The following is a 109977-nucleotide window of genomic DNA, read 5'->3' as shown; positions in this document are numbered from 1 at the left end:
CGTGACAGCAAGGGCGTCTACATCACTGGCGCCAAGGCTCACCAGACAGGGTGCATCAATTCGCATTGGATAATCGTTATGCCAACCATGAGGCTAAAGGCCGAGGATAAGGACTATGCCATAGTCGGCGCAATCCCTGTCGACGCGCCCGGCATAACCTACATCTATGGCAGGCAGTCGTGCGACACAAGGAGCATGGAGGGCGGCGAAATCGACGCCGGCAACGTGATGTATTCCGGCCAAGAGGCCATGGTGATTTTCAAGGACGTGTTCATTCCAAACGAGCTGATATTCATGGATGGCGAATACGAATTTGCCTCCATGCTGGTAGAGCGCTTTACATGCTACCACAGGCGCAGCTATGTATGCAAGACCGGCCTTGGCGACGTCTTGATAGGCGCGGCGGCGGCGATTGCCGACTATAACGGCGTTGCAAACGCTTCGCACATCAAGGACAAGCTGGTCGAGATGACCTACCTGAACGAAGCGATATTTGGCGCAGGGATCGCGTCTTCGTACATGGCCCACAAGACTGCGTCCGGCAACTGGCAGAACGACGACATGCTGGCAAACGTCTGCAAGCACAGCGTCACTCGATTCCCGTACGAAATTGGCCGGATGGCGCAGGACATTGCTGGCGGCCTCATGGTCACGATGCCGTCAGAGAAAGAGTTCCGCAGCCCAGAGACGGGACCTCTTCTTGAAAAATACCTGAAGGGAAGGAAGGGAGTCTCGACAGAAAACAGGATGAGGATCCTGAGGCTGATTGAAAACATGACGCTTGGCCGGAACGCCGTAGGATACCTAACAGAGTCGATGCACGGCGCAGGGTCGCCGCAGGCGCAGAGGATCCAGATCGCCCGGCAGATGCAGCTCGAGTACAAGAAAAAAGCCGCCAAAAAGCTTGCAAACGTCAAGGAAGGCGAAGCAGCAGAGACAGCACCCGAGCAATCAGATTACTTTGACAAGATATTTGGCACCAAAGACAAGAAGAAAGTCAAGTAGCCCTATCTAAAATCGCTAGCGATATCCTGCCATTACTTTTGATTAATCTTCTAGTCAACTTGTCTTCAAAAAGGGTTATTTATCGGTTCATCGATAGTTAGTAATAACTGACTTTGGGGTTATGCTGATTGAAATTAAATGAAGCTCAAATTGAAGATCTCACAGGCAAAGTTTTTCGCACCATAATTAGTAACGGCAAGGATGGCATACTACAGTCCGAGCTGTGGAAGGAGCTTGACCTGACAAGCCGCGACGGCTCTCGCGTGGCCATCCGCCTTGAAAGGCGCTCGCTGATAAGGCGCGAAAAAATCCTTGAAAGCGGCCGGTGGACCTACAAGCTTTTTGCGGTCAAGCTGCCGGTTGACACAACGAGCATCGAACAAGCGCCCTGTTTGACGTGCCCTGTCGAGCACATGTGTTCTCTTGATGGCTCGTACAGCCCGACGAGCTGCAATTTGATTGAAGACTGGCTCATCAATTCTCTTGACAGCAGTAACAACAATTCAAACCAGAAACTGCCAAAGCCTCCTGCTAAAAAATGAGACTTATTGATGCGCGCAGGGACCAGTATCGCCGGCTGGCAAAAGATCAAGGGTACCGTGCAAGATCGGCCTACAAATTACTGCAGCTGAACAGTTCTTACCGCATTCTCAAAAAGGGCAGCAAGGTAGTGGATCTGGGCTGCGCCCCCGGAGGCTGGCTGCAGGTGGCTACAAAAGAGGTGGGACAGGCGGGCAAGGTCGTCGGCATCGACCTCAAGCCTGTTGAGCCGGTCCTAGGTGCAACGGTGCTTGAGGGCAGCATCGAGGACCCTGCCATGCTTGAAAAGATCGCCGGCATTCTTGATGGCGGCAAGGCCGACGTCGTCCTCTCTGACTTGGCGCCAAACGTGAGCGGCGTGTGGGACGTTGACCACGCCCGGCAGATCTCGCTCTCTACAATCGCTCTGGGCTTTGCACGGCAGATCTTGAGGGCCGGCGGAAGCGCCGTGTTCAAGGTGTTTGAGGGGGATATGCTAAACGAGTTCAGGGCCGAATTGAAGAAGAGCTTTGGCCGGGTGTTCCTAAGCAAGCCCTCTGCAAGCAGGCAGGAAAGCAGCGAGCTTTACATAGTCTGCCTCGACTTTAAGCAGTAACTTCAAGACGCATGCTTGTTTTAAAAGATTATTTCAATAAACCAAATAACCCTAGATCAAAGTTGATTAAATTAATTAACCTGTAAACAATTCTGTAAACTACTGACAGCCAACAAGATGCCGCACTCTGATTTTGATAAAAGCAGCCCGGCGGGAGCCAAAAGTACAAGCCCCTCAAGAGAGGCTGCGCACAGCAAGATTCTCGTGCTCTGTATAGACAGGGATGACGACATTGGCTCAAAGGGCGGCATCGAAACGCCGATCGTTGGCCGCGATGCATGTATCAACGCCGGCACGAGGCTCGCTATCGAGGACCCAGAGGACGCGGACTCGAACGCGATTTTTGGCGCAGTCAAGACATATGAGGAGCTTGTGAGCAAGGGTTATACTGCCGAGGTCGCGGTAGTGGCTGGCAAGTTCAACAGGGGCGTCGAGGCTGATGAGAAGATCAGCCTTGAGGTGAAAAGCATCCTCGAGAAATACCATGCCGATGGCGCAGTCATTGTATCAGACGGGGAGGACGACGAGACAGTTCTTCCCATAATCCAGTCAAGAGTGCCGGTGATCTCGGTCCAGCGCGTCATAATTCGCCACAGCAGAAGCGTCGAGTATTCGTATGCAGTGCTGGGCAGGTACCTAAAGATGCTCGTTTACGATTCGCAGTATTCAAAGTTCTTCCTTGGCGTGCCCGGGGTTCTTTTGGCAGCAGGCGCGCTGGCGGTCATTTTCGACGCCGGCAAGTGGATCACCGCCATCATATTGGCGATCCTCGGCGGCGCGTTCATTGTCAGAGCATTTGACATCGACAAGACGCTGAGCTCGTTTGGCAGGCTGACGCCCACTTCTTTCATCAAGATATTCTCTGTCATAGCCGGCGTCCTCATCATACTGGCATCCTTTGCAAACGGCCTCTCAAGCATACCGATGGATATGCTCAGGCCGGACATGAGCGCGCTCGACATCCTCTCAAACAGGACCATCGTAGGCAGCTTTGCAACCGGGACGATAACGCTCCTGTGGATAGGCATCGCCACGATCCTCGGCGGCATCCTGCTCAGCAACTGGTTCAGGGGAAGCACTAGGACAATGTCAGATATCCTCCGCCTGGCCGTGCTGGCGCTGCTCTACATACCAGTGCTTCAGTTCACGGCCGTGCTCACAGAGGGCACAAGCCCGTTCACGCTGATCTCGTCGCTACTGATAGGGCTCGCAGTGTCGCTTGTAGCCGCAACGTTCCTCTACCAGTACTTCAGGAACAAAAAGGGCGGAAGCGAAGTTCTGAAACACTAATGTTAATGTAAAGGTGCCTGCAAACAAGAGGGTATGCCACAGCACGGCGACTATGACCAACAGCAGCACAAGTGGTTTTGCAGATACTGGATGACGCAGGAAGAATGGCTCGACGTACACGACTATGCGCCGTCTACGCTACAGCAGCAAGAAGAAGAGGAGCAGCGGCCAGAAGAAAAAGAAGAAGCTGATGACGAAGAGTGAGCCTGCAAAAAACTTACAAATAACCAGCTCAATTCCAAATTATTGGTAGACGAGCGGTCCGCCGGCGCGGTAATGTTCTACATGGAAGGCACAGCGGAGCCGGAATACCTGCTTTTGCACTACACTGCAGGCCACTGGGATTTTCCAAAAGGCAATATTGAGGCAGGCGAGAGCGAAAAGCAGGCCGCCATCCGAGAGATCAGGGAGGAGACCGGCATCACCGATGTCGAATTCCTTGATAGCTTCCGCATGAAAATCGAATACAAGTATCGGCACGGCAGGAGGCTCGTCCAGAAGGAGGTCGTATTGTTCCTTGCTCAGACGCGCACGCGCCAAGTGACGATTTCGCACGAGCACATCGGCTTTGCATGGAAAAAATTTGACGACGCCATACAGCAGCTGACTTATCGCAACGCCAAGAACCTGCTATTGGCCGCCAAGGAGTACTTGCAGCAGCGGTCACTTGCGTACAGATAATAAAATTCTACTCTGGATTTCCTTTGCTACTTTGGCCGGCTGTGCGGCCTCCACTATCGACCTTCCAATTATCAAATAGTCGGCTCCGCTCCTGATTGCCTGCTCTGCGTCGCCGCCCTGCGCCCCTATCCCTGGCGAATACACTGGCAACTGCTGCTTTGCTACCTGCCTTAAAATATCAAGCTGGGTTGCGCCCACGACAATGCCGTCGGCTCCCGCTCCTGTTGCCCTTTCAAGAAATTCACTGTACAGACCCCTCCCGCCGACCTCGAGCCCAAAGCCCTCCTTTGCGCCTGGGTGACTCATATAGACCAGTGCAATGACGCCGGCACCTGCCTTGTGCGCCTTTTGCACAAGCGCCGCCAGCCCTCCCTTGCCGATAAAGGGATTTGCTATGACGGCGTCAAAGCCCATCCTTGTCAGATGATCGATAGCGACTTCGTTCGTGTTTTCAATGTCGTTCAGCTTGATGTCTGCAATCGACTGCAGGCCATAGGAATGCACAAGCTTGTTTATCCGCGATATTTCAGATGCAGATAGCGGAAGGATAAGGTGGAAATTCATCTTGACTGCGCAAATATGTTGTCCTACTGCGCGGATAGTTTTTGCCGCAAATGCCGGCAGGTTGCGTTTGCTTGTCGGCAGGTCAAGCGCTAGCACTATCGGGCTCTTCTTGGCATCGGCGGCTCTTGCGATCCTTTCACGAAATGGCTCCCTGCTGTTACTCATAGGTCTTTACCAGCGGGTGGTCCGCTGCAAGCCTTATCACCTTGAGATAGACATAACCATGCTCGTCAAGCCTTACCGAGAAGACCGGCTGCTCGACCCTCTGGCTCGAGTAGCGTAGGAATGGCTCCTTTGGCTCCTCGGCCAGCGTGACGTAGTAAAAGTATGATACGGTTTCATTGTCGTTTACACTCATTGTGGTGCCAAGGATCACCTTGCCCCCGCGCTCTTTGAACAGGAACAGTGGCAGCGGAGGCTCGTCATAGATAGTCTTGTAGGCGGCGACCTTGGCAAGGCTCGACAAATCTTTTAGCTTTATGACGGTGTAGCCTGATTTTTTCTCGACCCTTGCTGACCTTGCAAGCGCGCTGGGGAACTTTTCCACCTTCAGGATGGGCGAGTAGACAAAGGTAGGGTTGTCCACAGAGCTGGCAAGCAGCACCTCTTCAACCCCGTTGCTCACGCGGTAGGCAAGGTACTGGCCATCCTTTGAATCGCTCTCTGCATAATAGATGACCGGTCTGCCGTTGATGATATCAGTCTGGGCCGCCAGCACGTCGCGCTTGTTGAACCGGAGCGAGAATGCCGGCATTGGCGTCCGCTCGAGCGCGCATACCAGCCTGCCAAAGTCTTTCAGACCTGCCAGCGCAATGTAGCATGGGGCTTTGAGCGGCAAATCGCAATATTGTTAATACCTACGGTATTAAAGTCATTGCAATTTGGATAGGCTGAGTGAGCTCGTGGAAAGGGCCAAGGCAATTGTTGCCATCGACCCTCCTGACAGGGCATCCATGTGGCGGGCCTACGTTGCTCTCGAGTATGCCGTCATGGACTTGAAGCTGCGCTACAATCTGGAAGGAGAGGTCCCATCGCCACCAAAGTCTGCAAAAAAGGCGATCGACATCGCAGAAGCAAGGTCGATGCTTGGGAGGATAGACCTGTCATCATCAGATAGAAAAAAGCTGCTGCGCGACCTGCGATCGTGCAGGGACGTTGTAAAGGCTCTTGTCGCAAGCTATAGCCGGCGGTCGATCACGTCGTAGAGTTCGGGGCCCGTGCCAATGAGGGTCACCTTCAGGCCCGTTTCCCCTTCAATGTTCTCGATGAACTTTTTCGCCTCCGCAGGCAGCTTGGCATAATCGCGCACGCTGGCGCACTGCGGGTACAGCACGTCCATCTTGGTCACAGCTAGCTGTGTCGCACTGTTGATTCTGATCGCCTTTTTGGCAAGATCCATGTCAAAGGGGGACGCCCTCCTCTGTCTGCCGGTGACGCTGCCAAACTCTAGCCAGCCGCGCTTTTTAGCTTCGTCTTCGCTCAACTCATTCTGGAGTGGTCCGCCGCCTACGCGGGTGACGTAGGCCTTGAACACAACAAGCACGTCGTCAACCCTTTTCGGCCCTATGCCAATATCGGAGCAGATGCCAGACGCAGTCACGTCCTTTGAAGTGACGTAAGGGTATCCGCCGTGGAACAGCGACAGGTACGTGCCCTGCGTGCCTTCAACCAGCACGTTTTCGTTGTTTTCAAGGGCACAGTTGACGGAATTGCTGACGTCTTCAATGTAAAGCGATAATTCCGGGATGTCTTTGGCCAACTTGAGCGTACGGAGCGCCCTGTCCGCGTTTGCCGGGCCGGTCCCCGTGCCAGTAGTGCCTACCTTGCTCTTGAGGTGATCCTCTCCTTTGTCCCGGTCAATATGCGCCTGCTCGATGATGCCGCACTGGGCGTCAACAAAAGTCCTGTCGTCTGACTGGAACATCGCAATCTCTTTTAGCAGCACCTGTGGGTTGACGAGCACGCCTGCGCCGATCAGGAGCCTTGTCGTCGGGTTGAGCGCGGCGCTTGGCAGCATGCGCACTTTGTATTCCTTGCCTTCAAAAGTGAACGTGTGGCCGGCGTTCGGGCCAACCCCTCCCCTGACTGCAATCGAAGGGTTGTCCTTTCTTGCCAGATACGCGATAATCTTGCCCTTTCCCTCATCGCCATAAAATCCGCCGACTGTCACAAGACACGGCATATACGGGTTCTCTCACATTTTGAGGTTATTTAATCCATCCTGGTTCTGTTAACTCTTCAGCTTTCGCCTAAAAGTCAACTTGCTTGCATCTAGCTTCACACCCTGATCCAGCAGAGGCAGTTATATCTTCGATAGAGCCGCCATCATCATCCTTATCAATTAAATTTCCCTCCTGTCGCAGTGGTGTGCGTGAGCAGCACCAACAACAACGTCGCCAGCAACATCATACAGATACTTGCGAACCTGCCAGACTTTTTGCGCAAGCCCATGCTCCAGAACAGGCTCAAGGAATTCTATGCGATGAGCGATGAGGACAGGCGCGAAACAATAACCATGGCTCTTTCCGGGGCTCCGATGATAGACCCGAACAAACTGTCGGTGCTCTTCCGGACGTGGCTTGAAGTATTGTCTGAATTTGATGCGGAAAAGAGGGTGATAATGTTCCAGACCTACTGCCGGCAGATCTTGGCAAATGCGCGCCAGATTGAAAAGCTCGACTTCAAGTTGTTGACTGCTACGTTCCTGTCGCTTGACCAAAAGCAGCGCGAGCGCCTTACAGATTCGCTGCAAGAAGTTTTGTTTTCGTTCCCGAACAGGAACGAAATACTAAAGCTGGTGCCTGAGGACTCGCTAAAAGCTATTGGGCTCAAATAATGATGATCATCAGTGGTGGTGGCCGTGATGACTTTCTGGGTTGTCTGGTTTTTTCTCGATCTCGCCAATGCCCTTTTCAAGCCCAAAGAACGCGCGCTCGTATTTGCGCAGGACTTTTCTGTGCTCTGGAAGGGACATGTCAAGCCTCATTTCGTTCATTACCATGACTGCATAAGTGGTCCACTCTTTCCAGCATGCAGCGCATGCAGGGTACTTGTCGGCCACCGGGTCGTCAACGATCTCTTCAATGATCTTGCCGCATTTTGCGCAGGTCTTGCTCATCTACACAATGTTGATGCGCGCAGGATATTATAAGTTGTCGAGGCGATGAAAAAACCGCCAATTATTTGGCATCATCGCAGATTGTATGAAAAATATGGAAATTTGCAATATATCATAAAAATAAAATTTTATGATAAGCATTATATGTTATTGATTGTCTAGTGAGCATGTGAGAGCTTTACTACTACTTGCTACAGCTCCAATCGTCCTGCTCTTTATAGTAACGACCAACGCTTATGCCGTGCAGTTTTCCTTCAACACTTCGACAGGCGAGCCCTTGGGGCAACTTGACTTTAGGCTGCCTGCCGTACTGATAGCGCTTGCTTCTGCAATAGGCGCGCTTTTGATAATCAATGAAAGGAAAAAGACCAAGGGAATCTGGTTTTCAAACAGCGAGCGGCTAAAATAACGGCTTTTTCATGTTCGAGCCGCATCTGCCGCACCTTGCGCCCTTGACTTCGGCGCCGCATGACAGGCAGACGTATTTCAGCTTGCCGCCGAAACCACCGCCTCCGCCATATCCTCCACCGGCTGTTTCGTTGCCAAAGCCAAGCGACCTGAGCGCTCCAAGCTGCTTTCTCCTGATGTAGAATATTATGCCTATCATCACGGCTATGTTGACAGCTAGGCCTATCAAAAAGCCGAAAAAGTATGCGAACACTAGTCCCGCTCCCAGACTTGCGCCAATCACAAGCAGCTGTCGTTTTAACACCGGCCTCAGGGTGCTGTCCATGGGTTATATTGCAACCTCTTGGCTTATGAACATACTGTATCTTTTATCGTTAGCTAGGAAGCAAAATGTAATTTTCCATCATTTGAAAGGAGTTCGCCCTAAGGAAGAGGTCGGGAATATCCGACTGCATCTACAATCCCAAACCTGATGCAACCAAGTAATTCTATTTGTAGTCTGAAAGGATGTCGCGGTACCGCGAGTCCTTGTATGCGATGTACTTGACGTACTCACCATAGGTCATATCAAAGGAGCAGTTTCCGCACTTGACAAAGGTAAAGTCGTCTGCCATCTCTGCAACACCCTTGCAGTCGGGACAGCGGACCTTCACACGCGAATTTGGCCGTCAAAAGTATAATAAGGTTATGGGACAAGCGCATATGATATGTCTAGAATTTTAGAGGATGGATCTGGAAATAGGCTCAGGTCCTGTCAAGTTTTCCTTGACTTCTTGGCATCGACTGAGAGGATTGGCCTCAGTCAGACGTTCCCCTTCATCGCTTCACCTGTCAAGCCTTTTGCACGACGGAACGCATCACCGCGCTTCACCGCCTTCACAGCTCGAGCTTGACTTATTGCCAAATGGTTTTATGCTGGTCAGGCAACCATCCAACCCGCCCACAGCAGACTACTTGGCATAAGGTATTTCACCTCCGTCCTCTGCCTTGTGCGCAGTCCTCATCGATTGATGGCTTCTAAAGAATTGTTTGATTAAAGCCGCCGAATTGAAAAACTAATAGCGCAAATAGAGTTAAAAATTGGGCGACTCTCCAGAACCCTGTTGGTGGAGATTCTATTCTTCGAGCTGCCAATGAACCTGCTTGGGCTTGGAATCTCGGCATTTATCGGCAGGTTCGCCTACTCGGGCTATGCCGCGGTCGCAAGTCCGAACCTGCTGCGCCTCACCTTTGCGTTTGTATCGATAGCCATAGGGTTTGCAATACTTGCCGCTGGGCTCCTTGCTGGCGAGTATTCCCGGGCCGTAACGACTGCCGGGCTGGCGGCGCAGGCGCTTGGCTACTTTTTCATCGCCTTCTCCCATAGCCTCAAGAGCTTTGATTTTGCCCCTCCCCGACACTTCCTCCTTGTGCCTCTCGCAGTCACGGGTTTTGTGATACCAGGCAATTCAATAGAACATCTTGTTAGGTCAATTTCTTTTATACTATTAGTATATGTGTCAATCGAAACAATGGCATCGTATATGCAGAGCAGGAGGACCAACACCCTAATGATAGGTTCAGGTCTCGGTCTGCTGGCAGCAGCAGAACTCTTATCATGGTACAATTTTATCTATCCCGGCTCATTCTACATTGCGGCGCTCTCGATCAAGGTTGCCGGGTTTGCGCTCATGTTTATCCCGTTCTCAAAGTTTGGGATGGCAAGCGGCCTTGGGAGGATGAATTCTCAAATTGGCAGCGGGCTATAGGACTCACGTCAGCATAATAGCGGATATACTGTCCACAGCAAAGCAGTACAGCTACGAGGGGTACGACAGCGGCGCGACTGTCACGCATCTGATACGCAAGGCAAACGTTCCCTACCAAAGGCTGAGCTCAATAGTGTCTACCCTCACACAGTCCGGCCTGCTGTACGAGAATTCTGCAAAATACAAGATAAGCGAAAAAGGAATCGAGTTTCTAAAGGCGTACAGCGAGTTCAAGGAGTTTGCCGAGAGCTTTGGTCTGAAGATCTAGCTACTATTACTCGTCTCCCTCGTCTTCGTCCCCAAACTCGTCTTCGTCCTCGTCGTCAAACTCTTCTTCTTCCTCAAAATCATCGTCGTCGGACATTTATCTCTGACATTAACCGACTGAGACGCTCGTTATAAGTTTTGCCGGCTAGTGGGCCTGCGCTGTCTTTCGCTTGCCCGCCTTTTGCCCGACTGTTATTATGCAAGGGCAAATCCCAACTGTGCACCGCCTTGTTTCGCCACCATTGGGCAGCCTGGACACCACCTCTGAGTGCAGTTCTCGGAAGTGGAGGCACTTGCTGCATAGCGGATCGCTGTATGGCAACCGTCGATTATTGGGCGTGCTTTAGTATTAAGATAACCCAGTCAGCTTTTTATAGCTAGGAAATAAATCTCATGCAGCATATGGGCCGGGTGGACAAGGGCGTCAACTGCAGCGTCGCTGGCTGCGTGAATCAGGCCGAGCGCTCGATGAGCGGGACCAAGGCAAGCATGGCTCCGGACCTCGGGCTTGGCGGAAGCAAGCGGGTTTACCTCTGCAGGGATCACTACAAGGAATGGAAAAAGCTTACAAAGGAAGACAGGGACAACGAAAGGGCCAGATGGGCTTAAATTAGATATGCTTGCGTGATTGGGATAGGATATATTATGCGACTGCTGCAGCTCCATTCCGATTTTATCGAGTACGAGCCGATTGAAAAGGAGATCAGAGACGCGGAAGACATTACATCCAAGTCGAAGGTAAGGCTCGAAGATCTGGTGGTGGCCTTTGTCGCAGTGGAGAATGGGGACGACGAAAGCATCGCCAAGGCGGCAGTCGACGAAATAAAAAAGTACCTTGATACGGTCAAGAGCGGCCGGCTCTTGGTTTACCCTTACGCCCACCTGAGCTCTGACCTTGCGCCGCCAGGCGTGGCAGCCGGCATCATAAAATCAGTTGAAAGTTTTGCTAAAGGATCGTCGATAGGTCAGGTATACCGCGCGCCATTTGGATGGACAAAGTCGTTCAACATCAAGGTCAAGGGTCATCCGCTTGCAGAAAATGCCAAAGAGATAAGCAGGCAGGCAGATCACGAGCACGTCGGCCACTCGCATGGCGAAAAAGAGTCGACCGCCCTCAAGGCTGAAGAAAAGCTGCAGTCGTTCTGGTTCATCCTGCAGCCGGGCGGAACGATGACGCCGATGAGCGAGTACAGGTTCAAAAAGCAGGACCAGAACCTGCAGGTACTAGCAAACTATGAGATGGCCAAGAAAAGGACGGTGGATGAACAGCCAGCGCACGTCAGGCTGATGAAAAAATTAGCGATAGCAGATTACGAGCCGGCGTCAGACGCAGGCAACATGCGCTACTACCCAAAGGGCAGGCTCATGAAGTCGCTTATAGAGCAGTACGTAACAAGGCGAGTGATGGAGTACGGCGGGATCGAGGTCGAGACCCCCATAATGTACGACACAAAGCACCCCTCGATGGAGAGCTATTTCAACAGGTTCCCTGCAAGGCAGTACAACATCACGTCTGACAGCAAGCAGCTGTTCCTGCGCTTTGCGGCCTGCTTTGGCCAGTTTCTTATGGCCAAGGACTTTAACATATCGTACAAGCACCTGCCAGTGAAACTGTACGAGCTGACACGCTATTCGTTCAGGCGCGAAAAGAGCGGCGAACTGGTAGGCCTGCGCAGGCTGCGCGCCTTCACAATGCCGGACTGCCACGCTCTCTGCCGCGACTTGGATCAGGCAAAGCAAGAGTTCCGCAAGCGCTTTGAGCTCTCAATAAGCGTCCTTCAAGCGCTGGGGCTGTCGACTGAAGACGTGGAAATGGCAATCAGGTTCACCGAAGATTTCTACAACGAGAACAAGGAGTTCATCACCGAGCTTATCGACAGGTTTGGTAAGCCTGTCATAGCAGAGATGTGGAAGGAGCGCTTCTTTTACTTCACGCTCAAGTGGGAGTTCAACTATGTCGACGGCCTTGGAAAAGCGTCCGCACTTTCAACCGACCAGATAGACGTAGAGAACGGCAAGCGCTATAACATCGAGTTCGTCGAGGAGGACGGCAGCAAAAAGAACCCAATAATATTGCACAATTCGCCTTCAGGCGCAGTCGAGCGCGTAATGTACGCGCTGCTTGAAAAGGCGGCCAACGTATCCAAGGCTGGCGGCATCCCGTCGTTCCCACTCTGGCTGTCGCACACACAGGTCCGCGTAATCCCGGTTGGCAAGGAGCACACCGAATACTGTGAAAAGGTGCTTGCCGAGCTCTCTGCAAACCAGATCAGGGCAGACATTGACGACAGGGACGAGACGGTGGGCAAAAAGATACGCGAATCAGAGACAGAGTGGATACGCTACACCGTGGTCATTGGCGACAAGGAGATCAGCGCCGGCAAGCTTGTTGTCAGGGACAGGAACGAGGGCAAGCAGCGCGAAATGACCTTGCAGGAGCTAGTAGACGAAGTAAAGGCGCAGACAAAGGACAAGCCCTACCTTCCGTTGAACCTGCCGACGCACCTGTCGACAAGGCCCCAGATCATGGTCTAATGTTGCAATTTATCTGCTAAATTGTTCTCTAACAATAATATAGCAGATCAAATAAGACTTGGACATTTGCTGAAATACCAATCCCTTATGCGATCTTTAATGATGTTGCTCTTACTAGTCAGTATCGCTGACATTACATTTGGCAGACTATTTACGCAATCGTTTGCTCAAGGTGATGATGATGTTATTAGTTCAGCACCTACGATCAAACAATACACAATTGGAGTATACCTGATCAACGTAGGCAAAATCGACATGCAAATTGGATCTTACGATCTTGATTTTTACTACTGGTTGGCCTCAGATGATAAGGAGGTCGACTTTGTTCAAAACCCGCCCAAAGTCGACTTTATGAATGCTCTGAATGCAAGAATTGAGCCTTCCCGCATCGAGCCAAACTACTACGAAGCTCGGGTCAAAGGAACATTTCTGAAGAATATGGATTTTCGCAACTATCCATTTGACAAACAAGAAGTGACAGTTGAGATAGAGGGTTTTGAAACGATTGAAAATTTGACATTTGTCCCAGATACCGCGGCAAGTGGATTTGATAGCTTGGTCAACGTTCCTGGTTGGACACTTGGTACAAGCAGGTCAGAAGTAATTATTCATGACTATCCGGATGGCTCTTATGCCAGATATATATTCACCTTTACTATAGAGCGTGCACCGCTGTCCTCATTCCTAAAGACCATATTTCCGATAATCAGTACTTGGCAATAACGAGTTTGTGAGCAGCTTTTTAGTCGATTGTTGAAGGGCGTCCCTGGCAACAGCTAAAGCTGCCACCAGAGACGCATGGTTTGTGAGAACCCTGCCAATCCAGTGCGGTACATTTACCCAAGAACCTACCGACAAACATTTTTTGACACATGAGAGAGTACTTGGTAATGCAGTAAACGTACTGCTGCCAGTCTTCAGGCCAGCCGATTTCAGAAAAAGGCGGTATTCAGTAGTCGATATAGCAAATTCTGTGGTCTATGCCTGTACCGGTGGGACATCCATAACACAAGCCTGCTGTACTCTGGCCAGCACCCCGTCCAGGAGGGATGTCCAGTACCACGTGTCCAAGATTGACATTTCGTGGATTCAGTCGGCCGCCAACAGGCTGCTGCAGAAAAGGGTGGCGGAGACCCTGCACAATCGAGCTGTCGACATAGCCATCGACATGACAGACGTTCCCTACCACGGCGAGCCTGAGAATGAGGGGGATGTCAGACGCGGCAGGGCCAGGAGCGGCACGACCCACTTTTTCACGTACGCCAGCGCCTACGTGATGCTCCATGGAAGGAGGTTCACCTTGGCCACCAGGTACATCCGGGAGGGGGAAGCACTGGTTGGAGTAGTCAGGTACCTGCTTGCAGAGGTACAGAAGGCGAGCATCGTGATAAAATGCCTGTTCCTTGACAAGGGGTTCTTTACAGCAGCTGTAATGAGCTACCTCAATTCCATGCGTATCCCGTACATCATAGCCGCTTTTCCAAGAGGCAGGAAAGGCGGCACGTTATCCAGACTGACCCGGAAAAGAAGGGATAGTTTCGTCGTACCGGACTGCGAAATGACAGATTCTGCCACCGGCGAGAAATGCACATTCAGGCTGTATGCCGTTGCCAAATACCGGAAGAAAAGGTACAGGAAGAAACGCGGCGTCCAGTACATGTACTATGCCGCAGGCCTTGTCAATATCCCGGTAGGGCGGATGTTTGACGAGTACCGGAGGAGATTTGGCATAGAATCGTCATACAGGGCGATGGGAAAGAGCAGGGCCAGGACGTCATCCAGGAGTCCAGCACTGCGCTTCCTCTATGTTCTGGCATCGCTTGTTATACAGAATGAGTGGGTGTACATCAAGTGGCAGTACCTCAGCAAGGCGACGCGCGGAAGGTACGGGAGAAGATACGATGCAGAATTTACGTACTTTCATATGCTGCTTTTTCTGCGGCTGGGACTGGAGCAGAAATACGGCGCGGTGTACTCGGTACAGATCAAAAACAGCAGGTCAGTTATAATTGATGGTGGCTAATTGCCAGGTACTGATAATCATAATCACTACTATTGCAATGCTTGCATTTTGGATGAGCCCGACGAATTTTCCACCACGGATAGGTTTGGCAGCTTCAACACTCCTTGCTGCAGTTGCGGCACATCTTACTGCAGCAAACCAGCTTCCACCTATTGGATACCTCACTTTGATTGACAAGCTTATGATAGTGGTTTATGCCCTGTTCTTGAATAACCTCATCTCAATGGTAATGCAGATGAGGTTGGTGGATCACAAGCAGGAAGAAAAGGCAGTAAAGGTTAATGCAAAAATGCGGAAGTTGATGCCTGTGATAATTGGTGTACTACTTGCCGTGCTCATTCCCTTTGATCTTCGCTTAGTTTAGTGCAGAGTTTTGGTAAAATGTAGTATAGGATACTTGCAAAAGCCACTTTACTTGCGACAAGCATTGATTGTTTGCTATATTGGACACTGCAAGAAAGGCAAACTTGATTGGGCTTGGAATCATTGCTATCTTGGCGGTCGTACTGTTCTTTGGCTAGCTATCTATATGCCCTACAATAGGGGCGTGACAAAATCCTGTACAATGTTTGAGTTGCAAGCGCGCCTTCCCTATAGTCGCCGTTTCTCAGGCCGACCTCGACCATGTCTATCCCAATGAGGCGCGCCGACGGGCTTATTGCCTTGACCAGCTTCAGCACCTGAAATGGGTCGAGGCCAAATGGCTCCGGAGTCCCGGTGCAGGGCACGTAGGGCAGGTCATAGGCGTCGATATCAAATGAAATGTAGATCTTTTTGCCCGCAGTCGCCCTTTGCAGATGATCCGCGACAGCATCAATGTCGTCATGCACCTGCCACGCGTCAAAGGTGGTGACACCGCTCTTGGCGGCTATTTCGTCCTCTTGTCTGTCTGCCTGCCGGATGCCTATCTGGATCAGGTTCTCGCCGGGGATGTATTCCATCAAATGGTAGAACGGCGTGGTGTGGCACATCTTCAAGCCCTCATACTCGGGCTTCATGTCACGGTGCGCGTCAAAGTGTATCACCACCGGCTCTTCCTTTGCCAGCGCCTTTAGCTGGTAATACGACAGCGTGTGCTCGCCGCCCAGCATTACTGGAATCTTGTTGTCATTGCGCAGCGAAGCGACGACCTTTGGGATGCTAGAATCAAGGTATGCAAGAACCTTGGCAATGCTCCTCATCTTTTTTGCCTTTGGCAGCTTTAGGTCGCCAAGGTCGAATATACCGACTAGGTCGTAAATGTCCGCCTTTTCGTCCAGCACGAATGTCTCGATCTGGCGCGCCGATGCCCGCCTTATTGCCTCCGGGCCTCTGGACGTCCCCTTGCCAAAGCTCGTGGTGATATCAAGCGGAACGCCATAGACGACGACATTTGATTCCTTGAATGAAATCTTTACAGGAGTGTCTGCAAAGCTGTAGCCGGACTTTGTCCTCTCAGGCACAGTAAAGAGCGACAGGATGTCTTTTACCAACTGCCAAATCTGCGTGGAGGGCTGATAATAAATTATGGCGCCGGCCTCTGCTCCACAGATAAGGCGTAACTAGCTGCTAGCCTGCCAAGGAGCAGAGCCATTTCCTCGTATACCATCTTCCAATCTGCCGGCCAACAAATTCCTTATAAAATTCCTCCTACCATTCTCTATGCAGGTTGTCCAGTGGGTACAAGATTGTTCTTTCTGGCAGCAAGACGGCGGTAAGCGATTTTCGCCACTCTAACTGGATAGGCTTTCTGGGCTGCATCCCCTCAAACTACCCAAAGATGCCGTACAGCAGGGAGATAATGGAAAACATCTTTTTCCCGACGCAGAGCGATGACGAAGGCCGGCTAAAGTTCGCCCCATATTCGCTCCGAAAAATAGAAGCTGCACTCCTAGAATACGGCTTTACGAAAGACGAAGTTATCATTGCCGACCCTAGAAAGCTGGACAGGGCAATAGGCCCAGAGACCAAGGCAATAGGCCTGACCGTGCACGACCCACTGGGCTATTCTGCAGTGTCGCAGCTGAACGCATGCCTGTTCCGCCTGATCAACTGGTGGCCAGCCCCGTCATATACGGCTGCAGCCTTTGGCGACATTATCAAAAATCCGCTTTTAAAGAGGTACAATTCCAAGTTGATAATCGGGGGCCCCGGCATTTGGCAGCTGGAAGAGCACCCAGAGATGTTCAAGGAATGGGGCATCGACTGCCTCGTCTCTGGAGAAGCAGAATCAATAGCCGGCCCGCTTTTTGAAAGCGCAGTCAAGGGCGAGGCGGTCCTGCCAGAGCGGGCAGCGTCAGGCAAGCCTTTGCGCTCTGACAAGGTCCCGATCATCAGGGGGCCGTCAACCGGCGGCGTCGTGGAAATCACTCGCGGCTGCGGGCGCGGCTGCCAGTTCTGCACGCCAGACCTCCTGTTTTTCGGCAGCATACCCAAGGAAAACATCCTGAAGGAAGTGGAGATAGAGGTCAGGCACGGAATCAGGCGGATAGAGCTCCACTCTGAAGACGCGCTGTTTTACGGGCGCAAGCTTGGAAGCTTTGAGGTGAACCACGAAGCCATAGTTGACCTATTTACGTCGGTCAAGAAATTCCCCGGCGTCAGGCAAGTGGCGACTGACTTTTTTGCGTGTTCGACTATCAAGTCTGCCCCCAAGACAGTCAAGGCAATGTCTGAAATAATGGAGCTGGACAAAAAGCATCCCGGGTATGTCGAGACCGGCCTTGAAACAGTGAGCCCGCGGCTGGTCCAAAATATTATGCCAGGCAAGGTCAAGCCCTACACTATCGAAGAGTGGCCCGACGTGATCGACGATGCGCTTGGCATCTTGGACGATAACCACTGGTTCACGGTTGCATCAATGATGACCGGCCTGCCAAAAGAGACCGAGCAGGACGTCATAAGAAGCATTGAGTTTATCGATAGGATAAAGCACCACAACGTGTTTGTCTGGGTGTTCCCTCTCATGCCGCTCAGGGCGATGCTCAAGAACGCGGCAAAGTGGGCGCCCGAGTACACGCCACTCAGGCAAGAGCTGATCCTAAAAGCCACTCGGCACTCTATCAGCCTGATAAACAGAGAAGCGCCAAGGATACTAAAGGTACTTCCAGTATGGGCCCGGCCGCCGGCCCTGCTTGCGCTCAAGTACGTGACTGGGATGACGCTTCACTTTTTCAAGGGAGCCGACGAAGCCATAGCGCGGCATGAAGACCGGCTGAACCTTTACAAAGATTTGCAGTACGCACACAACAAGGAAGGCGAAGCCGTGATGCATGTGTCGAGTGTCGTTAACGAGCTGGTCAAAATAGGAGGAGGGAGCACGACGCTGCTGCCCGAAGAAGAGCAAAACCTACTGCAAGGTTCCTAGCTGCAAAAGCGGCCCTTGCTCATCGATACATCAAGACCTGCTCCAGAAAAGCTCGTCGAGGCTCTGCTGCCGCGGCTTGCCAAGCACGGACTTGAAGTCAAAGTTGAGCGCAGAGAGCACCTGCTCAAACGTCGACTCCATTGTCTCAAGGTATTTCTCAGTGTCGATCTCTTCAGGCTTGGCCAGCTCTACCGGCTTGACACCTTCGCCATTCTTTATTTTCACATATGAAATCACGTCGCCGGCGCGGATCTCGCGCTTGTTTGCATCCACCAGCATCTTGGCCGCCTTAATGTGCTGCGGGAGCCCCTTGTACGTATCGGTGCTCCTGCCGTCCACGGTCTTGGCCCCGGTCTTTTTGCCGTACGTGCTCAGCGACTTGTTTATGGTGACATTAAAGCTCAGGTCTTCAAGTGGGATCTTGCGCGCCTCTAAATTCTTGGCGTTTTGCAGGATGACGTTCTTGATGCTCTCCTTCGCAGACTCGAAATCTTTCTCAGAGTTGACCCTGCCAAGTATCGCCAAGATGTCATAGAACGCCTTCCTGATGAAAGGTGGCGTGTGCGACTTTTTGCCTGTCAGGCCCTTGACATCCACAGTCCCGTCTGATAGCACTCCAAGGTAGTTCTTTTTCAGGTCGCTGAAAACGACGTACCTGTATTGCTTGTCTATCTCTAGATCGACTCCAAGGGTGTTGCGCGCCCACGCTGCCACTTCGTCTATTGCGGTGGGCGATGGGTTCTTCAAAAAGAGCGAGTCAGTATTATGCAACAAAACATTACCTATACCACCACAAAAGTGGTGATTCTCAGTTTCTAGGTCGTATACATAGTCGTCTATTTCAAAGACTTCAATTTTCTTTATAATATCCGCTTGCTTTATTCGCTTGTCAGATGCATCTTTGATTATCCTAATTCTACAGACATTAGTCTTATCATCTCTAATTTGAAGAGAATACTCCATTCCTAATTCCTCTAAAATTGCAACCACTCCCGCCGATACTGTCTTATGTATTTGATCAAGGGTTACTAGACCATTTTCATCCATGTTGCCATCTCCAACCATTAGCCCTTCAATAAACGCCTTCTTTGCTTCAATATTGGCATTCAATATGCATTGAGGTATTGCCTTGTTTGAGCCCCGATAACACAAGAGTCTGAAATAGTCAACCAGCATCTTGATCTCCTTTCTTGGGACAAGAGCGTATGTTGCAGAGCTTTTACGAGTATCTATAACATTAGTTTCTAATCCCAAATGTTGCTGCATTATTCTTTGAGCTTTCATAAGCGCTGCTTCATTTTGGTTCGCAATTTTCCAAGAATATTTTATCTGAAGAGTTTTTGATGCGGTTTCTGACGCCGGACTATAATAATATGTTCCACAGGTGCCCCCTGCAATAAAGAAACCGAATAGCCAAGCCAAATCTGGATCAATGCCAAAGAGGGACTGTGTCTTGAAGGGGACTAACTCAATCCTATCTCCAATCCTCAACTCTGAGGGCTTAATTTCTTTATTATTTACGACCAAGCTATGATCTTCTGTACATTCAACAAATCCTTTTCTTGTCAGTATCCTGTATCCTTTCTTTTTTACTTTGTGTCTATAGACATATTTTATTCCGCTAAAGCCTGACTCCGTTAGTACTTCAATGTTTCCAAAACCTACATATCTAGAAGCAGTCACCGTTTTAGGCATCAAGGATTCAATGGGAACAATATCTATGCTCTTATCTTTCCTCCGAATTACAATCGGCGTATCTGGAAGAACACTGTCGCCGTAGACAACCTCTATGCCTATCTCCTTGCACCGGTTTATTGTCCTGTTGATTGTCGACCTGCCAAGTGCCGCAGTTGCGTCTGCCACCGGCAGGCAGTAGAGTGGAAATATCTCTGCTCCCATGACGCCATAGCTTGCGTTGAGAATGACCTTGATAGCCTGGCTTACGACGTTGTATAGCTGGCGTTCCTGCGGCGGGAGCGTCTTATCTTTTGCTAGATACTTGTAATAGTTGACCCTTAGGTCACGGAGCGACCCTATGAGCAGCGATGTTAGGCCCTTTTTCCGCTTGCAGACCCAGTGAGTCGTGCCCTCCACCTTGTTCTCCCTGCAATCTTCGTGGGGGCAGTTGATCGTTTCATACGACAGGTTGTGCACCTTGATGATGCTGGGGTACAGGCTTGCAAAGTCAAGGACCACTACGTTGAAGTGTATGCCTGCCGTCGGCTCGACGACTTCGCCGCCGCGATATTTCTTTTCCTTTATGACAGCGGTGGTCGACGCGCTGCCCTTTGCCTCCAGCTCGCTCCTGCTAGGTATCAGTTCGTTTCGCTGCCGGTGCTCGTAGTACAGGATGCCCCTGATCCACTGGTTGACCCCAAAGCGCGCAATATCGTCCACCGATAGCCGCCCGATTCTAGAGATGACGACCAGCAGCCTCATCAGCAGATTGTCGTTAAAGCTCGTCAGCCTGTACGTAAGGTCGGCGTCCTTGAGGCAGTACTCGGCCAGCTTTTGGATCGGGAGGTCGGCAATGTCGCCTTCAAACTCGATCTTGCTGTCGTTGAGCAGCGCTTCACAAATAGCATTGAGCGTATGTTCGGTGTACGCCCGGCTGAAAGCGTAGATCTGGATCGACCTGTTATCAAACGTCCTGTAAAGGTCGATGTGTATTCCATGCCTGATCCCGACCGGCTCGGCTTGCATCCCGTGCTTTATGAACGACTCTTTCTTGACCATTATCGGCACCTTGTCCTTTGGGATCGCGACGCCGTTTGGGTCTATGCGGGAATCCTGCGACCGCGCATAAAGATACGGAAGGTCAAAGTCATCGCCGTTGAATGTGATGACTATTGGATATTTGTTGATTATGCGGAACGCCTTTTCCAGCAACTCCTTTTCCGTGCTGCACGGCTCTGCTTCGGGAATGAGCGGCTCGCCGTTGTTTGGCGTGTTGTTCGCAAGCACAAGCACCTTCCGAAAGCCGTCGCTTGCAACAAACCCGACTGCAGTCACGCGCTTGTCGTGGTCGCGGGGGTTTGGCATCCTGCCCTCTTCTGTTTCAACTTCAATGTCCACTGCGACCCGCTTTAGTTCCGGAATCGGCTGGTTGAGCAGGTTGGCCCAGTTGGTGATATACTGCCGGTATTCTTTGCCCGATTCGCCGGCCTCCTTTATCTTGTCCCACAACAGGCTCTTGAGGGCAAACTGCACCTTCTCAGATATGGGGTATTCAAACGGCGTTATCTGCTCGCCCTTTCTCATGTAATAGAGGCCGGGTATCAGCGAGCGATCGTAGAGGTAGTTTTCGTGGTACTTGATGTCACTATTGCCGCACCAATATGGCTTCTTGTTACGCCTAACATAGACAATTCCATTTGGAACTTTGACGCACCATACTTTTCCTACGTACTGCTGCTTTGTTATCCTCTGATTAGGACTAGTCACCGTCCTGTGAGTCGATAGTGTAACTACATAGCTTTCAGCAAATTGCCAACCCCTATTGTCAACAATAGCCGGTTTTTGTTTGATGGTTGCGGAATAGCCACACTTGCATGCGATTTCCTGTATGTCATCTGCTAGAGCTTCGCTTGTAGTCCTCAGCTGACCACTATCACCATCGCGGAGGAAGCCGTCTCCAAGGAACAGATTTTTCAGGAAAATCTTGAGATATCTTGTAGGGAGATTCTTTATTGCTGCTGGCACTCTTTTGTAATGCGATCTGTGGATAGAGCAAGTATAGCAATTAGCTCTTATCCAGTCTGCCAAGTCCTTGGACGAGAATATAATCATTGTACTGTGGGTATCATTATTGTTCTTAGTCCACACTTTCATTCCCCATGATTCGATCATATGCTTGAGACGCTGCCAAGGATCCTTGTCGGTTGATAATATCAAATTGATGTACGTCTCATTTCCTAGTCCGCCTACCCCGCCCTCTGCGATGAACCATCCTAGAAACTCAACAAATTCTTCAAGCGGAATATCTACTTCAGAGCATCTCCAAGAGCTCTGAGGTAGAGTAAACCTATCAATATCTGCGTCACCGTCGAACCCAGACTCGGCAGATTTGTGAATAGACCATCCAAAAGGAAATGGTCTATAGTTTGGTCTTAGTTGTTCTTGCTGTTCATATAGTTCCTTGGCTAGCATACATTTTACATCACCTCTCTCGTTCCACAGAAAAATTCTGTGATTCGGTGTAACAAGAAAGTCTATTGTCTTTGCATGCAGGCCATACATGTCTCCACTGTAATCGTAATCTACTTTCGTTTCAATCTGTTGCCACTCGAATTTACGAGTAGTTGCATTGTATGTAGCAACTACTTCATCATCTTGTAGTTGATAATAGCTTTTCCAGCCCCCCTCTTTAGTGAGTATCTCGGTCGCTATATCATAACATTCCCATGACGTGACCTTTTCGCGGAAGCTATTGTCGGTGCCGCCTATCGACAGGGGGTCAGGCGCCAGCACCTTTAGCACATCGATCTCTTTGTCGATGATAATGTCGCGCTTTTTTACCTGCTCTAGCGTGTACTTTGTCTCCTTTTGCGCGACCAGCTCGGCCTGCTCTGCAAACTGCATCTTGGTGTAGCAGTAGGGCTTGTGGTCAGTCCTGTCGCGCCAGTGGTAAATGACGTTATCCTTTGGATCGTAAAACTTTAGGTAGACTTTTTTTTCCTCACCTGAATAAACTGCTGACAGTAAAAGCGCCGGTCTGCCTTCTGGCAACTCTGGCAGATCATCAAGCCTCTTCCTTCGATCAGGCACGAAATCCTGTTGGGCCAAAGCTACACAGTCTCCTCAATCGATCGATAGTGGACTACTATCCGTTGTACGATATTCTGTTCCTGCTTCACTGACTCGCTTAGAATCTCCACAGGCGTAGCTTCCCACAGTCCCTGCGGTAGTAGTAAAAGCAAGCCTTTCTTCTTGATGTTCAGGCTTGCATTATAATCACGATCAATCATTAGGTTGCATACATTACATTTGTGAATACGGACAGCTAGGGATTTTGGAACTTTATTTCCACATTTTGAGCAATTGACAGAGGTGTTGTTAGATGGAACTTCGATGACAAGTTTTGTCTTGTAAGCAAGTATGTTCTTGAAGGTACTCCAACCACTATCGATGATATTTCTGGCAAGATGGTAGTTCTTAACCATACTCGATACTCTTAGCCTCTCCAAGAATATGACGTCATAGTTCTTGGAATATCTAGTAGATACTTTATGCAGAAAATCCAGCCGCTTATTTCTAATTCTCTCATGCAATATCTGCAATCTAGTTTTTGCCTTTAATCGATTCTTTGAATATTTATGTCGCCTTGATAACCTGCGCTGCGCTCTCCTTAGAGATTTTAGCATCTTTTTTACGAATAAAGGATTGTCTATGGTACTGTTGTTAGAATCATGGAGGAATTTTGTAATACCAACATCCATTCCTACAGATTTCTTTGGGTTGATAAACCTGAAGATGGGTTTGGCAATTTCACAGCAAATTAGTGCATACCATTTATTGATTCTTCTAACTATTGTGATCTGTTTAATGTTAGTAGGATGTCGATGTAACCTTATTTCGATATAACCAATTTTTGATAACCAAAGTAAATCGGTATTGCCATGTCTCTCTATTCTGAATCCTGATTGACTATAAGTAAACGAATTGTAGTCTTCTTCCCCAATGAAATTCATTTTGCCAATTTTGTAGCCGTTCATTCGCAAAGCATTCAATACTTTTCTATTTGAGTCGATCTTATGAACAACCATTTGTAACATCTTCGAATGATAATTCCTTAGCCAAGCTTCTTCCTCTTTTAATTCCGTAAGCATGAATTGCGTATCCTGAATAGGCAGATTTCCCTTGCTGACAAAATAATTGTATAACCATCTTGAAGCACCTAACGAATTTCGTAACTTGGATTCTTGTTCTTTCGTGGGATACAAACGGAATCTAAAGTTACGCATCTTAGAGCTGTTCACTAGAACTGATCGCTTATATCTTTTTAAGCTTTAGTCGTGCTTAATTCTATCTTTCAAAACAACAGACCGATTGAAAGATACCACAATGAGATAAGGGCAGTAACCAAGAGCAAGCGCGGTCTCGGCAACGACAAGTCAGCTCGGGATTTCATTGATGGCTACAGCATTTTCCACAATTATATTAGACCTCATACTGGTCTACCAGAGCAGCAAACACCGGCAGAGGCTTCTAAGATTGACCTAAACTTGAATCCCTAAAATAGACTGAAAGATTTGATTGCAAAAAGCGCCGCGCAAAAAGAAATTGCTGGAGGCAAATTTGCGATGCACCTTGGAGATAGGATTCAGCATGTAGAGATTCTCAGTGAAAAAACTGTATGCGGGTTAAGCCTAAATGTTGGATGGACAAACAGATTTGGAGAGATCAACGACATATTGAGAGTGCATCAATTTGCATGGCTTGCAAAGGGCAAGGATAGCCGCTGGATAAAGATGCAAGGTTAACATCTAGTTGACCTTTTCCTCGTTAAGTTGGCTCGATGTTTCTAAAATTAAGGTATAAAGCTACGTCGTATGCTATCTTTAACGCCCCGTCTACGACAAAACTCGATAACGGGGAGTGTAAGATCCCCGTGTGGACACGGTTGGATTCTATCGTGAGCGGACCACCCCCTTGCCCGACTGGCGCAGAACAGTGAAATGACAGTAGGTGTCCTTGAGGTCGAGGGCGATTGAGGCCATCGTCTTGGTCGTACCACTGCCGATCTCCGCGAGGTCGAACTCGATCCCATTCGGGAGGTTGATGCGGACGCGATGCTCAGCTCCCGTCGCAGGGCTTCGGATCGGACGGGCGGTGGACTCGAGCACGTCAGGGATCACAATGCGTGCTTTTCGGCGCTCGATATCCACATCAAACTCGATATGTTTGAAAAGCGGGGGATGGACGGTGCTTGACATCATCCGATAGACCCACCAATGGGTCGCCCCCTTGTTGGTCTCGCCACCGTACAGGACGGTGGCAAGAGCGTCTCGTTGCTTGCCGTCCGCACGCTCATCGATAACGGCCTGACACTCGCCGTTGCCCTCGTAGATCGGTCCCGGCCAGGCATAGAGGAGGGCTGCGCCGAGGCCATCGAGCGCCACGTCTCCAAAGTGGCCCTTATCGATGCGAACGGCCGCAAAGCCGCGACAGTCTCCGTGCGTGGGGCGGCGTGACTCGAACTGACAAGGACAGGCGTAGTCGCAGTTGCAATTGCTGAACTCGGCCCCTTCGATGTACCAGTCAACCTGTGCCATGGTGCCCTCCGTCAGAACTACCTCCCGACGACATGATGATGATGCTCGCGTGCTGCGCCAAAACGACGAGGATGACGAGAAGCAGAACGCGGGTGATGTTCATGGCTGCCTCCCGCTGACTGAGTGGCTGGAATATTGATTTTGTTCTGATTGCCAACGTCTTGTGTCAATCATGATCATATTTTATCACATGAAAAGGTTTGCTTGTAATCTTTGAAATTGTCATTCTTGGTCTATCTACTCGCAAAATTGTAGCATCACCCTAATTCAACACGCCATGACCCGAATTCAGCAGGCAGTCGGTTTTCATCCGATTTTTCAGCAGTGTCTAATACTGAATTCTGTTAATTTATCGGCATGGTATTGATTCTAGATGCAGTTTACTTGAAACCGAAAATTTCTATACTTTCTGTAATAACACAGGGGTTGTTAACAGAACCTAGAGTGGGAACCAAGAATATATTCAACTTTATTTCAGTTCCCCTGTGGACTGCAAGGTCGCGATAATCGGAGGTGGCGTGCTTGGAACGTCTATTGCCTATTTCCTATCGGCGCACGCAAGGGACCCCGGGTCAGTTGCGCTGATAGAGCAAGAGAAGAACATCGCTCAGCACACCAGCAGCAGGAACACAGGCAAGGTGCACGCGCCGTTCCTGTACGACCCGGCAAAAAAGAAGACCTTTGCCAAGGCCGCCTTCCTAGGCTATGAGATGTGGCAGAAATACTCTGACTACAAGGGCCTGCCGTTCAAGCGCGACGGGGTGCTGGAGGTGGCGCTTGACGAAAAGGGGATCGACCGGCTACAAAAGTACATGGAGTGGGGCGAGGCTAACGGGCTTGGCAAGAGCGAGCTTCAGCTGCTTGACAAGAACGAAGCAGCAAAAATGGAGCCAAACGTGCGCTGCGCTTCAGCGATCTATTGCTCCAAGGACGCGTCAGTCAACTATGGCGCGCTTGCCCTTGCCCTGATGGAGGACATCCAGTCGTTTGGGTGCAAACTGCTGCTGGGCCACAGGGCGGCGCGGATATCATATAATCAAGGTGCTTATTCTATAACCACCAACCAAGGCGAGCAGGTAAGGGCAGACTACCTAGTCAATGCGGCAGGCGGCAACTCGATGGACATTGCCCACATGATGGGAGTCGCACAAGGCTACACTGATCTCCACTTTCGCGGCGAATACTGGCAGGCACCTTCGCAGTACCATGACCTGACCAAGCTATCGATTTATTCGGTGCCAAAGCACCCCGAGTACTCGTTCCTCGACCCGCACTGGATAGTGAGAGCAGACGGGAGGCGCGAGGTTGGGCCAAACGCTGTGCCGGTCTTTGGCCCCTACGCTTACACTTGGCGCAAGAACATTGCCGACATGCTGCCAAAGATAATAGAGTCGTCAAGGACGGGCGCACGCAAGATAGTCTTTGACAGGCAGTTCATGTCGCTTGCAAGCACGGAGCTGAAAAGCTCGCTTTCAAAGACTGCCATGATAAACAGGGTGCGCGAATTCCTCCCGCAACTGAGGCCATCGGCGTTCACCCAGCGCGGGACTGCCGGCATAAGGTCGTCGGTCATTGACAAGACCGGCAGGTTCGTCCCGGACACGCTTGTGCTTGAGCGGGACTCCTCGCTCCATGTGCTTAACTACAACTCGCCGGGAGCCACAGGCGCGCTGCCGATGGCGGCCGACGTTGCAAGCAAGGTGATGGAAGCAGGCGTGCTGCAGACAGATAGCAAGCCAAGGTCGCTCTGGGACGCTACAGCAATTGCCGAGAAAATGAAGGCATGATCAACAATTTTTGGTTTTATCGATTCTTCGGCTGATGCCTAAAAATCAACTTCGATGCATCGACTCTGAGGATTACCGGTGCCGTCATCGGGTTCCCCTTCATTGCTTCACCTGCATCGCCTTTTGGACGCTCGAACTCATCCTCGCTTTTAGCAAGGAAAGCACGCCCTCTGATGGATAAGTTCATTGCTGCTACAACGTCCCTATCCATCCATCCATCTATCTTTTGCAATGGTCACACCACAGCTGCCTTGTCTTTCTTCTATCCACCTGGGCTATCTTCTTCCCGCATCGTGGACAGAGCTGAGATGTGCCTCTCGTTTCATTTTTTGATAATTGAATTACTGGAACGCCTTCCCAGGCTGCTTTGTATGTGATAAGTCGCTTTATCTCGGCAAAGGACCAGCTATTCATTCTACCTCTATAGGTATGACCTTGATAGTTACCGCGCTGATACAGCCAGCGAATATGGCGAATGTCTTCAAACGTGATAGCTGATTTGTTGTACTTGGCAGACTGCACTACTACCTTGGATACGTGATGAAGTAGTTGATTTATCCTGTTCTTTCTTCTTTTGCCATACTTGCCATAGAGCTTTCTGCGTACCCTTATGTCATTGCGCTTGAATGACCTTATTATTGAACGGGTGTTATCTGCAATGTCAATAGTCTTTGACAGGTCGTACTGCACTATATTTTCCAAATTGCCAATTGTGAGGTTGCGCAGGTTCCTGTCCACTCCTTCAATGTCAGTGCATTCAACCTGCGCTACTTCCTTTGAGCAGCAAATGCTTACTGAGTCAATAGTCAATGTAAAAGAACGGATTTTCAGCAAAGGATCAGACAGCACCCTTCTGATATAATCATTCAGTAGAATGTCGTAATATTGCCTGTCACCAAGCGGCACCTTCAATATACCATCTATAATCTTGAAACCATAGCATGAAACAAGTAACGGCTTAGTGGCATATGGACGCCTAGGCCGCAGGTTTCGCTTGATTGATTTCTTTCTATTGGCCAGAATTCCTGCAGCATGTGAGATTGCACATAGCTTGTAATATGACATGATTTCATAACTAGCTAGTTGCTTGTATGCCAAGTTGCACAGTTTCTTCATCGTTGAGATGTCATTATCAAGTCCAATTCTGATGCAGTCATTTACTATCTGCCTGAATGTTTCCATCATCTGCAATAGCTCTGGAGTCGGCTGGAACTGTTGCTTCACCGACTTGATCGCAGTAATGATTTCAGGCAATGAAAATTCTGAATTCATGTGATGTATATTAAATGGAAGTCACCTAGGAGAGAGGGAGTATATGCTTGTTTGTGTCAACAAGGCTTGATGAAATCAAGAACCATCAGTTTTTTAAGTTACTGCGAACCAGCATAAATCAGCTTGCTTAACGAGGTTTTCCTTGACGCCCTGAAGAACAGAGACGCCAAGGTATCCAAGGTAAAGGATTCAAATTTTGCGACAATTCTGGCAGAGGCGTCTTCGCGCTGGGTTCGTTACGAGCCGTCGCCAGAGAAATGCGAGTCAGCCGGCGTTGACAGCAGCTGGAACAAGCGCGCCTTCCAAGGACTGTACCTTTATGCCATTGACGCAGTCGCAGTCACCAGCGCCAACAAGGTCCTGGCTGCAGAGTGGGATCAGGACATCGCCGGCTCGGCAAGGACCGAGTTCCTAGAGTCAAAAGCGATGGCGATGGAGGCGTCGGTTGCGCAAAAGGCGGCCGGCAGAGTCGACATTGTGTGCGTCGATGGCTCGCTTGTGTCAAGGCTGCTAAAGAGCGCGGCAGACGCGGCATCTGAAATGGTGAAAAAGTATGGCAGCTCCACCATCTTTGTCTCAAAGAGCTCAGAGAGCAGGCTCCAGTTCGGGCCGATGGGGTCGAGGGCCGGCGACATTTACTACTACGGCCATGCCGGCAGCGGCGCCGGTTTTAGCATTCCGGCAGAAATAACGCAGTTCCGTCACGCGCCGCTCTTTGAAGTCTATGCACGCTTGCGCGACCACACGCCGATCATAAGGATCGAAGTCTTGGGCAGCGAGCCGAGCAAGCAGGAAATGACAAAGATTTTGGACATGCTGCGCTACCACAGCATCGCCGGCTACCCTTATTGCCTAAAGCTGGCACACAACACCTGCAAGATAAGCAATGAAGATATAGACAGGCTAGCAAGCATATTCAGCTTGCAGCACGAGCAAGGCGCAAGGGATGCCCTGAATGAATAATAATAATAATGAAGAGCTGGGCATACTCATCGGAGTAGCCAAGCCCGATCAGGTGACCTTTGAATCGAAAAGGCCCGTCAGCATAGGTGAATATGTCATCCTGAATTATGGAAAGGGCAAAGTGCTCGGGCTTGTTGAAAGCTCCTCCATCAGCAGCGATGCGCTGGGCAACGGCATCCGCAACTACGAGGAAGCCCATGAGAGCAAGATAGTCGCATCGGAGAACCGCCGAGATAAGAGCTTTAAAGGCCATGTACGCATCTTGGGATATCTTGATGAATTAAAGAGATGCAAGGCGATACTTCCTGCATTGCCGCCAGAGCCTGGAACCGAAGTCTATGAAGCATCAGCGCAGGACCTGACGGCTATATTTGCGCCTGCCGGCGATGAATGGATAAGAATTGGCACGCTTCTCCGTAACACTGAAGTTGATGCACGCGTCAATGTCGACAAGATAGTTTCCCGGCACCTAGCAGTGCTTGCAATGACCGGTATGGGTAAGAGCAACCTTGTATCGCTGCTGGCCAAAGAGATTGCACGGATAAACGGGACAATGGTGGTCTTTGACTACCATGACGACTATTCGACGCTTGATATGGGGAACAATAACAGCAATCTGATGGACGCAAGAATAAACCCACGGCTCCTGTCGGCAGACAAGCTTGCCGAAGTCATTGAAATTCAGGAAAATGCGTCCAACCAGATGCATGTTCTGCGCGTCGCATTTACAGAAGAGGTAAAGCAGCGCAAGGGTGATGACTTTTGGGATGCACTCATTAACGCTGTTGCGGCAGCCGGAGCTGATAAGGCCTATCGTGAGGCAGCGGCCAAAGTAGTGGACAAGATAGACGATGCAAGGCGCAAGTTCCACAATATACTTGACCCTGGGATGTCTGACCCATTGGCTCTTGTCAAGAACGGCAAGATAAATGTCATCAACCTAGTGGAGCTGACAGAGAGGCAGGCCAACATTGCAGTCTCATTCTACCTTGAAGAGCTGTTAGACGACAGGAAAAAAGCTACTCGGCAAAAGAAGGGTCATGTCAAATCGCCACCAATGTTTCCAGCCCCTGTGCTTGTGGTAATAGAAGAAGCACATGTCTTTATACCAAGAGACGAGGACACGGATACGAAATACTTTGCTTCCAAGGTTGCTCGCGAAGGACGCAAGTTCGGCCTAGGGCTAGTCATCGTGTCGCAGAGGCCCCGCGGCATAGACGCCAATATCCTTAGCCAGATGGGCTCGCTAGCAGTCATGCGCATGATCCAGCAGGACGACCAGGCGCACGTTTCGGCTGCAAGCGAAGCGCTCAGCAGGGATCTTATCGATCAGCTGACATCGCTAAATCCTGGCGAAGCGATATTTGCCGGACAGTGGGTCAACCTGCCGACATTTGTCAAAGTGGACGAAGTAAAGGAGCGCAAGATTGGAGGCGACCAAAAGGCTGTAGAAGAATGGAGCCGGCTGGCAGCAATGAAGCAGGTTGCCAAAGAATCGTCGGAGTCGTACGTTCCGTCAGGCTATATACATGATGGTTAGAGAGAAGATCATCTCGGGGCTCTTGCGCATATCGTCGACAGCTGATTCGAATCTTAACAGAATTGAAATAACAATAATATAGTAGCATACATGCTGGACTCTATATTTTGATGGCTTTGTTCCTTTTTGGGCTCAATGCAACCTAAGAATCTGCAAGTCTGTTGTGTGTTCTCAAGCTTTGCAGAAATAACAACTATCGCTGCAGAAACAATGCTGGCGTGTACACGCCAGCTATGACTATTATTTGGTTGCATGTCAAGGTCGCATCTGTCGCAATTATTCTTGTACTTGCAATCTGCACTGCTATTGATTGCGCTCATAATTTTATTCGTCTCGGCATTATTATCATTTAAAAGAATTTTGTGCTGGCTGACATTGACTACTATTTGGGCATAATCAAAATCAAAGAATTACCTGAATAAAATAAGAGAGGGGGAGAAAGTGTGTGCACCCGTGTAAAAACACGGTTACCAGTCTTCTTTTCGTACGAAGTTGAACTTGCCGTACCTTGCAGTTGCTACAATTATTCCGACAATTGCTACTGCCAGTACAATTGCAGCTATTGCTGCACCAAACTCTGGAATGATTCTATCGCCTACGATTTCAACTTCCTCTGTGCCCCACTCAAAGTCAATATGGAGTTCGTTGGTCGCGCCAGGTCCTGCTGGTAGTTCATAATTCGTCGGTATTCCATCTGCAAATGCAACGAAGAAGTCATCTGCATCAAAGATTTCTTCATTAAATCTGAGCGATAACGTTCCATCTGATGCTGTTGATAGTGTGGCCACGAGTGTAGCGGTTTCAGTATTGCCTGTTATACTGACAAGTCTATTGCCGCTTCCAGTGATCATGTACTCGATTGGATGATTCTGACCTCCAATCTCAGCTTGGATTGTTCTCCATCCTCCACCTTCTGCAGCTTCAAACTCAAACGTTGTTTCCTGGTTTACAGTGCCTGCATAGGTAGCCTGTACTCTGTAGGTTCCACTCTTTGCCATCAGCGGACCTCCTGACGTAAATGTATAGCTGTATGATCCGTCTGCTGCAGCATCGAGTATCTCACTTCTTACAAAGTTACCATCCGGATCGAACACTCGTATCAGGATTGGCTGGTTTATCGTCGGCGCGGTCAGCTGGCCACTAATCGTGATCTCATCACCAGAGGCGTAGCTGTCCTTGTCTGTCTCTATTGTCAGCGTTTGTGCATACGCGACATTCATAGCACTTCCAAGAACAACGATAATAGCAGAGGCTATAATTGCCAAGAAAATGCTTGAATGCTTTGAAATTTTGTTATGCATATTTTTTCTATGAAAAGAAAACATGATTTAAAAAGTTAACTGAAATAATAGTAATGCCATTATTATCTCCATAAAAGTTTTTAAGTATTATGACTACATCTTTGATCAAGTTATACCGCCCTCATGCATACTTGGGCTTGTTGGATACACATGTGCGGCCGCACATGTGTATCCAACAGTCCACATTCTTCAATTTGAAATGTTTTTGTCTAATGATTCATAACAAGTACACAAACAAACAACCAGCCCTTTTATTGTTAGCAGCCAAAATAGTGGCAAAAGTTTCTTGCTGAAAAAAGTGTCGCAATGAACAAAGAAGAATAAGAAGAAGCTATCAATAAACAATTCTATCGAGTTAAAAGTTGATAGGGTTTTTATCCTTTGTAGAATCTCAGGGTGTTTTATCTACGTGTGTTGACTTTTGGGTGGTATTTTTGCAAAAAAAGGATGATGATGCTGTTATTAGGCTAGCTAGCTAGCTACCTGTTCCTTGGAACTCTACTATGCCAAAGATGGACTGCCCATCAATTATGCTTAAGATATTCCCTAGTTCTTGATCTTCAACTGTATTTTCATCGATGTTAATGTCCGCTATCTCGAGAACTCTATCTTTGATTTCTAACCTGAGTGGGATAACCTCACCGGGGACACTGCTATCTGTGGAAATCTGTGTCATTATGTTAGAAGCATTTCCTGCAAATTCGGACGGTCGCCCTATACTCTCAATTATAATATTATTATGATATTCGCTTCCGTCAACTCTTGCTACAGTCAAGTTTGCTGCAAATCTCTGTACAAGGCTCTCATTGACAAGCATCCGCCACCGGCCGACCACGATATAATCATCGGTAATATCAGTGGTACCATTTGCATTTTGGTTTGTTGTTGTTGATGATGATGCTATTATCATGCTTCCAATGAGCCCTCTGAGCAGGAGGCTGCTAGAAGATGGTGGCGACGATGATGTAATATTTTGAGTACTGCTACTGGTGCTTGTGCTTGTGTTCTGGTTGCCACTGTCGTCTTCTTCTGGAATGATAAATTGCGCCGAGGCTGTCGGGATGGCCATCATGCTATTATTATCATCATCGAATCTCTCAAGAATTTGAATTGCTGGCAGAAATGATAGAAGTGTACCAAACATAATTACTACTACTGCTGTTGTTTTTAGAACACGTCTACAAGAGCTATTTTTGCAAAATATCATGCATTTTATGGAATCAAGATCTGGCTTATTTTGATTGTTCAAAATTAATCTGAGTTAGCTTGTAAGACAATTCGCCAACAGGATGGTTCTGATAACTTTGCAGGAAACTTTTTAAAATTTTCACAACGAGATTTTTTCATAATTAATATTTACTTACTATTGCAGCTATGCATGTATGGTCCCACTTTTTAAAAAGCTAATCTCATTGCTCGATAGACTATGTTTAAAAACGCTCTCTTCTCTTGATTGCCAACTCTAGCAGTTCTTCTTCTTTCCATCACTTTACTTGTATTCCTTGAGCTAGTGCTGCCTTGCCTTGCTTTCCAATGAGCATCTGCATTTTTTACCCTTTCTCCAAAAGTCATATTCAATCTTTCAATCCTGTTATTATTGGCAAGCTTTTGCTAGCTAAAAGGAAGGAACCTTGTTGCGTTTTTCTGTCCATGATATTCCAGAGGAATCCGATCCCTGCACCACTTTTGTGAAATTCGCCACTCCTAGCTTGACAAAAAGCTCGTTAGTGTGCCAGATGTCAGATAATTCTTTTGACACTAGAGTGTTGTTGACATACTCTGTGGAATAATTTGAATATATATGTACTTATCAATCCATATGGAGATATAATAATAGTAGTAGAATGGTGAGAAGATCCACATTAAAGAGTGATCGCCAACATTGCGGGCTATCTTTCCAAGAGAGAGACAGTCCTGAAAAGTACAGAGAGATCTAATGTCAAAGTGATAAGCTCAGGAGTAAGTAAGTTTCGCTTTCTTCTTCAATAGTAATGATGGTTCATGGAACTTGTTGTGCGTGTGTGCTGATAGTCTCTGCACTTGAAAACCTGTTTTTACCGGCTACTGACTGGCCTAGCGAATAGTCCTCAAATGCTACCGCTTTGGTCACATGGAAGAGTGCCATTTGCAAAAACACTTTAGGGCTTTAGCTGGTCTTTCAGGTATCGTAGGCATTGACGGCTATAAGGAACCTGAACAATTTAAATTCCGTGAGGTAAGTTATTAACAGAAACCATAGGAATGATTTATAGACAATGCTAATTTCGCATATCTCTGACCTCCACCTCGGCTATTCGCAATTCAGCCTAGAGGAGCGGGAGGAAGACGTGTACCAGACCTTCCATGAAGCGATAGACATTTCTATAAAGGAAGGCGCCAGACTGGTGATCTTTGCAGGCGACATTTTCCACAATCCCCGGCCGTGCGGCAAGGCGATAATTACGCTTGGCAACGCGCTGAAAAAACTGAAGGAAAAGCAGATACCGGCAGCGTTCATTCTTGGGGAGCACGACATCAGCCGGCTCCGAGATGTGCCCTTTGCCCACATTTACAGCAACCTTGGACTTGCGAAAAAGCTCAGACATGACGAGCCCTTTGTCGTCGACAACTGCGCGGTGTTTGGAGCAGACAAGGAGCGGCGCAGCAACATCGATTCTCTGATAGAAAGGCTGCGTCAAGCAGAGCAGGTTGCAAAGCGGCACAATGGAAAAAAGGTGCTCGTGCTCCATCAAGGATTGGATGACTTCAACAAGTTTGCCGGTGAGCTTGGCTCCAATGCCCTGCCTGCCAGTTTCAATTACTATGCGCTGGGCCACTACCACGACCATATTGAAAAAAGGTTTGGCCATCTTGGCGGGCCACTTGCATACCCCGGCTCTATAGACCTGACGCCAAGCGAAGGGATCAAGGAAGTCGAGAAGGGCTTTATCATGGCAGACATGTCCGGCGAGGAGCCCTCGACCCACTGGATCCCTCTCAACAGTCGCCGCCAGCAGTTCTCAGTCAGGATAAACTACGGTGACATTGCAGATGAGGTGGGAAGGATAATCGAAAGAGCAAAGTGCTTTGGCAACAAGAAGCCGGTTGCAAGGATAGAGGTGGCTGGAAGGGACATCGACTCCAAGGTAATAGCTGAAAACCTGAAGCGGCTGAATGATTATTGCCTGCACTATGTCTGGCAGCCGCTTGAAGAAGGCCGCCTGGCAGCGACCGTGTACGATTCAAGGCCGGCAGACATTGACAGCGAGCTGTACAGGCTGTCCGCTCAGGCGCTTGGATCCGACGAGCTGGCAAAATTCGCAGTAGGCGAGATACTGCCGCTTGCGGCAGGCAGGGACGCCGCCGCCAGATCGGTTCTGGAAATAGTGTGGCAGGCGTACAAGGCAGGCAAGTTTGTCGGAAGAGGAGAAGGAGGAGGAGGCGGCAGCACAACGACATGATAAAGGACATGCAGCTGAAGGATTTCATCGCGCACAGGGACACCAAGATAGAGTTTGGAAAAGGCATAACGATCTTTGTAGGCCACAACGGCTCTGGCAAATCATCAGTTATTGACGCTGTTACGTTTGCGCTCTTTGGCAAGCACACAAGAAAGTCAAACAAGAACCTCGTGAGAAGGGGGGCAACTTCGGCGATGGTGCAGATGCGCTTTGCGCTCAACTCCCGCGAGTTCCAAGCGACAAGGGCGCTCAGCGGCTCGGGCCAGCAATCATTTTCTCAGTTTGCGATTGTTTCAGATGGTGGCAAGGTCGTAAACAGGCCAGTGGTGGGCGGCGAGCGCAAGCAGTTTGGTGAGTCAATGAGCAGCGAGATAGCCAAGGTGCTCGGTCTTGACTATGAAAAACTGCGTGTTGCAGCGGTAGTGCAACAGGGCGAGCTTGCAAGAATAGTTGAAGCGCAGCCAAAGGAGTTCAAGGAGCTGCTAAATGGGCTGATTGGGATCGACAGGCTCGACCTTGCCTATGAAACGATGCGCGACGTAATAGTAGGATTTCGCGACAGGCTGCGCGACGAAACCGGCGGCTACACCGATCAGGACATCCTCAAGGTAGAAGAGCTGGTCGGCAAAAAAGAGATCGAGCTCAGGCAGTCCGAGTCCGTGCTGGCAGAGTTTGAAGATGAAAGGAAGATGCTGGAAGACAAGATCCGGCAGGCAGAGCGCGAGATCGAGAGGATGGAGCCAATGATCCTTCAGGTCAAGGAGCTACACACAAGAGAGGAGCTGCTGGTAAGACATGTAAACGAAAAGCGCGCCGCCATAGCAAGCGAAGTGTCGCGGCTGGAGCGCATAGTCCGAGAAGCCGCAAGCTCGCTAAAGGTGCTGAAAAACAAGGCCGAGGTTGACATGCGGCTGCAGATGGTAAGGGCAGAGATCGACGAGGTCCAATCAAAAATAGAGGAGAATGAGCGTGCATCTGGCGTGCTGCGCGGCTTTCTAGAGTGCTCTAGCCGGCTGCAGGTGGTGGACGGCAAGTGCCCAGTGTGCAACTCACCAGTTACAAAAGTAAATGAAATGTTTGACACTGCGCACATACAGGACGAGATCAAGGATAGGGCAGAGGAAAAGTCAGGGCTGCAAAAATCAAAGGTCGAGCTGAAAAAAGAGGAGCAGCAGCTGGCAGAGCAGGACAAAAAGATAGCGGCCGCAGAAAAGTTCCTTTTAAACAATTCCATCGGCTCTGCCGATGACGTTGCAAAACTTGAAGCCGACCTGAAGGGCAAGCAGCAAGACCTGGCAAGGCTGCCAAAGGAGATTCTGAAGGCCGGCGACGACCCGATGCAGATTGCAATAGACGACACCTCCCGGTCACTTGCCCGGGAGATCATCTCGTTAAGGGAGCGCGTCAGGGGCTTCAGCCACTATCAGTATACAAACGCCAAGCTGGAAAAGAGCAGCCTGTCGCAGCGGCTGCTCGATGTCAACAGGAAGATGGGGATGCATCAGAAGGCGATCGATGACGCCAAAAGCGCCATAGACTCTGGCAGAAAAGTGATCGAGCAGCTGCAAAAGGCAGCCGAGTTTGTCAAGACGCTTGACAAGATCCGCTCTGTAATATTTAGCAGAGATGGAATGGTGGGTACCAGCCTGCGCACGTGGGCCCTTGGCGTGATATCGCAAAAGGCGTCAGAGTACGCGTCGCTCTTTAACATTGGCATTTCAAGGATCGAGCTAGCAGAGGGCGCACGCGAGATATCGATAACGTGCTACGGCCGGCAGGGCGAAATAGACATGGATTCGCTGAGCGGGGGCGAAAAGGTGGCGGTGGCCCTTGCGCTCCGGCTCGGCATCGCCTACATGATGGGCTCTAACAAGCTCGATTTTGTAATACTGGACGAGCCGACCACGCACCTTGACGAAGAAAGGAGGAAGGCCCTTGTCCGGATAATATCCGAGGCGTTCAGGGAGGGCGCCGGCCCACTGGCCCAGCTGGTGATAATAACGCACGACTCGGATATCTTTGAAGACTCGGAGGTTGACCAGGTGTTCAGGTTTACCATGACTGCGGACGGTTCGCAGGTCACTCAGGAATAATAATAATCTGTGGGAAAACACACACACTGTTGACTTTGTGAGTGATTTGCCAGTTTTACCTTCATCGTATGGCTAGCGATCCACCGAAGAGTTACCAGTGTGCAAAGATTAATGAAATTCCAAAATTGAAAGTTCAATTTCCTACCCCAGGATGATAAGGAGAATATATATATATACAGGAGTCACAATTGCGCCCTGTTATTGCATATATATATATAAAAAATGTGCATATCTATTACTGTCATCATTACCAAACTTGAAGCCTTTTTGTAATTTGACCGTCAAGAACATCAAAAGAAACAAGGATCATTGAACTCATCAAGAGTATGCATGCAACGCTCAGCAGAATTAGAGTTTTTGATTATTCTTACTTAGATGTGTGTTAGTTATTTTCTGTTTTCATAATTATTGAAATAACGCCAAGTCGAACTTAAAGTGTGTCTAAAAAGACCAGTTGCAAGACCTTGCAGAAGCGGCAGAAGGGCTGGAGCCACAACGAGCATCATATATGCATTTTAAAAGGCTTTGCAAGACAGCATCGGATCAGAAAGCACTTCGCTACTGCTCAATACTTTAAAGCTGGTATACAATATTGAAGGGGAAGCGATACTCGCCACAATCTTGAACGCATTGATGAAATAGTACGTAGCAAGTGACTCGTCGGAAAGATTGAAGGAAGAATTGCCATTGCTTCCTAGAATCAAATGATGTTTTGCCGCTTCTGTGCAGGAACTTTGGTAAGACTGCCTTAAAAGTCGTCGGCAGTATATATGTATATATAGATTCTTGTTTTTATGACATTAGAGATCTACACGGTAGACGAGATCATGTTTGGAAGCATGTAATGCGCAACGTCAAGATAAGGCAAGGCGGATTGCGTTACCATTGTATGCAACAAATACTTGATAGCGATAAGATGGTAAACAAGCGTTCAGGAAGGACGGTTTTTACTACTACCATCATAAGTGTGTGCTGGGCTTTGTTTAAAAACTCGGTAGGTGTCGATACTAATCTAACAAGACGCTGACTTTTTAAACAAAATCGACTTTTTAAACAGACGCTGACTTGGTAAACACTAGCACATTCTAAACAGAAGCGACTTTCTAAACAAACTCTCAGGTTTCAAAGTAACTTCTCTTATATCATAAGAGGGGAGAACTACCCGACTGGTTACGGGGCAACTGCATCACTGCCATGATGCTGTCGAGTGCTTGCCAGCATCTAATGATGCTTGGAGGTGCGATTCTCACACTTGTCTATTATTGGCGATCAAGTGCAGGGCTTGGAACCCTACCCTCGGGAAACTATATCCATACACTTCATTTTAACTGTACCAATATCTACCAGATCAAAATGGCTTGAACAAAAGAATAGTAGTTGCAAGCCTACGAGTCAAGGGGGAGTTTTTCTTGTAACTCACCAAGAATCTGAGTTGATTCCTGAAGCCAGCCCCTAATCTTAATCTGAAACTCTCTCGAACTCTTTACTGTCCTCTCATTATACGTCTGGAGCTTTTGCAGCAGGTCTTCTGTTTCTATAGTCGCCTTTCTCGCCTCGTCTATTTTGGCAAACACATCCTTTAGCTTGTTCCCTTGCATCCAATCCTTCAATACACCAAGAATCTGATCATGTGCGCCTTCTCTTTCCTGCTGAGTATTCAGCCGAGATTGAACTTGGAACTGATGTATCACAGCATGTCTCAGCCCCAAGTATGCCGCAGACGCATAATCTGTCTTGACAACCAATATTCCGCTTGTATCAATGTACATCTTGTCATTAAGTGCGTTGCTTGGAAAGACCTTTGATACCAATATTCCCCAATCCGTTTGCTCTTCCCTCAGATTTCGCTTCAATGCTAGCAAAAATTGCAGAGTACATTGCAAAGAAAGAAACCCGTGATTTCGTCTTGATGCTGCGTAACGAATACAATATCACATCTGCGCTTGATGTAATAGAAACTTGGATCAGAATAGCAGGTTATCCGTACAGGCACGAGGTTAACTTTTCAAAGCAAGCATATACGATTCAACATGAGATGGGTAGAAAGTGGTCGGTGTATCTAAAGGAACAGTATGAATCACTGTTTGAGGATTTTGGTCTAAAAAGGGTGGACTTTACCGTCACTGACACAACATTGTCATTTATGGTGGATACCGAACATCTCGCCTAGTCTTTGTCTTACATCGCCGTATCGGAAGAAAAAAGGGGGATAATTCCTGCTTCGCAGTTGCAGCACGGACATTCATACCTTTTGTGATCGGGTGCGATCAATGAGGCGCACCAAAAACACTTCCTACACAAAAGGAAATGTGCAGTTTGCTGTTTGACCTTCCGTTCATTCGTTCTATTTACTTCTTGATACACTTGGTTCATTGCTTTGCATCCTCTCTTGTCGCCCTTTCAATTGCACTTTTCTCCTGATGATTGTATTGCCTCTTTGCTTTTAGGTAAGATAGCCCAATCGCAATACCAAGTATTCCGCCAATCACTGCAAGCGATATTGCGATTGGCACTTTTACATAGTCCACTGCTATCATTTTAAAGCCCACGAAGAGCAGTAGTGCCACAAGAGCGGGCTTCAGGTAGTGGAACTTTTCCATCATGCCAGCCAGTAAGAAGTACAGGCTCCTCAGGCCTAGTATTGCAAATATGTTTGATGTTATTACTATAAACGGATCTGAAGTTATCGCCAAGATTGCTGGTATAGAGTCTATTGCAAATACCAAGTCAGTCATCTCTACCATTACCAGAGCTACCAATAGTGGCGTTGCAAACAGTATACCGTTCTTTTTCGTAAAGAACTTGTCGCCGTTCAGCTCCGTGGTAACAGGCACGACCTTGCGCAGCATCCTGACGGCAATGTTCTTCTCTACCTCAATCTTCTTGTCCTTCTTTTGAAGAAGCATCTTTACCGCAGTGAGCACAAGCAACCCTCCAAACACATAGACCATCCAGTGGAAGCTTTCAAGAAGCGAAACGCCGACTAGTATTAGAGGTATTCTCATTGCTATGGCACTCAAAATACCTACAGTCAAAACCTTATGCTGGAAAGCGTGTGGTATCGCAAGGGTTGTGAATATCAGGAGAAAGACAAACATGTTGTCTACACTCAGCGACTTTTCAAGCGTGTAGCCTGTGACAAACTCTAGCATCTTGTCATAGCCCAAGCTTACATAGACAAGAACTGCAAACGCTCCAGCCATTCCGATCCAGACAATAGTCCACATCAGGGCTTGCTTGAATGGCTGCTTTTCTTCACTTGGCGATGAGTCGCTTTTCTCATCCTTCTGTTTTGAGAGGAGCTTTCTAACCTTCCCGGTAAGTCCCAAGTCTATTGCAATGGCAAGTCCGACTGAAACTGCGAAAACTATCCATAGTGTTATGCCGTTGCCGTACAGTGCTGGTAATGATTCCATCTCACTTTTCGTCTTTTCCTCTATCCTGGAGAGTATATCAGCCGGCAGTTTGCAACGTATGGCAGGGCAAACTAGAACGTTAAATGAGAAACTGAGTTTACCAGATACAGAGGAAAATTGGTTTTCAAGAAAATCCTGGTACCGTATGACGAATCTGCCTATTCAAAAAGAGCGCTTGAGATTGCAGCACAGTATGCGGATGAGGTCAAGAACACCCAGATAATCGTTCTCCATGTGGTTCCCGTGCTTCCAGTGCCCGCAATGTACCTTGGCACTGCGAGGTCAACAAAGACGGGTGAAACCACTACGATGGCCGCATTCTTGAAGGAGGTACATCAAGAGATGAAAATCGAAATGGCAAAGAGACTCCAAGATTTAGTAAAGAAATACCGATTGCAGCACCCAATCGCAACAAAGATAGTCACAGGCTCTCCCGCTGAAAAAATTCTAGAGGTTGCAAAAGAGGAAACTGTCGATCTGATCGTAATGGGTCGGGCGGGAGCTACTGGCATAGGAAGAATCGTAAAGGCGATGGGAAGCGTGTCTCGGGTAGTATCGGAAAAATCGTCGTGTCCTGTGATGCTTGTGAATAAAAATTAGCGCTGCTTTTAGGGATGCTATACTGCACCCAGAAATTTGTACAGCATTTTTCTTTCAATCAATGCGACTATTGCCAATAGACCCAATCCAAGGACAAGGCTCCACTCTGGAGAAAAAAATCTTTTCTGAAAGCTCCCATATTCCACGCCAGAAAAGCACTATGCCGATGATTCCTGCGATCACCGCAAGAAGGTGCCGACTCTGAATAGTGTGTTGGATTGCCATTTTGCATCAACAAAAATTAGCCTTGTTCCGCCGCTAGTGAAGCTACTGGCTCTCCTGTTGGCAAAGGCGAATTTCTGTCTACCTTGTACTTGAATATCTCCGAGTATTCCATGTCTAGTATGACATTGCGTCCCACTGCAACTATCTTGCTCTTAGGCACGTCAAATCGCCAGTCATAGTGTCCCCATACCACTATTTTCTTGTCGGTTTCCTTCATCACATGGCCAACATGCTCTTCGTCTTTTGTTCTGACACCCTTGTTAAAGAGCGATTTCGGGTACTTCTTTTCGTATGTCGCCAAGTCAACATCGTGCGTAAAGACCCATTTCGCTGCTGGCTTGCTAATCGGAAGCGGATGGCTTCTGCTCTTCTTGTAGCGCCTTACGATTTCATGAAATGGGAGCCCGATCAACACATTTCTGCTGACCATCTGTATTTCTGACTTTAATACGTCGTATCTCTCGTCGCCGTCGCCAAAGATTACGATCTTGTCCTTGGTTTCTCGCACTACGTATCCTATATGGGGAGCGTCCAGAGCCATGACCCCTTTGTTGAAAAACTTGCCAGAGGTCATGCTGTCAGGACATCCTCCTGCTTCCTTTCATTTATGCCTGCAAACAGCCTGCGCATGCGCTTCTCCTTGTGAGCTACGTTCAGAGCAAGAAAAGTCGCTCCAAATCCAAGCGCCGTCCATCCGATTGCTTCTATTTCCGATACCATGTTTGGAGATTATGAGCTGCACAAGATAACCAAGACATTTGCCTTGCCATACCTTGCAAACCTATTGCTTATACTCTCAAGATACCGCTCATTATTGCATGGAAATAGAATTGGAACTTGCGACAAAAGAGATCGATGAGATTCTGGTGATGCAGAAGATGTTGGACTTGGCAAAGCCAAAGAATTAGGGTTCTCCATCAAGGAGCTTGAACTGGAGACCGATGAACATGAAGAGGAGGCTGAAGACGGCGAATAGAATGGCCGAAGCAGTTGACATTTTCTAAACAAATGTTGCTTTTTAAACAAACTGACTTTTTAAACAAAATGAGAGTAATTAAACAGCCCATACTTCTTAAACAACTGAGCGCCTTTCTATACAGAAGTCATTTATTACACAAAGCCTGTGTGCTGAAAAACTAAATATATCATATCTAGCTAGATTGGCCCAAGTCTAGAGGGCCAATCTATAGGCTTTTATATCACGGTAACATTAAAGATGCATGTCCCCTAGTGTTCTTCTGGTTGATGATGAATCTGATATCATTACATCAACCTTCTCGGCCTTGCGGCGCGCAGGCTTTACCGTACATTCATTCACCGATCCTATTGAAGCTATTAATCATATACGAGAAGAAGGCTGCAAGGATTGCAGACTACTCCTGTCAGATATCAGGATGCCAAAAATGAATGGCTTTCAGCTTGTCAGAACATTGAAGGAATTGCGGCCAGAAATGAAGGTGATAATGATGACTGCGTTTGAGGTGGACAAGAAGGAATTTGAAATAGTTTTTCCTTCGTTGCCCGTAGACACGATAGTAAAGAAGCCCTTTAGACCATCTATCGTTGCCGAAATGATCAAAGAAATCTACTATTCTTCAGAGGGAAAAAAGATAAGAAAACAAAACTTGATCTAGTCTTTTAGGCTTGGAAATTGAAATTGTCTATTATGTTGTTGACAATCTCTGCCTGATAAATCTGACCAAATCACTTATGCCATTAGACTTTTGGATAAAGCAAAGCGAGCAATAGTCACGAAGTCTTGGAAACATGCTAGTAGCCTCGTTTCCATATTTTGCATAGGCTGTCAAGAAGCAACTTTTGCTTCATTGTCAATCTGCCACATCTCTTTGGCTAATTGAAACCCATCCATAAATGGCTAGCATCAATAATACGTCAAGCACTCATTGATGAGCAATTTGAGCATAAATTATCTATATATACACAGTAGTCTAAAGTATCAAGTACAAGGATTGTCATAATAATATTGTAAAATCTTCTATCCATTTTGACACTGGTTAGTGCTCCAATCAACGTAAATATTCCGCGTGAATCTCTGGAACATGACACCAAATTTTGACATAAAGTCCAAAGTTTTCGTGATGGGAATTATGGCACTGCTTCTTGCCGTTCCATCGACGACGGCGATGGTGTTGGCCGCAACAACTGTCTATGGGACATCGGCAAGCGATACGCTATACGACACGGCAGAAGGCGATACAATTTACGGCTACGGCGGTGACGATACCATATATGCAAATCAGGGAAATGATATCGTCTACGGGGGCAGCGGCAATGACCAGATAACAGAAGGTCCCGGCGGAGATAGCCGGATATATGGCGGGTCGGGCGATGACGAGATCGTTACGGGCTATGGGTACGATGTTGTCTATGGTAACTCTGGCAACGACAAGATTCACGACATTGGCAGTGCCCTGATATATGGTGGCGCTGGCAATGACAACCTCGATGGCTCGAAATACGCCGACACCATATACGGCGGCTCTGACGACGATTGGATCAATGGCAGACTGGGCGATGACAGACTCAATGGTGGCGCTGGCAATGACGAAATCATCGGGTGGGATGGCAACGACATATTGCGTGGCAGCGGCGGCAATGACATACTGACTGGCGATGGGCCTGACTCTAACACTGGAGCAGACAGGTTCTATTGCGGCGACGGCATAGACACAATTACTGACTATAACCCGGCTGAAGGTGACTGGAAGTCAAGCGACTGTGAGAACTACTAGTATCGAGATAGGGCAACATTCCTATCTCGTCCCGCTATCGCGGGATAAAAGGATGTGTCAAGCCAATAAAGAGAGTAAGCTGGAAATTACGTAATTTCTACCTCGCTTCCTGATCGAAGAAGCAAGCAGAAAGCTACGTAAGAATTTCAAAACCAGAAAGGTTGTTGACCTCTAAATATGGTCTGTGTAGATACGGACTTTATCATTGATCTTGGCAGAGGCAGTCAGAAAGCGTTTGACAAACTGCAAGAACTGGAAGATAGGGGTGAAAACACATTCTTCACTACTGCCATAACCGTGGCCGAGCTTTATTATGGAGCCTACAGGGCAAAAGATAGAGCAAGAGCGCTTGCTGATACCAAGAACGACCTGTCAAAATTTTCTATCCTAAATCTTGATTATGAATCTGCAAGGACATGGGCAGAGCTTGCTGAACAGACAAAGTCTAATTCAATTGGAGAGCTCGATCTCTTTATCGCCAGCATCGCACTTGCCAATAAACAAATACTGCTGACAAGAAATGTCAAGCACTTTGAGAGGGTGCCGGGTTTGGTTGTAGAAAGTTGGTAAACAGTTTTTATGACCATATTGTTATTATTATCAATAATTCTCAAAAATAGTATAGCATACACCTGCCTGATTTGGACATTTTCCAGGACTCGGAGGTTGACCAGGTGTTAAGGTTTACCATGACTGCGGACGGGTCGCATGCAACACGAGAATAGTCTAACTAGACAGACGTACTGCAATAATATTTATGAGAAAATAGCCGAATATTGTATGCGCGCGTGTGTGTGGCTATATAATGCCAATCATAACAGGTTCTCCTACAAAATCTGTTAGAAATGTTGTAATCGCTTTTGAGCCCTTGGTTATATACCAGAAAAAACACACACATACACATCCCGGAGGTTTCCACGTCGCTAGCGGTTCTAAAAGTGGACAGATATGCAATATGAACCTGAAGGATTACGGTTTTAGGAACAGGCCCAGAGAGAGACTACTACAAAATACATCAAAAGTTTTGTAAGGCACTAATGGGTGCTAGTTCGATCTATAACCAAAAAGGACTTCGATTGCACCTAAGGCTACAGCAAGGGCAACAAGCACCATGACATTTAGCCGCAACACCTCTCTTGCCTTCTTCTTTTCATAGTATTTCCTGGGAGATACCCCCTTGAGCAAGAATATTATCATAAATCCTATCACCATACCTATGATGTTTGACAGAAGCACAAGTGAGGCACTCGCAGCAATATCTATCGAGCCCAACCCGATGCCTATCCCTATAGTAGTTGCAGGCGGTACCAGAGCTACTGCAATTGCCACCCCTACTATTATCTCTGGAATGGATGTGAGCATGGCCAAACCGCCTGCTATTCCAAGCATAACTGCGACCACAATCAGGATTGGGCTTACTTCTGTTCTTGATAGAATTTCCGGAGTAGTTTCAACCGGATAGAATAATGCCAAGGCTGCTGTCAGCGCAGCAGCAAGTCCTATTGATGACAAAATCATCTGAGAACCAAAAACTATTGATTTCTCTATTTGCTTCTGCCTTCCCAAGACAGAGTTCAGCGCAATGGATGCTATTGGGCCCATCAATGGCGATATCAGCATCGCACCTATTATCACGGCAACGTTGTTTGATACCAAACCCACCAAAGCGATAACGGTAGCAACCAGAATCATTGAATAGACATCCATCTTGCGCGACAGAAAAGCGTCTGTCCTTGATACAAGACCTTCAATTGGGCCAGTACGCTTGATTGGTATCTTGTCTTTAACGGACTTGAACCCTGAGACGATATCGATATCCGTGCTTGTTATCGAGGCAGGAGTTACTTCTTCTTTCAAGAAAGCCTCGAACTTGCGCAGGTAATCAGAGATCGTTGCTTCTGGTTTGTAATGTGTAATAACGTTGATCCGCTGGTTGGTGTCAAACTTGTGGGCAATGATATCTACAAGCGCGCCTGCAATCTCGTTTGGACTGATAATGACATAGTGCAGACATTGAATCTTGTAAGATTCGGCAGAGGTTTTGATGTATGGCACTTGGAACTCTTCTAGAATCTTCTCTATCTCTTCGGCCTGATTTGGATAGAGAGTGATCTCGATTCGTTCCATTAATGGCAAACATGACTAATAGTTTAGTATATAACAATTATCTTAAATATATCTAGGGGTCCCACGCCGATAGAGAGCACCAAGTGTGCAAATGCGCCAGAGTTTTTACTTGTTTTTTGCTGCTGCTTTGCTGGCAGCTGGAGCAATAAAATAGGCGGAGAACAGTAATTCTAGCCGGAATCAGGAACTACCAGCAGCAGCTTCACTTGACACGCACGCGCTGGGAGCTATAGTTGCTCCCGGTTCTTTCGTTATGAATCACATCTCCATCCTCGGCTGAGGACGATTCTTCAGTAGCCATTCCCGCAACACTAATGACAGCCAATCCAAAAAACCCATCACCACAACTACTACCACCACATGCCTGCAGCTCCTATATACCATAACAAGCTGCAAGAGAGAGATGGTAATAATAACAATAACAATAATAATAATAATCGTTCCTCAGAACGAGCCAGACTCTGGTGTTTTATTTCCACAGCTCCGGCAAATCGATTCTCTCAGCTAGGATGAAAAACTAATGATTTTCCAAGTAATGTAAGGGGGGAGAGAGAAAAAACGTCAGCTGCAACAAAAACCTTGTGTATTGTTCTCACATCTATCTAGTCACATCCTTGTGTTTGTGTATGTATGTGTGAGTGAGTGCGTGAGAGATATCATCAATATGCGTTTTCTATTCTTTTATTTTTTATATATATCGTTACTGGATGTGATAGTGCCGCAACTGCAAGTCAAGAGTTATAAAAGATGGTTGTGTGTTTGTCAACTTGATGTCTGAAAAAGAAAAAGAAGATGATTTGGCCCAAGAACTGGACGCAATTTTAGATTCCTACGATAAAAATAATGAAGTTAAACAAGATAATGTCGATGAGGAACAAATTCAAGAATTCTTGGCAAGATTTGAACGAATAAAGGTTGAGACCATCAGGCCGACAATGGAGCAAGTTGGCAAATACTTGGAGAAGAGAGGACACCTCTATCAGATTAAAGACAAGGCAGACATACATGAAGATAATCCGAGTATTACGATGGAAATCTATCCAAGAACCTCTAATGATGTCCCAATACAGGAACACGAGTTTCCTACAATAAGCTTCATAGCCAACAATTGATGTACAATTCTTTATTTATATTCACTACTTCTATTGAGAAATTGAATCAGAAAGAGCCTCAACTATCAAGAAACTGTCTTGCTTTTTCACTATGCGCACCTTCTGGCCCTTGCTAAGACTTGCTCCCGTTGTCCTAGCCTGCCAGTATTCTCCTCCAACCAAAACGAATCCGGTTTTATCGACAGAGACAGGTTCTAGCAACACGCCTTCCTTGTCCATCAGGACAAACTCGATTTTTTGCCTGTTCTTTGCCTGCCACACCTTATAGGTGATGATGCCCATGAGCGCGCCAAAGGGAGCGACAATGATCACGGAAAGCAGGGCCAGATTCCCCAAGTGCTCTTCTGTGACAAGCAGCGGCTCGACTGGCTGCGTTATCATGAGTATCGAGCCTATTGCAAGAACGGCTATGCCTCCGATGCCTATTGCGCCAAAGCCGGGGCTGTACAGCTCATATCCAAGAAGGCCGATGCCAATTGCAAGCATGGCAAAGGCTCCCCAGTTTACGTCAAATCCCTGGCCCATTAGGCTCAGGATTATGAGCACGGCTCCTGCAATTTCGGCTCCAAAGCCTGGCGAAACGAGGCCGTATATCAGGGCCAAAAACCCTATCGCCAGAAAAGTTGTAAAGATCAATGGGTTTGCCAGGAAATTTACGAAAAGCACTCGCGGGCTGGGTTGGTGGGTGACTATCTGCGCGCCTGACGTGTCAAGGCGCTCTTCCTCACCGGTGACCACGACTGTTGCGTTGTGAGCTTTTTCAAGCAGTTCTGAAGGGCTGGATGCGATCGCCTCTATCACGTTGCGCTCCAACGCTCTTCCCGGAGTGAGGTTATCGTTATGAGTGATAAAGCGGGCAGCTTGGGTCTCGTTCCTCCCGTGCGCTTCCGCCAGCGATACCACCTTTTCAACAAGCGCGTTTATCACCTTGGTGTCGTTGATGGGCTGCTGGTCGCCAGAAACTGGCTGGGCCGATCCGATCGTCGTAACAGGGGCCATTGCCGCATAGCCAGTTGCGACAAGTATCATGGTGCCTGCAGACCACGCGCTTTTGCCTTGAGGATATACATATCCTATGACGGGCACTTCAGATCGCTGCAGGCTTTCAATGATTTCCAGCGTTGCATCGAGAGATCCGCCAGGAGTGTCAAGCGCTAGAATTACCGCAGTGAAACTTTTGTCTGCAGAAGCGGTAGAGATCGCGCTGGAAATATCTTCTGATGTTGCAGACGAAATGAAATCCTTGACCTCAACCCACAAGACTTTCTTCTTGTCCTGGCTGCTGCCTGGTGGATCCTGCGCATAGGCCGACACTGCCAGCAGGCCAAACATTAGTAGCAGGAGGAGGCCGGCCTTTATCATGGAGCATGGCAGCAGCGGTGCTGGCAGCTGCTGCATTTAACGCTGGGAAGAGTCACGTCAGGCTCCTGCAATCTCTTCACGTCTCCCGCCTTTGTCCTCAGTGCCAGCTTCGCCACGTGCAAGGCGCGCCAGCTCCTGCCTTATCATTCGCCTTACATCTTCTTCAGAAGACCACTGCTCTGTAGTAGGCTGCTGGCCCGGCAGCCGCTGCTTCAATATACCAAAAAGCGTGCTCAGATCTTCAGAGTCTCTGGCGCCTGTTACGACGACCATGTTCCTTTCCCTTGCTATTTCCGTCCATGTTTGCAGCTCTCTCAGGCGCATGGCTGCCATGTTCTGAGTGTAAAAGTTTGCGGCCTGGGACATTTTCTCGGCTGCCTTGAGCTCGCCCTCGGCGATGATTATTCTGCCCCTCTTTTCCCTTTCGGCCTCTGCCTGCTTTGCTATTGCCCTATGCATGTTTTCCGGCAGCGAAACGTCCCGTATTGCTACCGAGGTCACTTTCACTCCCCATGGGTCTGTTGCTGCGTCTAGCACTTCCTGCATTCTCTTGTTCAGCTCTTCCCTCTTCGACAGGATGTCGTCAAACGTCACCTGGCCTATCAAATCCCGAAGTGTCGTCTGGGCAAGCAAGCTGGATGCAAGTAGGTAATCGTTCACTCTGATGATGGCGTTGTTGGGCTCGTTCACGCGCAGGTAAACCACTGCATCGACATCAACTGTCACGTTGTCAAGGGTGATGATCTTTTGCTTGGGGACATTCAGAGTGACTACGCGCAGGTCCACCTTGACTGCCTTGTCCACAATCGGAACAAGGAATACTAGGCCGGGGCCCTTTGCGCCTATCAGCCTCCCAAGACGGAAGACGATCGCTCTTTCATACTCTCTTACTATCCGAATCGCCGAAACAAGAATTACTACCATAATGATTATCGCAATGCCGGCTCCCACCAGCTCTCCAAATGCCAGCTGAAGTAGCAGCGACATGGATCTCAACAAATATAATGCATCGCAAAGGATTTTAACGTTGGTTGATGGGCGTGTTCCCATGCTGCAAAACAGCAGCTACATCAGGTCTTCTGGCTTTTCTTCGTGCCCGCATTGCTGGCATCGGTAAATCTTGAATCCAATGTGCACCATCGTGCCTCCGCACCGGATGCAAATGTCATCATCGTCGCTCAATTTCCCATACTATCGATCATATGCTGCATGTATTTATGAGATGCCCTTTTGCGATTGCCCCATCTTTAATATAGGGAATTCCATGCAACTAGCCTTCAGATACCACAAAATGACTTCTATCACGGTCGCTAAGTTTGGCGGCAGCGCCCTCGGAATAGAGGGGAACATGATCCCCAAGATCATCGACCGGATAAGGCAGCTGCAGCAGGAATCCAAGGTGGTGGCGGTCTTTTCGGCGCCGCTGATCGAGTATGACGGCAAGGTCAGCTCCATGACTGATGTCGCGCTCAAGGTGGGCAGGAGCTACGCTGCCTCAACCCCAGTCGAGATAGAAGTGCTAAGAGAGGTCTATGAAAGGATAGCCAGCAAGTACGTGAAGGAAGAAGGAGGCCGACAGGAGTTCATTGACAGCCTTGACAAGTTCTACCGGCAGGTGATAATTTCGCTCAAGCAGGCCGCGGAGAACAGGCGCTTTGTCGACGTGATAAGGTCGCGCACGCTTGCATACAGCGGCGAGGTGACGATGTCGTACCTAATGGACTATGTCATGCAGAGCGCCGGCCTGAAGTCGACGCACGTGTCGATTGAAAAATGGCCGATAATCACCGACGACAACTTTGAAGCGGCCAACTTTATGGTACAAGAGTCAAAGGAGCACTCTGGCCATCTGATAGACTTGGTAGAGCACAACGACGTGGTGTCGATGGGGGGCTTTATCGGCAGGACAGTCGACGGCCTTGAAACGACATACGAGCGTGGAGGCTCCGATAGGACCGCCGCAGACATTGCTATACTGCTCAACGACAGCTACGACGTCAAGATCGACTTTGAAAAGGACAGCGCCGTCCTGAGCGCCGACCCGCGGATAGTAAAGGACGATCTCGAGTTCATACAGTACCTGTCGTACAACGAGGCCAAGCTGGCAGGCATGTTTGGCATGAAGATCCTCGACCCGATAGCGATCAAAGAGATCGACGACAACAACCTTGACATCCCTATTGTAATCACAGACATGGCCAAGCCAGGCGGCATGACAATGATTCAGAGAAAGCCGCCTGTCGACAGCAGCGGCAACGACAATCCGATAAAAATAGTCACTGGCAAAAAGAACTGCGCGATGGTGAGGATGGAGAGCAACGCAGCGTCCCACCTGGTTGCGTCGCTGGAGCTTGACCGGCAGTACCACGACTTTGTAAAGCTGTCGCCATACAAGGTGGACGACACCGAGATGACGCGCCTGCTGTTCCTCGACGCCGATTATGTCAGGCGCTATGAGAGGCACTTCCGCGCCTACTACCCAAAGGCCGAGATCGTATACGGCAGGGGCGTGGTCACGCTCATCGGGGACGAGATGTGGAAGGTCCCAAAGATAGCGTCGACTGCCAGCAGCACGGTAAGCGAGCACGACATCAACATCCTGAACCTTGATGCGCAGGAAGAGACGTCAAGGATCCTGATAGTGGTGGAGGACAAGGGCTCAAGCGTGGCAGACGCGGTAAAGGCGATACACTCTACGCGGACCAAGATCCGGGGAATGAAATGACAGAGGGCAAGATCTGGCTCAACGGCTCGCTTGTCGACTATGACAACGCGAAAATTCATATCCTGACGCATGCGCTGCATTATGCGACTGGCGTCTTTGAAGGCATCCGCTGCTACAAGACCGTGAACGGCAACAGCGCGATGTTCCGGCTGCAAGACCATATGCAGCGGTTGCTGGATAGCGGCCGGATCTACTTTATGGATCTGGGCTACACCAGGCAGCAGCTGGAAAAAGCAGCTATCGACACCGTCAAGGCAAACAGGATGGAAGAATGCTACATCCGGCCGATAGCGTACTACGGCTACGGCAAGATGGGCGTCAACCCGATGCCAAACAAGGTGTCGGTTGCGATCGCAGTGTGGAAATGGGATGAGTACCTGAAGGGAGGAGAAGGCGGAGGCGGCGGGTCGGATGGCAAGGGCGCGCGCCTCATGGTGTCGTCATGGACCAGAATTGACCCAAAGTCGCTCCCGATGGGAGCCAAGGCCACTGCCAACTATGCCAACTCGGCGCTTGCAAGGGTGGAGGCGATAAAAGCAGGTTTTGACGAGGCGGTGATGCTGAACTCGGCCGGCATGGTGGTAGAGGCAAGCGCTGAAAACATATTCATAGTAAAGGATGGGGCGCTTGCGACGCCGCCGACGACATCGGGCGCGCTTGCAGGCATCACAAGGGACAGCATAATGGCCATTGCAAAAGAAAACGGCATCGAGTGCAAGGTGCGCGACATCTCCCGCGACGAGCTCTACACTGCCAGCGAAGTGTTCCTTACAGGCACCGCGGCAGAGGTAAAGCCGGTGGGCGAAATAGATAACCGTATGATTGGCGATGGCAGGGCAGGCAAGATGACAAAGCAGCTAAAGTCGCTGTTTGAAGCAGCGGTTCACGGCAAGGACAAAAAATTCAGCAAGGCGTGGCTCACGCCGGTCAACTGAGATCTTTATGGTAGAAGAAGTGCCACTAACTGCCATAGCAGTCATAGTCGGTACTGCGACAGCCGTCATCTCTGCCTTTACAATCTATTATCGCAAAAAACAGTATGAAATAATGGCCAAGCAGTACAACCTAAACGCGCTGCTGGAGGTGTTCCAGCTGCTCAACAACGAGACACACCGGAAGGCAAGGCAGGCAGTCTACCGGTACCACCGGAGCAGGCTTGACGGCAAGAACCCAGACGAAGAGGAGGTCGGCCAAGAGATAGCCATGGTGAGATCCGACTTTGACATGATAGGGACGTTCATCCGCAACGAGCTTATTTCAAAAGAAGTTTTTCTTGACGCGTACTGGGACACCACGCTCATATGCTGGGACGCGCTAAAGGACAACATCGCAAAGGAGAGGGAATTGAGGCAGAACCAGCACTACATGGCAAATTTTGAACATCTGGCATATGAGGCCCGACAGTACAAAGAAAAGTATATGCCGCGCGAATCAGTCGAGCCTTACTAGTAGTACATAGCTTTTACTGGATAACTCTGACCGGTCCTGCCCTGCGATTGGCTGCTGTTCCTGCCACCACCATATACTCGACTACTATCGCTACGCGCTGCTTCCTGCAGTGTATGCAAAGCTCTCCATACTGCGTCCACGAGCCGCAGGAGATGCATTCGGCTGCTGCCATAATAAGGAGATGAGCGATTATTTTCGATTTAAGGCCTTGTAATTAGTGCATGGTTACGTACTGCTGCAATGATTTGAGATGCAAAAACATCATCGCAAAAATTCATCTCACGGCTTTGACGTGTGTTGTTCTCAACGTACGTGCCTGACTGTCGTTATTTTTTACTACATAGAACATGGTATATGCAATAGAACTGATAGATGCAGGTATCATGGCGTCAAGCATGGAACGCGGTTTTAATTATAGCAGCAACATCGGCGTGGCACCGGCATCTATTATGGAAGAGGAAAGTATTCGCGCAGCAATGGAAATGGCAAAACCAACGGTTTGCGTAATCGGAGCAGGAGGCGCAGGCAGCAACATTGTCTCGTGGATAAAGGAAAGAGGCCTTTCAGGCGGCAAGCTAATTGCTGTCAATACCGATGCAGCGCATCTGGGAATAACACGAGCAGACAGGAGGATCCTGATAGGACCCAAGATAACTCAGGGCAGGGGCTGCGGCGGTTACCCGGAGAAGGGCATGCAGGCAGCGCGTGAGAGCATGTCTGAAATCGTGAGGGAAGTGCAGGGGTCGAATATCATTTTTCTGTGCGCAGGCCTTGGAGGCGGAACAGGTACAGGCGCAATCCAGATTCTCGCAGACGAATTAAAGCAGGAGACTCAGGCACTTATTATCGGAGTCGTGACACTTCCGTTTGCTGTCGAGAGGTACAGGTACGACTTGGCAAAGGAAGCGCTTGACAATCTCCAGAGATCGTGCGATACCCTAGTCACAATTGACAACAACAAGCTGACCCGGCTCGCCGGAAACCTTCCGCTGCAGCAGGCGCTAGGCGTTGCCAACGAGCTCGTAGGGCAATTCATAAAGGGGATCACAGAAACCATAACCACGGCATCTCTCATCAATATCGACTTTGCAGACCTCACCGCAATCATGGAAGGCAGGGGATTGGCCGCCATAGGAGTAGGACTGAGCGAAGGAATGGAAAGGATAGAGCAGGCAACAAGGATGGCACTTGAGACCCAGCTTCTGGACATAAAAGACATGTCGATGGCCAGTGGCGTGCTGGTCCACGTGTGCGGTGGCGACGACATCACTCTCGAAGAGGTTACAAGGGCAGGAGAGCTGGTCACGAGGTCATTGCCGCACGAGGTAAGGATAATCTGGGGTGCCAGGATAGACCCATCGCTCAGAGGCAAGGCAAGAGTCATGGTGGTATTGACAGGCGTCGACACCAACTTTATCGGAGCCTCAAAACAGCAGGAACAGCAAGTAGCCGAGGCGCCAGAGCAAAAGCCAAAACGACGCTGGTGGGGATAGAAAAGCAGCGGCTGCCATACAAAACACCAGCAGCTTCTTTTATTTTCTTAAATTACGCGAACATGCAAGATTGCCGGTTAAACCGGCAATCTTGCATATCCTCTTTTCCAATAAATGCGACCATACAATAGAGTCAAATTAAGGAATTTTCTGTAAATTTTATAACTGGTGCCCGCTCTAAACTCTGTAAATACCCAATATGCAACGTCTAGGTCGTAATGCTGACTTACAACAACATACGATCCAAGTTTTTCATGATGGCCATCTAGCTCTGCTTGCTGTCCCATCAGCAACAGCAGTGGTACTGGCTGCGACTGTCAGCGGGACAGGCAGAAACGATACCCTTGAAGGAACACAAGAAGACGACACAATTTACGGTTATGGCGGCGATGACGAGCCTTGGGGAAATGACGGAAACGACATTCTCTATGGCAATGGAGGCAACGACTACATCAACGACGGGACAAATGGAAACGACCACCTGCACGGTCATTCTGGAAATGACGAATTGCTAGCAGGATTTGGCTTTGATGTGCTGTATGGTGGCAGCGGCGATGACAATATGCACAAAATATTTGGAGACAGTCAGATGTATGGTGGTACCGGAAACGATATTATCATGGGCGGAAGGGGTGGCGTCGATACTATCTCCGGCGGAAATGGAAATGACAAACTATACGGGATGCTTGGCAATGATGTTATTGGTGGCGGATATGGTGACAATGGGATTGATGGCGGCGATGGAAATGATATTCTGAGGGGACATTATGACAACGACATCCTTACCGGCGGAGGAGGCGCAGACAAATTCTATTGCGGCTCTAGAATTGACACGGTTACCGACTTTAATGCTGCAGAAGGCGACACAAAGTTAGGCGACTGCGAGAACTATTAGCAGCGCCCACTGCTTCAATGCAGCCTCAGATCGCCTATAACCGTAAAATGGATTGCAAGGTGCACGGGCAGCGCGCCGGCCAGGTACCAGCTGGTTGTCCTCGCAGTCAATTTCTTTGCAAAATGCATCGCGACCAGCCCTGATGCAAAAATCCCGGCGTGTATTGCGCCGTTGAGCAGCAGCGGATGGTAATTGTAGGCAAGGTAGAGCGCACTTGCAACGCCGGCCGCAAGCCCGATAAGCGGGTAGAAGATGATCAGCATAATAATATCCTGCCGCCCAGCCTTGCAACTTCTTTTTCAATCGTTACTGCTATGGCATCAAGCCGCTTCTTCACCTCCTTTTTGTTGTTCCCCCGCGATATCAGCTGTATCTTTATCTGCGGCGTCTTTTTCCTGTAATAGCCCTGCGGGTGCGTCTTGAGGTAGATGGCATCCTTCGGATGCGATCCGACTATGCTGGTCAGCGTAGGCGCAATCATTGCCTCAGTCACGCCCCTCACGTTATAGTTGACCTCCAGCGCGACGAACCTGCCCACGCCCTGCTTTACAATAGGCATGACATGCTTCTCAAAGATCGCCTTCATCTCTGAAGGGACGCCCTGCAGGCAAAAGATCTTGGTCTTCTTCTCCCCCGCCTGCAAAAAGACGCCGGGTGCGCTCCCAAGCAGGTTCTGTATCGGGGTAGAGCCCTCCGGGATCTTTGCCATCTTTAATCGCGCTTCTGTCAGCTCGTAGTCGAGCTTGCGCACCGCGTAGCTCTTTTTCAGCATTTCCACCGCGCGATTATCTAGCACTGTCTTTCTGCCAAGCGCAAGGGCGACGCCTTCAAGCGTCAGGTCGTCGTAGGTAGCGCCAAGGCCGCCAGTCGTTATCAGAATGTCCGGCTTTCTTGCAAGCGATTCTTGGACAGCGGCAGATATTTCGCCAAGGTCGTCGCGGACCACTGTCACCCTTTTCACTATGCCGCCTGCGCCTGCGATCTGGCCGGCGAGCCAGTGCGCGTTAGAGTTGAGCGTTATGCCAGAGAGGAGCTCGTTGCCTATGCACAGTATCTCTACTGCGATCATCGTCATGCCTGAAAGACCCTGCTCATCATGATAAGCTCGGGGCCGCTTGTAAGGGTGCCGACTATGACAGACTTGCTGTTTGCCACTATGCCGGACGACGGGAATGGCATGCCGCCGTTCACTGTCACTGGCTCTGCCGGCACCTGCAGGACTTCAGAAACCATCCTGACCTCCTCCTCTGTCGCCCTCGGGGTCACGCCGGCGCCAACGTTTGTCGCCGTGATCATAGAGCCGGTCTGCACAAAGCCGCCGATCGCCATAGTGTGGGCAGGCACACCAAGCACGTCGCGCAGCTGGTGGTCAAGCTCGCCCTTGAGCAGCGGCGATGCGACTGCGCCGTTATCATTGGCTGCAACTAGGTTGCCGATGGCGGTGAACTTGCTGTTTGCCCGCTCGACTTTTAGCTGGGTCGCCTGCCTTATCGACTCCATCTCCTCATCAGACGCGATGGATGGGAGCAGTATGCCGTTGTTGTTCATAACCGACATTGGCCCAAGGAGCCGGGTGCCAGCGATCGAGGCGTGCGCCTCTCTCACCTGCAGGTACTCGGCCAGCTTTTCGCCCTTTGTCTCCGCAAACCCGTGGGGCACAAGCACGACACTGTCGTTTGCCTTGACAAAGATGCCGATGTTCGGGCTCTTGTAGAAGGTATAGCGGTATATCGCCATAAATTGTACAACAAACGTTATGAAATATTGGATATGAACCTATTGCAGACAGGCAGCTGGCACGTCAAGCCTCCACCTCCCAATGTTGTTGTCATTTTTGATACTAGCAGAAAGGTTATTAAAAATGGCATTTGCTGCTAGTCTTCGCCCTGCGGAGATTATGCAACATCGCCATCAAGACGTGCTGGAGCGTCCAGCGACTTCATACATGCAGAGACACTTCGTCACCCTACAGGAAAATGCAAGCGTGGCCTCCGCAATAGAGCAGATGCAGTAGCAAAAGCTAGACTCTGTCATTGTGACAAGGAACGGGCTGGCAGTGGGCATGGTCACAAGCGGCGACGTGGTCGAAAAGGTGGTGCTCAAGGGTGAGGATTCAGGTCGCGTGCCGAGATCGATCATGTCCTTTCTGCTGGTTACGATATCTTCCACCGGGACGGTCAAGCAGGCGCTGCAGCTGATGCGGCTCAACAGGATAAAACGCGTCCCCATGACTGACAGCAGCACCGGCATAATAGGCGTGATGACCCAGCGCTCGCTGGCAGACGCGGTCAACAAATCTGTGCTTGAGAGGACGCTAGAGCGGGCCAGAAGCACGTTCAGGATGCGGTACAAGCCAGTGCTTGGGAACCTGGGCATTCTCCTCCAGTTCTCTGCTGTGCTCCTCGTGGTGCCGGCGCTTGTGGGCACCGCGCTTGGCGAGGCCGGCAGCATAACTGGCGTCTACTTGAAGTGGCGGGGCTCTCGTTTACCGGGTTTTTCCTGATGGCCTACGGCGAAAAGGGCCAGATGAACCTAAGGCAAGCATCGATCTTTATCGTGACCAGCTTTGTAGTGATGTCGCTCTTTGGGTCGCTGCCCTACATCTACCTCACCCGTTTGGGCCGGACATTGATGGCAATTTGCTCTGTCAACAGCCTGTTTGAAAGCGCGTCAGGGTTCACAACGACCGGCCTATCCATGATAACCCAGCCGGAGAACCTACCCCAGAGCTTTAACTTTTACCGCGCGTACACGCAGTGGGTCGACGGACTGTCGTTCATCTATCTTGTGATGATATTCTTCCCGGAGGAAAAGCTGAGCGCGTGGAAGAGCGTGCTTGGCGGCGGAATGCTCCAGTTCAAAGAGTTCCTCGTGACTCTGGTATGCATATTCTCTGTCTACACTGTTGTGCTTGTGTTCCTTCTGCTGCTCACCGGCCAGATCGCTGACATTTACGCTGTATCTGCGGTGTTTGCCACGATCACGGGCGGAGGCTTTTTTGCCTACCTCCGATTTTATTTTGCCGGGCAACATTGGTTTCCTCGCAGTCACCAGCGCCGGCATGATACTCTCCGCGCTCCCCTTCGCCTTCCACTACTACATCTTTAGCAGGAAGGGGCTGTTTACCAAAAAGACGCTTGGGCCAGAGGTCACAGTGTACCTTATTATGGTGGCGGCTTCTGTGCCGATATTTTACCTGCTTGCGATAGGCACCGCGGGGCTTGATATGGGGGCAGCGGCGTACCATAAGCGCGTCGACCAACGCGGGCTTCCAGTACCTCAACATCGCCTCCATCACGCCAGCGACCAAAGTAAAGTATTCATGATAATCCTCATGCTGGTAGGCGGGACGGCGTTTTCCACCGCCGGCGGAATGAAGGTGGGCTGGTTCGTCATACTGTACCAAGAGTTCGCAAAAAGGATAGGGACGAAAAAGAGCGAAATGCAAGTCCTATATATCAGCACATAAAGACTATAGCTCGATCTCATCCACTGCCAATCCGCACGGAGCGAAGAGAACAGCGGCATACTAGAGAGGATCCGCGAAGAGTACCGCACCCGCGATTTCCGGGAGATACTGCAAAAGCAGGGCGAGCTGTTGCAGGTGATAAGGGAAGTACTGGGGATCAAGCTGGTAAGGGAGATCCTGATAGTGATAGGGCTCTATATCGGCATTTCGACCCTCACCAGGTCTGCCCTAAGCTACACGATGGGCAGGAGCCTTGATGACGGCATGTTCGAGGCGGTCTCGGCTCTGAGCACCACAGGCATGAGCACCGGCATAACCTCGCTTGCACTTGACTCATCCTCAAAGCTGATGCTCATCGCAAACATGATCCTTGGCAGGTTCGAGATAATATCCGTGCTGTATATATTCTTCAGCTCGCTGCGCAGGTAGCACACACCTATGCCCTGAACCCTTGCGTCATTTCATGGCACGCCTGGCTGTGCTTGATCGCCTCCTTACGCTGCTCAGGCTTATCGACATCAAAAACCATCTTGCAGGTGTAGCAGCGAACGAGCATCATTTGGGCATCGATAGTACGGCCTTCTCTAAATGGCTTGCTGCTTATTAGGCATATTGCGTTACTACTCACAACAATTGTCGCAGGACCAGTTCCTTTACCTTACCACAACGGGATGGAAGACTGGCAGGAAACACGAGATAGAAACCTGGTTCGTGGAACACAAGAAAAAGTACTATATAATGTCAGAGGGCAGGGAGCGCGCTCACTGGGTCCAGAACATAATACACGATCCCGCAGTTTCGTTCAGCGTTGGCGGCAAAAATTTTGCAGGCACCGGAAGGGTAGTGGTGGTTGACGATGATGGCAAGGAGGAGCCTCTAGTCGCAGAAATAAAAAGGCTGATGAAGAGCAAGTACAGGTGGGACTCGGGGATGATTGTAGAGCTTGCGCCAAGCTGATGATGACAGCGCTAAATTAGCGCCTCAGCCTGCCGACATCTCGCACGGCCCGTGCTCGCCGACTTGAGCCAGCAAGCTCGGATTTCAATACTTCTGCCAGCCTGCTTCTCATCTCCTCGTCGTCCCCCATCAATGATAGCAGATCGTCAGCTTCCTTCCGGCTCATGCCCGGTTCGGACTTCATCAAGTATAGTATGGCCTTTAAGGCAATTAACAATGGCAGTGGAGCTATAGTGCACGGAAATAATGATAAGGCAGATCGGCGTTAAGTGGCTATTGTTTGAGAATCAGCGCGCAGAAAAGCTTGGCGCTCTGGACATCCAAGTGCTGAGCTGCATCAAGGCAAATGCTCAAACAGAAAAGCAGCTTGCCAAAAAGACAGGCATTGACATTCTGACTCTTTCGCCGCTTGTCACAGAATTGATGCTGATGGGCTATGTTGAAACTTTTAGGAGGCGCAGGCTCCTCTTCTTTTCAAGGGAGTACGTCTCTATCACTCCGGAGGGGCTTGCAGCTCTTGAAAAGGCAAAAAGCCCACTGCAAAACATCATTGAACTGATCCGCGAGAGGGCGCTTGAAGCCCTAGAGAATGTCGCGGCATCTTCGCCTGCCTTAAAGATCCTCTTTGTGCTTGGCAAGGCAACATACCGGACTGCAAAGGCACTGCTTTGAGTTTTTTCTGCCTGCACATCTACGCGCCTTACAGTCAATATGTGTGATTAAGGGCCAGCAGAAGGAGGGAGATTCTTTTATACAATTGACTCGTTCTTGCCTCCATGAGCGGCGTCGACTCACAAAAATTCAAGTCATGCAACGCCAGACCTGAGACAGCGTTGCAGAAGGGTGGAAAAAGTGGTGGAAGGTCATTGAAGAAAGCGTCCAGCCAGTGTCTGACAGGCTGGTAGAGCTTGGAGTTCGGCAGGGAAGCCGCGTGCTGGACGTAGTAACGGGCATCGGCGAGCCGGCCATAACTGTGCAAGAAAAGTTGGTCCGGCCGGAAAGGTCATCGCAATTGACCTCTCGCCGGCGATGCTTGCCATCGCAAGGGAAAGGGCAAAGGAGAATGGTCTGGCAAATATCATCGAGTTCCACGAAGCCGATGCAGAATCGCTCCACCTGCCTCCTTCAAGCATCGATGCCATCGTCTGCAGGTTTGGGCTGATGTTCATGCCATCTTCTTGGTACTTTGAAAGCAATGAAAGCTGCCCTTGCCCCGGCGGCCGGATAGCTGCGGCTGTCTGGTCCGCGCCCGATAAAGTCCCATCATTTGTCGTGCCCCTTCAAATAGTTATGAAAGAGATGGCAACCCCTCCTCCGCCTCCCGAGTCGCCGGGACCCTTTAGCTTGGCAGACACCAAGCTTCTCAGGCAGAAATTTGAGCAGGCCGGCTTTCACGACATCAACATAGAGGCCATCTTAAGTGATTTCAAGCTCCCCTCACCCAAGGAATTCGTAGATTTTGTCAGGAGCACAGCCGGATCGCTTGGCGCCATGATGGCAGGTCTGCCTGCTGCAAGACAGGATGAGATATGTAATAAAGTGGCAGATGCTGTAAGAAAGCACGCCGACCCCAGAATAGGCACCGTCAGTTTCACAAATGACGTCATATTGGTATCGGCAAAGCGCTAAACAATGGGAAAAAGCATGTATTGATGCGTAGGCGGGTCACCATTGGCCTCTCTCCCGCAAGAATGGTAAATAATATGCCGGCTGATTGTCTGAGTCGGAGTCCTTATTATTCTCCCATTATTTGCAAAATAATTTCGCGCTCTCGCCCGGGTGTCCATTTCCATCAGCACTATCTGCTGCCATGTTCCAAGCATCAAGCGCTTATCCTTGAACGGCACTGTCAGGCTGGGTCCAATCAACGACGCGCGGACATGGGAGTGTCCATTTCCATCATGCCAAGTGTTGTCATGCTCATATTCAATAGCTTTGGGCGCAACCCTGTCAAGCATTGCAGGAAAGTCCTTCCTCAGTCCCGGCTCATATTCTATGGTTGCCACGGCCGCGGTTGATCCAGAAACAAATATGGTGACGATTCCGTCTTTGATGCCGCCATCCTTGATGGCGTCTGCAACCCTGTCTGTAATGTCAATCATGTCATTTTCACCGAATAGCGCAAGGAAGCCCACGTTCTTTAGACGTGGGAGGAATTGCGCTATAAAGCTTAAATGTATTGAGCAATATTATCAATACCAATAAATGCTTCAAGCCCTGCCAGTCAAGCTAGAAACCTCAGATGATGAAAAGGCCCTATTGCTTGCTACCATGAGAAAGTATAATGAAGCAGCAAATTTTCTTGCTGAACAGGCATTTCGGTTGAAGATAGCAAACAAAGTAGAGTTGCAAAAGAGGTTCTATTATCAACTGCGAGAACAGTTCAACTTATCTGCACAGTTTGCCGTCCGTGTGATAAGCAAAGTGGTTGAAGCATACAAAAGAGACAAGAGCATTAAGCCAGTGTTCCGAGAACTTGGAGCAATACAATATGATCAGCGCAACATTTCGTGGAAAGGCTTGGACAAGGTTTCTTTGATAACGCTGAAAGGCAGGATCAAACTACGTACAAGAATCGGAGAGTACCAAAAGGCAAGGTCTGACAGGATAAGGGGACAGGCTGATTTGATATACAGAAAAGGCGAATTCTACCTCATCGCAGTTGTCGATGCTCCTGAGGAATCAGAGTTTGATCCAATAGGAGCTATCGGCATTGACCTTGGAATTGAAAACCTTGCCACCGACAGTGATGGTCAAGTTTTCAGTGGTGAGAAGGTAGAAAAAGTAAGGAAAAGATACAATGGATTGCGAGCTAGGCTGCAAAAGAAAGGTACTCGCTCTGCAAAGCGACATTTGAAAAAGATGTCTGGCAGGGAGAAACGCTTCAAGCGTGACATTAACCATGTTATCTCAAAAGCCATTGTCTCCAAAGCCAAAGGCACCCTCAGAGCGATTGCACTAGAAGATTTGAGTGGAATACGCTCTAGGGCAACGGTTATTGGGCGCAAACAACAACGAGACAGACACAGCAAGTGGTCTTTCAGACAACTACGAGCGTTTGTGGAGTACAAGGCAAAGCGGGATGGTGTTCCTGTCAAGTTCGTTGACCCAAAGAACACTTCTCGTGAATGTCCAAAATGCCACAACATTGACGCAAGAAACAGACATACACGAAACCACTTCAAGTGTACAGAATGCGGATATGAGGCAATGGCTGATCATGTTGCTGCTTGCAATATAGCAGCTAGGGCTGCTGTCAACCAGCCCATTGTAGCGCCTCTTTTTTCGGCAGTTACAAGCCCACCTGCTTTAGCGGTGGGTAGTTGACCTTTTGACTTCAAGGCGACGGTGCTCGTGCTGACCGGCATGACATTCTACACCATCATGTTGGAGGGACATATCTCTTTCTTTAATGATATGTGTACTCTTGAGAAAAGTGCCGGATTAGCCCGGCAGGCTTTCGTTCAGCATGAGCGCCAGCAGCGCGGCCCTCAGCTCTTTGCCATAGGAAGCCTGCTTGAAATATATCGCGTTCTTCGTGTGGTCGATAGCGTGCGAAATCTCGTCAAGGCGCGGCAGTGGGTGCATCACCGCTACGTCCGGCTTTGCCTTTGCCAGCATCTTTTCGTCAATGGTGTATGTGCCTTTGACCTTTTCGTACTCTTGCGGATCGGGGAACCGCTCACGCTGGATTCTGGTGACATAGATCACGTCGGCCTCGGCAAGCACCTCATCAAGCTCGCTGTGCTCCTTTATCTTCATCCTTCCTTGCAGCTCATAGATCGACTCTTTCCTTACCTGCAATGTCGGGGGCGACACAAGGTGCACATCAACGTCATAGTTGGCAAGGCCGTACAGCAGCGAGTACACGGTCCTCCCGTACTTCAGGTCGCCCACTATGGCAATCGACAGCCCGCCTATCCTTCCCTTCTCCTTCAGCATCGTGTACATGTCCAAGAGCGCCTGGGTGGGGTGCTCCTCGCTCCCACTTCCGGCATTTATGATGGGGTTCTGCGACAATTCTGCAGCAAACCTGCTAGAGCCGTCCATCGGGTGCCGGAGAACAATGACGTCTGAATAAAGGTCGATGATCCTGATAGTGTCTGCAAGGCTCTCGCCTTTTTCCACCGACGACGACTTTAAATCTGCAATGCCGATGGAGCTCCCGCCAAGCGACGCCATCGCAGCCTCAAAGCTCATCCTCGTCCGGGTCGATGGCTCGTAGAAAATGTAGCCAAGCGTCCTGCCCTTGCCAAGCTCGCCCCTCTCTGAATGCTTTAGCCGGCTTATCGTGTCGGTAGACTCAAAGACGTACTCCAAGTCATCCTTTGTGAAATCCTTGATCGAAACAATGTCCTTGTCAAAGAAGGGGTTGGGCATATCACTAACCACTACTACTGCCTTATCGAAAGAAGGAGGCTGTAATAAACACTTCTTGCAGCTTAGATGGTTCCGATCTGGCAGGCTTTTGCTGTATTATTATCCAAACCAGATCAGAACCGCTAATAGAGACCCGACTTTCGGATCACTACTACTAGTATGCATTATGCAAAATAAGGCTTTGATCTCTCGTTTCTGAAATAGGGCTGTTAAAACAAAAATATGTAATAAAATGATCCTAGTGCGCATGAGGTGGTGGTGCGCTTCCCTTTGCCAAAGCTTCGTTGAACGTTCCTGAAGCCTTTTCATGGAACTCTAGATTCGACTGGTCTACCTTGACAGCCTGTGGCGGGCAGACAGAGACGCATGCCATGCACCATATGCAATCATGTTCCCTTATTGGGTCTGCCTTGTCTGTGTAGTCCTTGCGCTCTTCTTTGACAGAGCTGCCAGTGCCTGCGCTTGTAGCATTTGCCATCTGTGTGGCAGGGACATCATTTTCTGTCCTATACCATTGAAACACCTGAACTGGACAGGCTTCGATGCACGCGCCGTCGGCTATACAGGAATCCCAGTCAATGGCGACCATCGTGCCATGAACACCTATTGGAGCTAATTCCTCCCCCCGGGCCTGATACGCTGCCTTGACCTCCTCATTTTCTGCAGCTTCTTTAGCGGCCCCAGGACCCCAGACGAAATGAAAATGTTCTCCATCTGAGTGCTGATGTTTGCCTATCACTTGGTGATTCCTTGGAAAATCCGCATCGATTGGCATATTATTCCACTCTGAAATGTATTGTTTTTATGGCTTACACAACCAAGTTCTATTAGATGTGTATTCTAGAGACACAGCGCTGACAAGGCATATACTTAGGCTGCAAGAGCATCTGTCTTGGCGGCCATGATAAAGTCGTTCCTGTGGAGCCCTTTTATCTTGTGGGTCCACCAAGTGACCGTGACCCTTCCCCACTCTGTCAGTATGTCCGGGTGGTGACCCTCTTTCTCTGCAAGCTCGCCTACCTTGTTTGTAAAGGCAAGCGCCTGCGCAAAATCCTTGAACTTGAAGGACTTTTCAAGCCGCTTTATCCCATCCTTTTCTATAACTGACCAGCTCCGAGTCTGCCGGTGGTACTGCTCGATCTCTTCGTCGGTGAGTGGAGGCATGCCTCCACGGCAGGGCTCGCACTTCATTTCACCAAGCGACATTATGTGCCATTATTTTTAGCAGTAGCCGGCTTTTCTGCTTTGCTGTCGCTGCTACTGCCTATCAAACTAGTTTTAATTACAATGCCGTAGCACTTTCTAACAACGGGCGATGAGCTGGGTTGTATACATGATAATGATAATTGACCTTGGCGTGGCAGCTGCCGTGGCCTTCCCGTTGCTATTCATCCAATCAATAAACACAATTACAACAACGTTCCCCGCAGACGATCCATGCACTAACTTTAGCTGCGCCGAGAAATGATAATCAGAAACTGTCAGCCAAGCAGCATCCTGCTTGGTTATGGAGCTCTGTCCAATTCATTGCAGGCAAAAACGTTACAGGCTGGCAGGACAACGGGCACTGCAGGATAGAGATGCAGGTTATCCCTAGAGAGCTTGCCCTGACACCGCCTCCTTACTATGTCTGCTCCCTTAAACGGGATGATGTAGCCAGATGGGACGCGTGGCATGGCGCAATAGCGCATATGAAGGTGTGAAACAGGTTGAAGAGTCCTGCAAGGTCAGGGAAGCACAAGCCGCCTTTCAGCCATGAGTATTGTATCAGCACACTGTAATTTCCTTTTTTCTACCGTCAAGGCAAATGCGAAAGTTATCAAGCAGGTCTCTGCCCAAGAGCGCGGTTGTCGGCGTCCTCTCCGGCAGGTCAAGGCAGCCCACGTGCACGCCGTCGTACAGCCTGCCGAATATCTCTATGGATACTTCATAGTAGGGGATGTGGATTATCCCCGCGCCAGTCACCGTCTCGTCGCTCCCTGCGTACGAAAGGTTCATCTCGTTTGCAATGTACGTGGGTATTATTGTCTTTGAGGAGGCAAAGTCAAGGTGGGCGTCGATCACTATTTTTTTGTTGCTGCCCGCATCAATGATCCCCATGCTGACCAGCGGCAGATTGTTCTTGTAGCGGATCGTGATCGTTTCTGTCGCGCCTGCCATACAATACAGGCGCGCACCTAGAATAAGTAGGTAGATGTTCATACGTCCAACAACATTCTTCCAAAGAATTGCGCCATTTTGAAACGTTAAAGTACTTGCAGCAGCTTTATTGGCTATGGTACGCAAGTTTGATGACTGGTGGAGAACTGTTCCAGCTGACTTGAAGACAAAGGCTCGCAAGGGCGACGAAGCAAACAAACCGTTGCTCAACCAGATAAACTATGTCCTTTTGCATCTTCACTTGGCTGGCAAGCACGACCTAAAGCCGACCCATGAAGAGCTGAAGGACTGGCTGCACAGCGGGCAGGTTGACGTGCTGCGGATGAACAAGTAGTAGTAATAACGCAGCGCATCTGTTTCATTTATGTACTCGAAAGCAATTGTAGTATCGGCGTCCAGAGTGTGTCCTGATTCTCGTCGCACGTCAGTCCCTTCTCAGCGCGACTATCGGCGATAGCCTCGATGCTTTCCAAGCCGGGTACAGGCCTGCTGCAACGCTCAACCCCAGCGATATCCACCAGACTTTGGCAAGATCGCTCAAAGGATAGCGTGGCGTCACTTCAGCCGAGGAAAATAGGTTTGAAGCAAAGAGGGACAAAACACCATAGCCTTCCAGCACCCCTACCACGAGCCCTACGCTTGCGCCAATAATCCCAATTATGGCCGCCTCTGCAAGAAAGAGGGCAAGCACGTTCCGATCCCTTGCGCCAATGGCTTTCATAACGCCTATCTCCCGCGTCCTTTCCGTGACAGACGTATACATGGTGGTGACTATTCCCACCGAGCCGACCAGAAGGGCTACCAGCGCAATGCTTGAAATGACACTGCCAAATCCTGCGGCAAACTCTTGGATTGTCTGAAGTATCGCCTCTGAAGTCGTTATGCCAATATCGGGGCCATAGAGGTTCCTTATCTCTTTCTCGACCTGCTCGACATTGTCCGTGCTGTCTGCCGCCACAAACAGCGAATCATACCTGCCGGATTTTCCAAGGAGTTCGTTGCCCGCGTCTAGGTTGAATACGACTGCCCTGTCGATCGTCGGGTTTCCTACTGGCTCCATTATGCCAGCCACGGTGAACGTTTCTGATCGTGACTGCCGCGACGCAGTCGCCAGATCGATGTACGTGTAGGTAACTTCTACTTGCCGGCCTATTTTTGCCGCAGCAGCGGCGGCTGCTGATATGTTGTCGTCGCCATCATCCGCTTCCGATAGGCCCCACAGCTTGTTAGCAATAGACAGCGGAAGATAGATCGCCGACCTGTCTTCCGGGCTCACATTTGATCCTTCTACAAATTCCAGAGCGGGCGCAATGATCTCGAGGTTCTCGGGTTGCATGGACAGCACGCTTGCGCTCTGGGATTCGTTCTCCACAGAGACCGTGATTCTTCCCTGATACGAAGGGATGACGCTGCTGACATGGGGCAGCGACTCTAGCTTCTCTACGACAGCTTGGTCAAGGGTTATTGCAGGGACTGACACGAGCCCTTGGCCAAGGAACGAAGGCGGGCCGCCATCGTCGCCACCAGCATCGCCCCCTTCTGTCTCCGAACCACCTAGAGGGATGCTCGTGATAAACAGTATGTTTGGAGCGAGCTTGCTGAAAACATCCATAGCAAACTGGCCAAGCCCTGCCACTATGCCGTTGAGCGTCACCATGAGACTGCTGCCCACGATCACCATCAGGATCGTCAGCGAAGTCCTGACTTTTCTGTCTCCAAGCGCCTTGAAAGAAATCCTGAACGTTTCAGTGACCTTCATGCCTTAGCTGGCTCCTGTCGCGGCGGTGCGCGACATTTTTCTTCCTTCTCCACCCTCCCGTCCCGGATATAGATCGACTTGTCAGTCATGCCTGCCAGCTCCAGATTATGCGTGACCATTACAACCGTGGTGCCAAACCTATCAGACAGCATCCTGAGAAGATCAAATACCTCTCTTCCAGTCTTGGTGTCAAGGTTTCCAGTAGGCTCGTCTGCCAAGACTAGAGCCGGGTCGTTTATCAGGGCTCTTGCAATCGCCACCCTTTGCTGCTCCCCTCCGCTCAGGTCCACCGGCTTTTGCTTTGCCTTGTCCTTTATCCCAAGGATTTCAAGCAGCTCCAGTGCCCGGGCACTTTTGTCAAAAGAGAATGATGATGGTCTCGCTGGGGAAAAGACTGCCGGAAACTCGACATTTTCTTGGACAGACATTCTATTGACAAGGTTGTATGATTGGAAGATGAATCCGATCAAGCGGTTTCTGATATCAGAAAGCCTTGTGTCATCTAGCAGAAAGATGTCTTGCCCGTTTATGAACACCTTTCCGGCAGTGGGCCTATCAAGGGCTCCTATGATGTTCAGGAGGGTGGACTTGCCGCTGCCCGAGGGGCCGACTATAGAGACAAACTCGCCCTTCTTTATTTCAAAGCTGATGCCGTCAAGGGCCACCACTTTTTTGGCTGAAGCCGAGCGCGAATCAAACACTTTCTTTACATTTTCCAGCCTTAGAGCGACAGTGGTAGTGGTAGCAGTAGTAGGATGCAGACGGGATGATGACGGAGCATGGCTCTCTTTTCCGGCAGGAGGATCATTTAACATGCTGTTGCCTCTGCCCGTGGGATGATGATGTTCTTCTTTCATTAGCAAATCGTAATAGTGCAGTCATAGGCTATAACGGATAGGGTTCCTGCACCTCTGAAGGACACAGCCAAAATATTTCAGGCGGACAGGATGATGACAACAACGACGCCACACCCTCACTAGCAGAGAATTGCTGGCGCGAAACAAAATAAGATGATAACAACGTATACCAGTGAAGCGCGCCATTGACGCTATTATTGTTGTTTTTATGGCAACTTTGGTATGTGGCTGTTTTACTGCCATTGTCTTTTTATGGAGTCCAAAGGATTTCTTGTTTTCCCATTAATGTATTCCATTACCGAATACCTGATCAGTTCAAGAGTTTTTTGCGGGTATCTTTGTAGACGTAACAAAAGTTCTTCGATAGAGGAAAATTCATTAGTATCCAAAACTTTTTTCGACTTTAGGTAATGTCTAACAAGTTCTATTCTCTTTTGCAAATCAAACTCGTCTTCTAAAGTCGAGGCAACAAGCATGCCCAACAGAGTAAGACGATAGCAGGGTATCCCGGTTTTCTGTAGCAAACCAGGCCCTTTTCCAGTAGCAACAGCGCCGTGCTCCTCTACGAATCCATTAGGCACAAGGCATTCGTCTAGCTCTTTGAAGACATAATGATATGCATTCACAGCAGAGATGCCAAGTTTATCCGACAGATATTTTGCAAGTACACCCCTTGTGATATCTGGCTTGGAAGAAGGATAATAGTAGCTTTTTTGCGACGCTAGCAGCTTGATTATCAGCCTTTGCTTGACTCCCTTTGAGCAGATCGCCCTCTTGCTTTTGTAAAAGGTATGGATAAGGAGAGGCTTGGCACCTCGCTCACCGACCATGTCTATATTCCCTAATAATTTTTTATGATTATAAGCCTCTTAATCCTTTTTTACTGTAATAACAAAGTGCCTAGCACAATTGCTGTATTATATTAGATGGTTTCAACATTTTCATGAAATTTCTTTACAAGAGATCGGTCCAAAAATAAATTGTCCAGTATGCCATAGAAATAGTGGAATAACTTGGACATGAGGATGAAAGTTATTTTTATGTCTAGCGGGTTTAGCTTATAATTTCATTTATGGCAATAGAGATATTCTATTATTTTTTATACGCCTGCTCGAACATACGACCATATGCATTTTGACGCATTAGGAATTACAAAAAAGAGGACAAAATTGGGAACACTGGAAATAATGGTTGTAGCAGTAGCGTCGTTATTGTTGTTCTCTACTGGCTCAGCTCTGCCTCAAGATGCGTTTGCTTATACGGCCAACGACCCGGCAGTGCCATATCACTGCTTCATAGATCAAAATGGGGACGGAGCGATAACAGCAGCAGATGAAGTGGAAGATGAGGAAGGAAATATGGCCCTTGTGCCTTGCGAGGTAAGCCCTGGAGACAACGCATGGATGATGACAGCGGCAGCGCTGGTGCTCGTAATGACCCCAGCCGGCCTTGCAATGTTCTATGGGGGCTTGGCCAGACAGAAAAACGCCGTAAATACAATCCACATGGTCTTTATCACAACTGGTGTAATTGCTGTACAATGGGTTCTGTGGGGATATAGTCTGGCTTTTGGCCCAGACGCAACAGGACAGGGCTTTATTGGCGACTTTTCTTGGGTTGGCCTGCAGAACGTGCTCCATGACGTTCCGTCCAATGCGTACTATGGCATCAACAGCGACGGCGGTCGGAATGCTATCCCACACCAGACATACATGGTGTTCCAGATGATGTTCGCCATCATCACTCCAGCACTGATTGTAGCATCACTTGCAGAGAGGATGAAGTTCAGCGCGTTCATTATCTTTATCGTAATCTGGGCAACGTTTGTCTATGACTTTGCAGCACACTGGACTTGGCAAATCACTGCAACTGACAACTATGGAAGAACCCCTGGATACTGTGGCTTTGGATGGGGAGGATGCCTTGGCGCTCTAGACTTTGCAGGCGGAACGGTCATACACATCACGTCTGGCTGGTCTGGACTTGTAATTGCCCTCATGCTTGGACGCAGGCTGGGATATGGCAAGATGCCAATGGAGCCGCACAATGTATCTCTGGTAGTGCTCGGTGCAGCTCTACTGTGGTTTGGCTGGTTCGGCTTCAACGCTGGTTCGGCAGCTGCGGCAGCTACGAACGCCACGAGTGCATTCGTTGCAACCCAGATTGCAACAGGCATGGCAGCAGTAACATGGGCTTTGGTCTCGTGGGGACACACTGGAAGGCCCTCGACGGTTGGTGCAGCATCTGGTGCAGTAGCAGGGCTTGTGGCAATCACGCCAGCTTCTGGCTTTGTATCGCCAATGTCGGCAATTGTTATTGGAATTGCGGCAGGGATAGGCTGTTACTACGCAGTTACATTCAAGAACAGAAGAAAGTGGGATGACGCACTGGACACTTGGGCAATACATGGCATTGGAGGCTTGATAGGCGCGCTTCTTACCGGGACATTTGCAGAACAGAGGTTTACGCCTTGGGGCGACAATGGCCTAGCATTCGGCAACCCTGCCCAGCTGTATGAAAACGCTGTTGGCGCGTTTGCAGCTCTAGCATGGGCAATGGGCATCACTGCAATCATTATCAAGGTAATGGATGTAGTGTGGCCAGGAGGCATAAGGGTCACTCCAAAGGAAGAAGAGATAGGCCTTGACTTGGCGCAGCACGGAGAAAGGGCGTACGTGACAGGGTAAGGAAAACTTACCTTTTTCTTCTTTTTTTATATTTTATTTTCTATGATGATAATGATAATAAAAGCAATAACAAAATACAGATGCATGCATACATTATATGCATGTCTTATTGTTGCAACAATAATAATGGGGAATGGCAATGAGCGTGCTACTACTACCACCTTGATAGTGACAAATACAAAAATACATGAATCGTCTTATGTTTATTGTCGAGATGGATTAGCTAATGCTTGTTGATGACACTGATCTTGCCAAGAAAAAGATCTGTCTTTTTCCAAGAGCAACGCAGAGTACTTCGGTGCCGAACCGCGGGATATACCAACGCCTCATAATTGCATCATTGGCGCTGCATGTATCAAGCATGACAAGAAGTGCTCTCGCAAAAGTTATCGCCAAGAAATTAGGAATAACTTGGAAAAATGCCTACAACCATATAATGAACGAGCTAAATAGTTGTCTGATTCCAAGCGGAATTGTGATCGAAAATGGAAACATACCCTCTATCAGAGGGCCTAGAATATATCAAATGACGGGAATACCGTGCTATAGCTTATCGGATATCGGAATACTGGTGGCTTGCTCGCTTGAGGAATTGGACATAGAAGTAAGAAAGAGTCTCCTTCAACAACTGCTGAATAATAATAGACAACGCACAAAGGTTGGCGGCCGCAGCTTTATTGATGCAAGGCAAAGAGAAGAACTTGTGGCACATTTGCAAAGCTATCCGCAATTTACTTTAGAACTCATTAAATCTGGGGTGATCAAATTCCTAGAGGGAAAGATCCACCATCCACTAGACATAATTCCAAAATCAAATATCAAATAATGCTAGGTTATTGGTGCGCGATCGCAAGCAGGCACTTCCTCAGTTCTCAATGCAACATGCTAAGGAACGTTATGAAATCACTACTAGCTCAAAATCACCTAGAAGTTGCGCTGATTATCGGCGCTGACGAGCGGGGATGATTATCCGCGTCGGGTTATAGAATAATTGTGTTTTTGTGAAAATAGATACAAATATTATTTGCCATAGCCGTGATTGTAGCATAAATTGCATATTTATATTGCATTTTCAATCGAATAAATTTATATCGACAATTATCGAGTAATCCATAGGAGGCGAATGAAAAAATGGCTCAAATGCCAGCACTGATACCAAAGGAAGTCGAAATCCAGAGGCTGAAAAAGATCTACATAATGGTCATCATGCTGGGTTCAATTGCAGCCTCAGTAGAGGTCGACAACTTTGTTGACGGCTCACTGCACCAGACAACCATACGTGACTCTGCATTCACGCCAGCCCACTGGTGGCTGTACAGCCACTTTGTAGCACTCCCGCTTGGATGGGGCTTTGTAGCAATGTACGACAGAAGAATACCAATACTGCGCGGACCTGGAAACTCAATGAACACCGGTCTGAAGCTGACCATCATTGGCTACCTAGCCACGATGTTTACTATTGGCGTAAATGAGCTGTGGCACTTCTGGTTCGTCGAAGAAGTATTCGCAGTTCCTAACCACTGGATGTTCAACATGGGTGTCGTCGTGGCATTCATGGGTGCTCTGGCATACGTAGTCAGAGTGTATGCCAGACTGGTGGAGCTGGGTGCAGAAACACCTGCAAGAAATCCGTACGTGGCCGAGATGTACAAGCTAGCACTGGAAGGCAAGCTGTACAGCAGGTCAATACCGTAAGAGGTATCAGCATCTGAGCAACTCGTGCGTGGAAGGTCGCGAGATTTTTTCTTATGCGCGTTGACCTCCACGCATTTTTATGTATCTTCAAGTTACCGGAATCCGACTTTTTGCTGGCGACTACAATCGATTGGAATCGACTTTGGAACAACATAATTATTTTCGATATGGGTACTACTGTTGCAGCAACTCCAGCAATACAAGCGCTATCAAGCGCTTTGCTCTTTGCTTTTTTATGTACTATTGATAATGCAATTTGGTTAAGATTTTTTCTGTTTCGCCCTTCAGAAAATGTGCTGCCTTTACATTGTTTGCAGTTACTAAGTGCTGTAGGCAAAGCTAGCTAATCCGGACCAATGCCGGCGTGCGCCGCGTTATAATGTTCCACATACTCTGAATCAGACTGGAACGTCTCGTTGCACTTGCTGCATGCCACAGGTATGCCTGTGTCGTCGCGCTCTTCTGAAATGTGCGACATCATCGAATCATGGAAAATATCTCATAAAAGAATTTCGAGTCTGTGAGCTTGTTTAAAAAGTCACCAATCCATGCTTCGATAGCTGTTTGATTGCATGACTTTGTTTTTATGAGTTATTACTTTTTACACAAAGCCGAGTCTGTGCGCTAAAATGCAATACAACATATTATTGTAAATCTGCAATTGCTAAATATCTTGCTTGAGCTGCTTCAATCACATATAATGCCTTCAACAACAGTCCCTTCAAAAATAGAGTGGCCCGACATCCTCAATGAGTCAGTGCACACTAGCGATGACGTCGACATAGGCGATATCTATGCGCTCAGCCGGGATTTTGTAGTTGTAAAAAGAGGGATAATCCACAAGATCCATTACTATTACATCCCAATCAACAAGGTAGAAGGCTGGGATGGGAATGTGCTGTGGCTCAAGATAACCGAGGACGAAGTGAAGAGGAACTATGAAAGAGACAGGAATCCCAACCCGCTGAGATACTCACTGAAGGATTATCCTGCGTACAGCGGAGCAACGTATCCCGAGCTGATGATAATTTCTCCAAAAGGCGAAAAGATAGCGTATACAGATACTACCACTGCGCAGACAGAAAAAGAAGAAGAGCGCGTCATATACAAGTGCGACCTTTGCGACAGCCAATTTAGAACCGAGGAAGAGCTAAGCAGGCACGTGCCTGCCAGTCACTAACCAGCAGCCGTCATCATAATCTTTTTGAAGAAACCTGTTGTTGTAGTAGACTGGCATCAAATGCTTCCAAGGTTTGCTGCAGGTCTTCGCCGTTGTGCGCCGTACATGTAAAGAAAAGCTCGCTTAGCATGACGCCTCTTTCCAAAACCCGCTCCTGAAGCTTGCTTGAAAACTTGTTGTCACATTTGAGGTATTCTCTGTAGTTGTGAACGCCGTCCTGTTTTGTAAACAACACATGGAACATTGACGGGTACCCTTGGACTATGCCGTCTACCTTCCTATAATACAGGATATCTCTGATGCCGTTCATTAGGGCCGTGCCAAACTTTTCAATGTTCCGGTGCACATACCCTTTCTTCATTATTATTTCATCGACGGTTGCGTCTGCCGCTGCAATTGACACGGGATTCCTAGCGTACGTGCCATTGCGCAATATCTTTTTTGTAGCGTTCTCTTTCATTATTTCCTCTGACCCGACCACCGCCGAAATGGGATACTGTTTCCAAGTGATTTTGCAGGGGTGGTCAGGTGCGGCTTGACTCCAAGCAGTTCCTGAGCCCCTCCCTTTGCTACCCTAAATCCGGTCTTTACCTCATCAAATATCAGGACTATGCCGTTTTTGTCGCACAATTCCCTGAGGAACTTTAGGTAGCTATCGCGGGGAGGAATGACGGCGGCATTTGCTATGATGGGCTCTGTGATTATGGCCGCGATGTTGTCTGAATGTTTCTTGACCGTCTTTTCCACTACGTCAAAGTCGTTCCACTCGCTTACCAAGGTCAGCTTGCCTATGGCCTTTGGAATCCCGATAGAGTCAGGCTGGGCTGTGCCGCGGCGGCTCTCTGTGCCCGGTTCGGTGGAAAATGACACGTAATCATGGATCCCATGGTACTGCCCCTCAAACTTTAGGATCTTTTCCTTTCCTGTGCATGCTCTGGCTATCTTGATGGCGTGCATCGTTGCCTCTGTGCCGGAAATATGATACCTGATCATTTCGGCGCTGGGAACTATGGATCTTATCTTTTCTGCCAGCGTGACTTCAAGCGGCGTATCAGACCCGTATATCGCGCCTCTTTTGTCATACTGGTGCACTTTATCCAGAACGGCTGGGTGGCCGTGGCCCAAGATAACCGGGCCGTGACCGAGCTTGTAATCAATGTACTCGTTTCCGTCAACGTCCAATACGTGCGAGCCTCTGGCATTGCTAATGAAAATTGAATCGGTAACGCCGGCGGGCATCAGCTTTGACGCCTTTTGCTTTAATTTTTTGATAGCTGGGTGCCGAACCGGCGGCCAATCAATTTTCTACCGGCACGGAGACCGGCTGCGGCCTGGCGGCTGCTGTCACTAATAATAATCATATGTATATACAGCGATCAATGTGGCTAACAAGGGATAAATGGATTAAAATCATTTAGACTTCTGCAAAGCGATGTCAATAGATCATCGATTTATCTTATAGTACATCATTTCATGTGAATTTAATTGCGGGTTTGGCAATCATCCTAGCAGCATATCTATCATGCTCCAGAGAAAGAGCCTGCTTTTTATGATCGCCATTGCCCCCGGTGCTGCAATTCTGGCAATTGCATCCTACAACTTTACAACAGAAAAGATCATTGAAATTTCAGAGCAGGATATTCACAGCAACGCACAGATCGAGGCTCACGCCATCTCTAACGCACTGACAAGCAGGATAGCAGACGTTGACCACAACCTTGCGCTCTTGGCCAGCGCGCCCCTGGTACAGCGGGGGACACGGGAGCGCAGCAGCTGTTTGATGCCGCGCAGGACAATACTGTGGACCTGACCGATGGCTATTACTGGCTGGACGCAAACGGCATCATCATAACATAGAGCGAGATCAACACCGGCAAGTTCCCTGATTATCGGGGAGACGATCTGAGCTACAGGCAATATTTCTCGGTCCCAAAGGAGACACATGCCCCTATGCCAGCACCACGCTTGACTCGGCGGACACCGTGCCAAGGATGTACCTGTCGCAGCCGATAATAAACGCGCAAAGCGGCGAGTTTGCAGGAGTCGTGGTAGCCTCAATCAGCACGAAAAATGCAGGCACATTCATGCAGAGCCAGCTTTTGCAAGAATATAGGAGCAGCGCAGGGCTGACAGACAATAGCGGCCTTATTCTTTACGCAAGCAACCAGTCCCTGATCGGGAGTTATTATCATGACGACAAGTTCCAGTCAATCCTGCCCGGGCCGGTAAGATCCCAGTTCAACGCCCTGCTGGACATGGCAGTAGCCGGGGAATCAGGAATTGAAGATGTCCGTTACCTTGGGTCTAACTACGATAGCGTACCGGCCTGTAACAGTAAACGGCAAGCACCTGTGGACGGCATACATCATTTACCCTCACGCACACACAACAGATGCCGTCTTCCTGCTCGAGCAGCAAAGGAACTTTAGTATCGTGGTCATAGAGGCAATTGGAGTCGCCGCCATGATGATCGCCTGTCTGGTGCTCATGCACAACAGGCGTTTAGAGCTGATAGTCAAGCAGAAACATCGGAGCTCCGGCAGGTGGTGGACTCGCTCGCACAGGTCAACGACCAGTTAAAGGAGCATGATAGGCTGCAACACGAGTTTATCAACATCGCCGCGCACGAGCTCCGCACGCCGATACAGCCGATCCTCAGGATAGCAGAGATAAAGGAAAACGAATTCAACAGCAAGGACGAGATAACTATCTCTAAAGAAGAGATGGACCTGCTTGTCAGGAACGCCCGGCGCCTTGAGAGGCTCTCGTCTGACATACTGCAGGTCACCAGAATCGAGGGCCGCAGGCTCAAACTCGCCAAAGAGCAGTTTGACCTGAACGAGAAAGTGAGAAACGTGGTAGACGACATCAGGAACACCCTCGGGTCGTCGGCGGATGCAAAAAAAGGTTTGTTGGCGTTCAATGTAGAGCTTCCAGAGCCGGCCATAATGGTGTATGCTGACAAGCCCAAGATTTACGAAATGATCTCGAACTTACTGAACAACGCCGTCAAGTTTACAGAGAACGGCGGCACGATAACCGTTTCGGCGCGTACCGAAAAAGATGGCACGGTCGTAGTCAAGGTCAAGGACACCGGCGCAGGCATAGTTCCGGAGATAATGCCAAGGCTGTTCACAAAATTTGCAAGTCAGAAAAGGGGCAGGGCTTGGGCTGTTCATCGCAAAGAGCATTGTCGAGGCGCACGGAGGTAAGATATGGGGAGAGAACAACCTAGATGGGCGCGGGGCCACTTTTTCATTCACATTGCCACTGGTAAAAAAGCCAAGCTCGCAGCCGATGATGATATAACGCTATGACGATGATTTTCTTTTCTAGCTGCAAGATTGCGACTTTTGATCCTCAAGTTTTAAAATCTGTGCTGCCGCCACTATTATTAACTATTTTACTTATCTTTTCTTTACCTGTGCTCCACCTTTTACGTACTTTTCAGTCCACTTTAACTTCCTTGGGTCCCGGCGGATTACAAACATGTTCTTGCTGCATTTGGTTGAGCATGTCCACAATATCCTGCCGTCGTTTCTGACGTGCATTGTGCCCGTGCCACCGGGTATTGACCTTCCGCAAAATGCGCAATTTCTAAAAGTTGGAGTGGTGGTAGCGATATCGACTGCAGTTCTCCTTCTCATCATATCTCTTTTGTCCCGGCGTACTCGCAATGATTATTTTAAAGGGTTACCGTTGCAGATTCTGTCAAATCCCTCGGCTGCGCGCCTTTTTTCTCCACACAGCAGCCCAATCATGATATTATTATATTTGCAAAGAGGGCCCCAGCGGCCAGCTTTATTTATTATCAAAACCAAAAAATGGCATGTCTACTGACAACTCTGAAATTTTTGAAAAAAAGCAAGGGCTGCGCAGCAGAAACTACCATCATCACTTGTATGACGATGAAACTATCGAGACAATGAAGCAGTACTTTAAAGTTGAAGACAGCCACGACACATTGCTGAATTACATAAAGAAAAACAGGATATTGCATGACGCCTTGGCCGAACTCTAAGTGCCTTTTGACGCATTGCAGAAACCAGCGCAGCTCTCCGTATGTTCCAAACTTGAAATAGTTCATCAGCCCTTCGATCGTCTTGTCGTCATAAGCCGGGTCCTGGTACTTCTTGTTGCTTTCGCCATTATTTTTATTATTATTTCTCACCGCTTGACACGGTGGCAGCTCGTCCGTACCTTCAGGAGATTCTGTGATCATTTCAGGCTTGGTTGAAAGACATTGCCGTCACGAGGATTTAACCAATACAGATGATCATACAGTAGAACGACTACATAGAAAGGTTGAATCAAGAACTATAAAAGAGAGCGTGGCCAATATAATTAAAGGTTGGATGACAACAGCAAACGGTTCTTGGCCAACCAGCTCCTCTGGATTGGCATTTATTTCGGGATCGCTATTGTAGTCGGCATCTTCCTAGACTTTCCAATATCTCTGATCGTCATAATCGCAATCATCATCCCTCTGTCGCTCTATAGAAGAAGGCAGATAATGAAAAGGATGGGGGGCCAGCAAGGAACAGGTTCTTTCTTTGGTGGGATAAGAGGTGGCGGTGGCGGCGGTATGTTTGGATCAAAGGGAGGGCTGAGCTATTATTGCATCAGCTGCGGGACCAAGCACAACCAGGCCGAATGCCCCAAATGCGGCTCTAGGATGAAGAGGGCGGCCTTTGACAGTTGAGCTGAGAGCTACAAATCGCCATTGTGGTGTTGTTCTGATTCGTGATCCTTCAGCTCATGGTCGGAGTGGAATATCCGGCCGCATGTTTCGCATCTGGCGGAATTTCGCGACCACACAGAAACTGACATATCGTGCAAAGTAGGGTTTCATCACATTAAGCTCTTTTGCAGTCGGCCTCTAGAACCAGATATCAAAAAGATAGCGACTAAAGCTGCAGCGGCCTGCTCTCGTTGTCTCTCTTGCCCTCTATGATTTCAAGAGTGAGCGTAGACCTGACCTGCTCGATCCTCCTTATCTTTGTCTCTATGGCGTCAAGATCGTCCCTAGTGTCTGATTCAACTTTTGCGATTATGCTATACATTTCGCTTTCATCTTCAATTATGCGGTAGGCTTCAGAGATCGCGGCATGGTCTCTTACCTCTTCCAACACTTCTTTGTCTGCACCAAGATCTACACCTATCAGCATCAGAGACTTTGGCATGGTGGAATCGAGCCTGCTATTATTAATCATCCTCTGTCAATTATCGTATATCTGGAATTCATGCGCGCTGGAGAAATCTTGGCCGTATGAGGGCAATCTTGCGCTCAGATATGGCCCTGTCCCAGTCAACCATCAGTATGGCAACCGTCATGCCCATGCCGGCGATATCTGTAATTATCACAGCCGTCAGATTGTCCCCCAGAATTTGGGATATTGGCTGGTACACAAAGCCGGATACGTATATCATTAGCAAGTAGACTGCAAACCTGCCTATCCAAAAGCCAGCGACTATCCCTAGGAACGAGCGCGCATTCATCAGGCCGTATGATATGAACAGCATGTTGCTTGGAAGCGGGGTCAATGCAAAAATGAAGGTGCTTGCAAAATAGCCATACCGGGTTTTCTGCAGGTAATCGCGAAGCCTTTCAAGGCTGGACTTTCTCTTCTCGTTCAACCTCCTCCGCCCGATCGAGCTGTATTTCAGGAGGAGCATCCGCCCTGAAGTGGCAGCGGTGGCTCCTACTGACGAGAGTAGCAGCGGGTTAAGCGAATAATCACTCAGCGCGTTTGCCGACACTATCACCATCCAAGTTGGCGGCGTAAGGATCGGCGCGGCGCTCACGCCAAATATTATCAGCAAGACCCAGAGATAGGGGTGGTCTTGCAGCAGCTCCTGAAGGATCTCGCCAGACGACAATGATAATGATCTCGAGGTGATTTGAATTGCCATGCCTTTTGAATGTTTTTTATTGCCTGTCCCCCTCCATCTACGCGATTCTGATCGCTTGCAGCCGAATCTTTTTCTATGGGTGTTAGGGAAAATATTATTCTGAATTAAGATAGGTAAAATCTGCAGAACAACTCCTTAAATCCCAAGCTCTATCTGGCGTTCCATGAAGGTACCGCGGGCAATAATGATGGCGCAGCAACGGATGGTACCGGAACAGCAGGGACTACTGCAGGTGACAACAGCGGCGTAACAACAGTCGAGGTCGCGGCAGGAAGCAATGTCACGGTTCGATATTATACATTCACGCCGTATAGGGTTGAAATCAATGCAGGAGAGAGCGTGACTTGGTCTAGTACCCAAGCTAAATTTGCAGACATACACATAGTAACCTTTGTGCTCGACGAGAACCTAACGTCCGATGTACTACTGCCATTTGGTATTCCAGAACAGGTGACTGGCGCGGATTTTGAACTGCTGCCCCCATATAACGTGGGCGAGCCGCTCATAGCACAGGCTCCTGACGGAAGAGAGGCTATAGTCGCGGCAAACAAGGTCGTATTCTACCCTACAGAGATTGGTGCCGACGATGAGCCAACTTTTCTCGAGGGAACCGACATATAATGCACAATAGATGGAACAAAGTAGTCAACTCTGGAGTAGTCTCATCGCCATTCCAATCAACGATTGCTGCAGAGCAAGGAGATGGTAGAAACGGTTATCATCAACAACAGGAGGAGGGGCTGCAGAAGAAATGTCACCACTATCATCATCGTCTGGCGAAGATGCGGCTACAAATGATGATGATAATAATACATCTGCGGCCGCTACTACCGCCGGTGAGCAACAAGGTGGTAGCGGGGGGGGGAGGAGCACCGCCAGCTGGATGCCCGCCATTCCCGCTAGTAGATTCGTTCACCGCGATATTTGAAGAACCGGGCACATACCCGTATTTCTATAGCATCCATCCGTGGATGACTTGCGAAGTCGTCGTAAGAGGAGGAGGAAATGATGATTCGACGACAGGCACATCAACGCCATAAAGCAAGGCAGAAGACATTGAGAAAAATAGAAGAGAGAACGGCAAAGGCCTCTGCCAACCTTTTCTTTTCTTGCCCATTTTTCGTTTTTTCTTATTGCATCATCCTTCTTCTTTCCCTTCCTCTTCTGTTGCGCAAGTAATACTGCAATACCAGTCCGGCGGCAAATACCCCAGTGATCGCCACGGCAACAATCACTGTCCTGCGCTCCGGCATCCGTATTATTATCCCCCTTGCCCTAGCTTCGGCAGCCGAATGCACGCTGACGCTGTGATTTTTCAGCTCTTCTCTTGTGCTGAATGTCATCAGGCATCTTTCACATGTAAAAGTGGTGGTCGCCGGAATTGTAGAACCCCGTCTTGCTGTTTGCATGCCATGATGACAGGTGGGCTTGTAACTTTTATCAGTTAGGTAGGACGCCTCCAGAATAAGGAAAGCAAATGCCGTTCTAATTCTTCTCTCAGAGAGCGAGTCAGTCGCCTCGCTGATTTGGCATTGCTAGCTATATATGCATGATGATATCTTACTGTCTCTCCGCTCTCACCAGAATATCTGCTCGCAGTCGCAGTGTCCGCCGAACTTGGTTGTCCTGCCGCATTTTGGGCATATGTGCGGAGGTTCAACGCCTCCTTCTTGCTCTTCGTCGAACATATGATGCTATTTGCGCATCATATGATATAGAGCTGCAGCCTTTTTGGCGAAAACCCATGCTACTAATTCGATTTTATAATACCAAAAAATCGACTGCTAATATTTTATCGTCGTACAAATCGAATAATCATAGACACCTGTTAAATAATAACGGCCGGTAGCTTAGACAATAAGCTAATCTTGACGCCGAGCAAAGAACTTATGCGCTGCAAATGCGGTCTATGCGATCATGAATCAAGAGAGTTATGCATCAATGGCCACTGCTACTGCTGCGACTTGGAAGACATGTTTGCTCTTTTGTCACACCAAGAGTTTGTTGCAGAGCAAGATTGTTACAAAAGAGCATCTTGATGAGCTGATGGTCTAATTAGAGGGATTGAACCGAACATGCATATACTATTTTTTATGAAATATCTGATCAGGGTAATTTTGTATGGAAAACGCTGCCAGCTGTTCCAGCACTGACTTTAGTGCCATTCCCTTTTCGTTGAGGAAATATTCAACTCGCCGCTGCACTTCTGGATACACCTTCTCCCAATCATGCCGTTTCGCTCAAGCTCGCGCAACCTAGCCGTCAGTGTCTTTGGATTTATTCCATCAATGGTGTTTATGAATTGGCTAAACCGCGTCTGCTCATAGACTATCATGTTGCGAAGACTGTAAAGTTTTTGCCTAAAAGATCGAGTTGCTGATCGGGCAGCGCTTGATGTTCTGCTTGACCCACTCAAAGTCATGTTGCTGCCCTAGCATGTGTGCAGACATGTAATAATAATACCTCCTGTCACTTTTTTCCTACCTACTAACGCCACTTTCAGTTACTAACGCTGGTTAAACTTTCTAATTATTATACTTACCTTGTTATAGTAAGTTCGTAATGGCTACTATTACCAGCCTTCAAATTGGATTAGTCATGGTCGTCATGGCCGCGGCTCTTGTCTCTGGAGTATTTTTTGCTGCTTCCAGTTCACTGACTGGCGGGACGACAACAACGGCAGATGCAACTGCCGAGCCGCATGCAGTAGCAGATGACAATAATCATCATGCTGCTGACGGCACGCCCTCCTCTTCCTCAGACGTGGAAAAAATTTCTCCATATGCAGGGCAGGAATCGAGATATCAAATCATTTTCTGACAAGGATATTCAATCGCTTCAAAATGGCACTGGCGAAGCCTTCGGTGTGATGGCAAAGCTCGCAGAACTAAACGGCTATCCCGGCCCCCAGCATGTTTTGGACATGGCGTCAGAACTCCAATTGACCGATAGCCAAAGAACAGAAATCGAGTTCATATATCAAGACATGTCAGCCAAGGCAAAGAGCATAGGGGGCTGCAATTATCGCCATCGAGCATGATATGGACAGAGCATTTGCCAACAAGACAATGACTGCAGAAAATCTAAAGCTCATGCTTGACAAGAGCGCACACCTCTATGGGCAACTTAGGTTTGTTCATTTATCTGCCCACTTGGACACAATGCAGGTTTTGACCGCAGAACAGGTTCACATATACAACATATGGAAGGATATGATGATAACAACCACCAACAACACTCAATGCGCTAGCGCATAGCTGATGCCGGTTCAAATCCGGCAGAGCCCCCTACTCCATATTATTTCTCTCTCTCACTCTCTCACAATAGTCCTCATAAGGATGTTCATGCATTATAGTAATAGGCAATGATCGACGCAAGCTTGGTCAGTAAAATCAACAGCAGGCGGGTGATCGTAGACGCCTGCGTGTCAAGAGACCTAGCCAACAACTTGAGGAACAGCGGACTGGTAGTGAGGCACGTGGCAGACATCAATTCCGCGCTGAAGGATCACGAAATCGCCAAGATGATGCACGCAGACGAGGTGCTCATCACAAGGGATTACAAATTCTACAGGATGCTTGGCGAAGGGAGGGCGATACTCCTCGCCCCAGGGTCCAATACCGTTGGAAGGGGCGCCAAGCTGGCAACAAGGAAGGATAGACACGAAGTGCGCAGGAAAAACAGGCTGCCGTCGCACATACGAATTGCATTGAGGAAGAAGCTGGCAGAGGAAGCAAAGACGGGGCTGCTCTACATGAAGATACTGTGGGGCATCATGTGGCTAGTGCTGCCCGTAGTCTAACAGCAGTAAAAGATGATCATATCCTTTTGGGGCAAAAGAATCAGCTGTTGCAAAGGCCAAGGGGCCGCAGGACGAGCGCGACATTTCCCCACCAGATGCAGCCCTGCTTCAGATGATGTACCAAAAGAAAAAGATTCCAAAGGACGAAGCAAACTATACCATACAGGATCGTGGCAACAACACAACCATTCATGCATCAAATGCAAATTCAACCTAGGTGATGAAGGCAGATGCCACGTCGTGGGAGGAAAAATCAACAATGAAAAAGGAATTTCAAAATTTTTCTTGCCCAAAGGCGACGGGATGCTGCCCGGCGACATTATCTGGATGTATGTGAAGGGTGCAGGCAGGAAACTGAAATACAAAGAAGGCTACGTCATCAAGGAAGGCGCACAGGGCTTTCAGTGCAAGGACTGCAAATATTATTTGTATATTCTGGCAACTGTCTGCTGATGGAGGGTAAATTCAAGCCAAGGATGAGCTGCGGCTATATTGTAAAGATAGGGCATGGCGCACAGGTTTGATTCGTGCGGGCTCGGCACTGTTTATTAATGCCTTGGCGAACTGTGCGAAAGCATGAGATTTTTTGCACTACTACGCTCTGTCGTAGCTCTCAGACAACGAGAAATTCTTCAGTATGCCCTGATATGTTTCCATCAAGACTTGGTGGTGGATCGCCGTGGCAATGTCACCTTTTGTCTTGGCTTCTTCCATCATGCGCCTGTGGTATTCTGTGTTCGTCAGATAGAATGCGCGGGTATTCCTTTCTATCTCTTTCAGAGCTTCTCTTACCTGATACCTGTTGGCGTCTATGGCCTTGTTGACCTTGTCATCAAAAAGGTCTTCGAGGATCTTTGTTTCGGTGCGGCCGTCGATTTGTTTACCAGAATTCTCTCTTAATAACAACCAGATCAGCTTTTTGCCTCATTTTCAGCAAGCGTGGATTTAAAATAGCTGAAGTAAAGTCATAGAAGATTTTACTGCAAAAAGCAGCCAGGCAAGCTACAATACATAAATAATCATCATGCACCGGTTAGCGGTGACCAAACCTCATGTCCGCTGCTGTAACCACTGGCAGAAAGCTGGCCCGCCTGCTTTACGTGGATGACGAGGTCGACATACTAAATGTTGTAAAGGTCTCAAAAAACCATGGCTTCTCGGTGGATGTGGCGACTAGCGCAGAACAGGCGCTGGCCATGGATCTGCGCAGCTATGACATGATTGTTATCGATATCAGGATGCCAAGGATGGATGGCTTTCAATTCTACGACGCCATAAAGAGCAAGGTTGATGACGCAGCAAAGACAAAAGTGTGCTTTTTCACTGCCTTTACCAGTTATCAGGAGGAGTACCAAAGAAGGTTTCCTACATGGAACGGGTGTTGTTTTATAACAAAACCAATGTCTGTCAGGCTATTGGCAGAGAAACTGAGAGAGCTGCTTGATTCGTAAGAACTTCTTTTTTATTTCTCTCGCTTTGTAGAAAGCGGAAGGGTAAAAGTGAATGTTGCGCCTCTGTCGTCCTTGTTGTTTTCTGCCCATATCTTTCCGCCATGAGCTTCAATGATCCTCTTTGACAAATAGAGTCCCAAGCCCGTGCCCTGTTCCGACTTGCTGGCAAACTTTGTGAACAGCCTTGGAAATATTTCCGGGTCGATCCCCCTGCCGGTGTCCCTGATCTGAACAACAGCCTGACCATCGCTCTCTTCTAGCGTAACTCGGATTGTCCCCTCTTCAGTAAATTTTATCGCATTTCTGAGGATGTTTGATAACACTTCAAAGATTCTGGGCTTATCAGCCTCAACCACTATTGGCTCTGCCTTTGGTTCAAAGATGATCTCTATATGCTTGTGACTTGGGATGAGTAGTTTTACATCCTTTATCACATTCTGTATTTTCTGGTTCATGTCCATCCTTTCCTTGTTCAGTTTTAGCGACTGGCTTTCGATTCTGGACACTTCTAGAATGTCCGATGACAGCCGCTCAAGCCTCTTTGCATTGCGCACTAGCATTTCCAGCTCTTCCTTTGTTATCTCTCCCTTTTCCTTGCCGTCCATGGCGTTCTGAATAAGCTCGGTGATGCCAAGGAGCGGCTGGACGGGCGTCCTGAGCTCATGCGCTGCTACATTGATGAACTCCTTTTGCGCATTTTCATGAGCTTCGAGCCTCTTGTAGGCGTCTTCAAGCTTTTCATTGGCTTGACGGATCTGCTCGTTAAGCTCGCTCTGCTTCCAGATTGCTTCTAAGATTGCAGCGTAGAAGGTGACTATTGACCTGCTATCAGAATACAGGGCAAGACCAACCGCCTGCCGCGAATTCGTCGCGCTGTCATCTTTTAGCTCAAAGATCATGCATTTTTCATGATCAACAAGGACGATTGTAATGCTTGTTGTAAGGCTTGCATCCATCGCTTGAAATTCAGCTTGGGGGAGGGCGGACCTGACATGACCCAAAGTCTGTGCGACGTCCCTGTCAGAAGGTACAAGCAATTCGATCCTCACGCCGTTTTTGGCCGCTTCCTGCAACACCTCCATTCCTCCCATTGCAAGTTGCCGGCGAAACGCATTGGGGCTGGAAAACATTACCATGACCTCATGCTTTGCTGCTCTTATCAAACCCCAGGCACGCTTGATTGATTCACTTGGGTTTGAAATGAACTCCAGATTTGTAGACTCGATTCCTTCTTCGATCTCCCTTATTCTCTGCTCTGCGGGAAGCGCCTTGTTCCATAGGGTTTCAAAGAGGTACTGGTGCTGCTCTGCGATTTCCTTTACTGTGCTATAGATCAAGTAGGGAGGCGGCTTGTCTCTTTCAGCGACGGCCGAAGCGGTATACCATTTTGTATCACTAATGGAGAAGTTGCCCTTTACCTTGTCCAGATGGCGGACATCGGCAAATTTCATAAATTCCTTGCAGTATTGAATGTTGGCAACCGTAATTTCCGTTATCAGCCTGATCTTGGCGCCTCTGTCATGGACGGCGACAAACACATTCTTAACATCCTCAGTGCCCAAGACCGCCGATGGCCCCCATGGATCCAAGCACAGGTCATGGGATTTGACAATCTTTTGCAATATGCCAAGAGCGCATGCGAGGATATCCTCAAAGTTGTGAAGGACTTCTGTCCTCTCTGCGTCCTCGGAATCGATCCACCTCTTTGCACTTTCCAAGATTACAAATGCTAAAACGATGTTCTTTGGATATAAAGTCACAAGTAAGAATTTACTGTAACTTTCCCTCACACCAGCTGCGCAGCAAGCGCATAACAGCCAAGGCAGCAAAGTGCCTCTCCAAAGCAGACTGTTATCTCTGCCTGGGCTTTTTTATTTCAGCTTCTAGGCAGCCTTCGCGGCGATGCTGAACTTGAATTGATTTGGCCTCGCTCATTGTACTGCAGAACTGCTTCAGACTATGTCGCTCACAGACTACGCGATAGCCCATGCCGTTATAATGTACAACCAAGTTTCTATTATAGTTCTTGATTTCAGTAGGAACACTTGGTGAAACTTCAGCTGAAAAAACGCATGTTATGATAATAATAATGTTAGCAATGCTTCAAGCAGGCACTTTTGTTATGGCTCTGTCCCACATAATGGCTCACATCTAGGATTGGCATAAGAGGAGTTTTGGGGACAGAGCCATTTTGTGTGAAGTACTTTGGGGTAGAGCGTGCTATGTCCCAAAGTTATTAAAGCGTCGCTTAACTATGTTAACTTGAAAATATAGAGGTTATATTCGGGTGTCTGTTACCGCCAACCAAGTCTGCAATAGGCATGTCTGGTTCGCCAAGCTCGTACAGGGATAGGATTTACATCATCAAGGATGTTATTCTGAAGCTCGTTGAATATGGTGAGCTGAACCAGACTGCCTTGATCAGCTTTTGCGGTCTGAATCTGAAAAAACATAAGGCCATCCTTGATGACTTGGAGGAAAATGAAATGATAGAACGCAGAGAGCAGATTGTCGGAAAACGGACTGTGACTTTTTATCGGCCTACACAAAAAGGTATGGCATTTTGCAGAGACATCCTAGAACCATACGAAAAGGTGTTTCCACGCAGAAAAGTTGAAAAGAAAAAATCCACTACTACAACAGCCAAAGATTTGATGCTGTTACTCTTGATCTAGACCAAATTGCGATGCTATCTTTTTGTCAATTGCTTCCTTTTCATTCTGGTATTCGATGTACCTGTTCTTCCAGTGATTCATAGAATAATACTGCTTTATGCCTGTCAAGAGCCAGATTGCTGAAATGATGATTACTGCTCCAAGTAATATACTCAGAATCAAGCCAAACTCATTTTCTATTTGCAGTATTTCAAAGAACGATGGATGAAGAATTAGATAAACAGATAATGCGATGGCTAGCGGCGCTAGGATAATTGCTGAAAGCGACATGCCTAAAAGTATTCTTCTTATTTGCTGAATTTGTTCAATAAAGCCATCAAGCAGCGTCAAGATATTTTGGCGGGATTGTTCTTGTTGTTTGTCTTCGCTCATATGCTATGACATCCACCACCTTTTCTTCTTCCACTAGTCTATTACGATTTCCCCCTTCATCTCAGGGTGAATGGTGCAATAATACTCAAAAGTGCCGGTTTTGTCAGCAACGAATGTGATAGTTTGACTTTCATAGTACGCTAAATCTTTTGTATGGACATTGAACTCATCTATATTGAAATTATGATTTGACTTGGTGGTGTAATCTTCGTTTATCACGTGGAAGGTCTCTAATTCTCCCTTGTTGAAGGCATAATCAGGGTTTATTACATTGCCTCCTGTGTTTCTTATGCCCTTGACTTTGGCAGAGGCTATGCTAACCCAAGTATATCCAGAACTTGAGGAGTGCGTTGCCTTGATAAAGTGATTGGCAGGCGCTCCAAGAACTGGGGTGGTGCCATTCACCGGGATCATAGCATTATAGCCCAAATAACTGATGAGACTGACAGCCGTGGCAATAATCCCATAAGTGATAATTCGTTTCCTTGTTATTCTGCTGGATCGTTGCCTCTCCTCGTACCGTTTCTTCTTCATATACATCCAAGCTTTATCAATAGACCTATTTAGGTCATGATTAACATGGTTAATCCTTGTCCAAAATCAATCAATTATTCATCATACCATGCCTCTTTATTATGCGGCTTTGTTCGCAATGTCCTCTGGCAGCATGGACATCTGGTTCCGCTCCATTTGATGAATAGATCGCATACTTGGCATCTTTTGTAGCCCTGAGCATAAGGGCTACTTCCTTTATTCTTGGTAGCTCTATATTTTTCGCAGATATTTCGGCATACCATTTTTTACTTTGTCTTTAGCAGGTGCTAAGCCAAACACTCGATCATGGTATTTACGTAATGATTAACCTGGTTAAGTCAGCCTTTTTTACGCCGGCGGCTGCAGCCGACATTATTATAATAATAAGCAAAGTCAATAATTCCCATAGCTTCCAGTATTTTCATAAAATCTGTGTGCTGAAAGAATCATAAGATAATAATAATCTAAGCAAATTCAAGCGTCACACCCTTCATTGGAGAATAGTTGAACCTGTAGGTCTCGCCCGAGGCTAAAGGCATGCGCTCTAGACCATTCCCACCGCAGCATGGGTATTTTTTAGGCTAACAAAATATAGTTGGCTAGAATTGACGCACACCAAAAACACGAATTGCATATCAAGAATTGCACTTTAGAGGACACGGAACTTCAATTATGCCTGAGTTACTTAGGATGGTTTAACCATGTTAATTGACATAGTTAAGCGATTGTTAAGAACGCCGCCACCGTATCATTTGTTATCGGGTGGAGAAAAGTTGGAAGAACCTGCAGTCATGAGGTGGGATAAGGTAATGCACAAAAGTGCTAGGACAGATGATGGGCAGCCAATCGGATACATAGCGGCAGACGATGAAGAGTCAATTATCGTGCTGGCAAGTCGATTCAGAGAATACAATATACCAAAGTTGCATGTCAAGGCCTTCGACGGTTCGCAAATCTATCTTGACTTTGCCTCGAACGAGCTTGAACAATATAGGATCGCATGATCCTCCTCCTTACTTTTTTCAAAACTCTATTCATATGATTATTATGATACAATATTCTATCAGTTGATCATACTTTGATTTTGGCAATTTGGCGGGAGACATGAACAACAATATGTTTTATGCTGCCGGCTTCCACTTTCTGGAATTCCATATAAGCATTGTTTGCGCAAAGAAGCAGCAATATGAGCCGCAGTGAAGGCAAGAAGGAACAACACGATTCGAGCCTTGATCTTGCCAGAAGCGTTACCGCAATTTACGGTCTCAACTTGGCGCTATCGTATGAAAATGCCGCTGTTGACAGGCTGGAGCAGAGGATATCTCAGTGTGTTGTCCCGGAGGTAAAGAAAAGCCTTGCGCGACACCTGAAGCAGACAAGAGAGCAGCAAGAGAGGTTGAAAGAACAAATCAGGATCCTGTCGTCTTCTTCCTCCTCTTCTGACACCGCCGACAGCGGTTATTCTTCGGCCCTGTCAGTCCCGACTGCCGAAAGTGGCCGCCTGCCCATCCCGGAGCCACCTCCTTTCTTAAAGACCATAATGGATGAAGTGGGGACAGAGAGAGAAAGGGAAGTGTGGGAGTCCGTAAATGACCTGATAATCGAGCGTGCAGAAGCAATAATGTATCGAGCAGGCATGCAGGCGCTTGAACTGCTGAAGGCAGACAAAAAAACGATGAATGTATTGAAAAAGAACCTGAAGGAAGAAGAAGCATTTGCAAAGTGGCTTGAAAAGAACAACCCAAGAATTGCCAAGAGATTGATGAGACAGCAGATGCGCGAAGGAAAGAAGAAAAGGATAGCCGAGGTTGCTACTACAGCAGCTACGACCACAGAACAAGAAGAAGGAGGAAGAGAAAGGAAGAAGGAAGAAGAAGGCAGGGAAGAAATAACCGTTACCGATGCTGGGGCAGCAGCCACAACATAATCATCCTCCTCGTTCAAGTCTGCCTACTACTACATGCATGGCTATCGCCAAGTTACCTCCACTGGATTTACAAAACTATTCGGTTCCTGCGCAGGTATGCTTCGTATAGCGATCTTGATAGCGTGACTGCCAAGAGCCCGTAGAACATGTTGAAGGCCAGCGCCCCGACTACCACCCTATCCATCATGGCCAGCAGCTCGCCCATTGCAACGGTGTAGGCCTCTCCTGTCGGCACCTTCTGCCTAATCATCACGGCTTGGCTATCGGCGGCATTCAGGAGAGGGAGCATTATCCCATATGTGATGGGGAGGAACAGGGCAGACCATAGGACAAACCCGGCTGCAAGCCCATAGGCCGGGGCGTACTTGCCGCCTGCCGCAAACAACCTTCTTGACGCGCTGAATGGAACCGAGATGGCAAGACCAATGACGCTGCCGGCGGCAAGGTGCATTAGGAACCCTAGTGCGACCATGCCGATCGTGTGCTCCTCGGTTTGCAGCAGCGCAAAAGCCAGCACAAGATAGAACGTGCCCACCGGAAGCTCTGACACCCTTTCTACGAGCAGGAGCAGCGCGCTTATTGCAAGTGAAGATATCAGGCCAGCCGCAAGCCCAGAGCCTGTCACGGCAAGCCGCGGCCTAAACCTTTGCGATGTGCTCTTCCGGGCATGCTTCATTCTAATATAATCTGCCTCCAGAAATGTACTCAGTAACCTCAAGCTGCGGCGTCATATTTTGCAACGCCTCCTGCAGCAGTGCCTATCCTTTCGGCCTGTACCACGTCCCGCGAGGATGTCGCTATTCTGGCAAGAAAGCCAAGTATGCTTCCAAAAATCAAATGCATGGCAAGCGCTCCGTAGAGGATAGAGTCAGACATCTGGTCTAGCCTCTCCGCCCTTTGCTGCATAACCGGATCTGTCGACATCAAGAGCATGTTTTGCAGGGTTGGCTGGACCACAATAAAGTGGAGCGGAACAAACAGGACAGCCCAGACTGCTATACCAGTCGCAAGTCCTGTACCGAACCATTTCAGAGTGGAAAAGCTTCTGAGGTATCTTGTTCTATCAGAGATCATCATGTAGACAATCCCAATTATCGCGCCAGTCACCATGTGTAGCCCAAATCCTAGATAGATCGCAGGCCATTCTTCGCTTTGCCCAAGCGACACGCCAATCATCTCATAGAATGTCCCAGGCGGCAGGCCGAGCTGGGCGCCGGCTGCCAGCACCAGTCCAAAAATCGCCCATGCAGAGCCAACCCCAAGAGCGGCGCCTAATTTTACAGAATCCCAAAGGGCCGGCCTTGCATAAGAAGTCTGCAAAGACCTCATGCATTAATATCTTCAATCGAATATTTACGCTTTATGAGTCACAATGCTATGAAAGGTCATGATATATTTGTAAATCAATTAGAAATTACAAAGATTATTCTATTATTGCATAAATCCTGCAATATCAGAATTCCGTGGAGGTTGGTATCAGACAGTTTTGCTTTGGCTGCGCCGAGTTGGTCCTCTGACGATAGTATAGGCCAAAATGGAATTGGTCCACATGGCTATGCCGAGTGAGTATGGCGACCACATAGAGCATTATGGTGTCAAAGGGTATCGGGCCGCATAGAGGGGAGCCTGCGCAAATACATGATAAAAGCTAGCTGTCAGCAGGCTCTATTTGTAATAGCCTTGGCAGAGGAGATGCCAGCGTTAGAAAAAATTACTACCGCAGAACATAAATTCGATGGATTTTTTCCTGCGGAAAAATGTACTTCAATTATGTTTTTTCCGGCCTATATCTTGATTAGTTTATTATACAAGTTCGAAGTTTCTCCGAAAGAATGTTGCAGAAGAAAAATAGAGAAAATTGGTCAAGAACAAGGGCAAAAGCAGCATCAGCTTCTGCATTGACAACAGCGCTTCTGTTGTTGTCAGTATTTGCTATCTCCCAAGGAGGAGCAGCAACAGAAGAAGCTTTCGCAACAACCGAAAAGGCGTTAGTTGCAACAGCCCTGCAATTTGTAGACACATCGAAACAATATGATATCTTTAACCCGCACCTGAGTACATCACCAGACAGAGTGAGAATACACGTCAGCCTTGACAAGTCTATCACATCAGAGCAACTCGACATGATCCATTCGCTGCCGCCCGAGCAAAAGGGTGCCGAGTTCTTTTCACTGGCAGAAATCAAGGAATTTGCGCCAAAGGCAAAAGCGCTAGGATTCACATATCTGGACTATGACCTAGAGCCCGGCAAGGGGCACTCTCCAGCCAAAGACCTGGCCGACCCGGTAAAGTCGGTAAGGGAAGCTGCAGAGGCAGCGCATGCAGCCGGCCTGCTGTTCAACGTGTCGCCATCCAAGGCGCTGACAACTGAGCATGGGACAGAATTTGCAAAATACGTCGATATGTACCACATACAGGCACAATCACTGCAAGACAGGCCGTCTTCCTACCTATCATACGTCAAGGAGACAGCCAGCAAATTGCGAAGTGCAAACCCCGATCTGTCAATCACCGTGCAGCTGTCAACCACAAGGGGAGCAGCTCCGGGGCTTACCCTGCAAGAGACATTTAAGGAGAACTGGAACAACGTCAAGCCATACGTCGATGGGATAAGCATATGGTTCTCTGATTCAACCACCGACGATCTGCAGGCGTTTGCCAGCTGGTTTGATGTACACGGCAGGCAGTAAAAAAATAATATAATAAATCATCCATCACCATCCACACGCTTCCCCCTTTTTTCGGAAGCGATTCTCTTTTTTCTTATCATTCATTTGCTCTCTGGCAATTCGCTCGTCTTGGTCAGCGGGAGCTTGAATGAAACTATTGCTCCCCTGCAGTCCTGCCTGTTGGCAGCCTGCATGACCCTGCCGTGCACCTCGACTATCTTTTTTGAAATGTACAGGCCGATCCCCGTGCCGCTGTCCAACTTTGTCACAAACTTGTCAAAGATCTTGGGCATTACTTCGGGGTCGATCCTGGTTCCAGTGTCGCTTACCGTGACTTGGACCATATTGTCCTCCCTGCCTACTTTGCTAGCCACCGTGATCGTCCCTTCCTTTGTGAACTTTATCGCGTTTGTGATCAGGTTAGCGATCACTTCGATCATCTTTTCCCTGTCAGCATATACGAAAATGTCGTCAGGATAGTACAGGATCTTTAGCTTCTCTGGGCCGTCAGCTCGATGTCGATCGCGTTTTTGGCGATCAGCTCTTTGTTGTAGATGGAGTAATAGTACGAGGCTGACCCGGTCACAGCCTCGGCTACGCTCTCCCACCTTTTATCCTTTCAATGAAACTAGACATAATGCAATTGCCTGCTATTATTTTCGTATGCAAGATGAAAGCATAAGATTGGTACAGAAGAAAGATTCTGCATCTGTGCAGCAAGAGTTCTTGTGCAAGAAGTGAGCGTTACCATTCTGGCCATCGCCCAAAATTAGAGGACAAGAAACAAACAGGGAATCCACCAAAGTTACCAATGTGCAAATAGGGGACATGTTGTAACTATTCGGCAGTAATATTTTTGCCCCATTGATTACACTGAAGCCAATAGTTTCTTAGCTCTATAGCGCCTTGTCTATTTGCGGTCTGATTTATATTCACCTAATTAACTAATCTGCCTCAAGAATGAAGGTCCTTATTGCAGAAGATGATCCAAAGACCCTCAAACCCTACAAAGTTGCGTTGGAAGCTAAGGCCACCAAGTCTTTGCAACTGACAATGGTGAGGATTGTCTTGAAATATACAAAAAAGAGCTAACGCGGTATCCTCCATCCGCTGACAACCCATCATCCCCATTTGACGCTGTATTGCTAGACTACAGGATGCCAAAAAAGGATGGAATAGAGGTTGCCAAGGAAATTCTCAACCTCAATGCAGATCAGAGGATTATCTTTGCTTCTGCTTATGTAAAAGACACTCTCGTTGATTCTGTCAAGCAACTGAGGCGAGCTGTCGAACTTATGCAAAAACCATTCAAGATAGAAGCTTTGATAGATACGCTGGAAGACAAGGAAATCTATGAAGAGCTAAAGAAACTAAATGTTGATGCAGATGCCTTCAAGGCCGTCAACGCCACTCACGACCAAATAACAAAACTTTTAGAAGCAATAAGAAGATTGCAGAAAAATAGGACATTTTAATGTCACAGTTGCTAGTTGAATCCTGTGCCGTCCTGACCGTTTCTAATAGGGAGAAGGATAGTAAAGGTAGCTCCGCCTTCTCTATTATTATGAGCATAAATTTCACCCCCATGCGCTTTGACTATCGCTTTACTAATGAACAAACCTAGCCCAGTGCCGTGCTCTGTTCCACCCTGGACGCTTTTTGTGACAAACTTGCCAAAGAGCCGCGGCATTATATCATCCGGATGCCTCCTCCTGTATCATTTACTTTTATTTCGAGTTGTTCACCAAGAACTTGCATCTCAATTCTAATCCTGCCTTTTCTCGTAAATTTGACCGCATAGCCAATAATGTTCATAAATACTTGGCTTAGGCGATTCTTGTCTCCATAAATTTCAAGACCATCGCTCCTTTCGTCTTTGACCAGCTCTAGGATACCTCTTTGCTAAGGCTACTAGAAGTTTTTGTAGATGTTACAATCCTGTTGATTGTGTCAACAACTTTGACTTTTTCATCTGATAAGTTAGCGCTCCGCCTTCAATTCTGGTAACATCAAGGATATCATTTGCTAGTTGGATGAATCTCTGAGACTCTGTATCAATAATCTTTAGGGCCTCGTCTTTGTCCATCAGCCCTTTGAGGGCCGGTTCGTTATAACTGATAATTGGCTATAGCGGAGACCTCAGTTCATGGACAGCAATATTGATAAATTCATCTTTTAATCGATCTCTATCCTTCAGATCGCTTCTCATTTTATCAAATTGCTACGATAATTCGCCTATCTTGTCATTACTGTTAATTTTGATGCTTGTGTCAAAGTTTCCTTTAGCAATCTGTGCAGCTGCATTTTTGAACTTTATGAGCGACTGTGTAAAGACCTTGGAGAATATGATAACTGTAATTATGGAAGAGGACAAGATCGCAGTGGCCACAATAATAAAATTAGTTCGCAGCTGCACCACTTCGCTAAATGCAATCTCGGAAGGAACTGCTATGATTAAAATCCAGCCGTTTCCTCTGTAATCCAGAAAGCCTCGCTCCCTTGCTGCAACATAGATGGCGTTGTTATTACTAGCAGCAATACTACCGCCATTATTATTATCTGCTGTCAAGCTGTCAATCAGAGATTCTGAAGGATTGGCCGAAGAAGCAATCTTGTCAAATACTGGCAAATCAGCCAATGTGTTTTGCATAATCGCTTTTTTATCATGATTAGAGTAAATAACCAGCCCATCGGATGAAACTAGATCTGCTTGATAGTAGCCTTCTATGTTCTGTGAAGCTTCGTCAATGATGTCATTTATTCTGCTGATAGGTATTACCCCTACCAATGCGCTGTTTATCTTTCCACTATTGTCAACTAGGGGACTCGAAAAATGGATTACACATTGACCAAAGTCATTTGAAAAACGGGAATTATATCGTAGTAGGTATGTCCTTTCATGGCATTTACAAAAGCTGGTTCTTTTGAGTAGTCGGCACCGAGCGATAGATTATGCGTATCGCCAATCTTTATTCCGTTCTTGTAGTAAATTGAAAACCCTGAATAGACACCATATGCTTCTTCAACAGTTTGCAAATATTCTATTTTCTGAGATTGTAAAACGTGAACCTGCCATTATGCTGTTTCTAGGATCTGTAAGTAACTTAATATCACCATACCATACCTTTCAAACATAAACCTTGATATTTTGTCTGTAGTTGCAATGCCTTTCTGCTCTAGGTTCTGAGTAATTTGTGATTCAAGCCCTTGTGAAAAAGACTCCAAGGCCATAGTCGATGGAATCACTAGCGAAGCTATGATTAATGAAATGATAACAAGAGTCAGCTTTGCCCTGATCTTCATATCATTTTACCATGCTTCTTTTACTCAAATATTGTGATATAATTCGTGGTAAATTTTGCTTGCATATACACATATACTCTCTGTAAATATCAATCAGTTGTTGTCCCTGTGAAGCTGCTCGTTTATCTTGCTGACCAAGGTTTCAAAAGAAACCGGCTTTTTAATAATACACTCTGTCTCTAAACCCAAGACCTTGTTTTTTATCTCTTCTTGCCGCAATTCGTATGCAGTAATGAAACAAACCTTGACGTTCGGATCCACCTTCAAAAGTTCATTGCATAAATCAAGTCCATTGATTTCTGGCAGCCTTATATCGATGAGCAGCAGGTCATAAACACCCTGCTGAAATGAGGATAGCGCCAATTTCGGGTGGTTGAAAATATCGACAACAAATCCATACCGCTCCAATCCATATTTGATTACTCGTGTAATTCTGGACTCATCATCTACATACAAAATTCGGGGTTTAGATCTATCCTTATCATCGGACAAGGAAGAACCGACAGAAGAAGACGGCAAGGATCGAACGATTTGTGAAATTACCTGGGGCAGCGATAGCCTGAGAGGACTAAATTCAACAAACAGACTCTCGGAGGCTAGGCGATCATATGTCATTAACTTTTCACATTGCATAAACTACGAGGTATGCCATGATACATAACTATATTTTAATCAAGCCTTTTTGAAAAATCAATCTATAGTTGACCGCCTGTCTGAAGGCTACTCGTTGTCAGAGATTGCCTTAAGAATCATTTCTACAATTTGGTCTCCAAACATCCTTTTAATTTTCTTCCTAAATAGCTCGGGATTCGAAACGATCGTGTCTTCGTCTATGTGGTAAACAAGCTTCAATGTCCTGAAGACTAGCTCTGATGTTTCCTCTCCCAGCGTTTGATCTATGGCAGTCTTTATTTTCTCGATATCTGGCTTCTCCACCATCAGAGTTGTGACTTTTCGGTCCTCTCTGCGCATATGTATAGCTGTGGCTCGTTTGATAAATAAGAGGAATCTGAAAAATTGTGGCAGATGATGAGGGTAACCCTGTTACGGATACTATCTAGCTATGCGGGAATGCTGCCACCTAGTTTAGCCCTCGGCATTACGAGAAGAACAGCGCAAGACCTCTTTTGCTATTTATTTCATACCTGAACGCTTCATTTGAAGAGATAGGAAGCGCGCATTTGAGCTCGCTATTGCATGACATGCATTTCAGTTCAAACGTTGTCGTCAGCAAAGAGGCACTCCAATAACATTGGTCGCAGAACAAAAAGTGAACAGTATCTGATAATCTCTTGCTAGATGGAGGAGTGGTCGTTGACATTGTTAAAGCTCTTCTTTTAGAATCTTCGATTGCACTCTCTATTCTCGCAATGATCACCTCTGCGCTTTCATGCAGCAATTCACGAAGGTAGTTCTCAAACTCTGTCTTGTACTGCCCAACGAGCTCAAAGTCCATCCCATATTTTTGCTGGATGCATTGAATCACCAGCTTCTTTGCTTCCGGTCCAAGATCAAACTGCAATGCCTGTTCTATTATTGCTGGCGTTATTTTCAGTTCGTTAGCGATGTTGTCATTGCTTATGCTATGCTTTTGTTGCGCTGTCAAGATAATTCTCTGTTCAGAAGAATGCAAGTGTAATTATCCTTTTCTATACTCTTTTATAGAGAAAAGTATCATTGGTCATATGCAGAAAAGCAACAATTACTGTTTTCCATAAATTTATTAGGAATTCCAAATTTTCCTCAAACGTCAATGCATGATAATAATACTCATTCTTTTATGTGCACATCGAACTGGCCGTTGCTACAATCCTCCTGTAAACAACCACAGCAAGGATTGGCCTTAAGCCATCCTTTTTATGAAAAAATTGCTCAATATCTATCTCAAGACTATGCTGTAGTGTATATTGTAGAGAATAACACCACCCAAGTGGTGAGAAACTTATCAAAAATGGGCTTGGCCGTTGAGGACTTTATTGAAAATGGCATACTGACAATCATAGATGCTGATTCGTTTTACTCACCATTGCAGACAAAGCTTGACTACAAGATACTGTTGACTCAATGGCAAAAGATCGTATCATCAGTATCGAAAAACGGCAAGTTCAAAAGAGTTATCCTTATGGGCATGCCACACCAAGCGTTTTTTGAAAGCAAGGAAAATCAAAAAAAGCTTGTAGAATACGAAGAAGAAGCCGCTAAATGCCATGATGGCAGTTTTCAGGTGTTTTGCTGCTATACAAAGGAGCTAATAGACAAACTCCCGCTGAGCCATCTTATCCGCCTAGTAATTGCGCATCAAAATATCGTTAGTAGTAATAGCAACAACGATAATCAAGAAGCAATAGTATCTAGGATCGTCGACATTGTTGAAGAAGGGCTGACAAAAGCGCTAGGATCAGAAACATCCATCCTAGTCCTCAAGACGTTGAGGCTGATCTACAAGATCGATAAAGGCGACATTAAATCAAACCCCGAACTTTTTGAAGAAAAGCTAAAGAGAATAATTGGAGAAGAAGTTGCCGGTCTGGTATTAAAGATCATTGCAGATCGAATAAAGGATGAGATAGTGTTTTATTAGGTTATTATTTTATCATAGCTACTACCTCATACCATACTTTCTCAGAATCTTCATTATACGATCAATGCTTGAAGAAGATGTATTGTTATTATTATGATGGCGACCATCATCACTGTTCTGAGATAGTTTGTCTTCTGATATTAGCAAAAGAGTCTTGACTTCTTTGTCTAGCGGGATGGTGTACTGGTTTATCTTGCCATACTCTGCAAATGCATAGTTGATGCCGCCAAGCTTTTCAAGAAATTCCTTTCTTGTGCCCATTCTAATGGCGGCTTTAAAGAGGAACGCCTCGTATTCCTGCCTTGATAGAAGCGGTTGTATCTCATCTTTGTAGCTTGAAAATAAAATACTGCCTTTCATTGATATTACAAAAGCGGACCTGATGCCCTCAAGCTCCAGTAATTCATTGCACAATTCTCCGTAAACTCGTGGCAAATCCGGTTATGCTAATTTTCTGATAGCTGAATCATATTAGTGTTGTCAGATTTAGCAAAAAGACCATTTTTTATGCTAATTATATAGTGTTTGTGTTTTTTCTATGCTACACTTTCCTGATATGGCAGCATGATGTCGTAAATACTCCCAGCAGTAGATTGTGCACTAGCTTATTCAATACAAATTGTCGCGTGACTAGAGCACAGCTTCTTCATAGGCCGGGTTTGTCAGGAGGAACGCGTGTTCTACTGAACAGCAGTTGCACCTTTCTTCGATGCATGTCCGCGTGTTTTGGTGGTTGCAAACGCTGCACGCGCATGCGGCCACCTGCTGCCTGCTTTCCCATAATGCCTGCGTCATATACTAAAAATGATGGTCGACATTTTATTTATCGATTAGATCAAACAAACGCGTTATATTTTATTCTGCCCGGGTCTTGGCTGCCTCTATCTTCCAGAGCTTCATTATGTCCGGCTCCCACGGCCCGCGCCCATCATAGCCCGCAGGGCTCTGCCCTACCAAAAAGATCTCTGAGAGCTCGGCAACCTGCTTTGAAGACACCGGCCCCCAGCCGCACTGCTGGATAAGCGCAGACTGGAGCGCCTGAGGCTCAAACCTGATCCCATTCTGGACGAGGATGTGCAGCGTCTGGCACAGCGCAGCCCTGTACTGGGCAGGCGTCTGAGGCGGGGTTTCGGTGAATGCAAACCTCAGGTGCTTGAACGCAGTGATCGCAATGTCGTCGACATAGATAGATGGCAGGTCGGGGTTATCCAAATCTTTTGCAAAGTTCCTCTTGGCCCAGTTGTCGACTTCTTGCGCAAGGAACGGGATCACCAAGATCTTCTGTATGTTTGGAACGCGCTCTAGCGCCGAAAGAAAATCCCCGGTGGGGTGGAAGACGAGCATCGGCCTGCCCCGGCCGTCTTCAGGGACCGAGAACCTTGTGACAAGCTCTATCATGCAATCAGCCAGCAGGGTCCGGTTCACGCCCCGCTTGTGGAATATCGCAAACCTTCCAAAGCCGGGGTACTTGGCAATGTTGCCGATGCTTTCCCTCTGGTTGACTGCGATCCAGGCGCTGCCGCCGCTCTTTGCTGCATTGTCGATAAGCCATGCCAGCCCCTGTTGGAACAGGACAGGGTCAGGCTTTTCCAGACCGATAAAGTAGCATTCAGTAGCTGCCAATTAGTTATTATTATCTTGCTGCCTGGCATGCTAAAACTGTTGTGTAGCTAAAGACTCATTTTTTGACATTGGCAACTTTGTGCAAGATGGCCAGTAGATTGAGAAGGAATTTCGAGACGATCTCCCTTTTAGCAGAACCGGAAGATATTGCGAACGATGAAGCAAGCATGAGATCCTCTGCAGCAAATCTATAACAAAGATTCAGAAAGTGCTATCTAAATAAATAGCAGGAACGCGATAGTTAACCAACTAAAAGTGACAAAATCTACAGCCAGACAATTTGAATCCTTGAAAATCTGGGAATCATTCAAAGACAGGCTGCCGTGGTATTTTGCCGTATCGACAAACCACATGCCTGCCAAGTACTTGATTGCCAAATGCATACCATCTAATCTCGATCGCCTTTCATCTGCAAACGAAAAGGAGCTGTGGAATGAACACATTCTGTTGACTGAGGTTTTTTTGGATAAATGGAAAAAAGTTAGGACCAGAGAAATGCCAGATCTTTCTAAGGCAGTAGCAGGAGGCCATCATCCCTCTCTTTTGGACTTGAGCGTTGAGCTAGCTAACCGCATGTTGACACACTGCAACTTTTGCCGCTGGAACTGCAAAGTTGATCGTTCCAAGGGAACGAGGCATGGGACCTGCCAGCTTGAATCAACATCAAGAGTAGGCAGCTACTTTCACCATCGCGGAGAGGAGCTTATCTTCAGGGGTATCGGCGGCTCTGGCACAATATTTTTCACCAGCTGCAATATGAGATGTTCATTCTGTCAAAATGGAGACATAAGTACAGACAAGGATAATGGAATCCCGATAACTCCAAGTGCTCTTGCTTTGATGGCATGGCAGCTTAGGATGGAAGGCTGCCATAATGTAAACTGGGTAGGCGGCGAACCCACAATACATCTACACACGATTGTAGAAGCAATAAATCTGCTTGATTCTTTTACCAAGCCTGATACCAGGCAGCTGAAGTACATACAATCTGTCAAGTCTGATGATGGTAATTATTATTTTGATTCTTGGCAAACAAATTCAGAGCACGCCTTCTACCAAGGTCAGTTATTCAACTGCCCCCAGCTTTGGAATTCAAACTTTTTCATGAGCCAAGAAGCAATGCATATCCTCCGTAACATCATGGATGTGTGGCTGCCAGACTTTAAATTTGGTCCTGGCAAATGCGCATTTGATATATCGAGAACTCCTTGGTATTGGGAGACTGTAACCGGCAACCTCAAACTTGTGCATGAATGGGGCGAGGATATGGTTATTCGACACCTGATAATGCCAAACCATATAGAGTGCTGCACCAAGCCGGTGCTGGAGTGGATTGCAAAGAACATGCCAGAAGTACCAGTCAACATCATGGATCAGTACCATCCTGACAACCTTTGTGATCCAGAGTCGTCAAAGTATCGTGAGCGCTACAACGATATCTCCCGTGCATGCGCCCCAGAAGAAATATCTTTGTCATACCAGTATGCAAAGGAGCTCGGCCTCAATTTTGAGCCACTATTGTATGAAAAATCTGCTGCTTTTTATGAACTATAACAATAAAATGAGGCTCTGGTAACTTGACAGGCTATCGCCATGAAGAAGTTCCTTCTCTCAATTTACTGGTCATCCACTGCAAAATTATATACCCGTATTGGTTATTATTGCTCATCAAAGCCCCTGCATATTGGGGAGAAGATTTCCTGTCTGATGAGGATTCTTTAGGCTTTGATGCAGCAATCACTTCATCGATACGTAGCATCATGCATGCGGCCTCTGTAGCTGCATTGATAACCTGCTCCTTGACTGCAAGTGGCTCTTAGATGTTCAGCCTTGATATGTCTGCAACTTTTGCTCCTAGCACGTCTATGCCATACTTTATGCTACTACTATTTGCTGTAATCTTTGACCTAAGTTCAACCTGTTTATCTAACAACAACTACCACCACTAATAACGATGGTTTGTAATGACAACACATATGCATCACCTCCCCACTCCTAAGCCTAGAACAATCCGCCTGCAAGCTATTTTGCGAGATCTTATAACGTAGTTTCATTCCAATATCACAATGTACAAGCCGCCCCCGACAATCAGCATTTCTCTCAAAGATGTACGGAACGACAATAGGCGACCTTGGCAATCTCCAAATGCCATTGGCGTAAACTTTGCAGTTCAGGCAGCCTACTACCAAAATCGACCAAACAAAAATCTGCCTTTATTTTATGTTGAGGATTCCATGAAGATCTTCCGTCTGGTTGGGATCCCCACGATCCGGGTTCCATTCTATTGGGAGAGCTATGAGCGAAGCCGTCAGGAATTCTACAAAGACTTGTTTCACATTCTAGAACAAGCGAGCATCAATGACTTGCAAGTTGTCCTAGATAACCATCAGTGGGAAACAGGCAGCTGGCTTGGATGGGGGCCTTGGCTTTCCTGATTCCGTCCTGTCAGCATGTTATCCCAAAGGTTCTGGGCAACCAAACTATGATCATGCCAGGGACTTTTGGTTCCGATTTTGGGACAGGAAGCCAGAGACAGCTAGGGCCATGATGCATGGGAACGGCAAGCCGAATTCCTCAGAGGTTGTTACCCTGACAAGGGATTATCCCGCCGTCATTGCATACGAAATACTGAACGAGCCGGAGATATGGCGTAAAGCAGATTATTTCAAACTATTACAATGCTTTTATACTTAGCCAGCTACGGCCGCTGGTACTACGGAGACGGCACAAGTTTGTTATCTCTTGAGCCTTGCCAAGGGGAGCGTAACAGACACCGCCGGACACCAGAGGAACCAGTTTACAGGCCTGTCTGATCTCCGGGATCTGATCTACTATGGCCACACCTATCCGCCGAACTGTTTCCGCTTTTCTTACTTTCGCTCTATCATTGCCCCATTGGGCATCCGCTATTGATGGGTGAATTCAATTCCGGGTTCACTGCTGGGGCCACGCTTGGCAGGGAACAGCTATTTCAGCACATACGAAGATTCAAGAACGCCGGCATTTATGGCTGGCAGCTATGGAAATTAGATTATAGGTTTGATTCTAACATACCGACATTTAATTTAGCTCAGACAATTAACAATAGAATCAAATTTGCAGAACCCTTTTATCATTTAGCAGAGGCAATCAGCACCATTAAGCCATAATATACCTCTATAGTGAGCCTTGGACACGTGCACTGTAGCGCATTAGCATCGATTGAGCTAGATGATATAAGATAAAAACTCTAGCCGCCGACAAACAAAATGTAGAGTATGACAGAAGAGATATTATATTATGTTTTATTGGATTCTACCTCTGTTTTACCAATTCCGATACTATCAGCACTGCAGCAAATACATCTGCTACTCCAAGGATTATGAAACCCGGTGACCTAACTTCATTACAGGTTGTCAGATTACCAAATGCAGGTTGCGGCCCTTCTTCTTCCTCCTCCTTCTCTTCCTCTTCTTTCATATCAACGGTAGCTGGAACACATGGTATCATAAATATGCCCGTTACAACCAGAATATTGACTATAATTCCTGCCACAAGCACAATCAATGCTATTGCAGCTTTGCGCAATGTTGTACAAAATGCGTCTAAACTATAGACATATTTGCAAGGGCAGGCCGTTCGCCCATAACCTTATAGCTTGCGACTTTAACGTAAAAGCATCTCCTCCTTTTTATTTTCAGTCATCATTGCTTTCTGCATTCTGCTGTTAAGGGCAGCAATTACAAAATATAAAGGGCATTCTATAATACTTGTGCATCTTCTACACTTCATTACCAGCTTGTCTTCTCTATACCATAATCCCCAGTTATTAGCGCCACAGAAAAGGCACACACAATCATCCTCCCTATGATCATCTGTCAAAGTACTACTCTACTCCTTTTGAAGTTACATATGATAATTGTAAGACATTACTTATATATAGAGATCAAAATCATGTATTGTTATAACTATTCGTCGGCTTGCAAATTACCTCAAGTTACATGATCCGACGATAAATTATCTGGCCTTGCTTCCTTGTGTTCAGAAAGGAGCTTGTTTGTCAGCGACTCTATCCTGAGGATCTGTTCGCTTGTTTGTTCAAGTATCCGATAGTGAATGTGAAGGCTACAAGAAACATATGACGGTAATTGAAGAAGGTTATCATCATCTCTCTCTCTCTCTCTTATAGCGGAAAGGCTCGGTCAATGGCCGCAATATCCTTCTCAGTTAGACTCCAGCCGGCACCCCTGCTATTCTCTATTACATGTTCTGGCCGTCGGGCCTTTGGAATCGTGAATGTTTCTGGATGGCGAATAAGGTAATTGAGCACCACTTGACGAGGCGTGCGGCCGTGCCTCCTGCCAATGTCTGCAAGCAGCTGCCCCTGCCGGCTCCCGGGAGACGGGAAATAATAACCATGACCAAATGGCGAATAGCCTACAACGGCAATATGCCTGTCAGCACAGTAAGGCAGCAGGTCCAGCTCAACTTGCCGGTCGCTCAGGTTGTATGGAACCTGGTTGCATGCAATGCGGTATTTTGACAGTGCTTGCTGAGCTTCTTCCAGTTGCGCCACATCGAAATTGCTAACGCCAATGAACCGAATCAATCCATCGTCTGCTAGCTTTTCCATGGCGCGCATGGTTTCCTTGATTGGGTAGTAGCCGCTTGGCCAGTGCAACAGATAAAGATCAAGCCACTCTGTCCTTAGCCGCTTCAAGCTTCGCCTGCATGCCGCTATGGTGCCTTCATAGGAGGCATTTGAGGGCAGAACCTTGCTCACCAGAAAGACCTGCTCTCGCCGGCCGGCGACAGCTTCAGCCACAATTTCTTCTACCCGGCCGTTGCCGTACATCTCGGCTGTGTCTATATGGGTTAGCCCGAGATCAAGTCCCAGTCGCAGCGCCTCAACTGCATGCCGCCTACTGGCCACCGGAGCAGTATTTCCTTCGATCATCCATGTTCCTTGTCCTACCACTGGCACTTCAACACCTGTCCATCCAAACTTTCGTTTAGGCACAGTGATTGTTGATGATGACATTATTGCTTTATCAGTGCACTTTTCCATATTTCAAGCTCAATAGAGAGCACATTAAGGTGACATCCTAGAAATGACAGCAATTTTTGCCATGCATCATCTTCTATTAGAAGAAGAAAAACAGGCAGCAACGCGTCACTTTTGAAATATCCTGTCCTTTAGCCATCCTTTGCTGTACAACTCATTACATTCTTTGCAATAGTATGTCCTTGTTTCCACTACAATTCCCATTCTTGCAATGGTTTCGTCATCTGGTGGTCTCAGCTCCTCAAGCTCTGAACCACATACAGGACATTGTAATGTCACATCAAGTCATCACCCCAGCTTTGCGTATATACTTTTGTTATAGTCCTGCACAGCAGATTATTTATTGGCTGTATATTATATCCCCCTGTTACCTGAAGGCCTTTAGCCTGCAGAAGCCTTTGCTTTTTTATTTCTTGGAAGCCATAGTGTAAAGTGTATGAAGGGTGACGAGCATACGCATGCGCATCATCCTGTCTGTGGGGTATGCGGAGAGACATTTGCATCTGCCGAGCAACTGGGCAGGCACGTTGATCAAGTGCGCAGGCAAAATAATGATAGATAAATGAATAGGAGAGCCGCCCACACACAGCAATAATTGTGTATTAGCAGAAGTTACTTGCATCTTTTCTATTGTCAGACAAGCCCTGTTGCCTTTGTGACATCTGAAACACTCCCATATTGCCTTTCCTCAATTCTTTGCAAGTCTGGCAGTATCTCTTCGCTCTGTGGAGTTGCTCTCCCTGTGCGCTCTTTTTTCTTTTTGTCAGCAGGAAAATCAAGATCTTTTAAAATCTGCCCTATTGCGGCAGCCTTTGGATAGTCTTTAACGTCCACTTCCTTTCTTTCACCTGAAACTCCTCCTTGTTCACTTACCATTTGCCTTTGTTTCTCCTATGTTCTCCTTGCTCGGTATCTGTTCGGAGTTCTCTCGAACAGCTCACCGCAGCCTTGTAGTCGCTGCTGCTAGCTAGCTCTGCGCACAAATTCTAGCTATACTCGCTTTTTATGTCCTTTCCGTATTTATTGAGCAATTTGTGAATTTTCGGCTCAATGACAAACCTGCAATATGGAGCACTCTTATGCGATTCATAGTATTTCTTGTGATAATCCTCTGCAAGATAGAACTTTTTGAAAGGCGTGATCTCTGTCACAATTGGGTCTTTGTAAATGCCGCTCTTTTCAAGCTCCATTTTTGATCTTTCTGCTATCTCTCTCTGCTTTTCATTGTGGTAAAATATTACCGATCTGTATTGCGTGCCAACATCGGCGCCCTGTCTATTGAGAGTGGTGGGGTCGTGGGTATGCCAGAAAACATCTAGCAGCTTTTCAAATGATATGATGCTTGGGTCAAATTCAATCTGGGCGGCTTCTGCGTGACCTGTAGTTCCTGTGCATACTTCGTCGTAAGTAGGGTTCTCTATCAATCCTCCTGAATAGCCGGGTACGACTGACTTGACGCCCTTTAGCCTTGTAAATATTGCCTCTGAACACCAGAAGCAGCCATTGGCAAGTGTAGCAACTTCGATATTATTCTCCTTCATATTGTGTCACTCTTTTTTTGCTCTGCTGGAATAAAACGTATCGACAGCGAATTGACGCATTCTCTAGTGTTCTTGGCAGTCAATTGTTCTCCAATAAATTCATGTCCGAGATGAGCACCGCATTTTGCGCATTCTATTTCTGTCCTTATGCCGTCAGGATCCGGCAGGCGTTTTAGCGCACCCGGAAAGCTGTCATCAAAGGCCGGCCACCCGCAACCAGCATCAAATTTGCTCTTGGATGAAAAAAGCGGCTGGTCACAGCGCCGGCAGACATACGTGCCTTCTTTGTAAAAATTGTCGTATTCTCCGGTGAAAGGAGGCTCTGTTCCCTTGTGCACTATGACCCTTTCTTCCTCGGGAGTCAACTTGTTGTAGTGGTAACTCATATACGCGTCCTATCTTGCTCATTTTATGCCTATATGCGTGTCGTATCTTTTACTGTGCCTTGCCAAAATCTTACGCAGAGAAGAATGCCCTCACTGTTGCGCCTGAAATTGGACTATATATTGTTCTCACCTGTGATTTTACTAGAGGATAATCGCTGATGAACTTTTATAGGCATTAGACGGCCTACAAAAGAGAATTTTATATGCATTCAAGGCATAGCATCTGCACATGATCTTATCGATGGTTTGTCGATTGGAGGAAATCATGACCCACAAAATTCTGTCAAGCATATTCTGTTGCTTTATGAGAAACCCGAGTTCGCCAGAATGCTGCAATGCAGGTTCCTTGCAAAAGGTCTAAGAGAAAACGCATCATGCTCCTGCATAGCCCACGACAAGTCCGAAGCAGACATTATAGAGCGTGAATTGTTAGATAATGGTATTGACGTATTTAGTTATTTGAATAATAATCGATTAAAGATAAGGTACTGTCAAATAATAATAACAATAGTAGCCTGTTTCAATCCTTCTTTGTATCAGAGGAGAACGCAAAAAACGAAAATAATTTTCATTAGATCTTCTTATGCACCGACTATCTGCTTATCTTTATGAAGATATGAAACCCTAGGTTATGGGGACGGGAATAGTAATGGATAACAACGCTGTTTCATATGATAGCCGTAATGATGATGGCGACGACCGTTTGCCAAAGTCAATGCATCTCTAGTTAGAGCTGGAAAAGGTGGGTCAGAAGTTTGCCAAATTACCTTCTTCTGAGGTCTGGATGTGTCCCTATTCTATCAAGGATATATCTCGCTAGATGATGATCCTCTGGTTCAGCAACTATTGCTACATCATGATGCTGTAATTTATGTAACTAAAGGCTAGAACGCAATAGCACTTGATCTCAGATAGAGAGAAAAATATTGTAGTAGTAGCAGCAAGTTGGCTAGAGACGAGCACAACAATAATTTCTTGTGAAGATGCTGATCTCCCTTTGGGTTATATCGGAACCACCGCAAATGCAATTAAGTTGGTAAGAGCATTATGTTATTACACAATTAC

The 109977-nt window shown here is 47.8% G+C and carries 140 protein-coding genes and 4 pseudogenes (2 of these 144 running past the window's edge); 72 read left to right on the top strand and 72 right to left on the bottom strand.

Translation table 11 applies throughout. From position 1 onward, the window contains the following. The 6 genes from NGAR_RS16115 to NGAR_RS16095 all read left to right on the top strand — a co-directional run. On the top strand, window positions 1-1005 hold the 3' portion of the coding sequence (locus NGAR_RS16115) for a 4-hydroxyphenylacetate 3-hydroxylase family protein (RefSeq protein WP_015020886.1). 519 nt of this gene lie to the left of the window's left edge; only the last 1005 of its 1524 coding nucleotides appear in the window; its start codon lies off the left edge, out of view; its stop codon occupies window positions 1003-1005. A 128-nt stretch (window positions 1006-1133) separates the two neighbouring features. Beyond that, entirely contained in the window at window positions 1134-1547 is a 414-nt protein-coding gene (locus tag NGAR_RS16110) for a helix-turn-helix transcriptional regulator (RefSeq protein ID WP_015020885.1), read from the top strand. Next, window positions 1544-2140 carry an RlmE family RNA methyltransferase gene (locus tag NGAR_RS16105; RefSeq protein ID WP_015020884.1) on the top strand — a complete coding sequence of 199 codons (597 nt, stop codon included), beginning with the start codon at window positions 1544-1546 and terminating at the stop codon, window positions 2138-2140. The genes NGAR_RS16110 and NGAR_RS16105 overlap by 4 nt, the downstream gene beginning before the upstream one ends. Window positions 2141-2257: 117 nt before the next feature. Then, complete coding sequence (locus NGAR_RS16100) at window positions 2258-3430, top strand: DUF373 family protein (protein WP_015020883.1); 1173 nt, start codon at window positions 2258-2260, stop codon at window positions 3428-3430. A 33-nt stretch (window positions 3431-3463) separates the two neighbouring features. Beyond that, on the top strand, window positions 3464-3634 hold the full coding sequence (locus tag NGAR_RS18070) for a hypothetical protein (protein ID WP_187147571.1): 171 nt from the start codon (window positions 3464-3466) through the stop codon (window positions 3632-3634). A 42-nt stretch (window positions 3635-3676) separates the two neighbouring features. Then, a complete protein-coding gene (locus NGAR_RS16095) occupies window positions 3677-4111 on the top strand; it encodes a bis(5'-nucleosyl)-tetraphosphatase (protein ID WP_015020882.1) in 435 nt (144 codons plus the stop codon). On the opposite strand, the gene pyrF is transcribed toward NGAR_RS16095, so the two are convergent. After that, window positions 4094-4840, bottom strand: a complete 747-nt coding sequence (gene pyrF / locus NGAR_RS16090; RefSeq protein ID WP_015020881.1) for an orotidine-5'-phosphate decarboxylase — start codon at window positions 4838-4840, stop codon at window positions 4094-4096. The two genes, NGAR_RS16095 and pyrF, sit on opposite strands and share 18 nt — an antisense overlap. Further along, entirely contained in the window at window positions 4833-5513 is a 681-nt protein-coding gene (locus NGAR_RS16085) for a hypothetical protein (protein WP_015020880.1), read from the bottom strand. The genes pyrF and NGAR_RS16085 overlap by 8 nt, the downstream gene beginning before the upstream one ends. 43 nt (window positions 5514-5556) lie before the next feature. Between NGAR_RS16085 and NGAR_RS16080 the strand changes: the two genes are divergently transcribed. Continuing rightward, window positions 5557-5880, top strand: coding sequence for a hypothetical protein (locus NGAR_RS16080; protein WP_015020879.1), 324 nt, complete (start codon window positions 5557-5559; stop codon window positions 5878-5880). Here NGAR_RS16080 and NGAR_RS16075 read toward each other — a convergent pair. Further along, complete coding sequence (locus tag NGAR_RS16075; RefSeq protein ID WP_015020878.1) at window positions 5853-6857, bottom strand: adenylosuccinate synthetase; 1005 nt, start codon at window positions 6855-6857, stop codon at window positions 5853-5855. The genes NGAR_RS16080 and NGAR_RS16075 overlap by 28 nt on opposite strands. A gap of 189 nt (window positions 6858-7046) precedes the next feature. On the opposite strand from NGAR_RS16075, the gene NGAR_RS16070 reads away from it, so the two are divergent. Continuing rightward, a complete protein-coding gene (locus NGAR_RS16070) occupies window positions 7047-7511 on the top strand; it encodes a hypothetical protein (protein ID WP_015020877.1) in 465 nt (154 codons plus the stop codon). Between the two features lie 9 nt (window positions 7512-7520). On the opposite strand, the gene NGAR_RS16065 is transcribed toward NGAR_RS16070, so the two are convergent. Next, window positions 7521-7793 (bottom strand): Fe(2+)-trafficking protein, encoded by a 273-nt coding sequence (locus NGAR_RS16065; RefSeq protein WP_015020876.1) that lies wholly within the window; start codon window positions 7791-7793, stop codon window positions 7521-7523. Between the two features lie 154 nt (window positions 7794-7947). On the opposite strand from NGAR_RS16065, the gene NGAR_RS16060 reads away from it, so the two are divergent. Next, window positions 7948-8202, top strand: a complete 255-nt coding sequence (locus NGAR_RS16060; protein WP_148681635.1) for a hypothetical protein — start codon at window positions 7948-7950, stop codon at window positions 8200-8202. Here the strand turns inward: NGAR_RS16060 and NGAR_RS16055 are convergent. Together NGAR_RS16055 and NGAR_RS18065 are read right to left on the bottom strand one after the other, a co-directional pair. Then, entirely contained in the window at window positions 8194-8526 is a 333-nt protein-coding gene (locus NGAR_RS16055) for a hypothetical protein (RefSeq protein WP_015020875.1), read from the bottom strand. The two genes, NGAR_RS16060 and NGAR_RS16055, sit on opposite strands and share 9 nt — an antisense overlap. A gap of 163 nt (window positions 8527-8689) precedes the next feature. Continuing rightward, window positions 8690-8854 carry a hypothetical protein gene (locus NGAR_RS18065; protein ID WP_015020874.1) on the bottom strand — a complete coding sequence of 55 codons (165 nt, stop codon included), beginning with the start codon at window positions 8852-8854 and terminating at the stop codon, window positions 8690-8692. Window positions 8855-9304: 450 nt separating this feature from the next. Between NGAR_RS18065 and NGAR_RS16050 the strand changes: the two genes are divergently transcribed. The 7 genes from NGAR_RS16050 to NGAR_RS16020 all read left to right on the top strand — a co-directional run bounded on the left by NGAR_RS16050 (window position 9305) and on the right by NGAR_RS16020 (window position 15138). Further along, window positions 9305-9949: a hypothetical protein gene (locus NGAR_RS16050; RefSeq protein ID WP_015020873.1), complete on the top strand. Its 645-nt coding sequence runs from the start codon at window positions 9305-9307 to the stop codon at window positions 9947-9949. Further along, window positions 9933-10217, top strand: coding sequence for a winged helix-turn-helix domain-containing protein (locus tag NGAR_RS16045; RefSeq protein WP_015020872.1), 285 nt, complete (start codon window positions 9933-9935; stop codon window positions 10215-10217). The genes NGAR_RS16050 and NGAR_RS16045 overlap by 17 nt, the downstream gene beginning before the upstream one ends. A gap of 401 nt (window positions 10218-10618) precedes the next feature. Then, window positions 10619-10825, top strand: coding sequence for a hypothetical protein (locus tag NGAR_RS16040; protein WP_015020871.1), 207 nt, complete (start codon window positions 10619-10621; stop codon window positions 10823-10825). Window positions 10826-10861: 36 nt separating this feature from the next. Beyond that, window positions 10862-12751, top strand: a complete 1890-nt coding sequence (locus tag NGAR_RS16035; RefSeq protein WP_015020870.1) for a threonine--tRNA ligase — start codon at window positions 10862-10864, stop codon at window positions 12749-12751. A 21-nt stretch (window positions 12752-12772) separates the two neighbouring features. After that, on the top strand, window positions 12773-13474 hold the full coding sequence (locus NGAR_RS16030) for a ligand-gated ion channel (protein WP_187147570.1): 702 nt from the start codon (window positions 12773-12775) through the stop codon (window positions 13472-13474). 82 nt (window positions 13475-13556) lie between these two features. Continuing rightward, window positions 13557-14774 (top strand): hypothetical protein, encoded by a 1218-nt coding sequence (locus tag NGAR_RS16025; RefSeq protein WP_015017779.1) that lies wholly within the window; start codon window positions 13557-13559, stop codon window positions 14772-14774. Continuing rightward, on the top strand, window positions 14764-15138 hold the full coding sequence (locus tag NGAR_RS16020) for a hypothetical protein (protein WP_228369218.1): 375 nt from the start codon (window positions 14764-14766) through the stop codon (window positions 15136-15138). The genes NGAR_RS16025 and NGAR_RS16020 overlap by 11 nt, the downstream gene beginning before the upstream one ends. A gap of 157 nt (window positions 15139-15295) precedes the next feature. Here NGAR_RS16020 and NGAR_RS16015 read toward each other — a convergent pair whose 3' ends face one another. Continuing rightward, on the bottom strand, window positions 15296-16246 hold the full coding sequence (locus NGAR_RS16015) for an arginase family protein (protein ID WP_015020867.1): 951 nt from the start codon (window positions 16244-16246) through the stop codon (window positions 15296-15298). Window positions 16247-16422: 176 nt separating this feature from the next. On the opposite strand from NGAR_RS16015, the gene NGAR_RS16010 reads away from it, so the two are divergent. Next, on the top strand, window positions 16423-18120 hold the full coding sequence (locus NGAR_RS16010; RefSeq protein ID WP_015020866.1) for a B12-binding domain-containing radical SAM protein: 1698 nt from the start codon (window positions 16423-16425) through the stop codon (window positions 18118-18120). A 30-nt stretch (window positions 18121-18150) separates the two neighbouring features. On the opposite strand, the gene NGAR_RS16005 is transcribed toward NGAR_RS16010, so the two are convergent. Beyond that, window positions 18151-22905 carry a DNA polymerase domain-containing protein gene (locus NGAR_RS16005; protein ID WP_148681633.1) on the bottom strand — a complete coding sequence of 1585 codons (4755 nt, stop codon included), beginning with the start codon at window positions 22903-22905 and terminating at the stop codon, window positions 18151-18153. 2 nt (window positions 22906-22907) lie between these two features. Then, window positions 22908-24083 carry an RNA-guided endonuclease InsQ/TnpB family protein gene (locus NGAR_RS16000; RefSeq protein WP_015020864.1) on the bottom strand — a complete coding sequence of 392 codons (1176 nt, stop codon included), beginning with the start codon at window positions 24081-24083 and terminating at the stop codon, window positions 22908-22910. 288 nt (window positions 24084-24371) lie between these two features. On the opposite strand from NGAR_RS16000, the gene NGAR_RS15995 reads away from it, so the two are divergent. Continuing rightward, window positions 24372-24602, top strand: a complete 231-nt coding sequence (locus tag NGAR_RS15995) for a hypothetical protein (protein ID WP_015020863.1) — start codon at window positions 24372-24374, stop codon at window positions 24600-24602. 147 nt (window positions 24603-24749) lie between these two features. Here NGAR_RS15995 and NGAR_RS15990 read toward each other — a convergent pair whose 3' ends face one another. Together NGAR_RS15990 and NGAR_RS18060 are read right to left on the bottom strand one after the other, a co-directional pair. Continuing rightward, window positions 24750-25394 (bottom strand): DUF1326 domain-containing protein, encoded by a 645-nt coding sequence (locus NGAR_RS15990; RefSeq protein WP_015020862.1) that lies wholly within the window; start codon window positions 25392-25394, stop codon window positions 24750-24752. Continuing rightward, complete coding sequence (locus NGAR_RS18060; RefSeq protein WP_187147569.1) at window positions 25381-25551, bottom strand: hypothetical protein; 171 nt, start codon at window positions 25549-25551, stop codon at window positions 25381-25383. Before NGAR_RS18060 ends, NGAR_RS15990 begins: the two co-directional genes overlap by 14 nt. Before the next feature lie 328 nt (window positions 25552-25879). Here NGAR_RS18060 and NGAR_RS15985 point away from each other — a divergent pair, with 328 nt between their 5' ends. Next, window positions 25880-27181, top strand: a complete 1302-nt coding sequence (locus tag NGAR_RS15985) for an NAD(P)/FAD-dependent oxidoreductase (protein WP_015020861.1) — start codon at window positions 25880-25882, stop codon at window positions 27179-27181. A 16-nt stretch (window positions 27182-27197) separates the two neighbouring features. On the opposite strand, the gene NGAR_RS15980 is transcribed toward NGAR_RS15985, so the two are convergent. Both NGAR_RS15980 and NGAR_RS15975 read right to left on the bottom strand, forming a co-directional pair. After that, window positions 27198-27413, bottom strand: a complete 216-nt coding sequence (locus tag NGAR_RS15980; protein ID WP_015020860.1) for a hypothetical protein — start codon at window positions 27411-27413, stop codon at window positions 27198-27200. Next, window positions 27401-28435 carry an IS200/IS605 family accessory protein TnpB-related protein gene (locus NGAR_RS15975; protein ID WP_187147568.1) on the bottom strand — a complete coding sequence of 345 codons (1035 nt, stop codon included), beginning with the start codon at window positions 28433-28435 and terminating at the stop codon, window positions 27401-27403. The genes NGAR_RS15980 and NGAR_RS15975 overlap by 13 nt, the downstream gene beginning before the upstream one ends. Window positions 28436-28576: 141 nt before the next feature. On the opposite strand from NGAR_RS15975, the gene NGAR_RS15970 reads away from it, so the two are divergent. Continuing rightward, window positions 28577-29416 (top strand): DNA double-strand break repair nuclease NurA, encoded by an 840-nt coding sequence (locus NGAR_RS15970; protein WP_015020858.1) that lies wholly within the window; start codon window positions 28577-28579, stop codon window positions 29414-29416. Beyond that, window positions 29409-30956 (top strand): ATP-binding protein, encoded by a 1548-nt coding sequence (locus tag NGAR_RS15965; protein ID WP_148681631.1) that lies wholly within the window; start codon window positions 29409-29411, stop codon window positions 30954-30956. The genes NGAR_RS15970 and NGAR_RS15965 overlap by 8 nt, the downstream gene beginning before the upstream one ends. Window positions 30957-31423: 467 nt before the next feature. Here the strand turns inward: NGAR_RS15965 and NGAR_RS15960 are convergent, their stop codons facing one another. The 3 genes from NGAR_RS15960 to NGAR_RS18055 form a co-directional block, all read right to left on the bottom strand. Further along, a complete protein-coding gene (locus NGAR_RS15960; protein ID WP_015020855.1) occupies window positions 31424-32281 on the bottom strand; it encodes a hypothetical protein in 858 nt (285 codons plus the stop codon). 451 nt (window positions 32282-32732) lie between these two features. Beyond that, on the bottom strand, window positions 32733-33401 hold the full coding sequence (locus NGAR_RS15955) for a hypothetical protein (RefSeq protein WP_015020854.1): 669 nt from the start codon (window positions 33399-33401) through the stop codon (window positions 32733-32735). A gap of 471 nt (window positions 33402-33872) precedes the next feature. After that, window positions 33873-34016 carry a hypothetical protein gene (locus tag NGAR_RS18055; protein WP_015020853.1) on the bottom strand — a complete coding sequence of 48 codons (144 nt, stop codon included), beginning with the start codon at window positions 34014-34016 and terminating at the stop codon, window positions 33873-33875. A 496-nt stretch (window positions 34017-34512) separates the two neighbouring features. Between NGAR_RS18055 and NGAR_RS15950 the strand changes: the two genes are divergently transcribed. Together NGAR_RS15950 and NGAR_RS15945 are read left to right on the top strand one after the other, a co-directional pair. Then, window positions 34513-35697 carry a metallophosphoesterase family protein gene (locus NGAR_RS15950; protein ID WP_015020851.1) on the top strand — a complete coding sequence of 395 codons (1185 nt, stop codon included), beginning with the start codon at window positions 34513-34515 and terminating at the stop codon, window positions 35695-35697. Continuing rightward, window positions 35694-37790, top strand: coding sequence for an AAA family ATPase (locus NGAR_RS15945; RefSeq protein ID WP_015020850.1), 2097 nt, complete (start codon window positions 35694-35696; stop codon window positions 37788-37790). The genes NGAR_RS15950 and NGAR_RS15945 overlap by 4 nt, the downstream gene beginning before the upstream one ends. A 1385-nt stretch (window positions 37791-39175) precedes the next feature. Here the strand turns inward: NGAR_RS15945 and NGAR_RS15940 are convergent. Continuing rightward, window positions 39176-39601 (bottom strand): hypothetical protein, encoded by a 426-nt coding sequence (locus NGAR_RS15940; RefSeq protein ID WP_266190338.1) that lies wholly within the window; start codon window positions 39599-39601, stop codon window positions 39176-39178. On the opposite strand from NGAR_RS15940, the gene NGAR_RS15935 reads away from it, so the two are divergent. Then, complete coding sequence (locus NGAR_RS15935) at window positions 39580-39960, top strand: hypothetical protein (RefSeq protein WP_187147747.1); 381 nt, start codon at window positions 39580-39582, stop codon at window positions 39958-39960. The two genes, NGAR_RS15940 and NGAR_RS15935, sit on opposite strands and share 22 nt — an antisense overlap. A gap of 199 nt (window positions 39961-40159) precedes the next feature. On the opposite strand, the gene NGAR_RS15930 is transcribed toward NGAR_RS15935, so the two are convergent. Then, the gene (locus NGAR_RS15930; RefSeq protein WP_015020846.1) at window positions 40160-41206 is read right to left on the bottom strand and encodes a TerC family protein; all 1047 of its coding nucleotides are present in this window, start codon (window positions 41204-41206) and stop codon (window positions 40160-40162) included. Window positions 41207-41323: 117 nt separating this feature from the next. Between NGAR_RS15930 and NGAR_RS15925 the strand changes: the two genes are divergently transcribed. After that, window positions 41324-41806, top strand: a complete 483-nt coding sequence (locus tag NGAR_RS15925) for a universal stress protein (protein WP_015020845.1) — start codon at window positions 41324-41326, stop codon at window positions 41804-41806. 241 nt (window positions 41807-42047) lie between these two features. On the opposite strand, the gene NGAR_RS15920 is transcribed toward NGAR_RS15925, so the two are convergent. After that, window positions 42048-42605 carry a hypothetical protein gene (locus tag NGAR_RS15920; RefSeq protein ID WP_015020844.1) on the bottom strand — a complete coding sequence of 186 codons (558 nt, stop codon included), beginning with the start codon at window positions 42603-42605 and terminating at the stop codon, window positions 42048-42050. Then, window positions 42602-42751, bottom strand: coding sequence for a hypothetical protein (locus NGAR_RS18050; RefSeq protein ID WP_187147567.1), 150 nt, complete (start codon window positions 42749-42751; stop codon window positions 42602-42604). The genes NGAR_RS15920 and NGAR_RS18050 overlap by 4 nt, the downstream gene beginning before the upstream one ends. A gap of 500 nt (window positions 42752-43251) precedes the next feature. On the opposite strand from NGAR_RS18050, the gene NGAR_RS15915 reads away from it, so the two are divergent. The 3 genes from NGAR_RS15915 (at window position 43252) to NGAR_RS15905 (ending at window position 45354) form a co-directional block, all read left to right on the top strand. Beyond that, complete coding sequence (locus NGAR_RS15915; protein ID WP_015020843.1) at window positions 43252-43665, top strand: response regulator; 414 nt, start codon at window positions 43252-43254, stop codon at window positions 43663-43665. A 474-nt stretch (window positions 43666-44139) separates the two neighbouring features. Beyond that, entirely contained in the window at window positions 44140-44784 is a 645-nt protein-coding gene (locus NGAR_RS15910) for a calcium-binding protein (RefSeq protein ID WP_015020842.1), read from the top strand. Window positions 44785-44961: 177 nt separating this feature from the next. Then, window positions 44962-45354 carry a type II toxin-antitoxin system VapC family toxin gene (locus NGAR_RS15905; RefSeq protein ID WP_015017575.1) on the top strand — a complete coding sequence of 131 codons (393 nt, stop codon included), beginning with the start codon at window positions 44962-44964 and terminating at the stop codon, window positions 45352-45354. Between the two features lie 474 nt (window positions 45355-45828). On the opposite strand, the gene NGAR_RS15900 is transcribed toward NGAR_RS15905, so the two are convergent. Both NGAR_RS15900 and NGAR_RS19025 read right to left on the bottom strand, forming a co-directional pair. After that, on the bottom strand, window positions 45829-46911 hold the full coding sequence (locus NGAR_RS15900) for a TIGR00341 family protein (RefSeq protein ID WP_015020841.1): 1083 nt from the start codon (window positions 46909-46911) through the stop codon (window positions 45829-45831). 202 nt (window positions 46912-47113) lie between these two features. Beyond that, window positions 47114-47236 carry a hypothetical protein gene (locus NGAR_RS19025; RefSeq protein WP_266190336.1) on the bottom strand — a complete coding sequence of 41 codons (123 nt, stop codon included), beginning with the start codon at window positions 47234-47236 and terminating at the stop codon, window positions 47114-47116. 445 nt (window positions 47237-47681) lie between these two features. Here NGAR_RS19025 and NGAR_RS15895 point away from each other — a divergent pair, with 445 nt between their 5' ends. Next, window positions 47682-48023: a hypothetical protein gene (locus tag NGAR_RS15895; RefSeq protein WP_148681628.1), complete on the top strand. Its 342-nt coding sequence runs from the start codon at window positions 47682-47684 to the stop codon at window positions 48021-48023. A 30-nt stretch (window positions 48024-48053) separates the two neighbouring features. Here the strand turns inward: NGAR_RS15895 and NGAR_RS15890 are convergent, their stop codons facing one another. After that, window positions 48054-49385 carry an NfeD family protein gene (locus NGAR_RS15890; protein WP_187147566.1) on the bottom strand — a complete coding sequence of 444 codons (1332 nt, stop codon included), beginning with the start codon at window positions 49383-49385 and terminating at the stop codon, window positions 48054-48056. Window positions 49386-49442: 57 nt separating this feature from the next. Then, the gene (locus NGAR_RS15885; RefSeq protein WP_015020837.1) at window positions 49443-50372 is read right to left on the bottom strand and encodes a slipin family protein; all 930 of its coding nucleotides are present in this window, start codon (window positions 50370-50372) and stop codon (window positions 49443-49445) included. Window positions 50373-50676: 304 nt separating this feature from the next. Between NGAR_RS15885 and NGAR_RS15880 the strand changes: the two genes are divergently transcribed. From NGAR_RS15880 to NGAR_RS15870, 3 genes are read left to right on the top strand one after another with little or no spacing between them, the layout of a single operon-like run. Further along, entirely contained in the window at window positions 50677-52110 is a 1434-nt protein-coding gene (locus NGAR_RS15880) for an amino acid kinase family protein (RefSeq protein ID WP_015020836.1), read from the top strand. Then, window positions 52107-53045 carry a branched-chain amino acid transaminase gene (locus NGAR_RS15875; protein WP_015020835.1) on the top strand — a complete coding sequence of 313 codons (939 nt, stop codon included), beginning with the start codon at window positions 52107-52109 and terminating at the stop codon, window positions 53043-53045. Before NGAR_RS15880 ends, NGAR_RS15875 begins: the two co-directional genes overlap by 4 nt. Window positions 53046-53052: 7 nt before the next feature. Next, window positions 53053-53559, top strand: coding sequence for a DUF4760 domain-containing protein (locus NGAR_RS15870; protein ID WP_015020834.1), 507 nt, complete (start codon window positions 53053-53055; stop codon window positions 53557-53559). Window positions 53560-53572: 13 nt separating this feature from the next. Here NGAR_RS15870 and NGAR_RS18045 read toward each other — a convergent pair whose 3' ends face one another. Continuing rightward, window positions 53573-53731: a hypothetical protein gene (locus NGAR_RS18045; protein ID WP_015020833.1), complete on the bottom strand. Its 159-nt coding sequence runs from the start codon at window positions 53729-53731 to the stop codon at window positions 53573-53575. 211 nt (window positions 53732-53942) lie between these two features. On the opposite strand from NGAR_RS18045, the gene ftsZ reads away from it, so the two are divergent. After that, complete coding sequence (gene ftsZ / locus NGAR_RS15865; protein WP_228369217.1) at window positions 53943-55052, top strand: cell division protein FtsZ; 1110 nt, start codon at window positions 53943-53945, stop codon at window positions 55050-55052. Between the two features lie 298 nt (window positions 55053-55350). Next, a complete protein-coding gene (locus NGAR_RS15860; RefSeq protein WP_015020831.1) occupies window positions 55351-55947 on the top strand; it encodes a calcium-binding protein in 597 nt (198 codons plus the stop codon). A 14-nt stretch (window positions 55948-55961) separates the two neighbouring features. On the opposite strand, the gene NGAR_RS15855 is transcribed toward NGAR_RS15860, so the two are convergent. Genes NGAR_RS15855 through NGAR_RS15845 form a run of 3 tightly spaced genes read right to left on the bottom strand, consistent with a single transcriptional unit; the run spans window position 55962 to window position 57684 of the window. Then, window positions 55962-56210, bottom strand: coding sequence for a hypothetical protein (locus tag NGAR_RS15855; RefSeq protein ID WP_015020830.1), 249 nt, complete (start codon window positions 56208-56210; stop codon window positions 55962-55964). After that, the gene (locus NGAR_RS15850) at window positions 56204-57022 is read right to left on the bottom strand and encodes a competence/damage-inducible protein A (RefSeq protein WP_015020829.1); all 819 of its coding nucleotides are present in this window, start codon (window positions 57020-57022) and stop codon (window positions 56204-56206) included. Before NGAR_RS15850 ends, NGAR_RS15855 begins: the two co-directional genes overlap by 7 nt. Further along, entirely contained in the window at window positions 57019-57684 is a 666-nt protein-coding gene (locus NGAR_RS15845; RefSeq protein WP_015020828.1) for a translation initiation factor IF-6, read from the bottom strand. The genes NGAR_RS15850 and NGAR_RS15845 overlap by 4 nt, the downstream gene beginning before the upstream one ends. A 298-nt stretch (window positions 57685-57982) precedes the next feature. Here NGAR_RS15845 and NGAR_RS15840 point away from each other — a divergent pair, with 298 nt between their 5' ends. The 4 genes from NGAR_RS15840 (at window position 57983) to NGAR_RS15825 (ending at window position 59845) form a co-directional block, all read left to right on the top strand. Then, the gene (locus NGAR_RS15840; RefSeq protein WP_015020826.1) at window positions 57983-58450 is read left to right on the top strand and encodes a CBS domain-containing protein; all 468 of its coding nucleotides are present in this window, start codon (window positions 57983-57985) and stop codon (window positions 58448-58450) included. Further along, entirely contained in the window at window positions 58417-59055 is a 639-nt protein-coding gene (locus NGAR_RS15835; protein WP_015020825.1) for a potassium transporter TrkG, read from the top strand. Before NGAR_RS15840 ends, NGAR_RS15835 begins: the two co-directional genes overlap by 34 nt. Further along, window positions 59009-59416, top strand: a complete 408-nt coding sequence (locus tag NGAR_RS15830) for a TrkH family potassium uptake protein (RefSeq protein WP_015020824.1) — start codon at window positions 59009-59011, stop codon at window positions 59414-59416. The genes NGAR_RS15835 and NGAR_RS15830 overlap by 47 nt, the downstream gene beginning before the upstream one ends. Window positions 59417-59551: 135 nt before the next feature. Beyond that, window positions 59552-59845, top strand: coding sequence for a potassium transporter TrkG (locus tag NGAR_RS15825; RefSeq protein ID WP_228369374.1), 294 nt, complete (start codon window positions 59552-59554; stop codon window positions 59843-59845). A gap of 7 nt (window positions 59846-59852) precedes the next feature. On the opposite strand, the gene NGAR_RS19020 is transcribed toward NGAR_RS15825, so the two are convergent. Beyond that, entirely contained in the window at window positions 59853-59975 is a 123-nt protein-coding gene (locus NGAR_RS19020; protein WP_266190334.1) for a hypothetical protein, read from the bottom strand. Between the two features lie 74 nt (window positions 59976-60049). Between NGAR_RS19020 and NGAR_RS15820 the strand changes: the two genes are divergently transcribed. Continuing rightward, window positions 60050-60373, top strand: coding sequence for a nitroreductase/quinone reductase family protein (locus NGAR_RS15820; RefSeq protein WP_015020822.1), 324 nt, complete (start codon window positions 60050-60052; stop codon window positions 60371-60373). 16 nt (window positions 60374-60389) lie between these two features. Here the strand turns inward: NGAR_RS15820 and NGAR_RS18040 are convergent, their stop codons facing one another. Beyond that, complete coding sequence (locus NGAR_RS18040) at window positions 60390-60557, bottom strand: hypothetical protein (protein ID WP_187147565.1); 168 nt, start codon at window positions 60555-60557, stop codon at window positions 60390-60392. Between the two features lie 62 nt (window positions 60558-60619). On the opposite strand from NGAR_RS18040, the gene NGAR_RS15815 reads away from it, so the two are divergent. The 3 genes and pseudogenes from NGAR_RS15815 to NGAR_RS15810 all read left to right on the top strand — a co-directional run. Further along, a complete protein-coding gene (locus NGAR_RS15815; protein WP_015020820.1) occupies window positions 60620-61045 on the top strand; it encodes a hypothetical protein in 426 nt (141 codons plus the stop codon). A 104-nt stretch (window positions 61046-61149) separates the two neighbouring features. After that, window positions 61150-61278 carry a hypothetical protein gene (locus NGAR_RS19015; protein WP_266190333.1) on the top strand — a complete coding sequence of 43 codons (129 nt, stop codon included), beginning with the start codon at window positions 61150-61152 and terminating at the stop codon, window positions 61276-61278. A 70-nt stretch (window positions 61279-61348) separates the two neighbouring features. Then, window positions 61349-62002: pseudogene (locus NGAR_RS15810) on the top strand (class I SAM-dependent methyltransferase); the annotation flags it as partial. Here NGAR_RS15810 and NGAR_RS15805 read toward each other — a convergent pair. Beyond that, a complete protein-coding gene (locus NGAR_RS15805) occupies window positions 61999-62475 on the bottom strand; it encodes a secondary thiamine-phosphate synthase enzyme YjbQ (RefSeq protein ID WP_148681622.1) in 477 nt (158 codons plus the stop codon). The pseudogene NGAR_RS15810 and the gene NGAR_RS15805 sit on opposite strands and share 4 nt — an antisense overlap. A 103-nt stretch (window positions 62476-62578) precedes the next feature. Here NGAR_RS15805 and NGAR_RS15800 point away from each other — a divergent pair, with 103 nt between their 5' ends. Then, window positions 62579-63700, top strand: coding sequence for an RNA-guided endonuclease InsQ/TnpB family protein (locus NGAR_RS15800; RefSeq protein WP_015020817.1), 1122 nt, complete (start codon window positions 62579-62581; stop codon window positions 63698-63700). Window positions 63701-63817: 117 nt separating this feature from the next. On the opposite strand, the gene pyrB is transcribed toward NGAR_RS15800, so the two are convergent. The 3 genes from pyrB to NGAR_RS15785 all read right to left on the bottom strand — a co-directional run bounded on the left by pyrB (window position 63818) and on the right by NGAR_RS15785 (window position 65962). Continuing rightward, a complete protein-coding gene (gene pyrB / locus NGAR_RS15795; RefSeq protein WP_148681896.1) occupies window positions 63818-64753 on the bottom strand; it encodes an aspartate carbamoyltransferase in 936 nt (311 codons plus the stop codon). A gap of 238 nt (window positions 64754-64991) precedes the next feature. Then, entirely contained in the window at window positions 64992-65528 is a 537-nt protein-coding gene (locus NGAR_RS19145; RefSeq protein WP_015020815.1) for a 4Fe-4S dicluster domain-containing protein, read from the bottom strand. Between the two features lie 95 nt (window positions 65529-65623). Then, entirely contained in the window at window positions 65624-65962 is a 339-nt protein-coding gene (locus NGAR_RS15785) for a 4a-hydroxytetrahydrobiopterin dehydratase (protein WP_407637210.1), read from the bottom strand. A 106-nt stretch (window positions 65963-66068) separates the two neighbouring features. Here NGAR_RS15785 and NGAR_RS18035 point away from each other — a divergent pair, with 106 nt between their 5' ends. Then, window positions 66069-66221 carry a hypothetical protein gene (locus tag NGAR_RS18035; protein ID WP_015020813.1) on the top strand — a complete coding sequence of 51 codons (153 nt, stop codon included), beginning with the start codon at window positions 66069-66071 and terminating at the stop codon, window positions 66219-66221. Between the two features lie 37 nt (window positions 66222-66258). Here NGAR_RS18035 and NGAR_RS18030 read toward each other — a convergent pair whose 3' ends face one another. Together NGAR_RS18030 and NGAR_RS15780 are read right to left on the bottom strand one after the other, a co-directional pair. Then, window positions 66259-66429, bottom strand: a complete 171-nt coding sequence (locus NGAR_RS18030) for a hypothetical protein (protein WP_187147564.1) — start codon at window positions 66427-66429, stop codon at window positions 66259-66261. A gap of 91 nt (window positions 66430-66520) precedes the next feature. Further along, a complete protein-coding gene (locus NGAR_RS15780; protein WP_148681621.1) occupies window positions 66521-66913 on the bottom strand; it encodes a hypothetical protein in 393 nt (130 codons plus the stop codon). Between the two features lie 115 nt (window positions 66914-67028). On the opposite strand from NGAR_RS15780, the gene NGAR_RS15775 reads away from it, so the two are divergent. After that, complete coding sequence (locus tag NGAR_RS15775; protein WP_015020811.1) at window positions 67029-67247, top strand: hypothetical protein; 219 nt, start codon at window positions 67029-67031, stop codon at window positions 67245-67247. 90 nt (window positions 67248-67337) lie between these two features. On the opposite strand, the gene NGAR_RS15770 is transcribed toward NGAR_RS15775, so the two are convergent. The 3 genes from NGAR_RS15770 to NGAR_RS15760 form a co-directional block, all read right to left on the bottom strand. Further along, window positions 67338-68672: an ABC transporter permease gene (locus tag NGAR_RS15770; protein WP_015020810.1), complete on the bottom strand. Its 1335-nt coding sequence runs from the start codon at window positions 68670-68672 to the stop codon at window positions 67338-67340. Next, a complete protein-coding gene (locus NGAR_RS15765) occupies window positions 68669-69529 on the bottom strand; it encodes an ABC transporter ATP-binding protein (RefSeq protein WP_015020809.1) in 861 nt (286 codons plus the stop codon). The genes NGAR_RS15770 and NGAR_RS15765 overlap by 4 nt, the downstream gene beginning before the upstream one ends. Window positions 69530-69762: 233 nt before the next feature. Next, window positions 69763-70359, bottom strand: a complete 597-nt coding sequence (locus NGAR_RS15760; RefSeq protein WP_015020808.1) for a hypothetical protein — start codon at window positions 70357-70359, stop codon at window positions 69763-69765. Between the two features lie 297 nt (window positions 70360-70656). Between NGAR_RS15760 and NGAR_RS15755 the strand changes: the two genes are divergently transcribed. From NGAR_RS15755 to NGAR_RS15745, 3 genes are all read left to right on the top strand, one after another. Further along, the gene (locus NGAR_RS15755; protein ID WP_015020807.1) at window positions 70657-72216 is read left to right on the top strand and encodes an ammonium transporter; all 1560 of its coding nucleotides are present in this window, start codon (window positions 70657-70659) and stop codon (window positions 72214-72216) included. Between the two features lie 226 nt (window positions 72217-72442). Then, the gene (locus tag NGAR_RS15750) at window positions 72443-73042 is read left to right on the top strand and encodes a hypothetical protein (RefSeq protein WP_015020806.1); all 600 of its coding nucleotides are present in this window, start codon (window positions 72443-72445) and stop codon (window positions 73040-73042) included. A gap of 305 nt (window positions 73043-73347) precedes the next feature. Further along, window positions 73348-73911 carry a methane monooxygenase/ammonia monooxygenase subunit C gene (locus NGAR_RS15745; protein ID WP_015020805.1) on the top strand — a complete coding sequence of 188 codons (564 nt, stop codon included), beginning with the start codon at window positions 73348-73350 and terminating at the stop codon, window positions 73909-73911. 343 nt (window positions 73912-74254) lie between these two features. On the opposite strand, the gene NGAR_RS18025 is transcribed toward NGAR_RS15745, so the two are convergent. Then, entirely contained in the window at window positions 74255-74392 is a 138-nt protein-coding gene (locus NGAR_RS18025) for a hypothetical protein (RefSeq protein WP_187147563.1), read from the bottom strand. A 219-nt stretch (window positions 74393-74611) separates the two neighbouring features. On the opposite strand from NGAR_RS18025, the gene NGAR_RS15740 reads away from it, so the two are divergent. Continuing rightward, window positions 74612-75091: a hypothetical protein gene (locus tag NGAR_RS15740; RefSeq protein WP_015020803.1), complete on the top strand. Its 480-nt coding sequence runs from the start codon at window positions 74612-74614 to the stop codon at window positions 75089-75091. A gap of 13 nt (window positions 75092-75104) precedes the next feature. Here NGAR_RS15740 and NGAR_RS15735 read toward each other — a convergent pair whose 3' ends face one another. Continuing rightward, window positions 75105-75572 carry a hypothetical protein gene (locus NGAR_RS15735; RefSeq protein ID WP_148681620.1) on the bottom strand — a complete coding sequence of 156 codons (468 nt, stop codon included), beginning with the start codon at window positions 75570-75572 and terminating at the stop codon, window positions 75105-75107. After that, window positions 75551-76330, bottom strand: coding sequence for an aspartate aminotransferase family protein (locus NGAR_RS15730; protein ID WP_015020801.1), 780 nt, complete (start codon window positions 76328-76330; stop codon window positions 75551-75553). The genes NGAR_RS15735 and NGAR_RS15730 overlap by 22 nt, the downstream gene beginning before the upstream one ends. Before the next feature lie 283 nt (window positions 76331-76613). On the opposite strand from NGAR_RS15730, the gene NGAR_RS15725 reads away from it, so the two are divergent. Then, entirely contained in the window at window positions 76614-76901 is a 288-nt protein-coding gene (locus NGAR_RS15725) for a hypothetical protein (protein WP_015020800.1), read from the top strand. A 138-nt stretch (window positions 76902-77039) separates the two neighbouring features. Here NGAR_RS15725 and NGAR_RS18020 read toward each other — a convergent pair whose 3' ends face one another. Continuing rightward, window positions 77040-77177 (bottom strand): hypothetical protein, encoded by a 138-nt coding sequence (locus NGAR_RS18020; protein ID WP_187147562.1) that lies wholly within the window; start codon window positions 77175-77177, stop codon window positions 77040-77042. 194 nt (window positions 77178-77371) lie between these two features. Here NGAR_RS18020 and NGAR_RS15720 point away from each other — a divergent pair, with 194 nt between their 5' ends. Both NGAR_RS15720 and NGAR_RS15715 read left to right on the top strand, forming a co-directional pair. Then, window positions 77372-77671 (top strand): hypothetical protein, encoded by a 300-nt coding sequence (locus NGAR_RS15720; RefSeq protein ID WP_148681619.1) that lies wholly within the window; start codon window positions 77372-77374, stop codon window positions 77669-77671. Further along, a pseudogene (locus NGAR_RS15715) lies at window positions 77635-78400 on the top strand (sensor histidine kinase). Before NGAR_RS15720 ends, NGAR_RS15715 begins: the two are co-directional and overlap by 37 nt. A 98-nt stretch (window positions 78401-78498) precedes the next feature. Here the strand turns inward: NGAR_RS15715 and NGAR_RS15705 are convergent. Next, entirely contained in the window at window positions 78499-78741 is a 243-nt protein-coding gene (locus NGAR_RS15705) for a 50S ribosomal protein L24e (protein WP_015020797.1), read from the bottom strand. A 179-nt stretch (window positions 78742-78920) separates the two neighbouring features. On the opposite strand from NGAR_RS15705, the gene NGAR_RS15700 reads away from it, so the two are divergent. Further along, the gene (locus NGAR_RS15700) at window positions 78921-79112 is read left to right on the top strand and encodes a hypothetical protein (RefSeq protein WP_148681617.1); all 192 of its coding nucleotides are present in this window, start codon (window positions 78921-78923) and stop codon (window positions 79110-79112) included. Window positions 79113-79442: 330 nt separating this feature from the next. Next, complete coding sequence (locus NGAR_RS15695; protein WP_015020795.1) at window positions 79443-79793, top strand: hypothetical protein; 351 nt, start codon at window positions 79443-79445, stop codon at window positions 79791-79793. Window positions 79794-79998: 205 nt separating this feature from the next. On the opposite strand, the gene NGAR_RS15690 is transcribed toward NGAR_RS15695, so the two are convergent. Further along, window positions 79999-80274 carry an AsnC family transcriptional regulator gene (locus tag NGAR_RS15690; RefSeq protein ID WP_015020794.1) on the bottom strand — a complete coding sequence of 92 codons (276 nt, stop codon included), beginning with the start codon at window positions 80272-80274 and terminating at the stop codon, window positions 79999-80001. A gap of 58 nt (window positions 80275-80332) precedes the next feature. Beyond that, on the bottom strand, window positions 80333-80971 hold the full coding sequence (locus NGAR_RS15685; RefSeq protein ID WP_015020793.1) for a hypothetical protein: 639 nt from the start codon (window positions 80969-80971) through the stop codon (window positions 80333-80335). A 372-nt stretch (window positions 80972-81343) separates the two neighbouring features. Here NGAR_RS15685 and NGAR_RS15680 point away from each other — a divergent pair, with 372 nt between their 5' ends. Together NGAR_RS15680 and NGAR_RS15675 are read left to right on the top strand one after the other, a co-directional pair. Further along, entirely contained in the window at window positions 81344-81625 is a 282-nt protein-coding gene (locus NGAR_RS15680; protein WP_015020792.1) for a hypothetical protein, read from the top strand. Continuing rightward, entirely contained in the window at window positions 81625-82044 is a 420-nt protein-coding gene (locus NGAR_RS15675) for a cupredoxin domain-containing protein (RefSeq protein ID WP_148681616.1), read from the top strand. The genes NGAR_RS15680 and NGAR_RS15675 overlap by 1 nt, the downstream gene beginning before the upstream one ends. 90 nt (window positions 82045-82134) lie before the next feature. Here NGAR_RS15675 and NGAR_RS15670 read toward each other — a convergent pair whose 3' ends face one another. From NGAR_RS15670 to NGAR_RS18015, 3 genes and pseudogenes are all read right to left on the bottom strand, one after another. Beyond that, window positions 82135-82413 (bottom strand): C2H2-type zinc finger protein, encoded by a 279-nt coding sequence (locus tag NGAR_RS15670; RefSeq protein ID WP_148681615.1) that lies wholly within the window; start codon window positions 82411-82413, stop codon window positions 82135-82137. A 675-nt stretch (window positions 82414-83088) separates the two neighbouring features. Next, window positions 83089-83339 (bottom strand): annotated as a pseudogene (locus NGAR_RS15660) (winged helix-turn-helix transcriptional regulator). Between the two features lie 247 nt (window positions 83340-83586). Then, entirely contained in the window at window positions 83587-83724 is a 138-nt protein-coding gene (locus NGAR_RS18015; RefSeq protein WP_187147561.1) for a hypothetical protein, read from the bottom strand. On the opposite strand from NGAR_RS18015, the gene NGAR_RS15655 reads away from it, so the two are divergent. The 4 genes from NGAR_RS15655 (at window position 83718) to NGAR_RS15640 (ending at window position 85259) form a co-directional block, all read left to right on the top strand. After that, the gene (locus NGAR_RS15655) at window positions 83718-84044 is read left to right on the top strand and encodes a hypothetical protein (protein WP_015020786.1); all 327 of its coding nucleotides are present in this window, start codon (window positions 83718-83720) and stop codon (window positions 84042-84044) included. The genes NGAR_RS18015 and NGAR_RS15655 overlap by 7 nt on opposite strands. A 1-nt stretch (window position 84045) precedes the next feature. Beyond that, on the top strand, window positions 84046-84261 hold the full coding sequence (locus NGAR_RS15650) for a hypothetical protein (protein WP_015020785.1): 216 nt from the start codon (window positions 84046-84048) through the stop codon (window positions 84259-84261). 122 nt (window positions 84262-84383) lie between these two features. Beyond that, the gene (locus tag NGAR_RS15645) at window positions 84384-84806 is read left to right on the top strand and encodes a DUF5615 family PIN-like protein (protein WP_148681612.1); all 423 of its coding nucleotides are present in this window, start codon (window positions 84384-84386) and stop codon (window positions 84804-84806) included. 240 nt (window positions 84807-85046) lie between these two features. Then, window positions 85047-85259 carry a hypothetical protein gene (locus NGAR_RS15640; RefSeq protein ID WP_015020783.1) on the top strand — a complete coding sequence of 71 codons (213 nt, stop codon included), beginning with the start codon at window positions 85047-85049 and terminating at the stop codon, window positions 85257-85259. A gap of 141 nt (window positions 85260-85400) precedes the next feature. On the opposite strand, the gene NGAR_RS15635 is transcribed toward NGAR_RS15640, so the two are convergent. Further along, window positions 85401-85712 (bottom strand): hypothetical protein, encoded by a 312-nt coding sequence (locus NGAR_RS15635; protein ID WP_015020782.1) that lies wholly within the window; start codon window positions 85710-85712, stop codon window positions 85401-85403. A 146-nt stretch (window positions 85713-85858) separates the two neighbouring features. On the opposite strand from NGAR_RS15635, the gene NGAR_RS15630 reads away from it, so the two are divergent. After that, window positions 85859-86257 carry a response regulator gene (locus NGAR_RS15630; protein ID WP_015020781.1) on the top strand — a complete coding sequence of 133 codons (399 nt, stop codon included), beginning with the start codon at window positions 85859-85861 and terminating at the stop codon, window positions 86255-86257. Between the two features lie 11 nt (window positions 86258-86268). Here NGAR_RS15630 and NGAR_RS15625 read toward each other — a convergent pair whose 3' ends face one another. Further along, a complete protein-coding gene (locus NGAR_RS15625; RefSeq protein ID WP_015020780.1) occupies window positions 86269-87975 on the bottom strand; it encodes an ATP-binding protein in 1707 nt (568 codons plus the stop codon). 603 nt (window positions 87976-88578) lie between these two features. Here NGAR_RS15625 and NGAR_RS15620 point away from each other — a divergent pair. Continuing rightward, on the top strand, window positions 88579-88932 hold the full coding sequence (locus NGAR_RS15620) for a winged helix-turn-helix domain-containing protein (protein ID WP_015020779.1): 354 nt from the start codon (window positions 88579-88581) through the stop codon (window positions 88930-88932). Here the strand turns inward: NGAR_RS15620 and NGAR_RS15615 are convergent. Both NGAR_RS15615 and NGAR_RS15610 read right to left on the bottom strand, forming a co-directional pair. Then, window positions 88918-89304 (bottom strand): hypothetical protein, encoded by a 387-nt coding sequence (locus NGAR_RS15615; protein WP_015020778.1) that lies wholly within the window; start codon window positions 89302-89304, stop codon window positions 88918-88920. The genes NGAR_RS15620 and NGAR_RS15615 overlap by 15 nt on opposite strands. A 33-nt stretch (window positions 89305-89337) precedes the next feature. Then, window positions 89338-89838 carry a cupredoxin domain-containing protein gene (locus tag NGAR_RS15610; RefSeq protein WP_228369215.1) on the bottom strand — a complete coding sequence of 167 codons (501 nt, stop codon included), beginning with the start codon at window positions 89836-89838 and terminating at the stop codon, window positions 89338-89340. 773 nt (window positions 89839-90611) lie between these two features. On the opposite strand from NGAR_RS15610, the gene NGAR_RS15605 reads away from it, so the two are divergent. Then, on the top strand, window positions 90612-90842 hold the full coding sequence (locus NGAR_RS15605) for a hypothetical protein (RefSeq protein WP_148681611.1): 231 nt from the start codon (window positions 90612-90614) through the stop codon (window positions 90840-90842). 182 nt (window positions 90843-91024) lie between these two features. Further along, complete coding sequence (locus NGAR_RS15600) at window positions 91025-91765, top strand: DUF892 family protein (protein WP_015020774.1); 741 nt, start codon at window positions 91025-91027, stop codon at window positions 91763-91765. Between the two features lie 67 nt (window positions 91766-91832). Here the strand turns inward: NGAR_RS15600 and NGAR_RS15595 are convergent, their stop codons facing one another. After that, window positions 91833-92441 carry a hypothetical protein gene (locus NGAR_RS15595; RefSeq protein WP_015020773.1) on the bottom strand — a complete coding sequence of 203 codons (609 nt, stop codon included), beginning with the start codon at window positions 92439-92441 and terminating at the stop codon, window positions 91833-91835. 38 nt (window positions 92442-92479) lie between these two features. Further along, the gene (locus tag NGAR_RS15590) at window positions 92480-93085 is read right to left on the bottom strand and encodes a hypothetical protein (RefSeq protein ID WP_015020772.1); all 606 of its coding nucleotides are present in this window, start codon (window positions 93083-93085) and stop codon (window positions 92480-92482) included. 318 nt (window positions 93086-93403) lie between these two features. Between NGAR_RS15590 and NGAR_RS15585 the strand changes: the two genes are divergently transcribed. Then, window positions 93404-93667, top strand: a complete 264-nt coding sequence (locus NGAR_RS15585; RefSeq protein ID WP_015020771.1) for a hypothetical protein — start codon at window positions 93404-93406, stop codon at window positions 93665-93667. Next, window positions 93664-94455, top strand: coding sequence for a hypothetical protein (locus NGAR_RS15580; protein ID WP_015020770.1), 792 nt, complete (start codon window positions 93664-93666; stop codon window positions 94453-94455). The genes NGAR_RS15585 and NGAR_RS15580 overlap by 4 nt, the downstream gene beginning before the upstream one ends. 80 nt (window positions 94456-94535) lie before the next feature. Here NGAR_RS15580 and NGAR_RS15575 read toward each other — a convergent pair whose 3' ends face one another. Next, complete coding sequence (locus NGAR_RS15575) at window positions 94536-94874, bottom strand: sensor histidine kinase (protein WP_148681610.1); 339 nt, start codon at window positions 94872-94874, stop codon at window positions 94536-94538. Window positions 94875-95507: 633 nt separating this feature from the next. Between NGAR_RS15575 and NGAR_RS15570 the strand changes: the two genes are divergently transcribed. Further along, a complete protein-coding gene (locus tag NGAR_RS15570; protein WP_228369373.1) occupies window positions 95508-95909 on the top strand; it encodes a response regulator in 402 nt (133 codons plus the stop codon). A gap of 11 nt (window positions 95910-95920) precedes the next feature. Here NGAR_RS15570 and NGAR_RS18595 read toward each other — a convergent pair. From NGAR_RS18595 to NGAR_RS15540, 6 genes and pseudogenes are all read right to left on the bottom strand, one after another. Next, window positions 95921-96249, bottom strand: a pseudogene (locus NGAR_RS18595) (sensor histidine kinase). 115 nt (window positions 96250-96364) lie between these two features. Then, a complete protein-coding gene (locus NGAR_RS18010; RefSeq protein ID WP_015020766.1) occupies window positions 96365-96520 on the bottom strand; it encodes a hypothetical protein in 156 nt (51 codons plus the stop codon). A 135-nt stretch (window positions 96521-96655) separates the two neighbouring features. After that, window positions 96656-97084 (bottom strand): HAMP domain-containing protein, encoded by a 429-nt coding sequence (locus tag NGAR_RS15555; RefSeq protein WP_187147559.1) that lies wholly within the window; start codon window positions 97082-97084, stop codon window positions 96656-96658. Between the two features lie 746 nt (window positions 97085-97830). After that, on the bottom strand, window positions 97831-98229 hold the full coding sequence (locus tag NGAR_RS15550; RefSeq protein ID WP_228369214.1) for a response regulator: 399 nt from the start codon (window positions 98227-98229) through the stop codon (window positions 97831-97833). Between the two features lie 228 nt (window positions 98230-98457). Beyond that, window positions 98458-98709, bottom strand: a complete 252-nt coding sequence (locus NGAR_RS15545; RefSeq protein ID WP_015020762.1) for a hypothetical protein — start codon at window positions 98707-98709, stop codon at window positions 98458-98460. A 127-nt stretch (window positions 98710-98836) separates the two neighbouring features. Beyond that, on the bottom strand, window positions 98837-99343 hold the full coding sequence (locus NGAR_RS15540) for a hypothetical protein (protein ID WP_015020761.1): 507 nt from the start codon (window positions 99341-99343) through the stop codon (window positions 98837-98839). 147 nt (window positions 99344-99490) lie between these two features. Between NGAR_RS15540 and NGAR_RS15535 the strand changes: the two genes are divergently transcribed. Beyond that, window positions 99491-100318: an MEDS domain-containing protein gene (locus tag NGAR_RS15535; RefSeq protein WP_148681607.1), complete on the top strand. Its 828-nt coding sequence runs from the start codon at window positions 99491-99493 to the stop codon at window positions 100316-100318. Between the two features lie 21 nt (window positions 100319-100339). Here NGAR_RS15535 and NGAR_RS15530 read toward each other — a convergent pair whose 3' ends face one another. The 3 genes from NGAR_RS15530 to NGAR_RS15525 form a co-directional block, all read right to left on the bottom strand. Continuing rightward, window positions 100340-100753, bottom strand: a complete 414-nt coding sequence (locus tag NGAR_RS15530; protein WP_148681606.1) for a hypothetical protein — start codon at window positions 100751-100753, stop codon at window positions 100340-100342. Between the two features lie 195 nt (window positions 100754-100948). Next, entirely contained in the window at window positions 100949-101113 is a 165-nt protein-coding gene (locus NGAR_RS18005) for a hypothetical protein (protein ID WP_015020758.1), read from the bottom strand. 60 nt (window positions 101114-101173) lie between these two features. Next, a complete protein-coding gene (locus NGAR_RS15525) occupies window positions 101174-101941 on the bottom strand; it encodes a hypothetical protein (protein WP_015020757.1) in 768 nt (255 codons plus the stop codon). Between the two features lie 351 nt (window positions 101942-102292). Here NGAR_RS15525 and NGAR_RS15520 point away from each other — a divergent pair, with 351 nt between their 5' ends. Beyond that, window positions 102293-103495 (top strand): radical SAM protein, encoded by a 1203-nt coding sequence (locus NGAR_RS15520; RefSeq protein ID WP_323444726.1) that lies wholly within the window; start codon window positions 102293-102295, stop codon window positions 103493-103495. A gap of 512 nt (window positions 103496-104007) precedes the next feature. Next, the gene (locus NGAR_RS18590; protein WP_015020755.1) at window positions 104008-104376 is read left to right on the top strand and encodes a hypothetical protein; all 369 of its coding nucleotides are present in this window, start codon (window positions 104008-104010) and stop codon (window positions 104374-104376) included. Between the two features lie 859 nt (window positions 104377-105235). On the opposite strand, the gene NGAR_RS15500 is transcribed toward NGAR_RS18590, so the two are convergent. The 7 genes from NGAR_RS15500 to NGAR_RS15475 all read right to left on the bottom strand — a co-directional run bounded on the left by NGAR_RS15500 (window position 105236) and on the right by NGAR_RS15475 (window position 108912). Next, window positions 105236-105508 carry a hypothetical protein gene (locus tag NGAR_RS15500; RefSeq protein ID WP_015020752.1) on the bottom strand — a complete coding sequence of 91 codons (273 nt, stop codon included), beginning with the start codon at window positions 105506-105508 and terminating at the stop codon, window positions 105236-105238. Window positions 105509-105586: 78 nt separating this feature from the next. Continuing rightward, on the bottom strand, window positions 105587-105802 hold the full coding sequence (locus NGAR_RS15495) for a hypothetical protein (RefSeq protein WP_148681605.1): 216 nt from the start codon (window positions 105800-105802) through the stop codon (window positions 105587-105589). A 301-nt stretch (window positions 105803-106103) separates the two neighbouring features. Beyond that, complete coding sequence (locus tag NGAR_RS15490) at window positions 106104-106940, bottom strand: aldo/keto reductase (RefSeq protein WP_148681887.1); 837 nt, start codon at window positions 106938-106940, stop codon at window positions 106104-106106. Between the two features lie 153 nt (window positions 106941-107093). Next, window positions 107094-107264 (bottom strand): hypothetical protein, encoded by a 171-nt coding sequence (locus NGAR_RS18000; RefSeq protein ID WP_015020750.1) that lies wholly within the window; start codon window positions 107262-107264, stop codon window positions 107094-107096. 354 nt (window positions 107265-107618) lie between these two features. Beyond that, window positions 107619-107861, bottom strand: a complete 243-nt coding sequence (locus NGAR_RS15485) for a DUF2795 domain-containing protein (protein WP_015020748.1) — start codon at window positions 107859-107861, stop codon at window positions 107619-107621. 110 nt (window positions 107862-107971) lie between these two features. Further along, window positions 107972-108526, bottom strand: a complete 555-nt coding sequence (gene msrA, locus NGAR_RS15480) for a peptide-methionine (S)-S-oxide reductase MsrA (RefSeq protein ID WP_015020747.1) — start codon at window positions 108524-108526, stop codon at window positions 107972-107974. After that, window positions 108523-108912, bottom strand: coding sequence for a methionine-R-sulfoxide reductase (locus NGAR_RS15475; protein ID WP_015020746.1), 390 nt, complete (start codon window positions 108910-108912; stop codon window positions 108523-108525). Before NGAR_RS15475 ends, msrA begins: the two co-directional genes overlap by 4 nt. 246 nt (window positions 108913-109158) lie before the next feature. Between NGAR_RS15475 and NGAR_RS19480 the strand changes: the two genes are divergently transcribed. After that, complete coding sequence (locus tag NGAR_RS19480) at window positions 109159-109524, top strand: MEDS domain-containing protein (RefSeq protein ID WP_148681604.1); 366 nt, start codon at window positions 109159-109161, stop codon at window positions 109522-109524. Window positions 109525-109813: 289 nt separating this feature from the next. Further along, on the top strand, window positions 109814-109977 hold the beginning of the coding sequence (locus NGAR_RS15465) for a hypothetical protein (protein WP_148681603.1). Its footprint extends 439 nt past the window's final position; 164 of the gene's 603 nt are visible here — the first part of the coding sequence; its start codon is at window positions 109814-109816; its stop codon lies off the right edge, out of view.

The sequence above is a fragment of the Candidatus Nitrososphaera gargensis Ga9.2 genome, from assembly GCF_000303155.1.
GTDB classification, from domain to species: domain Archaea; phylum Thermoproteota; class Nitrososphaeria; order Nitrososphaerales; family Nitrososphaeraceae; genus Nitrososphaera; species Nitrososphaera gargensis.
The sequence above is the reverse complement of the archived record's forward strand: the minus strand, read 5'-3'. Positions and strand labels throughout refer to the sequence as shown.

What these genes read in the sequence shown, in the direction of transcription:
- NGAR_RS15600 (WP_015020774.1), top strand. Translation starts at nt 91,025, where the DNA reads ATGAGCCGCAGTGAAGGCAAGAAGGAACAACACGATTCGAGCCTTGAT.
- NGAR_RS18010 (WP_015020766.1), bottom strand. Translation starts at nt 96,520, where the DNA reads ATGGACAAAGACGAGGCCCTAAAGATTATTGATACAGAGTCTCAGAGA.
- NGAR_RS15880 (WP_015020836.1), top strand. Translation starts at nt 50,677, where the DNA reads ATGACTTCTATCACGGTCGCTAAGTTTGGCGGCAGCGCCCTCGGAATA.
- NGAR_RS19020 (WP_266190334.1), bottom strand. Translation starts at nt 59,975, where the DNA reads ATGATGCTCGTTCGCTGCTACACCTGCAAGATGGTTTTTGATGTCGAT.
- NGAR_RS18030 (WP_187147564.1), bottom strand. Translation starts at nt 66,429, where the DNA reads ATGCCACGCGTCCCATCTGGCTACATCATCCCGTTTAAGGGAGCAGAC.
- NGAR_RS15475 (WP_015020746.1), bottom strand. Translation starts at nt 108,912, where the DNA reads ATGAGTTACCACTACAACAAGTTGACTCCCGAGGAAGAAAGGGTCATA.
- NGAR_RS15585 (WP_015020771.1), top strand. Translation starts at nt 93,404, where the DNA reads ATGATAAAAGCTAGCTGTCAGCAGGCTCTATTTGTAATAGCCTTGGCA.
- NGAR_RS15930 (WP_015020846.1), bottom strand. Translation starts at nt 41,206, where the DNA reads ATGGAATCATTACCAGCACTGTACGGCAACGGCATAACACTATGGATA.
- NGAR_RS15850 (WP_015020829.1), bottom strand. Translation starts at nt 57,022, where the DNA reads ATGACGATGATCGCAGTAGAGATACTGTGCATAGGCAACGAGCTCCTC.
- NGAR_RS19015 (WP_266190333.1), top strand. Translation starts at nt 61,150, where the DNA reads ATGAGCGGCGTCGACTCACAAAAATTCAAGTCATGCAACGCCAGACCT.
- pyrB (WP_148681896.1), bottom strand. Translation starts at nt 64,753, where the DNA reads ATGCCCAACCCCTTCTTTGACAAGGACATTGTTTCGATCAAGGATTTC.
- NGAR_RS16040 (WP_015020871.1), top strand. Translation starts at nt 10,619, where the DNA reads ATGGGCCGGGTGGACAAGGGCGTCAACTGCAGCGTCGCTGGCTGCGTG.
- NGAR_RS15965 (WP_148681631.1), top strand. Translation starts at nt 29,409, where the DNA reads ATGAATAATAATAATAATGAAGAGCTGGGCATACTCATCGGAGTAGCC.
- NGAR_RS18040 (WP_187147565.1), bottom strand. Translation starts at nt 60,557, where the DNA reads ATGAAGTCCGAACCGGGCATGAGCCGGAAGGAAGCTGACGATCTGCTA.
- NGAR_RS15740 (WP_015020803.1), top strand. Translation starts at nt 74,612, where the DNA reads ATGCCTTCAACAACAGTCCCTTCAAAAATAGAGTGGCCCGACATCCTC.
- NGAR_RS19145 (WP_015020815.1), bottom strand. Translation starts at nt 65,528, where the DNA reads ATGCCAATCGATGCGGATTTTCCAAGGAATCACCAAGTGATAGGCAAA.
- NGAR_RS15890 (WP_187147566.1), bottom strand. Translation starts at nt 49,385, where the DNA reads ATGATAAAGGCCGGCCTCCTCCTGCTACTAATGTTTGGCCTGCTGGCA.
- NGAR_RS18070 (WP_187147571.1), top strand. Translation starts at nt 3,464, where the DNA reads ATGCCACAGCACGGCGACTATGACCAACAGCAGCACAAGTGGTTTTGC.
- NGAR_RS15770 (WP_015020810.1), bottom strand. Translation starts at nt 68,672, where the DNA reads ATGAAGGTCACTGAAACGTTCAGGATTTCTTTCAAGGCGCTTGGAGAC.
- NGAR_RS18050 (WP_187147567.1), bottom strand. Translation starts at nt 42,751, where the DNA reads ATGGTATCGGAAATAGAAGCAATCGGATGGACGGCGCTTGGATTTGGA.
- NGAR_RS15950 (WP_015020851.1), top strand. Translation starts at nt 34,513, where the DNA reads ATGCTAATTTCGCATATCTCTGACCTCCACCTCGGCTATTCGCAATTC.
- NGAR_RS18035 (WP_015020813.1), top strand. Translation starts at nt 66,069, where the DNA reads ATGAGCTGGGTTGTATACATGATAATGATAATTGACCTTGGCGTGGCA.
- pyrF (WP_015020881.1), bottom strand. Translation starts at nt 4,840, where the DNA reads ATGAGTAACAGCAGGGAGCCATTTCGTGAAAGGATCGCAAGAGCCGCC.
- NGAR_RS15885 (WP_015020837.1), bottom strand. Translation starts at nt 50,372, where the DNA reads ATGTCGCTGCTACTTCAGCTGGCATTTGGAGAGCTGGTGGGAGCCGGC.
- NGAR_RS15845 (WP_015020828.1), bottom strand. Translation starts at nt 57,684, where the DNA reads ATGGCGATATACCGCTATACCTTCTACAAGAGCCCGAACATCGGCATC.
- NGAR_RS16075 (WP_015020878.1), bottom strand. Translation starts at nt 6,857, where the DNA reads ATGCCGTGTCTTGTGACAGTCGGCGGATTTTATGGCGATGAGGGAAAG.
- NGAR_RS15705 (WP_015020797.1), bottom strand. Translation starts at nt 78,741, where the DNA reads ATGATGAGAAGGAGAACTGCAGTCGATATCGCTACCACCACTCCAACT.
- NGAR_RS15955 (WP_015020854.1), bottom strand. Translation starts at nt 33,401, where the DNA reads ATGTTTGGTACACTTCTATCATTTCTGCCAGCAATTCAAATTCTTGAG.
- NGAR_RS15960 (WP_015020855.1), bottom strand. Translation starts at nt 32,281, where the DNA reads ATGTTTTCTTTTCATAGAAAAAATATGCATAACAAAATTTCAAAGCAT.
- NGAR_RS18020 (WP_187147562.1), bottom strand. Translation starts at nt 77,177, where the DNA reads ATGAATGTGCCTGCATTTTTCGTGCTGATTGAGGCTACCACGACTCCT.
- NGAR_RS15905 (WP_015017575.1), top strand. Translation starts at nt 44,962, where the DNA reads ATGGTCTGTGTAGATACGGACTTTATCATTGATCTTGGCAGAGGCAGT.
- NGAR_RS18025 (WP_187147563.1), bottom strand. Translation starts at nt 74,392, where the DNA reads ATGATGTCGCACATTTCAGAAGAGCGCGACGACACAGGCATACCTGTG.
- NGAR_RS15870 (WP_015020834.1), top strand. Translation starts at nt 53,053, where the DNA reads ATGGTAGAAGAAGTGCCACTAACTGCCATAGCAGTCATAGTCGGTACT.
- NGAR_RS15725 (WP_015020800.1), top strand. Translation starts at nt 76,614, where the DNA reads ATGCTCCAGAGAAAGAGCCTGCTTTTTATGATCGCCATTGCCCCCGGT.
- NGAR_RS16100 (WP_015020883.1), top strand. Translation starts at nt 2,258, where the DNA reads ATGCCGCACTCTGATTTTGATAAAAGCAGCCCGGCGGGAGCCAAAAGT.
- NGAR_RS15555 (WP_187147559.1), bottom strand. Translation starts at nt 97,084, where the DNA reads ATGCAAAACACATTGGCTGATTTGCCAGTATTTGACAAGATTGCTTCT.
- NGAR_RS16000 (WP_015020864.1), bottom strand. Translation starts at nt 24,083, where the DNA reads ATGCGTAACTTTAGATTCCGTTTGTATCCCACGAAAGAACAAGAATCC.
- NGAR_RS15630 (WP_015020781.1), top strand. Translation starts at nt 85,859, where the DNA reads ATGTCCGCTGCTGTAACCACTGGCAGAAAGCTGGCCCGCCTGCTTTAC.
- NGAR_RS15755 (WP_015020807.1), top strand. Translation starts at nt 70,657, where the DNA reads ATGCATTTTGACGCATTAGGAATTACAAAAAAGAGGACAAAATTGGGA.
- NGAR_RS15595 (WP_015020773.1), bottom strand. Translation starts at nt 92,441, where the DNA reads ATGAAGCATGCCCGGAAGAGCACATCGCAAAGGTTTAGGCCGCGGCTT.
- NGAR_RS16020 (WP_228369218.1), top strand. Translation starts at nt 14,764, where the DNA reads ATGGTGGCTAATTGCCAGGTACTGATAATCATAATCACTACTATTGCA.
- NGAR_RS15765 (WP_015020809.1), bottom strand. Translation starts at nt 69,529, where the DNA reads ATGAAAGAAGAACATCATCATCCCACGGGCAGAGGCAACAGCATGTTA.
- NGAR_RS15800 (WP_015020817.1), top strand. Translation starts at nt 62,579, where the DNA reads ATGCTTCAAGCCCTGCCAGTCAAGCTAGAAACCTCAGATGATGAAAAG.
- NGAR_RS15900 (WP_015020841.1), bottom strand. Translation starts at nt 46,911, where the DNA reads ATGGAACGAATCGAGATCACTCTCTATCCAAATCAGGCCGAAGAGATA.
- NGAR_RS16065 (WP_015020876.1), bottom strand. Translation starts at nt 7,793, where the DNA reads ATGAGCAAGACCTGCGCAAAATGCGGCAAGATCATTGAAGAGATCGTT.
- NGAR_RS15805 (WP_148681622.1), bottom strand. Translation starts at nt 62,475, where the DNA reads ATGATTGACATTACAGACAGGGTTGCAGACGCCATCAAGGATGGCGGC.
- NGAR_RS18590 (WP_015020755.1), top strand. Translation starts at nt 104,008, where the DNA reads ATGTACAAGCCGCCCCCGACAATCAGCATTTCTCTCAAAGATGTACGG.
- NGAR_RS15910 (WP_015020842.1), top strand. Translation starts at nt 44,140, where the DNA reads ATGGCACTGCTTCTTGCCGTTCCATCGACGACGGCGATGGTGTTGGCC.
- NGAR_RS15485 (WP_015020748.1), bottom strand. Translation starts at nt 107,861, where the DNA reads ATGGTAAGTGAACAAGGAGGAGTTTCAGGTGAAAGAAAGGAAGTGGAC.
- ftsZ (WP_228369217.1), top strand. Translation starts at nt 53,943, where the DNA reads ATGGCGTCAAGCATGGAACGCGGTTTTAATTATAGCAGCAACATCGGC.
- NGAR_RS18045 (WP_015020833.1), bottom strand. Translation starts at nt 53,731, where the DNA reads ATGGCAGCAGCCGAATGCATCTCCTGCGGCTCGTGGACGCAGTATGGA.
- NGAR_RS15690 (WP_015020794.1), bottom strand. Translation starts at nt 80,274, where the DNA reads ATGCCAAAGTCTCTGATGCTGATAGGTGTAGATCTTGGTGCAGACAAA.
- NGAR_RS18005 (WP_015020758.1), bottom strand. Translation starts at nt 101,113, where the DNA reads ATGACGCAGGCATTATGGGAAAGCAGGCAGCAGGTGGCCGCATGCGCG.
- NGAR_RS15545 (WP_015020762.1), bottom strand. Translation starts at nt 98,709, where the DNA reads ATGCGCAGAGAGGACCGAAAAGTCACAACTCTGATGGTGGAGAAGCCA.
- NGAR_RS15750 (WP_015020806.1), top strand. Translation starts at nt 72,443, where the DNA reads ATGCTTGTTGATGACACTGATCTTGCCAAGAAAAAGATCTGTCTTTTT.
- NGAR_RS15830 (WP_015020824.1), top strand. Translation starts at nt 59,009, where the DNA reads ATGATACTCTCCGCGCTCCCCTTCGCCTTCCACTACTACATCTTTAGC.
- NGAR_RS15815 (WP_015020820.1), top strand. Translation starts at nt 60,620, where the DNA reads ATGATAAGGCAGATCGGCGTTAAGTGGCTATTGTTTGAGAATCAGCGC.
- NGAR_RS15945 (WP_015020850.1), top strand. Translation starts at nt 35,694, where the DNA reads ATGATAAAGGACATGCAGCTGAAGGATTTCATCGCGCACAGGGACACC.
- NGAR_RS15615 (WP_015020778.1), bottom strand. Translation starts at nt 89,304, where the DNA reads ATGAGCGAAGACAAACAACAAGAACAATCCCGCCAAAATATCTTGACG.
- NGAR_RS15745 (WP_015020805.1), top strand. Translation starts at nt 73,348, where the DNA reads ATGGCTCAAATGCCAGCACTGATACCAAAGGAAGTCGAAATCCAGAGG.
- NGAR_RS15915 (WP_015020843.1), top strand. Translation starts at nt 43,252, where the DNA reads ATGTCCCCTAGTGTTCTTCTGGTTGATGATGAATCTGATATCATTACA.
- NGAR_RS15700 (WP_148681617.1), top strand. Translation starts at nt 78,921, where the DNA reads ATGTCTACTGACAACTCTGAAATTTTTGAAAAAAAGCAAGGGCTGCGC.
- NGAR_RS15675 (WP_148681616.1), top strand. Translation starts at nt 81,625, where the DNA reads ATGCACAATAGATGGAACAAAGTAGTCAACTCTGGAGTAGTCTCATCG.
- NGAR_RS15535 (WP_148681607.1), top strand. Translation starts at nt 99,491, where the DNA reads ATGCATGATAATAATACTCATTCTTTTATGTGCACATCGAACTGGCCG.
- NGAR_RS15760 (WP_015020808.1), bottom strand. Translation starts at nt 70,359, where the DNA reads ATGGTCGGTGAGCGAGGTGCCAAGCCTCTCCTTATCCATACCTTTTAC.
- NGAR_RS16055 (WP_015020875.1), bottom strand. Translation starts at nt 8,526, where the DNA reads ATGGACAGCACCCTGAGGCCGGTGTTAAAACGACAGCTGCTTGTGATT.
- NGAR_RS16035 (WP_015020870.1), top strand. Translation starts at nt 10,862, where the DNA reads ATGCGACTGCTGCAGCTCCATTCCGATTTTATCGAGTACGAGCCGATT.
- NGAR_RS15520 (WP_323444726.1), top strand. Translation starts at nt 102,293, where the DNA reads ATGCCTGCCAAGTACTTGATTGCCAAATGCATACCATCTAATCTCGAT.
- NGAR_RS15620 (WP_015020779.1), top strand. Translation starts at nt 88,579, where the DNA reads ATGTCTGGTTCGCCAAGCTCGTACAGGGATAGGATTTACATCATCAAG.
- NGAR_RS15610 (WP_228369215.1), bottom strand. Translation starts at nt 89,838, where the DNA reads ATGAAGAAGAAACGGTACGAGGAGAGGCAACGATCCAGCAGAATAACA.
- NGAR_RS15655 (WP_015020786.1), top strand. Translation starts at nt 83,718, where the DNA reads ATGACAATAATCATCATGCTGCTGACGGCACGCCCTCCTCTTCCTCAG.
- NGAR_RS15895 (WP_148681628.1), top strand. Translation starts at nt 47,682, where the DNA reads ATGTCTGAAAAAGAAAAAGAAGATGATTTGGCCCAAGAACTGGACGCA.
- NGAR_RS15920 (WP_015020844.1), bottom strand. Translation starts at nt 42,605, where the DNA reads ATGACCTCTGGCAAGTTTTTCAACAAAGGGGTCATGGCTCTGGACGCT.
- NGAR_RS15650 (WP_015020785.1), top strand. Translation starts at nt 84,046, where the DNA reads ATGGACAGAGCATTTGCCAACAAGACAATGACTGCAGAAAATCTAAAG.
- NGAR_RS15775 (WP_015020811.1), top strand. Translation starts at nt 67,029, where the DNA reads ATGGTACGCAAGTTTGATGACTGGTGGAGAACTGTTCCAGCTGACTTG.
- NGAR_RS15670 (WP_148681615.1), bottom strand. Translation starts at nt 82,413, where the DNA reads ATGCAAACAGCAAGACGGGGTTCTACAATTCCGGCGACCACCACTTTT.
- NGAR_RS16105 (WP_015020884.1), top strand. Translation starts at nt 1,544, where the DNA reads ATGAGACTTATTGATGCGCGCAGGGACCAGTATCGCCGGCTGGCAAAA.
- NGAR_RS15875 (WP_015020835.1), top strand. Translation starts at nt 52,107, where the DNA reads ATGACAGAGGGCAAGATCTGGCTCAACGGCTCGCTTGTCGACTATGAC.
- NGAR_RS15780 (WP_148681621.1), bottom strand. Translation starts at nt 66,913, where the DNA reads ATGGCAGGCGCGACAGAAACGATCACGATCCGCTACAAGAACAATCTG.
- NGAR_RS15990 (WP_015020862.1), bottom strand. Translation starts at nt 25,394, where the DNA reads ATGGCACAGGTTGACTGGTACATCGAAGGGGCCGAGTTCAGCAATTGC.
- msrA (WP_015020747.1), bottom strand. Translation starts at nt 108,526, where the DNA reads ATGAAGGAGAATAATATCGAAGTTGCTACACTTGCCAATGGCTGCTTC.
- NGAR_RS15575 (WP_148681610.1), bottom strand. Translation starts at nt 94,874, where the DNA reads ATGATCGAAGTGATCGCTAACCTGATCACAAACGCGATAAAGTTCACA.
- NGAR_RS15855 (WP_015020830.1), bottom strand. Translation starts at nt 56,210, where the DNA reads ATGCTGATCATCTTCTACCCGCTTATCGGGCTTGCGGCCGGCGTTGCA.
- NGAR_RS15730 (WP_015020801.1), bottom strand. Translation starts at nt 76,330, where the DNA reads ATGCCCGCCGGCGTTACCGATTCAATTTTCATTAGCAATGCCAGAGGC.